The organism is Pseudoalteromonas phenolica, from assembly GCF_005886345.1.
GTDB lineage: Bacteria > Pseudomonadota > Gammaproteobacteria > Enterobacterales > Alteromonadaceae > Pseudoalteromonas > Pseudoalteromonas phenolica_A.
This window is the reverse complement of sequence record NZ_PNEC01000021.1, coordinates 1-115343: the sequence shown is the minus strand read 5'-3', so window position 1 is coordinate 115343 and position 115343 is coordinate 1. Positions and strand designations below refer to the sequence as shown.

Here is a 115343-nt window from a genome sequence, read left to right as displayed (position 1 = left end):
TAGCAGTCGATAGCATGCGTTTGAGTTGGGCATGACTTGAAGCATGTTGGTTGAGGCACTGTTCAAATAAGTCGGTAACTTGTTTTAGCTGCTTCAACAAAGGGGCAGGGATAAGCGGTGTCAACTTTTGTTGCATGAGTAGCAAAGCTTGTACACCGGGCAGCTCAACTAATACTTGTAAACCATCACTTGCTTTACAGGCAGTAAAAAAGCGTTGGCTATTAGAGCGGTTATAATCTAAATACCGAGCAAATCCCCCAATGGTTTTGGCTTTTTCTGGTAGTTCAGCTTTGATTGCTAAAAAAGTTTTTTGTATACGCTCGCCAAGGCGTGTTAAATCGGCTTTTACTTGTTGACTAAGTCCCATGTCGCAGAAAATATGGTTATATATTTCCTTTAGGTTACACGGGACTTAAAATGATTAAAAGATTTCTTTAATCGGCTTAGCTACATAGACCAATCGTTTTCCAAGGTCCCCAAGGTCCAGAAGAAGCAGGGTTTTCACCTTGTACCCACCATTTAGCCTCGTAAATTACCCCGTTTAAGCTCACTCTTTGACCCTGTAAATACACGGTACTTTCTGACCAAGCCGGTGTGCCTTTACAGGTATCGACATTTTCAGAAACTGAGATAGTTTTGGTTTTTTGAGCGGTTTGGCCTTTGTCATCAGTAACACTTAAAGTTACTGAATAGCTGCCTGCTTGTGCAAAAGTGTGCGAAACAACACTACCTTGGTAGCTTTCACCGTTGACAATCCAGCGAGTGCTAACGATTTGACCGTTATCTGTGCTCGTGCTGGTGAGTGTTGCTGTTAATTGATCTGTCGCCACTGAGAAGTCAGCAACAGGTACTGGGTCTTCAACGTTACCATCACATTTTGCACCCCGACGCCACACATTGCTATATAGGTCTGGCTGAGCACCTTGAGACCACCAAGTAGATTCATATTCATATCCTTTGTAGCTAACCTTGTCGCCTAGTGCATAGCTTTGTGTTGCACTCCAAGGTGCTGCATTACATTCACCATCAACGATAAAGTTAACGACTTTAGATACGCTGCTTGTTTGGCCAATGGTATCTGTTACTGTAAGTGTGACGTTGTAGCTACCTGCAGAAGCATAAGTAAAGCTTGGGTTTGTTTGAGTTGAACCCGCGTTACCTTGTCCAAACGACCACTGATAACCTGTAATACCTTTATCGTCAGTTGATTTGTTGGTGAAACTTGCAGTTAAAGACGCCGCATCCGTTTGAACCTCAAAATTGGCGACGGGTTTTTTATCTTCACCGTCGGTAATTCCTGTTTTTTGTTTGATCCAATTTAAGAAGCTTGTTGTTCTTGTGAAAGCAGTTGCACCTTGACAACCTTGCCCCCAACTCACAGTGCCTATGCTGTAAAAGTCATTGCCAACTCTAACAGCATAAGGACCGCCACTGTCTCCATTACATGCAGAACGACCACCTTCACCACCGCCACAAATCACTGAGCTAGGCAAATTGAAACTAAGTTGTGAACTACAGCTTGAATTAGTGATAACGGGTAAATCAGCTTCTCGAAGTACATCACTCGGACGACCACGATTAGAGGTTAAACCCCAACCTGATACCGTAACGTAATCGCCAGGGCTCGCATATTGTGACTCGATAGCCGCAGTAGGAAGTTTAGCTGGCGTATATTGACTTGGCGCAGGTGAAGCCAGTTTTAAAACTGCGATGTCATAACCAGAGCGTATCCCATTTGCGCCATTCCAGCGTTCATGGTTGATAATCTGAGATACACGTAATGTGACACCATCATTTCGGCTGATTGAGTGCGCACCAACACGAACAGTTAAACTTGATGTTGAAGCATTGTCTAAACAGTGAGCCGCCGTTAAAACCCAATTTGGATCGATTAATGTACCACCACAACCTTGGCGACCATTCATAAGCAGCGCAACTTGATAAGGACGTGAGTATGCAGGTGTTTCAATACCACCAACAACAGTTGGGTTAATATCTAACTCAGCTGCAGCGTATGCATTCATGCCATACAAACACATGGCAGAGAGTAAAATATTTCTTTTATTCATGATTACATTTCCTTTAATTGCTCAAAATTAAGCCTATTTAGAAATAATCTGAGATACCCCCTTATGCAAATCTAGAATAAAAATAAAACAAGGTCAGACCAGTTGGTTGTGTGTATTCAAAATAGGTATGGATATGATTTGTATAAATAATTTGCGTAACAATTAATTTACATTTTATTTTGAATTAACTGATGAGCAGTAGTAAATGTTGATGAGAAAATTGGGGTTATTTATGAATCAAAAAAGAGTTAGTTTCGTGAAATGCGGGCATAAAAAAAGACATCCTGAGATGTCTTGATTTATACGTTTGGTGGAGCTGGGGGGATTTGAACCCCCGTCCAGAAAGCGTCGACCTTCGGTCCTACATGTTTAGTATCGTCTATTGGTTAACCTTTAAGTCTCGGACGAACACGATAAATAAAGGCGAGGCCGCTTAGTTTTAGCCCTTCAACCCCGGCCAGGGTTTCCGTAGCGATCTTGTGTAGGGTGACACTCCAGAACCAGAACCACAAGCATTTCTTGGAGGAGTGCTAGCGGGCTATTATGCCGCTAGAGCGTAGTTATCGTCGTTTGCGATTACTTTAAATGCGGCTTTTTTACGAGGCCAACCGCCCCTCGACATGCACCTCAGGCTTCATGAATCCTGTCGAATCCTAATCAGCCCCTGAATTTGTATTCAGAGTCACAACGTGACTTAGTGATTGCATTCTAACGCCTATATATGCGCTTCGCAATCATTAATCTCTTTAAAAGTCATCATTAATTAATAGGTTGGCTGTTATTTATTCGGGTTGAACATTAGTTGAGCACATTATAGGCGTGAGTAATCGAACTCATTAATTTATAAAATGAAATACTCGACTTATTGCTAAGCTCTTTTCAGATTTGGTTGCTTTATGCTTGTGGCATCAAATAACACTAACATCCGAAGTAGGAGATGTGATGACAACTCACAATTTAGATAACAGTAGCAAGTTAGCACCTCAAGACAGTTATCAAAATTTACACCGTGCAAGTTAAGAATTTAAAACACGCGACGAATATTTAGAGCATGAATTGCAAATCATGCAGCCAAAACGCTGGCGTCCTAACCTACCTTTTAAAGACTACCGAGTTGAACTAGAAGACACTATTCCAGCTATGGCGGGGACCATAGGTAAAATTGTGATGGTAGGCGCAATGCCGCAACATTTGCCGCACCTTTAGGGCTAGGCGAAGGCTTTATTCTTGAAAATGTGCGCTATGAGTTATTGATAGTCGCTTTATTTATTTTGCTGTTTTCTGGTTTTCTATTACCAACCGCAAACTTAGCAGGTACCCAGGGCCTTTAATTCCTCTTATTCCTATTGTGGTTGCGGCGGGTGGTCACCCGATGGCGTTTGGTTTGCTCATAAGGGCATTTGGTTTATTACTGGCAATCAGTAAAGGCGGGAGTGTTTTGGCTGGGCTTACCAGTCGGGGGGTATGTGGTGGTTTGCTCTTATACCTCGGCTTTATCGGCACAACCTCACAAGTTAAGAAGTTGTTTGCGTGGGCTGAAGGCATTGAAATGTCACGTATCGCTTTCATAATAATTCTTAGTACCATCGTTTTATATGCGTTATCAGAGCACTTTAAAAAGCGTTGGCTGGCAGTACCATTAAGCTGCTTACTTGGCGGTGGTGTTGCTTTTGCTCTTGGCTCGCCATTTGAGTTTAAAACAGTTCCAGGCATACCAAACATGAACCCTATGTACTGGTGGGGTGAAAACACGGAGTGGATGCTAGGTTTACCAACACTTGAAAGCTTTATTGTTGTACTGCCTTTTGCCATTTTAGCTGTGGCTATGTGGTCACCAGACTTCTTAGGTCATCAGGTGTTCCAAATAATTAGTTATCCAGCACGTACTGAAAAAGTACAAATGAATATTGACGATACGATGACCAGTGCGTCTATTCGTCAGACATTCGGCTCTATTTTAGGTGGTGCTAACTTCACCTCTTCTTGGGGCACATACATTGTGCCAGCTGCCATTGCGAAGCGTCCAATTCCCGCAGGGGCAATTTTAACCACGTTGTTTTGTGTTATTGCCAGTATCTGGGGTTACCCAATGGATCTAGCAATTTGGCAGCCGGTATTGTGTAGCCTTAATTGTTGGGGTGTTTATTCCATTGCTTGAAGCGGGTATGGAAATGACACGAGAAGGTAAAACTACTCAGTCAGCAGCCATTGTCGTTTTCTCGTCGGCATTAGTTAATCCGGCGTTTGGTTGGTCCTTAACTATGTTGCTAGATAATTTAGGCTTAATTGGTTGTAAAGAACGCAGTAAAGAGCTGAGTTCAATGAACCGTTGGATCATACCTTTAATTATGTTTGTAGTGTTAACAGGTGTGATGGCACTTGTTGGCTTGTTATCGGGCTAACCTGCAATTATGCCGAGTTTTAGATAGGCTCTTAAATAGCGGAGGGCTAGTCCCTTCACTTGCTCTTCATATTCTTATTACATGTATTTGTCATATTCTTTTGTTACTTTGTCTCGTTAATTTAATCATTAGTCGATTTTTCATCTTATTTGTGGTTTTCTTGTTTCTGCATTAGTTACATTTGTAAATTAGTCCTTTATTCGTAAATTGCATTTCAGCTATAAAGAGTTCTTTTTTATAGTCGATAAACTGATGTAACTTATACAAATATTTTCTAGTTTTTATTTTAGGTAAAAATACACAATTAATGCTGTTTACAAATCTTTAAGTTTTGTAACGTACTTTAGATGATTTCGACTTAACAATAGAACCAAGTTGTGCTGAAATGACCTGGTCATGTTTTAGTCAATTTTAAACCGTAGTGTGGAAAGACTTATGTCATTGTTTCGTTTTGATGAGGGTGATGGATATGTGTACTTGTTGTCACACCCAGTCGAGTCAGGGTTTCCTGCTAGTGCTTCGCAGCTAATGGAGTTGTTAGAGCAGTCAAGTTATGCAGACTTCGAGGTAGTTCATGCCAATATTGGTAAGTTATTTTCTGCCGGTGATGACTTTAGCAATGATTCTTTAATTGTAGCGAAGGCGATTGATGCATCAATTATGATCAAAGTTGATGAATCAAATATGATGGCCAATGCTCAAATTACGACCGCATGTGGCGGTAAAATTATTTCTCTTGATGATGCTAAAGTCGCCTTAAAAAAAGCGGGTGTTATAAAAGGTGTGAGCCGTGAAGCATTAGAACAATGTCTTGGTCAGCAGTTTGAGCAATCTCCAGGCTCAGTTTACAGTGCAATTGTAGCGCATGGGCAAAGAGCTAAAGACGGTACAGACGCAAGGTTTGTTCGTCTGTGTATGACAGCGCAAGATAGAATTCTCACCCCTCAAGAAAAAGATGGTGGCAAGGTTGATATGCGTGACTTGGGCGCAATTATTACAGTCAGACCTGGCAGCCCATTAATGAAACGTATTCCTGCGACTGAAGGCTCCTCCGGCTATTCCGTGTTCGGGGATGTGTTAGAGGCCAAACCAGGTAAGAACTTCGAGATTGAAGTGCTCGAAGGCACCAAAATTGATGAAAAAGACCCTAATTTACTTATAGCAGTTGCTAAAGGGGTGCCTGTTGCATTGCCACGTGGCATGCGTGTCGACGATGTTTTATGCTACAACGACGTGGACGTTACTACAGGGCATATAGAATTTGATGGATCAGTTATTATCAGTGGTGATGTTAAAGATGGCATGAAGGTAAAAGCTACTGGAGATATAACAATTTTAGGCTTTGTAGAGTCATCAGAAATACAGAGTGATAACGTAATTACGATAGTGCAAGGCGCAATAGGGCGTAAAGTAATCGAAGAGGATGATTTTTCTTGCTTTATTCGTGCAAGAAGAAATATTACGATTGGTTATGCTCAATATGCTTGCATTGAAACTCAGCAAGATTTGTTAATTGAAAAGCAGGCCTTACATTGTAATTTGTCTTCAAGTCGTCTTATTCGTATAGGTAAAGGTGACACACCAAGAGGTAAACTGATTGGTGGCAAAGTTCTTAATGCGCTTCGTATTGAAACGGGTGAATTGGGTGCTCCTTCAGGGACCAAAACGCATATTTCTATTGCGCAATCGTTCCATGAATTAAAAGAAAAGCAGTCAGAATTCAAGAAGTTTGAGAAACGCTTAGCTGAAAAGGCCGTTGCTCTGAATAAGGCAAAAGCGAAGGCAAGTAAAGCGCCAGAATCACCGAAAAGGGCGGCATACTTAAATAAGCTGCTGACAAATGAAAAGCAGTTAAACGTGCATTATCAGCGCAATCAACGCAATTTAAAACTAGTGGATAGAAAATTACAACGCTTACTTGTTGGCAGCAGAGTTAAAGTGAATGACTTGATGCACCCAGGCATTGAGGTAACAATTGCACGAGACTCGAAGCAATTTACACGAATTTATCCTCCTCATTTAGTTAAATTAGATGAAGGTAAGATCACACAACAGTTCTTGTCTTAAAAATTTAATCATTTTTTATTTTTAATAATAAAGGCTCCGCTGTGTCAGAGCCTTTACGTTTTTAATCACTATTAGTTTTTCTCACCAAGAAATCTTCAATAATTTCAAGCTTGTACCTATTTAACTTTTTGTTTGGCTATTAACTTCAATCAAAAATTAATTGGAAACTGAAGTTTGTTCATTTATGAATCTTTGACTAAATTGAATGTTAGGTGTTGACACCGGTGTCAGCTTTGTGGCTCAATAATATGACACCGGTGTCAGGTTGGGGTGAGAGACAACCTGATAGCGTACCTTTGAACGGGTAAATCTAAAGATGCTCGGTACATTTAGAGTGGAGTCTTTAATTGTACTGAGCCTTTTATCCTCTTAAATTTTGAGTAGAGTAGAATTTTATGTTACATCCTCGTATCCAAGCCGTCACAGAGCGTGTTATCGAACGCAGCAAAGCAACACGCCAAGCCTATTTAGCACGCATCGAAGAAGCAAAAAAACAAACACGTGTTCGCGCTGGCTTAGGATGTGGCAACCTAGCTCACGTTATGGCTGCATGTTCAAGCTCAGATAAAGATCGCCTTAAAGCTGACGAGCAACCTAACTTAGCAATTATCAATTCATACAATGACATGCTTTCAGCGCATGTGCCTTACATCGAGTATCCAGCTTTAATTAAAAAGATTGCAGAAAAATATGATGCGACCGCGCAAGTTGCTGGTGGCGTACCTGCTATGTGTGACGGTGTGACTCAAGGCCGTGATGGCATGGAATTATCTTTGTTTTCACGTGATGTGATTGCGATGTCAACAGCCGTTGCACTTTCACATGATGTTTTCGATGGTGTTTTTTGTTTAGGTGTGTGTGACAAAATCGTACCGGGACTATTAATTGGTTCGCTTTCATTCGGTCATTTACCTATTTACTTCTTACCAGCTGGCCCGATGCAGTCTGGTATTCCAAATAAAGAAAAAGCACGTGTTCGTCAAAAGTTCGCTCAAGGCTTAGTTTCTCGTGAAGAGTTACTAGAGGCAGAGAGTGCGTCATACCACAGTGCGGGTACTTGTACTTTCTACGGTACTGCAAACTCAAACCAGATGCTGATGGAGATCATGGGTCTTCACCTTCCTGGTAGCTCTTTCATCAACCCATACACTGAACTACGTGATGGCCTTACGGGCAGTGCGGTTGAGCTAATGCTTAAGCAACTTATCGAGAGCAAAGATGCAAACCCAATCGGTGAAGTTGTTAGCGAAAAAACAGTGATCAATGGCTTAGTTGGTCTACTAGCTACAGGTGGCTCAACAAACCACGCAATTCACTTAGTTGCTATGGCGAAAGCGGCAGGCGTTCAAATCACCTGGAAAGACATGGCGGAGCTCTCTGAAGTTGTGCCTCTACTAACACGTATTTATCCAAATGGTTCTGCGGATGTTAACCACTTCCAAGCAGCGGGTGGTATGGGCTTCTTAATGCGTGAATTACGTGATGGTGGCTTCTTACATAATGATGTGAAAACTATTGTTGGTGAAGGCCTAGATGCTTATACCCAAGAGCCAGTGTTAGATGTTGATGACAACCTAATCATGTCTAGCAACACAGGTCCGAGCAAAGTGAAGTGGGTGCCTTGTCCTGAAAACTCACTAGATGAAGAAGTACTTCGCCCTGTGAGCAACCCATTCAATAAGCAAGGTGGCCTTCAGCTACTAACAGGTAACATCGGTAAAGCGGTTATTAAGGTATCAGCGGTTCAAGAGCAACACCAAACAGTTTCAGCACCTGCAAAAGTCTTTAGCTCACAAGCTGCGCTTCAAGATGCATTCGCTGCAGGTGAATTAAACACAGACTTTATTGCGGTGATTAAAGAGCAGGGTCCTAAAGCTAAGGGCATGCCAGAACTTCATAAATTAACGCCTGTAATGGCAACGCTTCAAGACCAAGGCTACAAAGTGGCGATTGTGACTGACGGCCGTATGTCTGGTGCGTCAGGTAAAGTACCTGCAGCAATCCACTTAGCACCAGAAGCCGTTGAAGGCGGGATCATCGCTAAAATTCATGATGGTGACTTGATCACTCTTGATGCACCAAATGGCGACTTAATTCTCCATGTATCAGATGAAGAGTTAGCAAAGCGTGAGCATGTGATCAGCCATACTGAGCCAACTTATGGCACAGGCCGTGAGCTATTCGCAGGATTCAGAAATATCGTAAGCAGTGCAGACCTAGGCGCGAGTGCCTTTGGACTAGAAGAATAAAAGCATTGGGAATGAGGAACAAGATGAGCATTGAAAACATTTTAACATCAGCACCAGTTGTACCAGTGGTGGTGATTGAAAACTTAGAAGACGCTGTACCGTTAGCAAAAGCGTTATATAACGGTGGTCTAAAAGCACTAGAAATTACCCTTCGCACACCTGTTGCGGCAGAAGCGGTAAAGCTAATGAAAGAAGCAGTACCAGAAGCTTACGTCGGCACAGGTACTGTGATTGATAAAGCAACATTCGAAGCATCAGTTGTAGCAGGTGCTGACTTCATGGTGAGCCCAGGTGTAAATGATGAGCTTTTAGCACTTGCTAAAGAAACTGACATTCCGTTCTTACCGGGTGCAGCAACACCAAGTGAAGTGATGAATTTAGCATCACATGGTTTCAAGTTTTTAAAATTCTTCCCTGCAGAAGCTGCAGGTGGCGCACCAATGCTTAAGTCAATTGGTGGTCCATTACCACAAGTTAAATTCTGCCCAACGGGTGGTATTAGCTTAGCAACCGCACCTAAGTACCTAGCCTTAAATAACGTTGTGTGTGTTGGCGGTACTTGGATGCTAGATAAAGAACTTATCGCAAACAAAGATTGGCAGGCGATCGAAGCGCTTGCGAAACAAGCAAGTGAAGTAAAATAGTCGAGGAACTGAAAATGATTAATATCGCAATTAATGGTTATGGCCGTATCGGTCGCAATGTTTTACGAGCGCTTTACGAGTCTGGTCAAAACGAAGAAATTAAAATAGTCGCTATCAACGATCTAGCACCAGCTAATGTGAATGCGCACCTAACTCAGTTTGATTCAGTACATGGTCGTTTCAACCAAGAAGTTGTACTAGCTGAAAACACGTTAGTGATTGGTAATGACGAAATCACGCTTACGCAAGAACGCGATCCTGCGAACCTACCTTGGAAAGCGCTTAACGTTGATATCGTATTAGAATGTACAGGTATCTTCACGTCACGTGATGCTGCAGCTAAGCACATTGAAGCGGGCGCGAAAAAAGTAATCGTTTCAGCGCCAGGTACTGATCTTGATGCAACGGTTGTTCACGGTGTGAACTCTGAAGTGATTAACGCTTCTAGCAATATCATTTCAAATGCATCTTGTACAACCAACTGTCTTGCACCAGTTGCTAAAGCACTAAATGACGCAATTGGTATTGAACAAGGCAGCATGACCACCATTCACGCTTACACCAACGATCAAGTTCTAACTGATGTTTATCACCCAGATCTTTACCGTGCGCGTAGTGCAACTCAGTCTATGATCCCAACTAAAACAGGTGCTGCAAAAGCAGTTGGTTTAGTATTACCTGAGCTTGCTGGCAAGTTAGACGGTATGGCGGTTCGTGTTCCTACAGTAAATGTGTCTTTAGTTGACTTAACATTCATTGCTTCTCGCGAAACAACTGCTGAAGAAGTAAACGCAGCGGTTAAAGCGGCTGCAACTGAAGGTGCAATGGCTGAAGTGCTTGAGTACAACGAGCTACCGCTTGTTTCAATTGACTTCAACCACAACCCTGCGTCATCAGTGTTCGATTCAACGCAGACTAAAGTTGATGGTAAATTAGTTAAAGTAATGGCTTGGTACGATAACGAGTGGGGTTTCTCTAACCGTATGATCGACCAGGTAAAAGCTCTAGGTCAACACCTATAAGTTAAAGTTAAAATAGGTATAAAGAGTTAATTTAAATTCAACAGAAAAGCATAGCTGAGTAAGTTAATCTAAATAGAACTAATAAATAGGCTGTAACGAAAGTTACGGCCTATTTTTTTGGCAGAAAATTTATTGAAAGTTATTTAATTTGTTCACTATGTTAGACGTAAATTCAAGGAAGCAAGTAAAGGGAATATATTAATTCGAACAGCCTAAGAGACCGTGAATCGTGGTTAATACTGCAAAAGTTACACATAGAGAGGTAAGAACAGCTTACTTTAAGAGTAAAGCCTACAGTGCTTTTAAAAAGAAACGTCATAAGCTTTCTACCCATAGTGCAATCTAATCAAGATAGTGAGTTTTGTGCAAACGAGTTTAGGCTGCTTGAATAGCTAATAATTCTTTTGCACTTGCCCGAGTCGTTTCACTAATAGACTCACCACCGATAAGTCGGGCAATTTCGTCAATTCTATGCTCGTCTTTTAATGGCTGCATAGAAGTAAAAGTTTCACCTTTAACAACTTTTTTGCTCACAAAAAATTGCTGATGGCCGCTACAAGCAACTTGCGGTAAGTGTGTTACGCAAATCACTTGAGTCGATTTACCAAGTTTGCGCAGTAGCTTTCCTACTTGAGAAGCTGTCGGTCCAGAAATACCCACATCCACCTCATCAAAAATAAGTGTTGGCGTTGTGACTTTGTCAGCAATTATCACTTGGATTGCTAAACTTATTCTTGATAGTTCACCACCTGAGGCAACTTTTGCTAGTGCTTGTAATGGTTGACCAGGGTTTGTAGAAACTAAAAATTCAATGGCATCAAAGCCTTCATTATTTGGTTTTAATTCAGGCTTAGGCAGGAGTTCAATAGCAAATTGACAGTGTTTCATGGCTAGCTCATCCATGCTCGCACTGATCAGCTTTTGTAGCTTTTTTGCAGCTTTAGAGCGACTTTCACTTAGTGCGCTAGCCGCGTGTTGATACGCTGTAAGTGTATGTGCAATTTCTTGCTCTAAAATATCTATACGCGCATTGTCAGAACTTATATTGTCAAGCTGTTGCTTTAGAGACTGATGGTGCTCATATAGTTCTTCAGGTCTAACATGATGCTTACGTGAAAGATCCATGGTTTTAGATAAGCGCTCTTCAACTTCTTGAAGCCTAAGCGGGTCTTGATCTACATGAGCTGCATAGTCTCTGATTTCTCGACTTGCCTCTTCAACTTGCACAACTGCTTCTTCTAAAATTTGCGCAATATTACCTAGATTACTATCAAAACCGCTGAGATTAACAAACTGTTGTGCACTATGCTGAAGCTGGCTTAATACAGTTGTACCATCTTGTTCATACAGTGCTATTAATTCTTGCTGACATGTATTTATAATCGTTTGACTATGACTAAGACGATATTGCTCTTCTTCAATCTGTTTGTATTCGTCTTGATCGAGTGCAAATTCATCTAGTTCGGCAACTTGATACTCTAGTAGTTGTTGCTGTGCAGCTTTAGTTTGTTGTTCTTTGAGCAGAGTTGCATATTCACGCTGTAATTGTTGATAGTGTTGATATTGGTCTTTGACGTTATTTTGTAAGTGCGTGTGACTAGCATAGGCATCAATGAGGTGTAATTGGTGTTCATTCTTAAGTAAAAGTTGATGGGCATGTTGTCCGTGGATTGCGATCAAATACTCACCAAGTTCTTTTAATTGACTGGCGGTTACAGAGACGCCGTTTATGTAGCTTTTACTTCTACCATTTTTGCTGATAACTCTACGAAGAATACAGTCTTGCTCTTCGTTATTTAGCATATGCTCTTTAAGAAATTTATGTGCTTTAGGGAGGCTTTGAATGTTAAAGCGTGCAACAATTTGTGCACGCTCGGTATTTGGTCTTATTGCTCCGGCATCAGCTCTTTCACCAAGGCAAAGAGAGAGGGCATCAATGGCGATTGATTTACCTGCACCAGTCTCGCCAGTGATGGCAGTCATGCCATCACGCCAGTCAATACAAAGGTCATTTACAATCGCGAAATTATTAATTTCTAAACTAATTAACATGGCTGTATATCCAAACAGTATTTGACTGTTAATTTATACAGTAGTTAGAGATAAATCAAGAAGCTTCTAACGTTACAATAAAATATATTAACTTTGCTCTTGTATGTTGTCTCCGTCATTATTTTGTTCTGTATCATCTTCAGAGGTAGACTCAGAAGGTTTGTCTGTATTTGAACCTTTTATTAAAGTTATCATTGCAGGCAAAGATTCATGATAAAAGTCTTTATTGTAAGCTGCGCCATTAGTAGGTAGCTCTCTGGCAAATGCAACTAATTTCTCTTGTAAACCATCCATGTCATCTTGATCTCTATGAATATGTACTTGTTCACCGACCGTAAGAATAAAAAGCTCAACAATGCGTTCAAGTTGGTTTAAGTTATCTTCAGTGTGAGGTTGCACCACGAAAAAATTACTTACAATACAGTTAATTATACAGCTGTGATTAGATGGAAGGGCACCAACTGAAACAAAATCAGAGACGTTATGTTTAAAATGTTCAACAACCTCTGAATGCCTTTGGTTAAAAAGTAATTTCTCTGCACATTTGGCTTTTTTTCTATTGTTTTCTAGAACAAGGTAAACCCCCAACAGAGTAATAAGTAAGACGGTTGTTGCAATAATGATATAGTTCATAACTGTAATATTTCCAATTTGTTATGGCTTGATCTTAATTATGCTTAGAGAATTAGTAAAGCCTGCTACCCCAATTTAATTTTTGTCTTAACACGTCATAATACGAGTAACTTTTTGGGTGGATCAGACGCAGTGCACTTTTTGCTTTTTTAATTAAAACTTCATCTCCAGGTAAAACCGCCAAAACAACATGTGAATCACAGCTAACTTGTAAACTATCGGTATTTTCTAAACTAAGTTTTAACCTCACTTCTTTGTCACCATCAACAACCAAGGGTCTGCTCGATAAGGTATGAGGGAACATGGGGACAAGTGCCATCGCGTTTAATTCAGGGGTTAATATAGGTCCTCCACCAGAAAGAGAGTAAGCTGTTGATCCTGTAGGTGTGGAGACAATTAATCCATCAGAGCGCTGTGAGAAAACAAACTGATTATCTATAAAGGCTTCAAATTCAATCATATGGGCGACTTTATCCGCATGAAGTACGGCTTCATTCATAGCTGAATTTGCACTTTTTAGCTCGTCATGGCGATAAACTTCTACCTCTAATAAGAAACGAGACTCAGCAATGAATTCACCTCTTAATACCTCTTCTAGCGCGGGTTCAAAACCATCGGGGTTAAGATCAGTTAAGAAGCCTAGATTACCTCGGTTAACACCAATTACTGCAACATCAAAACGTGCCAGTACTCTGGCGGCACCCAGCATGTTGCCATCTCCACCAATAACGATGGCAAGATCACAGCGTTTTCCTAGTTCTACCAACTCTATTAGCCCTTCAGGCGCAATTTCGGCAACTTGAGCGCCGACTCGTTCTTCAACGAGCACTTCGTATCCAAGAGCTTGCAAAAAGGTATATAAGCGGTGTAATGTCAGTGCCGCACCTTTGTGATTAGGTTTACCGATTAAGCCTATGGTTTTAAAAGGGCTTGTCATGATTGTTTTCCTTGATTAAGTTAGCGCAAGACTAACCGAAAATTACATAAGAGAAAACTCTTTTGATGGCCTGTGGAACAAGTATGAAATTAAGTCCCAGAGATCAACAAATTTTTACTGCCGTTATGAGTATGTATTGTAATGGTGAGGGGCAACCAGTGCCCTCAAGTAAAATTGCCAAGCAAAAAGGCATGGCTGTTTGCTCCGCTACAGTTAGAAATGCGATGGCCAGACTTGAGAAAGTAGGACTGCTTTGCTCGCCATATACTTCTGCTGGCAGAATGCCTACAGCCCAAGGCTTTAAGTATTGGCTTGATGAATATTTTGATTTGCCCGATATTGCAAATTACTGGCAACCAGAGCAATCTCAACTGGTTGAACTCGCCCATTCTTTGAGTCAAAAATATCAAGTATGTTGTTGTGTTGGTTTACCGCAGGCAAGCTCACAATTAATCTTTCGAGTTGAAGTCTTAGGCTTTGATAGTAGTTCATGGCTGGTATTATTGATTGATAGAACAGGACAGTCACAAAATATATTGATTGATAAGCCAGACGCAGAAACGGATGCACAGCGTTATCAGTTTGCGGCTTGGATGAACACTGTTTTTAGCCAGCAGCCACTTAAAGAGGGCTTACAGCGCATGTTTGCAATGGCGAATAGTGCGCCTAAAACATGTATGGCGCAGTTGACTCAATGGACTTCGCAGTTACATCAACAGCTTGGCTCTGATAACTGCATTCTGCTCGGAGAGCGCTATCTATATAATGAACTCGAGTCTGATAAAGAGCTTAATCTGGGTGTGACATTTTTACATGATGTTGAAGATAAACTGGCATTTAAAAATGGTGTATCACTTGTTATGGGTGACGAATTGAGCAATTTTGATTTAACTAAAACAGTGATCTTAAGCTTACCTTATTTTGAAAATGGTGAATATCAAAGTCGTTTTTGTGTCATTTGTTCAACATCTGCCCCGATAGAATCGATAATTGAAGAATTTTCTCGCGTAAGTACTTGAAACTGATTTTTCCACCCCCATAATGACCGCAGTTGTAAGATTTTGGAGAAAAAAATGTCTGAGCAAAACAATGCCCCTGAGCAAGAAGTTGTAGAGTCTGTTGAGCAAGTAGAAGCAGAACAAGAACAAGAACAAGAACAAGCTCAAGAAGAAGTACAAACTGAATTAAGTCCAGAAGAAGAAATTGCTGGTCTTTACCTTGAACTTGAAGCGGCAAAACAGACAATTGCAGATCAAAAAGACAGTGTTGTTCGCGCAGCGGCAGATGTTGAAAACATGCGACGTCGTGCAGCACAAGATGTTGAGAAAGCGCACAAATTTGCACTAGAAAAGTTCGCTAATGAACTACTACCGGTGATTGATAACCTTAATCGCGCCATTGAGTTTTCAGATAGAGAAAACGAAACACTAAAGCCAGTGCTTGAAGGTGTTGAAATGACACTAAAAAGCTTTGAAGATGCAGTAGCAAAGTTTGGCGTTGAAACGGTAAATCCACAGGGTGAAACGTTTAACCCTGAATTTCATCAGGCGATGTCGATCCAACCAAGCAATGACGTTGCACCAAATACTGTATTGGCAGTAATGCAAAAAGGCTATACGTTGAATGGTCGTTTATTACGTCCAGCTATGGTTATGGTATCAAAAGCGGCTGAATAATCGCTAACAAGAAATACTATTTTATGAACGGGCCTCTTTGGCCCGTTTTTTGTTGTTAGAATTAACATTGCCATTGAAATCTTGTTATTTAAAATAAAACGATAAACTTAAAATTTACTTCAGGGGAAGTACTATGAAAAAACTGATTGGTATCGTTGCATTGTCTTTATTGGCAGCAGGTTGTAAAACATCGCCAACAGGTCGAACGCAAATAGCTCTGTATTCACCGCAGAAAATGAATGAAATGGGTGTCGCAAGTTTTGCTCAAATGAAAGAGCAGCAACCAATTGAAAATAATAAGCAAACTAATCGTTATGTAAGATGTATCGCGGATAAACTGATTGCACAATTGCCGAGCCAGTATGCCAATCAAGAGTGGGAAGTAGTGGTATTTAAAGAGAATAGTGCGAACGCTTTTGCATTACCTGGAGGTAAAATAGGGGTGCATACGGGCTTATTAAATGTTGCTAAGGATCAACACCAACTTGCAGCTGTTATGGGCCATGAAGTAGGGCATGTAATTGCTGAGCATGCCAATGAACGCGTATCGCAGAACAGTATATTGCAGTTTGGTCTTCAAGCTAGCGATGTTGCATTGCAGATGGGTAATGTTGAATATCGAGAAGCGATAATGCAGGGTCTAGGTGTGGGTGCTCAAGTTGGGGTTGCTTTACCTTTTAGTCGTTCTCATGAGAGTGAAGCAGATGTCATTGGTTTAGATTTAATGGCAAAAGCTGGTTTTGAACCGACAGGTTCAGTGAGGCTTTGGGAAAACATGAATAAACTCAGCGGTGAACGACAAGCAGAGTTTTTATCTACTCACCCAGCACCTGAAACACGTATGCAAAATTTAAAGCGTAACATGCTAGAAGCTGAAACATTAAAGCGTGCAGCTTGGAAAAAAGGCTTGAAGCCAGCGTGTAAGTAGACGCATATTAAAAATAAAAGGTTGCATTATTGCAACCTATATTGGGTATTTAGATTAATTGATCTATCTCAATTGAAATTAACACATATGCAAAAGGCGGACATAAGTCCTTATGTAGGGCGTTCTATTTTTTTATGCTCGCCGCACTCTTATGTCAAGGGTCAACACTATTTGATAAGGCTAGTAAATATTTGGCTACACTTATCAAAAAGCTGTTTTAACTAAACACAACTGAGTGGACCATTATGCAACAATTACCTACGGTAGATTACCGCGCAGATGACGCAGCTGCGCAATTCGTTGAGTCTTTACGTAACACAGGATTCGGCGTTTTAAAAAACCACCCAATCCCACAAGAATTAGTTGAATCAATTTATAAAAATTGGCAAGAGTTCTTCTATACAGAAGAAAAGCACAACTTCCTATTTGACAAAGAAAATCAAGATGGTTACTTTCCGCCAGAAGTATCGGAAGTTGCAAAAGGCTTCACTGTAAAAGACATCAAAGAGTATTTTCATGTTTACCCTAAAGGTCGTGTACCAGCTCAACTAGAAGCTGAGGTTCGTGAATACTACCGTATTGCAAATGAGTTTGCGGCAGAGCTATTAAGTTGGGTTCAAGGTCAGGCTCCGGATGAGGTTAAGGCGAAGTTTTCAATTGATCTTAAAGACATGATCAAAGATTCTGAGCAAACTTTATTACGCGTGCTGCACTACCCACCAATGACGGGTGACGAAGAGCCAGGTGCGATCCGCGCTGCTGCTCACGGTGACATTAACCTGCTTACTGTACTACCTGCTTCAAATGAACCTGGTTTACAAGTACAAACTCAAGATGGCGGTTGGTTAGACGTACCATGTGATTTTGGTAGTTTGATCATCAATATCGGTGATATGCTTCAAGAAGCGTCAGGTGGCTACTTCCCATCGACTATTCACCGTGTTATCAATCCATCAGGCAAAGCGTCAAAGAACTCACGTATTTCTTTACCGTTATTTTTACACCCAAGACCAGACGTTGTGCTTTCAGAGCGTTATACAGCAGACAGCTACTTGCAAGAGCGTCTTGAAGAGCTTGGCGTAAAATAAACTTTGCATTTACAAAAAGCCTATAAAGCAAAAGGCCATAACGTTTGTTATGGCCTTTTTTATTAGTCAAAGTAAGTTCAAACACTAAAATGCTAAAACATTTTAATATGAGTGATGCTAATTTAAGCTTCAGATCCTTCGTCTTCTTCTGCTTCTAATTCAGGTAGTGGCCAACCACCTAATGCTTGCCATTTATTTACGATAAAACAGAATAACTCGGCTGTACGCTCGGTGTCGTACAGGGCTGAGTGAGCTTGGCTATTATCAAATTCAATACCAGCTGTGCGGCACGCTTTTGCAAGCACAGTTTGGCCTAGTGCAAGACCTGCCAAAGAGGTAGTATCAAAGCTTACAAATGGGTGGAAAGGGGTGCGTTTTATTTTGTTACGCTCTATTGCTGCATTTAAAAAACCATGGTCAAACGCAGCATTATGTGCAACAACCACTGAGCGAGAGCAACCCGCAGCTTTTTGAGCTTTTCTCACCATTTTACAGATTTCTTTGATCACAACATCTTCATCTTCAGCACCACGTAATTCTGAAAACGGATCAATGCCGTTAAATTCAATGGCAGCTTGCTCGATGTTTGCACCTTCGAAAGGCTTTACATGAAAATGTAGAGTTTGATCTAAACTTAGAATACCTTCATCATCCATTTTTAAAGTTGTGGCAGCGATTTCTAATAGCGCATCTGTGTCTTTGTTAAAGCCAGCTGTTTCTACGTCGATAACAACAGGAAAGAACCCACGAAAGCGTTGGGAAAATAAAGTTTGATCTTGATCTGCCATAATGCACTTATGTTATGAATTTAAGGGGCGTATTATACTGTTTAGATAGATTTTTGCGACCCGAAATATGTTTCAATCACTAAGCTTTATTGAGTGATAATGCTTACGGCATATTTCTTGCTTTTGAGTTGTTGAGATCATCAAAGCGGCATTATTTTGTCAGTACGGAGAACGTTGTGAAGTACAAAGCATATTTATTCGGTTTAGGACTGTTATTCGCAGACATTGGATTTGCGGATGCGGCTATGCGCCAGTATAGCGCTAATACTGACAGTTCAAATTGGGATGTAAATAAGACCAAACGCCTTTCTTGTGCTTTGCATCATGAGATCCCATATTATGGCGAAGCTATTTTTAATGTCGTAGCCAGTAAAAATAAAGATCTGACTTTTAACCTCGACATGATTGTACGCCCAGAGACTTATGACTTTGCTGGTTTGCAATCTGTACCACCACAATGGCGAGCAGGGGTGCCAGTTCGCGATATCAGTAAAATGCAGCTGTTAAAAAAGTTTGATGGTGAATTGAATAATGATGTCTCATGGGAGATGCTCACAGAGCTTGAAAAAGGCTTTCATCCGACATTCTTTTATAAAGATTGGCAAAATAGTGCTGACCGCATTTCTGTCGCGCTCTCCTCTGTAAACTTTCGACAAGCTTATTGGGCGTTTTTACAATGTCGCGATAACTTGCTGCCATACAGTTTCGAAGATATTGCTTTTACGGTAATGAATTATAAAAAGAACTCTAGCGATCTAACCAAGTCATCCCGTAAACGCCTGGAAATGATAGGTGAGTATCTTAAAAACGATGACAATATTGAATCTATATTTATATCGGCTTATACCGACAGCTATGGTGGTCGATGGATAAATATGGAGCTTTCGAAGAAACGTGCTAAAGCGATAAAAGACTATATGGCGAGTATGGGTGTGCCAGCCGATAACATTCAAACAGAAGGGTTTGGTGAGAAGCGTCACGTGCAACCCAATGACAATGCCATAGGTCGTGGTAAAAACCGTCGAGTAGTGATTCGGATAGCAAAACCTTAGTTTTGATTGGTTTTAAAATAGAAAAGGCGTCCTAGGTCGCCTCTTCTATTTTAATGGCTAAATCTTATTACGAATAAGATCTCTGACAATAAAGCGGTTTGGGTGAATAGCCTCATTGACTCTTAAACTATAAGGGCTTGGTTCGTTACATAGTTTGGCAATCAAATGCTCGGTTGCCAGTGGCGCGCTGCATAAGCCTCGTGCCCCAAAACCTGTAACGATATGAAGCCCTGCATAAGGCATTTGTTCTTCAGAGAAATCATACTGCTTACCTTTACTTAAGTTTGCATAGGCCTGACATAAATCTGCTTTCTCAGGGACTTGACCGAGCATAGGTAAGTGATCATTGAAACAGCATCTCACTGCGGCTTTCGCTGAAGTAATGTCACCAAGGCTTTGCGCAAAGTCACTCTGCTCATAAAACTTCATTAACTGTGCTTTGTTAGTGACATTATCTTCGTCTTTAACTTCACGGCTTTTGGTTTGTTTATCAAAGGTTGCACCCATACAATGATGGCCATCGATGCTTGGCGTAAAATAACCTTTATGACACAGTACGGTTTTTAATTTATCAGATACTTCACCAGATCTAATATGCGAGACTTGGCCTCTGACACCGTGTAAGCCAATGTCTTTTGTTTGCTCGAACCTGTCACTGTGTTCACCGGCGCAAACAAATACATCCGAGAATGGACCAACTCGGTTGTCTTCAGTAACTAAATACCACCCATCTTCGCTTTGCTCTAAAGTTTGAACATCTGTATTAAAATATGTTTGCACGCCTTGCAATGCATTGGCAGCATCAAATACAGCATGGGTTAACTGTGCTGGGTCTACCCAGCCAGCTTCAGGAAAGAACAAACCGGAATAGGGTAATTCTGCACCTGCCAGTTCACTGGCTTGTGATTCATTCACAGAATAAATCAGTGACTCAGGCCATACCGCTTTTTCTACTAACTTTTTGTGTTGCAGTGTTTTGCTCTCATTTACCGCTTGGAGTAAAACGCCACACCAATCATGGTCATATTCAAAACCTTGCGCGGCAATATCTTTGTATAGCCTTAATGCATATAAATAGCTGTGGGCATAGAACTCGCTTGATGGGCTATTTTCAGATTGTAGATTAGGGTAAACCGCGCCTTGTCGATTATGTGAGGCGCCTTTTGCAAGTGCATCATCTTGGCAAAATAAAGTAGCGCTAATCCCACGCTTAGCTAAATGATATAGTAAACAGCTAGAGCCAACGCCCCCACCAATGATGGCAACGTTATTGAGTGGCCTTTCGTTTAAGTTGTAAAACTCGGGTGTATTGTGTGTGCTGTTAGCGATATTTAACTGACCAACAACCATCTCACGTTTGCGACCAAAGCCTTTTACTTTTTTGCATTCGAACCCTGCTTCTTGCAATCCACGACGGACAAAACCTGCAGCAGTAAATGTCGCGAATGTTGCATTGTCTCGGCTTAGATTCGCCATGGCGTTAAAGAGCGGTTGTGTCCACATATCTGGATTTTTACTTGGTGCAAAGCCATCTAGGTACCAAGCGTCCACAATACCTTGTTGGGTGAAATTCATTTTAGGTAAAGTGTCGTGCACATCACCAAACCATAAATCAAGGGTTACACGGCCATTATCAAACTCAAGACGGTGACAACCTTCAAGTGCAATCGGATAGTGCTTACAAAGCTGCTCTGATAATGATGTGAGGCTTGGCCAAGCTGCTAACGCTTTTGTAAGCTCCGATTGCTTTATTGGAAACTTTTCAAAAGAAATAAAATGTAACTTTGCTTTGCTACCTTCTATTTGACGCCATTGTTGCCAAGTATTTAAAAAATTAAGACCTGTACCAAATCCAGTTTCTGCGATCACAAAGTGTTTTTGATCGTGTGAGGTTAATCGCGCTGAAATGTTGTTATTTTCGTAGAAAACATAGTGAGATTCAGCAAGACCATCATCGTTCGAGAAATAAACATCATCGAAGTCGTCGGCAACCGGTGTACCTGATTCATTAAAGTGAATTTGTGCGTTTTTGATCATGATTAATGCAATTAGGATCGAATTAATGCAGTATTCTACGTGTTTTAATTGTTTTCGTCCGTTGAAATTTAGTAAAAAACAATTCAGAGTACGTGTGTAAGCTGGAAAGCTGACCACTTGAGGTCACAATTCAAAGTAGAATACACAGAATTTAGAAATAAAATTAAGGGAATCACCCATGAGAAGAGCCGTTATTACAGGTATCGGTATTGTATCGAGCATCGGCAACGACAAGAACGAAGTATTAGAGTCTTTAAAAGCGGGTAAAAGTGGCATCGTTTTCAATCAAGAATTCGCTGACTACAATCTTCGTAGTAATGTTTCAGGTAACATCGACATCGACGTTAAAGCACACGTAGATCGCAAAGCACACCGCTTCATGGGCGACGCTGCTGCATTCTCTTATATCTCAATGGCACAAGCGATTGAAGATTCTGGTCTATCTGAAGAGCAAGTGTCTAACGAGCGTACTGGCTTAATCGTTGGTTCAGGTGGTGGTTCTTCTAAATATCAAGTAGAAGCTGCTGATATTCTTCGTGAAAAAGGTGTTAAGCGCGTAGGTCCTTACATGGTTCCTCGTACTATGGCATCAACAGCGTCAGCATGTCTTGCAACGCCTTTCAAAATCAAAGGCGTTAACTATTCAATCAGCTCTGCTTGTGCAACATCAGCGCACTGTATCGGTAATGCGGTAGAGCAAATCCAACTTGGTAAGCAAGACGTTATCTTTGCAGGTGGTGGTGAAGAACTTCACTGGACACTGGCAATGGAATTCGACGCAATGGGCGCGCTTTCAACAAAGTACAATGAAACGCCTGAAAAAGCATCTCGTACGTACGATGCAAACCGTGACGGTTTCGTGATCTCTGGTGGTGGCGGTATCGTTGTTGTTGAAGAACTAGAGCACGCACTTGCTCGTGGCGCACACATCTATGCTGAAATCGTAGGTTATGGTGCAACTTCTGATGGTTACGACATGGTTGCACCATCTGGTGAAGGCGCTGTTCGTTGTATGAAGCAAGCAATGGCTGACGTTGAAGGTGACATCGATTACCTAAACACACACGGTACTTCTACACCAGTAGGCGACGTGAAAGAGCTTGGTGCAATTCAAGAGTTATTCGGTGAAAAATCTCCTGCGATTAGTGCAACGAAAGCAATGACTGGTCACGCACTTGGTGCTGCAGGTGTTCACGAAGCTATCTTCTCACTACTTATGCTTGAAAATAACTTCGTAGCGCCTTCAATTAACGTTGAAGAGCTAGATGAGCAAGCACAAGGCCTAGACATTGTAACTGAGCGTCGTGACGTTGAGCTAAATACGGTAATGTCTAACAGCTTTGGCTTCGGCGGTACAAACGCAACACTTGTGATGCAAAAGTACAAAGGCTAATACTTAACAAAATTAAGTGTTACCAAGGACACAGCCCAGTCAATTGACTGGGCTTTTTTATGAGTGTGTGATTAATATTAGGTGTTTCAGATACAAAAAAGCCCGCAAGATAGCGGGCTTTTGACGTGTAATTGTTAATTACATGACACGCATGCCTGGCTCTGAACCTTCATCTGGGTTCAGAATGTAAATTTCTTTACCACCCGGGCCTGCTGCCAGCACCATGCCTTCTGACAAACCAAAACGCATCTTACGCGGTTTAAGGTTAGCGACCATAACCGTTAGCTTGCCTTCGATATCTTCCGGTGCGTAGGCTGACTTAATACCTGCGAATACTTGGCGCGTTTCACCGCCTAAGTCTAACGTGAGTTTAAGCAGCTTTTCAGCGCCTTCTACATGTTCAGCTTTAGCGATTTTTGCAACACGTAAATCAACTTTAGCGAAGTCGTTAAACTCGATTTCATCTGCGATAGGCTCTTTAGCAAGTGGGCTATTAGGATCAATCTTTGGTTTATTCGCCGCTTCTAAGCTTTCTTTTGACTCTTCAACCATTTTGTTAACTTTATCCATTTCAACACGTTGCATTAGTGCTTTGAATTTACTGATTTCATGGCCAACTAATGGCGTTTGTGCACTTTCCCAAGTTAATTCTGTATTTAGGAAAGACTCAACGTTAGCAGCCATGACAGGAAGTACTGGTTTCAAGTAAGTCAGTAGCACTTTGAATAAGTTCAAACCAAGAGAGCATACTTGGTGAGCTTGTTCTTGTGTCTCTTCGCTCTTGATCAGTACCCAAGGTGCTTGTGCATCGATGAACTGGTTTGCTTTGTCAGCAAGAGTCATGATCTCACGGATCGCTCGGCTATACTCACGGTTTTCATAATGCTCAGCAATGGTGTCTGACGCATTTTGGAATTCAGCTAATAGCTCAGGCTCCATGATCACATCACTTAACTTGCCGTCAAATTTCTTAGTGATGAAACCCGCACAACGAGACGCGATGTTTACAACTTTACCAACCAAGTCAGAGTTCACACGTTGTGCAAAGTCTTCTAAGTTTAAATCTAAGTCAGTAATGCCACTGTTTAGTTTAGCAGCGAAGTAATAACGTAAATATTCAGGGTTTAAGTGGTCTAAATAAGTACGCGCCTTAATGAAGGTGCCTTTAGATTTAGACATTTTTGCACCGTTTACGGTTACAAAGCCATGTGCGAATACATTAGTTGGCTTGCGGAAATTCGCGCCATCTAGCATTGCAGGCCAGAACAGACTGTGGAAGTAAATGATGTCTTTACCGATGAAGTGGTAAAGTTCAGCATCAGAACCTTCGCCCCAGAATGCATCAAAGTCTAAGCCTGATTTGTCACATAGGTGTTTGAAGCTGGCCATGTAACCAATCGGTGCATCTAGCCATACATAGAAGTATTTACCTGTTGCACCAGGAATTTCAAAACCAAAGTAAGGCGCGTCACGGCTGATGTCCCATTGCTGCAAACCTTCAGCAAACCATTCTTCTAGTTTGTTTGCCATTTCAGCTTGCAGACTACCTGAGTGTAGCCACTCTTTTAGCATGTCTTCAAAAGCTGGTAGGTCGAAGAAATAGTGTTCAGAATCTTTTAATACTGGGATCGCACCAGACATCGCAGAACGCGCATCTTTTAGCTCAGTTGGGCTATATGTTGCACCACAAGCATCACAGCTGTCACCGTTTTGATCTTCAGCGCCGCACGTAGGGCAAGTACCTGTTACGAAGCGGTCTGGTAAGAAAATTTCTTTTTCTGGGTCAAATAGCTGAGAAATAGTACGCTTTTTAATATGACCTTTATCGTTCAAACGGTTGTAGATCAATGCGCTTAGTTCTTTGTTCTCTTCACTGTGTGTGCTGTGGTAGTTATCAAACTCAACGCTGAAGTCTGCGAAGTCACGTTGACGCTCGACACTCACATTTTTCACCATTTCTTCAGGTGTAATGCCTTGCTTTTGTGCATTGAGCATAATTGGCGTGCCGTGCGCGTCATCAGCACAGACGTAATAAGTTTCATGACCACGTAACTTTTGAAAACGTGACCAAATATCAGTTTGAATGTACTCAAGCATATGGCCAAGGTGAGTTGGACCATTGGCATACGGTAAAGCACTAGTGATGAGAATTTTTCTCTTGCTCATAAACGGTTCCATGAAATTTAAGTGATGTTGCTTAACTATTAAACAAACCACTAATTTGAGCCAAAATAAGGAACATTAAAGCCTTAGCTTAGCTGAATTGACTGGTGTTAATGGGTTGAATGTTACATAATTCCGAGGTCTTTTTCATCATTCGAGCACGTTTTATTTTTATGTTTGGACTCAATAAACTGTTTGGCAAACTTAACCCCGAAAAAACGGCGATTTTGACCGCATTATCTCAGTATAAAAGTGCGGTATTTCCTTTTGGTATTGCCAATGACTGGGTCGAAAAAGTAGATAAAACGAATGGCGGTTTTGAGGTGCACCTTAATTTACCCTTTGCAGCAAAAAATGCGCTATTAGATATTGAAGCTGAACTGCTTGAGAAAACACAGACAAAAATTAGTCTAAGTGCTGAAATTGCATTAACTGCAAAAGATAAATTCAAACAAATAAAACACATTGTCTTAGTGGCATCTGGTAAAGGTGGGGTAGGTAAGTCGACTTCTGCGGTGAACCTTGCTTATGCGATGGCTGCACAAGGTGCCAAGGTCGGTATTTTAGATGCTGATATTTATGGCCCTTCGATTCCATCTTTGTTCGCTTTAGAACACGAAAAACCAACAACAAAAGACAATAAAACCCTGCAACCCATTGTTAAAGATGACATTAAAATGCAGTCTATTGGTTTTTTAGTACCAGCAGAAGATGCCACAGTATGGCGAGGCCCTATGGCTTCTCAAGCGCTCAAGCAATTACTGAATGAAACAGATTGGGGCGAACTAGATTATTTATTTGTTGATATGCCGCCAGGCACAGGCGATATTCAGCTCACTATGACGCAAAAAGTGCCAGCCAGTGGTGCGGTGATTATTACTACACCTCAAGATTTAGCCCTTGCCGATGCACAAAAGGGCATCGCGATGTTCAATCAAGTAAACTTGCCTATACTGGGCCTGATTGAAAACATGAGTCACTACATTTGTGGCCATTGTGGTGGCAAAAACCATGTATTTGGTCAGCAAGGGGGCGAGCGTTTGGCGAGCCGCCATGGTGTACCATTATTGGCTGAAATCCCTTTAGATATTGAGATCAGGACGCACTCTGAGCAAGGTCTTAATATTGCAAAACAACCTATAAAAGCAACTGAACATTACACAGCATGTAGTCAACTTATCGCGAGCATGCTGCACTACCAATCAAGCACAGACTCACAAGTTGAGATTGTGATGACGGACGATTAAGAAATGAGATTATCTGATACCCATATTAAACAAGCCATTGCAGATCAAAAAATTATTATTGAGCCTTCACCAAGTGATGACATGATCTCAGGGATCACCCTTGATTTACGTTTAGGTAATAAGTTTCGTGTATTCCAAGATCATGGCGCGCCATATATTGATTTAAGTGGCCCAAAAGACAAACTAAACGATGCCATGGAATCAATCATGAGTGATGAAATTGAACTGGGCGAAAATGAGCAGTTCTTTTTACACCCGGGTCAACTGGCTCTGGCAATGACCTATGAATCAGTGACTTTACCTGCAGATTTAGTGGGTTGGTTAGATGGTCGCTCATCATTGGCACGTTTAGGCCTAATGGTGCACGTGACTGCGCACCGAATCGATCCAGGTTGGTCAGGCAATATTGTGTTAGAGTTTTACAACTCAGGAAAGTTACCGTTAGCACTTCGTCCAAAAATGAAAATTGGAGCGCTAAGTTTTGAAACCATGACAAGCCCAGCTGAGCAACCTTATAACGCGCGTAAAGATGCGAAATATAAGGGCCAGAATAGTGCGGTAGCTAGCCGTATCAGTGACGATAATTGTAATAATTAGTACATTTAATTTAGCATAAAAATTTACACTTTAAATCTGGCGAAACCCATTAAAATCTGCATACTTATTGATTGAGCGACAAGCTGAAGTTCAAGGAGATGGTATGTGGGTTTGGGCGTTTAAGTTTTGCTTAGCTGTTCTATTTACGGTTTTTTCTTTCAGCGCAAAATCAGAACTTATCACTTTGCATAATCTGAATGTGTCAGATACACAAATGTCGATTTTGGATGTGATCCAAAACGATAGCCGCTTTAATGCCCAGCCAACAAATAAGCTTCATATTGCAGCTAAAAGCAAGCACTGGTTTAAGGTCGACCCTAATATGCTACCTAAAACCGATAATGTGCATTGGGTTCTCTATTCAGATAAATTACCTTTAGGTAGTATTACCTTTTATTGGGTTCAAGATAATAAGTTGGTTAATAAAAGAGTTTTTTCACGTCTTAATAATAGTGTTCCTGAGCTTAAAATATTCCCTCATATCAGACTCACATCTCAAATAAGCAACACTTCAGTGTATTTAGAGGTTTCTAACCCAGAATCTATGCAACTTAATATAGAGTTAATCACAGCTGAGCAATTTGATAACCTCAAGCAAACACGCTTATTTTGGTATGGTACAGAGTTAGGTTTGCTGTATTTTGTTGGGTTATTTATGCTAGTGATGGCGGTGAGCAGTAAACGAAGTTACTTAAGTTATTTAGGTGCTTATTTTGTATTTATCGCAGTGCAATATAGTGTGGTAACTGGAGTTATCTATTTTTATGTACCAGATCTAATTGCGGAATATATCTCTTCTTTAACTGCGTGTTGGCTGTTTTTAACTTCTGCAGCAAGTATTATGTTTACCGCAAAGTATTTTGCATTGAAGCAGTTAAATAAGAAGATTTATAGGGCGGCGCAAACGGTTGCACGCTTTTTCTTGGTAGCCGCATGCCTGGCCTTAATATTTCAAGCGCAAGTATCAGTTACCGCTCAACTTGTAGGCTTTAGCCTTTTATTACTCACTTTATTATCAAGCTATTTTGTTGCTTTTAGTCATAGGCGTCCCTTCCTTTGGCCAATGTTTATAGGTTGGATCCCGGCTTTAATGATCGAGTTGGGTCGTATCATGTTGGCTGCGGGAGATGTTCCACAGAGTGATTTAATCGGGCCCGTTAGGTTACTAATATTTATCCATGTTATTTTGATTAGCTTGGTAATTTATTTGTTAGATAAGAAAAAACAAGATTCATTTGTTTTTTACAGCCTACATGATAAAGATACGGGGTTGGCTAACCGCCAAGCTCTTCATCAGTTTCTTGATAAGTTAGTGTCTTTAAAAAAGAGTCATACAATATTCACATTTAGCCCAATGATGTCTGATCAAGTTAAATTAAGTTTTGGAATAGAGTATGCGAATAAACGCTTGCGTGTGCTTTTTAAACGATTGAAGCTTCAACTCAACCCTTACCTTGAGGGGGAGCGTGAGGAACAATCTCAGCAGCTTTACAAATTATCAGATGATACCTTTGCTTTGGTGTTGATTGGTGACCTCTCGATTCAACAAATTGAACAATATGTCTGTGTTATTTCTGGTATTTTTGAAGAAGGAGTTGAGTACAAAGGTTTTCAACTATCAGATCAAATAAATGTGGGCGTGTCACATTACCCCACACATGCAATAAACTCTGAACTATTAATTCAAAGGAGTTTACTTGCACTCGCAGATACTAATTCATTAGGAGATAACTGGCATATTTATGACCCTTCAATAGCTGCAATGGCTGAGCGCCGTTTAAAGTTGTCGGCTTCCCTACAAAGCGCAATTTCAAACAATGAACTGTCGTTATATTTACAGCCCCAAGTTCTTATAGAAAATGGGCAAGTATACGGTGCCGAAGGTTTATTACGTTGGTCACACCCTGATTTAGGCTTTATTCCCCCAGATGAGTTTATTCCTATTGCAGAGGCATCAGGACAAATTAATGCGATCACTGAATGGGTTATTTCACAGGGGTTAATCTACCAGAAAAAAATTGTGGAAACATATCCAAATCATATGCTTTCTCTGAACATTTCAGGAAAGGATCTGTCAAGAAAAGAGCTGATTGTGCAGCTTATAACACAACTCAATGAAATGTCACTTGAACCATCACGAATTATTTTAGAAATCACAGAATCAGTTGCGATTGCTGGAGAAGGAAAATTAAAAGATGTGATAGAAGATTATCGCCATTTAGGGGTAAAAGTTGCGATAGATGATTATGGAACCGGATACTCTTCTCTGGCTTATTTGAGTGAGCTTGGTTTTGATGAATTGAAAGTAGATAAACAGTTTATTATTGATATTGAGAGCTCTAGTAAAAATCAAACTATCTGTAAAACGACTTGTGATATGGCAAAAAGTTTGGGGTCGATGGTAGTTGCTGAAGGGGTTGAAAATTTAGCAAGTTACAATAAATTATTGCATTATGGTTGCGATATAGCACAAGGCTATTTTATTTCTAAACCGATTAAATTTGAAGAGTATTTACAGTGGCTTGGTGAGGCAAATCAAGTTATTGATGTAAAGCAATTGCTAGTGCGTTGAAATAACGATAGATACTAGATTGTAACTGTGTTCGAAGTGCTTTATCAGGAAAACCACCTTGTTGGGCGAGCTGACTTTTTTTCACACCAGACACTAAATAGTGATTTGTAATTTCAGTATGGTGGCCGATGCAGGACTCAAATGCACGGGCTGTTATTTCTTGCGGACGGCTGAAATAATTTTGTTGATAGGTTTTATCGAGCATAATCGATTTTTTGAAGAAAGTACTTTCTTGCTTACCCGTTTCATCTAAAAAGCAGTGTTTATAAAAGTTTGAGAGCTCATCATTAAGTGGGTGAGGGTAATAAGACTCTTCTGTAAGCCATTTTACTGAGGCAAAATCAAAATATTGGCTGTTTGGGTATAAGAATTTACAGATGTAATGATCAAATGCGTGCCACCACTCGTGCGCCAGTGCCCCTGCACCTGCATTTTTAGCTAAAGCTAGAATTTTTCCATTACTATCATAGTGGGCCTGGACGCCTTTTTGACCACCAGAGCCAAAGCTTAAGCTTAAAGAGTTTCTAAGGCCTATTACTTCTGGAGGTATATTCAATATTTGCGTGAGATCAGCCAAGCTGTCATAAATTAAATTTGCAGCAATAAGTCTTTCTTCTTTATTTACCCAAGCACCAACAGTAATGGTTTTAAAACCAAAAGTATGCTTAATCTCTTCAAATAAAACTTGATCGCCAAAACGATAATCTGGCCCTTGTCTATAAAACTCATTTGTCAGCCTTGCCATAGTTATTCTTCAAAGTACCTTGCTTTAACATTTTCAGGCATAAACTTGGTTTGTTGTTCAATCATACCATTAAGAAGATGCAACAAAGGCTGATTATCACAGCCGTCAACAATATGAATAAAGTGCCCAACCGCTTCTAAAGTCGAGAGACTGTAGCTTTGCTCTGCCTTACGGATATGATATTGGTTCTCAGGTATAGTTGAAAAACTGATTTTCTGTAACTCATGCAAATAAGGGTTTAAAGCAAAAATTTTATTGGTTTTCTTCCAAGTACCATCAATAACTAGCAAATGCGTGAGTTGTGGTTCAAGTGATGAACAGTTATGTACATCAATAGTATCTTTGCCAGGATATAAAAGTGCGGTGCTTTCTTTAGGTAAGCCCATGAGAACTGATTCGAAGTCACTTTCGGATTCACCAACAACAACTTGTATATCGCTTAATTGTAGCTGTAAAAGGCGAACGGTATTTTTAGCCAAGTTTACTTCGTCAGGGTGCTGCAAGATAATAATTCTGGTACGGTTGTTTACTTTTTTAGAGACGTACTCGCAGACACACGTTGTTACAGGATAATGACATTTTGTACAGTTTGATCGTTTCATTTTCGTTTTCAAGCTCGTAAACTAAGCTGATTTTATCATATTGAAGATTATCTTTTGCCATCAAGCTTGTATTTTACTACATTATTTAAAGACATAACGAAAGAGAACAGTTATGAACGTAACAATCAATGAAGATGCGCTAGCCGGGATGCAAGCACTGCTGGGAGAGCAGTTTGCTGATACCGTAGTGTTTTGCTGTAGTGAATTTGAAAGGCTAGAGAGTGAATTAAGAATGGCTTATAACAACGATAAGCAAGAAGCTATTCGACATGCTCATAGTTTAAAGTCTAACGCAGCGCAGTTTGGGGCTACGAGCTTAAGCAATTTAGCACGAGCAATTGAGCAGGGACTTATTCAAGATGATTTAGCTGATATGGAAGATAATTTTGCTCGGCTAGCAGCTCAAGTTTCTGGCTCAAAAAGTCAGTTATTACAATGGCTAGAAATAAACTGTATCTAGAATTTATTTCACTTCAATTCTCTTATTTCCCTCTAGTTTTTTTAGTCAGCTTTGAGCTATGCTGAGTTGACTGGGGGGATATATGTCTAAAATCACAAAAAGCAATAAATTACATGGCGTTTGCTATGATATTCGTGGTCCTGTATTACAACAGGCAAAACAAATGGAAGACGATGGTCTGAAAGTATTAAAATTAAATGTTGGCAACCCTGCTGCATTTGGTTTTGATATGCCAGAAGATATGCATCGAGATATCATTCGTAATCTTTATTCAGCGCAAGGTTACTGTGATTCTAAAGGGTTATATTCTGCTCGCGTTGCTGTTTATCAGCATTACCAACAAAAGCAATTACCTCATATTAGTGTAGACAATATCTATATTGGCAATGGTGTCAGCGAACTTATCCAAATGACGACGCAGGCGTTATTAAATTCTGGTGATGAAGTATTGATCCCCGCGCCTGATTATCCTCTATGGACGGCATCAGTGAAGTTGTCTGGTGGCAAACCAGTTCACTATTTATGTGATGAAGAGCAAGATTGGTTTCCTGATATTGCCGATATACGCTCAAAAATTACAGATAAAACCAAGGCAATTGTTTTAATTAATCCGAATAACCCAACTGGTGCAGTATATGAGAAAGCACTGTTAGAAGAATTAGTTAAGGTTGCAAGAGAACATCAATTACTGATCTTAAGTGACGAAATATATGAGAAGATCCTTTACGATGGGGTAGAGCATTTTTCAATTGCAGCATTATGTGACGATTTACCAGTTATTACTTTTAATGGTTTAGCCAAGACATATCGTGCTGCGGGTCTCAGAATGGGTTGGATGATACTCAGCGGCAATATAGAAGCCATGAGTGATCTTATAACTGGACTCGATATTTTGGCTTCAATGCGATTGTGTGCCAATGTGCCTGCTCAGTTTGCTATCCAGCAAGCACTTGGCGGTGTTCAATCCATAGATAGTTTAATTGAACCCGGCGGTAGGTTATTTGAACAAAGAAATATTGCGTATAACGGGTTAAATGCAATTGAAGGGATCAGTTGTGTGAAACCAAAGGGGGCACTGTATGCCTTTGCTAAAATAGACGTTGAAAAGTTTAATGTCACGAATGATGAAAAAATGATGTTAGATCTATTAAAGCAAGAAAAGATATTGTTGGTTCATGGCCGAGCATTTAATTGGCCTAGACCAGATCATTTCAGGTTAGTTTTCTTACCGCATAAAGATGAACTTGTTCCGGCTATGGATAAGATGCAACGGTTTTTTGCAAATTATAGCCAATAAAAAAGCGCCTTTCGGCGCTTTTTTATTGAAAACTTAGTGAGGCTCCAGCTCGTTAAATACCGCTTAGAGTGGTGCTGGGCCAGTGCTTTCTCTGACCACAATCGAAGGCGTAAAGTTTGTGATTATGTCTTTTTCTTGTTTTCGGCTACTTCTTGTTTTACTGAATAATAGTCGAGCAGCATGTTCTGAAATAACATTATTTGCCTGGTGAGCGGTTGTTAATTTTGGCCATGTTTGACGAGAGAACGGAGAGTCTTCGAATCCGGATATAGACAATTGAGCTGGGATCTCAATATTCATCAACCTAGCAGCAAATAAAGCACCAGCTGCAACCTCATCGTTACCACCTAGTATAGCTGTCACACCAAGCTTATTATTATCAGCTAACAAGTGTTTAGCGCCATTTACACCCGACTCGAAAGAGTAATGTCCTTCAAAAACAAGAGAAGGGTTAAATGACAAATCATTATCTTTGAGAGCCTGCAAATAACCTGCAAAACGTTCAGTTGTCGATTTATGCTCTTTATCGCCTAAAACAAAAGCGATGTTTTTGTGGCCATGATGAATGTGGTGTTCAGTGATTTCGTATGCTGCTGCAAAGTCATTTACAAGGATTGAGTTATTCTTACCTTCATTTTGCTCTTCTCTTCCAGATAATAATCTGACGTAAGGCATACTCATCTCATCTAACAAATTAATAATATCTTGTTGCTCTGAGAGAGGCGGGGTAAGTACTAAGCCTGCAAGACGAGAGCGTTGGATCATGGTTTTAAATTCATCTTGCATCTGAGCATCAGTGCTACTGCACGGATGGATAACTAGTTCATAGCCTTCATCTTTACAGCGAGAAAGCACACCATTTTGCATATCGATTACATAATAAGCATTGGGATTATCATAAACTAAAGCGACAGCGAAGGAAGATGTACCAGCTAAGTTGCGCGCAGCGATGTTTGGTTGGTAATTAAGCTCTTTAACCGCGCTCATTACTATATCGTACGTTTTCTTGCGTACTGATGGTTCTTTATTGATAACTCGCGAAACTGTTTTCATCGATACGCCAGCTAGCTTGGCGACATCATTTATAGTCACTTTCATAATTTATTATTCTATATTGTGAGAGAGCAAAACGGGCTCATATTTCATTAAATGGTAATGATGATTCACTATTTTAACCAGGAAAGGAAAAAAATAGCATCATATCTGTAAATAAATATTTAACTGATACCGGTGTCATTTTTAAAATATTCAGGTATTATCCACATTCTAAAATTGGAAATTAGCCAATTGACAGCGCTGTCAATTTAACTTATGGTTAACGCATAAAAATAAAACTAGTGCCGTTTTCAATTTTTAAGTATGTGCACAATCGTGTTTAGAGGAACTAATTATGAACTGCCGAAGTGAACTAAGTAGCTGGCAAGCACTCGAAAAATCAGCAGAAAGCTTAAAGCAACAACATCTTAAAACGTTGTTTGCTAATGACAATAAGCGTTTTGAAAAGTTTTCTACTCAGGTTCCTGGCCTTCTTTTTGACTTCTCTAAACAACTTATTGATGATGCTGCATTTTCTCAATTGATTCAACTTGCCGAGCAATGCGATATTGCAGCTTGGCGCGAAAAAATGTTTTCAGGTGAGAAAATTAACATCACTGAAGACAGAGCTGTGTTACATACTGCACTAAGAAATCGTTCAAATTCAGTGGTTGAAGTAGATGGTGAAGATGTCATGCCATTAGTAAACGCCGAACTTGAAAAAATTAAAGCATTCACTGAAAAAGTGCGTTCAGGTGAGTGGTTAGGCTTTACAGGCGAGTCAGTAAAAGATGTTGTTGCAATTGGTGTCGGTGGTTCTAACCTAGGCCCTCAAATGGCAACTGAAGCGTTAAAAGCTTACGCTGATGACACGTTAAATGTACATTATGTTTCGAACGTTGATGGTGTTCAGTTATACCAAGCACTTGCAGGCTTAAACCCTGAGACGACGTTATTTGTGATTTCTTCAAAAACGTTTACAACGTCTGAAACAATGACCAATGCACGTTCATCTGTTGCGTGGTTCTTAGAGTCTGATGCATCAAAAGCTGACATTGCAAAGCACTTCGTTGCCGTAAGTACCAACCTAGAGAAAACACGTGCGTTTGGTATAGCAGACGAAAATGTATTTACCATGTGGGATTGGGTTGGTGGTCGCTTCTCTCTTTGGAGCGCTATCGGCTTACCAATCGCACTTTATTTAGGTTACGAGCAGTTTGAAGCTGTGTTGGAAGGCGCTTTCGAAATCGACGAGCACTTCAAAATGGCTAAATTTGAAGACAATATTCCTCTAGTCATGGCACTTTTAAGCGTTTGGAATACCAGCTTTTTAGGTCACGCAGCGCAAGCAATTTTACCTTACGATCAAGCGCTACATATGCTTCCAGCTTACTTACAACAGGGTGAGATGGAAAGTAATGGTAAGCACGTGTCATTTGATGGTCGCCAAGTGCCATATACAACTGTCCCGCTTATTTGGGGTATGACAGGTATTAATGGTCAGCACGCATTTTATCAGTACTTACACCAAGGTAATACGATTGTACCTGCTGATTTTATTGCGTCGTTGAAACCACAGCATAAAATTGGTCAGCATCACGATATTTTATTATCGAACTTCTTCGCACAAACTGAAGCCATGATGGCGGGTGTTGATGCTGAGCAGGTTCGTGCAGATTTAACTGCAAAAGGCAAATCTGAAGCAGAAATTGAGCAATTAATTGCGCATAAAATTCACCAAGGTAATCGTCCAACAACATCTATGATATTAGATGTAGTTGATGCTAAAGCAGTGGGTCGATTAATCGCCTTGTATGAACACAAAATTTTCTGCCAAGGTGTAATTTTAGAGATTTGCTCTTTTGATCAATGGGGTGTAGAGCTTGGCAAAGGCTTAGCATCAGCTATTGAAAAAGAGTTAACAGAAGAAAATGTTGAGCACCAACATGATAGCTCGACATCAGGATTAATTGCTTACTATAAGCAAAATCGATAATGGATTTTGCCTCATCCGAGGCACACCGATTTCACGCAAAGTGAAAACAATACCTTTGAACGGGTAGCGCTGGAGTTCTTAGGGCCTGTATTTTTGTGAGAGGAATTACAGAGCCCCTAAGACTCATTTTAGCATTTTCATACAAACCAGCCCCCGTGAAATGCAAACGAATTCAATACCCCAAACCAAGCTTGCTTGGTAAACTATCCAACAAGCAAATATGAAGCGTGCCAACGCAATTGTCGCGCCTAACCATGTAGAGAGTAAATTATGCTTAACCCTTTTGATATTGTAATTTTTGGTGGCGGCGGTGATTTAGCACTTCGTAAACTATTGCCTGCGATGTATAGAGCTTATCAAGAAGGCAACTTACCGGAAGGCTCTCGTATTTTGCCTACAGTCCGTGGACAAGAACAACAAAAAGATTATATTGATACGGCACACCAGGCTTTAAAGTCTTTTTTAGCAGAAGGCGAATTCAATGAAAAAGATTGGCAGGCATTTTCAACTTATTTAATTCCTGTCGTTATAAATGTAACTGAAGCTGATGATAATTGGGATGAGTTAAATAAAATTCTTAATACAGATGCAGATGACAAATCTCGCGTATTTTATTTATCTCTTCCGCCAGCGGTTTATGGCCAATGCTGTGAAATCTTATCTCTAAAAGGCCTAATTACTGAAACTTCTCGTGTTGTTGTTGAAAAGCCAATTGGTTATTGTGGTCAATCAGCTGAAGAAATTAATGCTCGAATTGCTGAGTTCTTTAAAGAAGAGCAAATTTTCCGTATTGACCATTATCTAGGTAAAGAAACAGTACAGAATTTAATGGCTTTGCGTTTTTCGAATGCATTATTCGAAAACTTATGGGATGCAAAAACCATTGATAATATCCAAATCAGCATTTCTGAAACGGTTGGTCTTGAGTCACGTGCAGGTTTCTATGATAAAGCGGGTGCACTTCGTGATATGGTACAAAACCATTTACTACAATTATTATGTCTAGTGGCTATGGAGTCACCACATAAGCTAAATGCGCAAAGTATTAGAACAGAAAAACTAAAAGTACTTGAAGCATTACGTCCGCTTGTTTCAGAAGACGTTGATAGCAATGTGGTTCGTGGTCAGTATGTGCCGGGCGAACTTGATGGCAAAATTGTACCTGGTTATTTAGAAGAACTTGCTGAAGGTGCGAGTACCACTGAGACTTTCGTAGCAATCAGAGCGCATATTGATAACTGGCGTTGGTCTGGTGTGCCATTCTACCTAAGAACAGGCAAACGTATGAAGCAGCGTTGTGCGGAAATTGTAGTTGAATATAAGCCTGTATCTCACAATGTTTATGAAAATAATGTTGGCCCGGTTCAACCAAACCGTTTAGTTATTCGTCTTCAGCCTGAAGAGAGTATCCAACTTACACTGATGTCGAAACAGTTAGATAAGCATGAGATGCAATTACAACCGGTGACGCTAAACATTGAATTGAGTGAGCAATATGAAAACGGTTTCCACTCTGATGCGTATAAGCGACTAATGTTAGATGCGGCAGCCAATAACCCGTCATTATTCATCCATCGTCAAGAAGTTCGCCGAGCATGGCAATGGATTGATCCGATCATTGCTCGTTGGCAAGAAAAAGGTACGCCAGCACTTTACCGAGCGGGCTCTTGGGGACCAGAAGCTGCTGATGAGTTATTAGCAGAGTCTAAACATAAATGGTTTAATGTAGGAGAGGGCGCATAATGGCCAATCTAACAGAGCAATTTTTCGATTCAAAAGCGGCAATGACAGAAGCATTAGCTAAGTTGTTAGAATCTCAATTATCTCAAGGTATTGAGCAAGATGGTCAAGCTGTATTAATGGTGTCGGGTGGCTCATCTCCAGCTCCTGCCTATAAATATTTAGCGAATTTAGAATTTCCATGGGAAAAAGTGTCTGTTGCTATGGTAGACGAGCGTTGGGTAGACGTCAGCCATGACAAGTCTAACGAAGCTTTTATTAACTCAACGCTGTTACAAAATCACGCAGCAAAAGCCAACTTTGTTACGATGAAGAACTCAGCAGACTCCGCGGTCTCAGGACAAGCTGAATGCGAAAAAGCGTATGCAGAATTAAAAACGGCTGACGTCACTATTCTAGGAATGGGTCCTGATGGTCACACAGCTTCTTTATTCCCTCATGCTAACGGTTTAGAAAATGGCCTAAATAGCACAGATAAAGTATGTGCCATTAATGCCATTGAAAGCGAAGTGACGGGTAGCATCACAGAGCGAATGAGTTTAACGCTAAGTGGAATTGCGAATTCTCAAAAAGTTGTTTTACTTATTTCTGGAGAAGAAAAGAAAGCGGTTTATGAAGACGCTAAAACAGAAGGGTCTGAATTCGATATACCTTTAAGAGCAGTATTAGCTCATTCTGACATTGATTTAACGGTATTCTGGGCACCTTAAGAATGGTTCAAATGAGAAAAACGCGTCTTAATGACGCGTTTTTTATTTGCGATAACTCATTTTTCCAAAACTCATAGACAAAAATATCATAACTAAGATATAATGACAGCGCTGTCATTGAGAGTAATTATCACCCTTGAATGCTTCTGCCAAAGCTTTTTACCTCATTAACACTGATTGAAGTTGAGAACCACAAGGAAGTTGTGGCGCTCGATTCAATGGTCTGACTTAACCTATTTACTATCCACATTTGTTTTCTTTGTGCTATATTCAACATGATTATTGTAACAAATTGTCATCCATACACCTGAAATAATAACACTTTCAGTTACTTAGTTAAGTTGTTGAATATTTTTTGAGTAGCTTGCTAAAAAAAATGTAGCGAAATTGTAATTTAGGGTGTATGGTTTGTTATTAGATGACAACGCTGTCATCTTCACTGGGCAGAAGTGAATAAAAAATAAACAAAATGATTCAAGGGGAATCCTGTGTTAGCTAATAATTTTAAGAAAAGCTTAATCGCTGCCAACATCGGTCTAGTACTGACTGCTGGCGTATCGGGCGTTGCGTATGCAAATGAAGGCAGCAAGGCTCAAGAAGATGTTGAAGTAATTGAAGTACGTGGTATTCGTCGCTCTTTAGAAGCTGCGATTAATACTAAACGTTTTGCAACATCAGTAGTTGATGCTGTTTCAGCAGAAGATGTCGGTAAGTTTCCTGACAGTGATGTAGGTGAAGCTCTAGGCCGTATTTCAGGTGTTTCAGTAGGTCGTCAATTCGGTCAAGGTCAACAAGTTTCTATTCGTGGTGCTTCAGCACAATTAACACGTACTCTATTAAACGGTCATACTGTTGCATCTACAAACTGGTATGATCAACAAGCAATCGATAGAAGCTTCAACTATTCATTAATGCCTTCTGAAATGGTAGGTGGAATTGAAGTTTATAAGTCTTCTCAAGCTGACCTTCCTGAAGGTGGTGTTGGTGGTGTTATCATCGTTAACTCTCGCAAACCATTAGACCTAGACGCAAATACAGTTTTCGGTAGTGTTAAATTCGATCATGGTTCTGTTTCAGAGCAGTGGGACCCTGAAGTTTCAGGTCTATACAGCTGGAAAAATGACGACGAAAACTTTGGTGCATTAGTTGCGATGTCTCGTAAGGACACTGAATATCAACGTCGTGGTACAGAAACGATTCTAAACTGGGGTGGTGCAGTAGCTCCAACTGTATTTAAGCAAGACCGTGAGCGTACAGCTTTAAACGTTGCGCTTCAGTATGCGCCAACTGATGAGATGGAGTTTGGTTTGAACTATACTTCATTAGACCTTCAGGCTGACAACATCAACTCTTCATTATTCCTTTTCTCTCAAGGTGCAGATGCTGCTCGTTGGATCCCTTACGGTGACAAATACAGCAACGGTGGCGTTGATGAGAACGAGGTAGATGGTCCTCTAGGTAACATGCCAACTTGTCAAGCTACTAATGCAACTGGTGATTGTGTTAAAACAACATTAGATGCACTGGCAGGCGGTAGTTGGGGTCAAACTTGGGTTCGTGATGCAGAAATGAATTCAAAGACTCTAGAAGTAAATGGTAAATACACTGGTGATGGTTTTGTAATCGATGGGCGTATCGGTAATACTAAATCTGAAGGTGGTACTAACTTCACTGCAGCACAACGTAATGGTATCGGTGAAGCGTCTGATTTTGCTGGTGTTTACGATGCAACTGGTAAAATCTTCGCAGTAGATACTGCAGTTAAATCATGGACTCGTGATGATTTTGTTGGTGATTTAGACTTACCAGGTTGGTCTATTAGAAGTCAACCAAATACAGATGAAGAAGATTTTGTTCAAGGTAACATCAAGTTCTATGTGGACTTTGGTGCAATTACTTCAATCAAAACAGGTTTCAGTTATGCAAGCCACTTTGTTGAAGAAAAGACTTTTTGGCCAAACCCTCGTGTAGCTCCTACTAACCAACTTCCTGGTGATGTAAGCAAGCTATATTTAGATAGTCAGCTTCAACTTTCTCAAGGCTTTATGTTCCCAGAAGCGAACTACGATGCACTACTTGAGCGTGCTAAAAGTGGTTTAGGTGAGTGGGAGTTATTACGTTCTGGTTACGGTACAGTTGAAGAAGATAACTTTGCTGCTTACGTAATGGCTGAATTCGAAACTGATGGTGTTCGTGGTAACTTTGGTCTACGTTATATTAGCACAGATGCTGAGTCTGACTTTTTTGCTGTAGATTTTGATGGTATTGCTGCAGGTTTATACGCTGAAGGTGGTTCTCTAGCAGGTTACCAGGCTTATGAGACAACACTAACAACAGAAAAAGCTGATTACAGCGACGTTCTTCCAAGTGTTAATATTGTATTTGACCTAACTGAAGATTTAATTCTTCGTACTTCAGCGTCACAAGTTATCGCTCGTCCAAACTACGCAAATATGTTTGCTCGCCAATCACAAGATGGCTATAACGATGACATCGAAGGCAACGAAGTGTTAACTAAGGGTTCTCCAGCACTTAAGCCATTCAAGGCTACTCAAGCTGATTTAAGCCTAGAGTGGTATTATGATTCAAGCGCGTTATTATCATTTACTTATTTCATTAAAGATATTTCAAGCTTCACAACAGCAGGCTTAGAGCCAAATGTGTCGTTAGGTATTGTTGATAACTTTGGTAATGATAATTGGACAATCAGTACTCAGAGAAACTCTACTGGTGGTGAGATCCGCGGTTTTGAACTACAGTGGCAGAACTCATTTGAGAGTGGTTTAGGTTATGTAGCTAACTACACTTTTGTTGATGCTACAGCAGATGCTAAGAACTATGCTGATTTAGTTTCTAACTTCTCAGACTCTTCAAAGCATACTCTTAACTTAGTTGGTTATTATGAAGCTGATAACTACAGTGCACGTTTAGCATATAACTGGCGTTCAGAGTACATGATCCGTGAAGGCGCAGGCTTCTACGGTAACCGTATGCATGACGATTACGGCACACTTGATTTCTCAGCTACATACACTTTAAATGACTCTGTAGGTTTCACATTTGAAGTTGTTAACATTCTTGAAGAAGATAGTATTCAACTTGGTGCTGCTCCGACAGAATCAACAATTAAGAATGAGCTGAAGAATAATTATCCAGCATGGTCATTCGAAGGCGAAAGACGTATTAAAGCGGGCGTAAACTTCCGTTTCTAATATAACAAGTAGTTTTAAGCCCAGCCTATGCTGGGCTTTTTAGTTTCTAAAAGGTGAAGTATGAATACGATCACAATAGTCGGTGGTGGTACCTCAGGTTGGATGACTGCTGTATTACTTAATCAAGCATATAACAAATTTGGTCAAACAGTAAAAGTTAGGCTTATTGAAAGCCCTGATATCGATATTGTGGGTGTAGGTGAAGCAACTGTACCAGCGATAAAGGACTTTCTTCAAGCAGTAGGTATTGATGAAATGGACTTTATGAAACATACAAATGCCACTATTAAGACAGGTATTTTATTCAAAAATTGGTGCGCGCCGAGTAAAGATGGCCAAGTTCATACTTATATGCATCCATTTGACCAAGAAAAAGCAGAAAAAAGGTTAGATGTAGCAACTTCATGGTTATTATCTGAACGGAGAAAGCCTTATGATCAAAGTGTTTCTATTGCCCATGCTTTAGCGCAAAAAAACCTGACACCAAAAGTAATGAACAGTAAAAGTTTTCAATCTATCGTGCCATATAGCTATCACCTAGATGCAAGGTTGTTTGGGCAGTATTTACGTGATTATGCATGTGCAAAAGGGGTTGAGCGAATCGAAGCACATGTTTCTAGTGTAAATTCCAGTGGTAATATTATTGACTCCTTAGATACAACCAAAGGAACTTTTAAGTCAGATTATTTTATAGACTGTACTGGGTTTAGAAGCCTTTTAATTAGTCAAGTAGATGACGATTCCAACTGGCACAGTTATAGAGACTCGCTGTTTTGTGATAGAGCTGTAACTGTTCAAACACCGCATGAAGCGGGTTATTCGTCTAAAAGTTATACTGAGTCTTATGCGTTAAATGCAGGTTGGGCTTGGAAAATAGATCTACAGAACCGAACAGGTAATGGATATGTCTATTCAAGTAGGTATATAGACTCTAAGACTGCTGAAAACGAATTTAGAAACCACCTTAATTTACCTGATGATATTCAATTTAACCACATTGAAATGAAAGTTGGCCGCAGGAAGCAACAGTGGGTTGGTAATTGTGTTTCTGTCGGCTTATCAAGTGGTTTTATTGAGCCTTTAGAGTCTACGGGTTTGCACCTAATATATTTGGCTGCAAGATTTTTTGTTTTGCACAATAACTTCTCAGGAAACAGCCAAAGTAATATTGATAACTTTAATCTGACTATGTGTAAAACATATGATGAATTAAAAGACTTCATCGTGCTCCACTATGTGCTTTCAGATAGAAAGGACACAGAATTTTGGCGAGATGTACACAAAACTTTAGATTTTTGTCCCGAATTATCCAAAAGATTAGAGCTGTGGAAATCTAAGGTCTGTGAATTTTTTGATGTGTCTGACTCTACGTCACATATGTTTTCTGATACCAGCTATAGATATATTTTATATGGTATGAATTATTTCCCTGAACTAAAAATACCCACAATAGACGGGGAGTTTGAAGATATTTTTCAATATCTTGATGAAAGAAAAAAACAAGCTTGCAATGCTGTTCTAAGTCATTCAGATTTTATAAATAAAATTCAGGGCAAAAGCAACTTTGTTTCTGTGAAGCTTTGAGGCAATGTATGAAAGATATCGAGATTAAAAATTATGTTGTGGTTGGTGGCGGAACAGCTGGGTGGATCACAGCAAGCCTACTTGCCACCAAGTTATCTCATGATAAAACCAAATCAGTAACCCTAATAGAGTCTCCAGATATTCCGATAATTGGAGTCGGGGAGGGAACTGTTCCTTCTATTCGTCAGACGCTTAAAAGAATAGGGATCAGTGAATCTGAACTAATAACAAAATGTGATGCAACTTTTAAACAATCTATTAAGTTCGCTAACTGGATGGATAAAGAAACGCATGGTGAAAAAAATTTTTATCACCATCTTTTTGATTACCCTTTCCCTTTCGGTGACAATTTACTGCCCTTTTGGCATAAGAAAAAAGGGTCAAGTTTTGCTGAAATGGTGTCAATTCAACAGCATTTAGCTGAACTAAATTTAGCACCTAAAAATATAACTGATGCTGAATTCACTGGTATTTCTGATTATGCATACCATTTTGATGCACATAAATTTGCTCAACTGTTGAAGGAAAATGCAGTTGAAAAATTAGGTGTGAATTATATTTCCGATAATGTTGAAGACGTGACTATTGACTCGGAAATAGGAATTTTAGCCTTGAAGCTACAAAAAAATGGGATGACAAAGTACGATTTTTATATTGATTGCTCAGGTTTTACGAGTCTAATACTAGGTCAGAAGTTAGCTGTGCCTTTTATAGATAAGAGTAATGTCATATTTTCAAATAAGGCGTTAACGGTTCAAGTACCTAATCTCGACAAAGAAATTCCTCCTTTCACTATATCAACAGCACATCAAGCTGGCTGGATATGGGATATCGCGCTTTCGACTAGACGTGGTATAGGCCTAGTCTATTGCGACAGGTATATGTCTGAAGATACCGCAAGAGAAAAACTTGAAAAATATGTTGGAAGTCCATTAGAAGAATTTAATGTTAGAAAAATTGACATGAAGATCGGTTATAGGGAGCAAGCCTGGCATAAAAACTGTTTGGCAATTGGTCTTTCGCAGGGCTTTGTTGAACCTTTAGAAGCAACAGCAATTTTGCTTTCTGATTTTTCTGCTAATCTGTTTTGTAATAAACTTCCTGAGCATGTGTCTGATTTAGAGGATTTTGCAAAGCACTTTAATAAGCGTATTACCTACACTTGGGAAAGAGTGATAGATTTTGTTAAGCTTCACTACTGTATTTCAAATCGCTCTGATAGTCAGTTTTGGCTTGATAATAGAGATATGTCATCTATTCCATCTAGTCTAACTGAAAAGCTTTCTTTATGGATGAAAAGTTACCCTAGCAAAGACGATTTCTTCTCTAAATTTGAGGTTTTCGATTTAGAGAATTATTTATATGTTTTAGCTGGGATGGATTTTTCTTTCAAAGAATTAAAAATGAGTGATCATGAGTTAGCACGCTATGAGAATCAAACAAATCAAGTGCTTAAAACGTTTGAGGAATATAAAAATAGATTACCAAAACAACGTGAATTAATTAAAAAAGTGCTTGAGAATGGTTTTCCAAAAATTTGAAAAACCATAAACTCTACTCGACAGGTTTATATTTCAAAAAAAGAGGCTACAGTCAATCGGCCTCTTTTTGGATCTGCTGAGATACTTTTAGCTTTGTTTATATCGGCACAATGAAGTAAATTACTCGGATAAATGACAATTCTGTTGAATTTTGCCTCGACAGAAAAGACACTTTCAAATAAATCATTGTTATTTGTTAGGTATCCTCTCTGTTTATTATTGTTCAGAGCATCTTGCATCAGTTGCACATTTTTAGGTGTTATTTTTATATCACCAGAAGGTATATGCTTATAAATAGATGTTCCTCCGTATTGGCTATCGCAAAGATAGTGAACACTTGCATATTGGCAGTCTTCAAGAGAATCCACATGAGGAAGTGATTGGAATTCGTTTAATTCTTCATCGGGGATAGTTATTAAGCTGAGCATACACCTATGAATATAAGTTTCACTTTCAAACAGCTCATTCAATAGCTCTTGTAAACAAGCTTCATAAGGTCTAGGCATTAAATCCCTAATACCTGGGTACAAAGTACCATCTTTACCAGGCGGGTTAAAATAAGCTGTTTTGCATGCAAAAGACACTATGTCTTCAGGCTCAGATAAAAAATTATCAATCACATAAATGACATCGTTGTCATTAATCTTTGTTTTCTGTATTGTTATTTTTTTACTTAATGATAGTTTCATAAATCAATTTTAATATATGGGTTAGGTGGTATGGCAATAACAGAAGTTGGAAGGAAGGAGTTCTTTGATAATTTAGAAACCTTTATTAATTTAAACCTTCCGGTAAAAATCTCGGACTTTCATCACGCAAGCCATAGTTCAATTGATTTAAATAATATAACAGAAATTCTTAAAGAAAATGTAGTTTCTGAACAGATTCATTATTCAAAATTAGCTGAAGAGTTTGCAGGCAGATATTTTTACAATGATCGTGTAAATGCTCTAAATTTTGAACATCATACATGCTCCATTAGTGAGTTTTTTAATCTACTAAAAGACCCTAACACCAATAAAAGCTTTTACGCAGCTCAAGCGATTCCTTTAAATATAGTTTTTAATAACTTTGTTAAAGAAATTTTTCAGTGCCGTGAGTTAAAAGAGGATGTTGATGCTAGGCTTTGGCTAGGGAACAAATGTAATACTGCAGCTCACTTTGATTTTTCTCACAATATTGCACATGTGCTGAAAGGACGAAGAGAGTTTAAATTGTTTCCGACCCATCAAATTCAGAATTTATATGTGGGACCTATATCTTTAACACCAGGAGGCACTCCGATAAGCATGGTTAATGTTCTTAACCCTGACTTTGATAAATTTCCGAGGTATGAAGCGGCTCTACAACATGCTGTTGATGTTGCATTGGGGCCTGGTCAAGCTGTGTTTATTCCAAATTTGTGGTGGCATGCTGTGCAATCACTAGACTCTGAAAATATTTTATTAAATTATTGGTGGAAAGAATTAAACAACGAAGGTAGCTTACCGTATGATAGCTTAGTGTTTTTAATGTCTTTTATTCCTAGTTTGCCTATTCAAGAAAGAAAAGCATGGAAAGAAATATTCAATTATTATGTTTTTCAGACTGAAACTGATCCCAAATCTCATTTGCCTGATGACTTGCATGACATATTGATGAACTTATCACATAACGATCTTATGACTATCAGAACATGGTTTAAGGGCAAATTATAAAGTTTTTTATTTTGCGAAAATTACTCTTCCAATTTAGATACAAAACCTTTAGCCTTATGGCAAAAGTAATAATTACGTAAACGAACGGAGTAGTATTATGGCGGAGCAACAAGTGCAGCCTTTACATAACGAGAAGCATGCCAACACAAAAGTAAAAAACGGCATCAACGTTGAATTTTTAAAATCACAGCACTTAATGCCAGTAGTTGCGCATGAATTTGCGCGTGTTGCAACTGAATTCCCAATGGCATTTGTTAAAAACACAGAAACAGGTCAATTCCAGCCAGTTGCTATGTTTGGTTTAGAGCCGGGTGAAAACCTTTTTGTACAAGACGGAAAGTGGACAGCAGGCTTTGCACCTTTAGCTGCTGCGCGTTACCCTTTCGGTCTTGTAAAGCACCCTGAAGAAGATCAATTTGGTATTGTTATTGACGAAGCAAGCCCATTAGTTGGTGAAGAAGAAGGTAATGCGTTATTTGCTGATGGCAAAGAAACTGAATACCTAGAGCGTCGTAAAGAAGCACTTGTAAACTATGTAGAGTTTGCACGCGTAACTGAAGCATTCACAGCTTACCTTGCAGAGAAAGAGCTATTAGTTCAACAAACACTAACAGTTGAAATCGCTGGTGAGAAAAAAGACATCAATGGCATCTACCTTGTTGATGAGCGTAAGCTAAACGAATTAAGTGATGAAGCATACCTAGAGCTACGCAAGCGTGGTTATCTAGCACCTATCTTCTCTTTCTTAACGTCTACTCACCAAGTAGCACGTCTAGCGCGTTTAAAAGCACAGCGTGAAGCTAGCTAATTATTGATTTAGCAAAAAAAAGCACCTAAGGGTGCTTTTTTTATGCATGATATTTGAGTTCAACGAGTTTTGTTGCATTTTAAATATGGTCTTTTCACTATGAATAAAAAGACCAAGGATTAATTATGAAATATGCAACTCTTTTAGCCGCCATCGGTTTTGCTGTGTCGAGTATCAGTGCATTTGCAAAAACTCAACCTATTGCCATAGCAATACATGGTGGTGCAGGCACGATTGAAAAAAGCCGTTTTTCACCTGAACAAGAGAAAGCCTACAGAGCAAAATTAAAAGAGGCAGTAGAGGCAGGTTATAAAGTGCTTGAACAAGGCGGTGAAAGTCTAGATGCCGTGACAACTGCTGTCAGAATTTTAGAAGATTCTCCTTTTTTTAATGCGGGTAAAGGCGCTGTTTATACTTATGAAGGCGAACATGAACTAGATGCGTCTATTATGGATGGTCGAAACCGTCAAGCGGGTGCTGTAGCTGGAGTAAGAACACTTAAAAACCCTATAGATTTAGCCCGCTCAGTGATGGAAAACTCTGTTCATGTGATGCTGAGTGGTGAAGGCGCCGAGCAATTTGCAAAACTGCAAGGCTTCGACTTTGTAGATAATCGTTATTTTGATACTAAACACCGTTATGAAGCCCTTATCAGAGCTAAGAAGAAGCTCCATAAGGCAAATAAAACCAACAAAGACTATCAGGCCGCGCACCAAGCGCTTGCAAACGAATATAAAATGGGCACAGTCGGTGCCGTCGCTTTAGACAAAAATGGTAATTTGGCTGCTGGTACATCAACTGGCGGTATGACTGCAAAGCGTTATGGCCGTGTGGGTGATTCACCAGTAATAGGTGCGGGTACCTTTGCTGATAACCGCTCATGTGCTGTTTCGGCGACTGGTCACGGTGAGTATTTTATTCGTTACAGTGTTGCCAGTGATATTTGTGCAAGAGTTGAGTATCAAGGTAAGTCAATTGAACAAGCGGGTAAAGAAGTGATCCACGATGTACTTATGCCTATCGGTGGTACAGGCGGTGTGATCATTGTTGATACGAAAGGCAATATTAGTATGCCATTTAATACCAAAGGCATGTATAGAGCAAGCAAGTCTTCTAATCAAGAAACGCAAGTGGGTATTTTTAAACACGATTAAGTAACAGTTTAGAGTTTAATTATTTTTAAAATACGAGCAACTCCATGATAGCCAGCTATATTTAAATTAGCTGGCTTTTTAATGGAGCGACAAAATGCATTCAATCAAAGTAAAAGACTATTTAAATCATCGCCCAGTGACTTTCTCTCAAGATATGCGCATTGAGGCAGCAGTTGAAAAATTATTACAAAGCGGCCAATCAGGTGGGCCTGTTATTGATGCCACTAAAAAGGTTATTGGCTTTCTTTCTGAACAAGACTGTTTAAAGAAAATGCTTGAAGCAACCTATCAAAATGAATCTCATAGCGTAGTTGCTGATGTTATGAATTCAGAACCTTTATGTGTTTCTGCTGATGACAGCATTGTACAAATGGCAGATCGAATGACGGTTAATACGCCGAAGCTTTATCCTGTTTGCGATACCGAAGGGTTACTTGTTGGTGTGATCACTCGGGCTCATGTTCTTCATGCGTTAGATAAATATTTGCATGATAATTATGAGTCCGGTCATCGATATGTGTAATAGAGTTTTAACAGTTTAACTAGATAATTTAACTCGTAGGCTCAGTAAACGCTTTTTGATATACTTGCGGCTGTTTTATTTTTAAAAGAGTGTCGTGGAAGTGAGTGTAGGACCGCTGTTTACTGAGCTAAAAACTTGCCTTAAGAAAGATCAGTTTATTTTTAAAAAACGCCTGCATGGCGTTAAGAAAATAGGTGACGAGAATAAACAAAACAAAGTTATTGCTTCAATTAAGAAAGATATTGAGGCCAGTCAGTCGTTGCGTGTTACCCGCTTAGAAAACCTACCAAAAGTAGTTTACCCAGAGCAACTTCCTGTTAGCCAGAAAAAAGACGAGATAAAAAAAGCCATTGCTGAAAACCAAGTAGTAATAGTGGCAGGTGAAACAGGCTCGGGTAAAACCACACAGTTACCAAAAATTTGTTTAGAGTTAGGCAGAGGTGTTGATGGCTATATTGGTCATACTCAGCCTCGTCGACTAGCAGCCAGAAGCGTGGCAAATCGTATTGCCGAAGAACTTAATTGTGATTTAGGTGAAGAAGTTGGTTTTAAAATTCGATTTAGCGACCAGGTTGGCGACAATTCGTACGTTAAACTTATGACCGATGGTATTTTGCTTGCTGAAATTCAAAACGATCGTTATTTGAATCAGTACGATACGATTATTATCGATGAAGCCCACGAAAGAAGTTTAAATATTGATTTCATTTTAGGTTATCTGAAAAACTTATTACTGAAACGTCCTGACTTAAAAGTGATCATTACATCGGCTACGATAGATCCAGAGCGTTTTTCAAAGCACTTCAATAATGCTCCAATCATCGAAGTGTCAGGTCGTACTTACCCTGTAGAGGTGAGGTATCGTCCAACGCTTGATTTGGCTGGTAATGAAAGTGAAGCAGAAAACGATCAACTTCAGGGGATTTTTGATGCGGTTGATGAGCTCTGTGCAGAAGGTCCTGGTGATATTCTTATTTTCATGAATGGTGAAAGAGAGATCAGAGATACCGCTGATGCACTAGGGAAGCGCAACTTAAAAGGCGTCGAGATTTTACCGCTTTATGCAAGACTCTCAAACGCAGAGCAAAACCGTATTTTTGCCCCGCACAGTCACCGACGAATTGTTTTATCAACTAACGTAGCTGAAACATCACTGACTGTTCCAGGCATTCGTTATGTAATTGATCCGGGCACTGCGCGCATTAGTCGTTATAGCTATCGTACCAAAGTGCAGCGCTTACCAATCGAGGCTGTATCTCAAGCTAGTGCCAACCAGCGTAAAGGTCGTTGCGGACGTGTGGCTTCAGGTATTTGTATTCGTTTATATTCTGAAGAAGACTTTTTAGGTCGCCCAGAGTTTACTGATCCTGAGATACTTCGTACAAATTTAGCGTCGGTTATCTTACAAATGCTTGGCTTAGGGCTTGGTGATATAAGTCAGTTTCCATTTGTCCAAGCTCCAGACAGCCGTAACATTAACGACGGTATTGCATTACTTGAAGAGTTAGAAGCGGTTCATCCTTCAAAAAGAAGACAGCAGACTAAGCTTACTCAATCAGGTCGTTCGTTGAGCCGCTTACCGATAGATCCTCGCTTGGCGAAAATGGTGTTGTCTGCTGAAAAGCTTGGCGCATTACGTGAAGTGATCATCATAGTTGCTGCTTTATCCATTCAAGATCCAAGAGAGCGCCCGCAAGATAAAAAAGGCGCGTCAGATGAAAAACATGAGCGCTTTGCGCATCCTGATTCTGATTTCTTAGCATTCTTAAATTTATGGTATTATCTAGAACAACAACAAGAAGACTTAAGTCGCAGCCAATTTAGAAAACTCTGCCAGAAAGAGTTTTTAGCCTACATGCGTATTCGAGAATGGCAAGATATTGTTTATCAGCTAACCTCCGTTTGCGAAGAAATGGGGTTGAAGTTAACTGATAATCAAGCTGAAACCGACAGCATACACCAAGCTTTATTGGCTGGTATGTTGAGTCACGTTGGTTTTAAAGACGAAAAACAAATCTATAAAGGAGCGCGGAATAGTCAATTTAATATTTTCCCTGGCTCCAGCTTGTTTAAGAAGTCACCAAAATGGTTAATGTCTGCTGAACTGGTTGAGACCAGTAAGCTCTATGCTCGTATGAACGCGAAAATAGATGTGGCTTGGATTGCTCCAATTGCACAGCATCTTGTTAAACGTAGTTTTAGTGAACCACACTGGGAGAAAAAGCCAGGCTGTGTAATAGCTTATGAGCAACAAAGTTTATACGGCATTATCATAGTATCGAAGAAGCGAACTGTTTATAGCCAAATAGATCCTGCAGTGAGTCGAGAGCTATTTATCAAAGAAGCACTTATTGCTAATCAGTTAGGTCAGCAAGAGGGGTTCTTAAAATATAATCAAGATCTCATAGATGAAATTCATACCCTAGAGAAAAAAGCCCGCCGCAGAGATATTCTGGTTGATGAAATCACTTTGTTTGAATTTTATGATGAAAAAATTCCGCAGGATGTAAATAACCGAGCGGCGTTTAATCACTGGTGGAAGAAACAAAAGCAAAAAGATAAACGCTATTTGCACATGACACGTGATTATTTGATGCAGCATGGTGCTGAGCAAATTACTGAATTTGATTACCCAGATACATGGCAGCAGGGTAATTTGATTTTGCCGTTAAGTTATCATTTTGAACCAGGTCAACCAGTGGATGGTGCAACGATTAATATTCCACTGGCATTACTTAATCAAGTTCAAAATGAAGGGTTTGATTGGCATATTCCAGCATTAAGGCACGAACTTATTTGCGGGTTAATTAAGAGTTTACCGAAAACTATAAGAAGAAATTTCGTACCTGCACCTAATTACGCTGATGCAGTAATGGCCAGTGTTGAGCCAATGCAAGGGCGTTTAATTGACGCTTTAAGCAACCGGCTTTTGAAGATGACAGGCGTTCGTGTAGCTGAAGAGCAATGGGATCAAAGTACTTTAGATACGCATTTAGTTATGCAATTTCAAGTTATAGACGATAAAAATAAAGTACTTGCACATGGCAAAGATTTAATGAAATTAAAATCGCAATTGCAAGGTCAAGTAACAAGCACATTGTCGAAAGTAGCTGAGCAAGGCATTGAGCAAGCAGATTTAATTGAGTGGCAATTTGGTGATTTACCAAAAGAATATACTAAAAAGCAGGGTAACTACGAAATTAAAGCCTTTCCGGCTTTAGTTGATAAAAAGTCGAGTGCTGCAATTGAACTGTTTGATAATGAAATAAAGGCACAGGCAGCGCATCAACAAGGGTTAAGGAGACTGGTACTGCTAAATGTTCCATCTCCGATTAAATATTTACAGCAGCACTTGCCTAACAAAGCCAAGCTAGGTTTGTATTTTAATCCATTTGGTAAAATTAATGATCTGATAGACGACTGTATTGCTTCAGGTGTAGACGCATTATTAGCAAAGCATGGTGATATCAGAGATGAACAATCATTTGAACAAGTTAAAGAGTTTATAAGAGGCGAACTTGGAGATGCAGTGGTTGAAATTGCAACTCAAGTTGAGCAGGTTTTAAGTGTTGCTCACGGGATTAATAAACGAATGAAAGGTAAAGTAGATCTGACCATGATCACGGCACATGGTGATATTAAATCTCAGCTAGAATCACTTATTTTCAAAGGCTTTGTCAGTAAGCATGGAGCCGAAAAACTAGCTGATTTATTACGCTATTTAAAAGCCATTGAACGCCGCTTAGAAAAGCTACCTGTTGATCCAAATCGTGACAGACTCTGTACATTAGAATTAGATAAAGTTGCGCAGGAATATAATAAAAAGTTATCTAAAGTACCAAAAGATTTACCTGTGCCTACAGATTTATTAAATATTTTTTGGATGCAGCAGGAACTAAGAGTGTCTTTGTTTGCTCAAACATTAGGAACGCCTTACGCAATTTCAGCTAAACGGGTTTTGAATGCGCTTAAAGAGTGCGATTAATTTTGTGAACAGCTTGCAATTTGAGCTAAGCGAATTACCTTAATAAGAGGAACTAAATTGAGTATTGAAAAGGAACTAGCATTGCTAATGACAACTCAAACCAGCAAAAAGCCAACACCTCATGTGTTGGTTGTTGATGACGAATATTTTAATTTTGAAATGTTGACTACGGCTTTGTCGAGCAGCTTCGAATTAAGCTATGCTGATTCAGGAGAAACTTGTTTGTCATCGGCTATTGCAAGTCCTCCAGATGCCATATTACTTGATGTGTGTATGCCTGGTTTAGATGGTTATGATACCTGTCGGCTGTTAAAAAACACGCCCGAAACAAAAGATATTCCTATTGTTATGCTGTCTGGACTAGAGTCTGAGCAAGAGCAGCAAGCTGGGTTTGATGCGGGATGTGATGCTTATGTTGTAAAGCCCTTTTCAATGCAGCAATTATTAGAAAAACTAAAATCAATGGTTTAGGAGTACCTTATGTTGTACGAAGATAAACGTCGTTTTATGCGCATGATGGTCAACGCTGAGGCTAAAATTTCAATTTTAGAACAGCAAATTACACTTACTGGTAGATGTATAGATTTAAGTGCGACAGGGTTATCAGTTGCAGTAGAAGAGCCTTTAGAAGTTGAAACAGTTGTTGATGTTCATATCAATTCAACCAGTGCCAGTATCCCACCGCTAAATGCCCACACTAAAATTGTGAGATGTACTCAAGAGGAAGAAGGGCAATATATTCTTGGACTAGAGATAATCCAGTTTAATTAATTGAATATTGAGGCTAGAGTTAACTTAGTAAGCAACTCTAGCTTTTGTTTAACTATATCAACGCTTTTAGCTTTGAATTGTTCCCTGATCGTTAGCTTTGAATAAACTGCCACAGAAAAGATACTAGCAGATCTCAGGCTAAACTGACTTTATATGAATGCCATATCAGTTGATGAGCTCAACCGTTAAAAAGTTTCTTTTAATAAGCCTAATAGCTCAGAAACACTGAGAGACTCAACTGAACTTCCCTCATCAAGCAATTTATCCGCAAGTTCTTTTTTATGTTCATGTAGGGCGAGGATTTTTTCTTCAATGGTTTGCTCTGCGACTAAGCGATAAACCGTGACAGGTTTTGTTTGGCCAATGCGATGTGCGCGATCAGAAGCTTGCGCCTCAACCGCGGGGTTCCACCACGGATCAAGATGGATAACATAATCAGCTGCGGTAAGGTTTAATCCTGAGCCACCGGCTTTCAAACTTATTAAGAATATTTCACCTTCACCGCGTTGGAACGCATTAACACTTTGCTTGCGCTGCTCTGCAGGGGTTGCACCATCAATATAATGAAAAGGGGTTTGCTGTTCTTCTAATAGCGCTTTTACCGCTTGCAAGCTACCGATGAACTGGCTGAATATCAGGGCTTTGTGTTTATTTTCTCTAAGTTCACTCAGCAACAGAGCCAGTTGCTTCAACTTTGAACTTTCGATGTCGGCATTTGGTGATACTAAAGTGGGGTTACTACACGCTTGTCTTAGCTTGGTTAGCTCAGCAAAAATCTGCATACGCTGTGTTGCGATACTTTGCTCTTTTTGAATTACAGCTAGTTTCTCGACGGCATTGACTCTTATTGCTTCATATAAATGTCTTTCTTGCTCATTAAGTGGCACATGAATATCTATATGTGTGCGTGGCGGCAGTTCAGTTAATACTTCAGATTTTAGTCGTCTAAGAATAAAAGGCTTAAGCATAGTTTTTAAACCAAAGGCGGCTTTTTTGGCCTTTATTGGGTCTTCGTCACTTTGCTCAATAGGTTGAGCGAAACGGCGGTTAAAGGTTTTTAAGTTGCCTAATAACCCAGGGTTAACAAATCTGAATAAGCTCCATAGTTCACTTAAGTTGTTTTCAAGCGGCGTACCTGTGGTGATCATTCTAAACTCGGCCTTTAAAGCGCAAGCAGCTTGTGTTCTTTGCGATAACGGGTTTTTAAGTGCTTGTGCTTCATCAGCAACAACAGTTTGCCAGGTTACGGGTTTAAGTATATCAATATGGCGTTGCAACATGGCGTAGCTGATAATCAAACATTCATTGCCTGTGAGCGCTTCGACAAATTCAGAATTAGGGTTGTCAGCAAAATTAAAAACACTCAAAGTGGGTGTAAATTTCTTTGCTTCTTGTTGCCAATTAAAACAGACCGAAGTGGGTGCAATGATCAACGTTGCTCCCTGTGATGCGCGAGCTTGGATAACAGCTAGCGCTTGTAATGTTTTACCTAAGCCCATGTCATCCGCCAAACATGCGCCTGCACCCCAATGAGCTAACTTCATCGCCCACTGAAAGCCTTCAATTTGGTAGTGACGTAAATCAGCATTTAAATAAGGCGAAAGCTTGGGTTGCAACTTTTCAGCTTCAAACATACGCTGGGTTTGTTGTTCCCAGCTATGCAAGGTTTTCATGCGCATACCAGACATGGCTTCATTGATCATTTTGCCTGCAAGTGGATGAAACTGTCCGTGCTCGCTAGCCATATTGATGGTATCGAGTCGAGCTTTTAATTGCTCTGACAAGCACAGTACTTGGGCAGACTCTAGCTTGATAAAGCGGCTACCACTTTGTTCGGCTAACTGCAGTAAATGCTTAACAGCTATTACTTTGTCATCATCTAGCTGAAGCTCGCCTTGCAAATTAAACCATTCATTTTGACGGTACATTGCAAGCTGTAAATGCTGCGTTTGTAGCTCTGGTGATAAAGAAAGGGTTTTACCTTTCGGCCATCGTAATAATAAAGGCAATGAGGCATGCTCTTGTTTGCTTACCTCTTCAAGCTTTAATAACACTTCATACGCATCTTGAGGTACTGAAACTTTAAGCTGGTTATCTGCCATCGCCTGAAAGGCGGGGCAGAGTACGTCTAAACGCTCTAGTAACTGCTGTTCAAACGCTAAGTCTCGAGATGTGGTTAGCCGCTCATGCTTTATTAATACAGAGATATGCTTTGCGCCGATAGCCGGTTTAAAAGCAGGACCTTCTTCACCTAAGGGCATCACGATACATGTAAACACTAAACCCTCTTGATAGGGTTGTATGTTGATGATGAGCTTATTATTCGCAGTGATTGGTTTGGTGGTTGATGCTTGGCTATCTGCTACTGATTTATTGTCTAAACTACTTTGAATATCAATCAAAGGCGCTATGGCTTGCACACTTTGCAACAGCTCTGCTTCGGCTGAAATAGGCAAAACAAGCCCTTCTTCTCGGATGATACGAGCCACTTTTAAATGCTCGGTTTCAAAGATGCTAAAGCCATATTCATCAGACTGCATTTGATAAAAAGAGAAAACTGGGGCTTCGCGTTCTAATGATTTGGGTAAATGACTGATTGAAACATGGATCTCTTGTTGATGCTTGTCGATAAGTACAGCGGGGGAGTATTCAGAAATACTGATTGGCATCGTAAAGTCATTTCTGAGGTATATGTTCGGTGCGCCTTTGATTACCCTGAAGGCTTTAAGACCCGTTAACTGATACTGAGTGTCTGTACCTCGGTAATCTTCAAAAGAGAGCTTTTCAATAGCTTGAATAATGGTTTTGTCTTTTACAGTTAAGCAGTTTAATGAACTTGATGATTCTAATAACCGTTGTGCCGATATTGGTCTTCCTTTACTCCAACCCTGAGCCGACCTAGTTTGTATTCGTGCGGTGAAGTAGGAGTGTTCATCTGCAAAGTGTAATTCCCATATTAAACGCTCATCGTTATTTGATTGGGCACTCTTGGGTTGAGATAGATTAGTAAGTGCTTTCAGTTGCGATAAAGCTCTATCCCATCTTGGCTTGGCTTTTACGCTTTGGGTAAAGTCAATCGCAAGTGGCGTCGATTCATGACGTAACTGACGAGTAAGATTGGCAAAAAGAGACAGCTCGCCTTGATCAAAATTGCTCACGAGCGTATTGATGTGTTCTTTATTTAAACTTGCTGTTTTAGCAGTCCAGTGCTGAGCAAAGAGGGTAAGCAAAGTAGCGATATTCTCTGAAAATGCCGAATGTTTAACGTTGTTTATCACGTCATTTAAGTAAGCCGGTTCAGCCTTCTGAATAGCCTGAGCCAATTCAATGAATATAGACGCGATGAGTTTGTCGAATGAGTCTGAGTGCTTATTATTTTTTTGCTGTTTGCACAACTCGATGAGTTTTGTCAGTTTACTTGGCTGATTGTCGGCACCTTGTAATAGCAGCGCAAACTTTTGGAATAACCCAAACACACCAAATAAGTAGTTTGACTTTTTCCCGTAAAGCTTATTTTTAAGTTTGATTGCTTGTTCGAACTCGTCAACTGATCCATTGACTTTTCCGTTGAATAAAGTAATCGTGGCCAGTATTTGCCTGTGATAGAGCGACTTAGCCTCGCCTGCTAATAAGGCTTCAGCTTGTTCAAATTCACCTTGCAGCATTAAATGCTCGCCGTAGAGCAATTTGAGCGGTAAAAAATGACAATGTTGGTACACATTTTTAAGTAAATTAAGCGGATAGCTGAGCGATGCGCCTTTTTGCTTTCTAAACGCTAACCAAGTCGCAAATGCTTGATATTGAATGTTTTCAGGAAGCTCCGCAAAAGCCGATTCATTGAACGGCATAAAACAACATTCAAGGAGAATTTGGTTTCGTTTATGGTCGATTAATTGGGGGTTTTTATCTAGGCGTAGGTGTTTTTCTAGGCTCTTAAATTCTTTGAGATAGAAATAATCGCGGGCGAGCCTTTGCTCATCTTGGAAGGTTTTCTCCCAATCATATAGCTGTAAAACGGGCACAACGTCTTCAGCAAGTTTTAGAATGGGTAAAAAGCTCCCTTGTTGAATACTTAGCTCTGTTAATTTATTAGCTAGAAGCGGATTGACCTTGTGAACATCGTCTTTTGCATTGAATAATCCACTTTGGGCTAACACTTCAATATCAGGGTTGCTCAATCGCAATAAGTTAGAAGGCCAATCAATTTGAGTTTGGTTACTTAGCTTTTTGCAAAGTTGATTGATATGTCCCCGACTCAAGGGTTTATAAACGACGGCCAAAACCAGCAACAGCTTTTGTTGTTCAATATTGAGTGTTTCGTAAAGTTGAAACAATAGGTTTTGTTGCTGTGCAGTATGTTCAGAAATAAGCATGTGGGTTTGGCGTCGCTTGAAAAAATAAACCCCAGCATGCTGGGGTTTAGAGAAATTTTAAATTGTTTATCTGGCTTTATGCTTCATTAAGCGCTCTTTGTCGCGCGACCAGTCTTTGTCTTTGATATCGGCGCGCTTATCGTGCATCTTCTTACCTTTGGCTAAATGGAACTCCAATTTAACCCAGCACTTTTTCCAATACATTGCAGTTGCAATCAGTGAAAAACCATCGCGCTCAGTAGCACCAATCAACCTATCTAGTTCACGCTTCTTGAGAAGCAGTTTACGATATCGCATTGGATCACAAATAACGTGAGTTGATGCACTGTTTAATGGTTGGATCTGCGAGGCAAGTAAAAATGCTTCGCCGTCTTTAAGATGAATATAAGTATCAGAGATATTTACTTTACCTGCTCGGATACTTTTAACTTCCCAGCCTTGTAGTTCAATACCTGCTTCGAACTTATCGTGTAAAAAATACTCGTGTCGCGCTTTTTTGTTTAACGCGATGGTATTACTGTTTGCTTTTGGTGATTTTTTCTTTGCCATAATGGCGTAGTCTACCTACAAATGAACTGATTAAACAGAGCTTTTTGAGCTTTGTTACTTATTTTTACGCACTCATGCTGTGTAGACAAGATAATTATTTAAAAGCTTGGTAAAATCGCCGCAAAGTAAGTGGAGTAACTATGCCGCAAATTGAAAAAAGTGCGCTGGTGATGTACAGCAGCCAAGAAATGTTTGATTTAGTCAATAATGTGAATGCGTACCCGGCGTTTTTACCGAATTGTTCTGACGCAAAAATTATTTCAGAAAATGAAAATACAATGACTGCCAGTTTAGAGATCTCTAAAGCGGGGTTAAAAAAGTGGTTTACGACTAACAACCGGTTAGCAGGTAACAAAGTTGAAATGCAATTGGTAGATGGTCCTTTTAAGTCATTACAAGGTTATTGGGAATTTACACCGCTAGACGAACAAGCGTGTAAAGTATCATTAAAACTCGAATTTGAGTTTGCGAGTAAATTGATCGAAATGGCCTTTGGTAAAGTGTTTAATGAAGTCGCTAAGAATATGGTGGTTGCCTTCACTCAACGCGCCAAAACAGTTTATGGAGTTCGTTAATGATCAAAGTAGAGATTGTTTTTGCACTACCAGATACGGCGACCAGTTTAAGTATTGAAGTCGCTGAGGGCACAACAGCCGAGCAAGCAGTTTTACAGTCTGGTATCGCGGAAAAATGTCCTGAGATTGATTTAACTAATCTGGCCCTTGGTGTATGGAACCGCACTGTAAAAAATCATCAAGTATTAAAAGAAGGGGATAGGATTGAAATTTATCGTCCTTTGATTGCAGATCCAAAAGCGGCGAGAAGACAGCGAGCTGAAAAGGCAAAAGAAGAGGGAAGAGCAAATAAAGTCACAGGTGGTAGAGCCTAGATTAACTTAACTTCTTAGTTAGATATTAAAAAAGGGCATGAAGCCCTTTTTTAATATCAAAATAAAATACTTATTGCTCAAGAGGAGTATTAAAGTCTTCTGGCTCTTCAAAATCTCCACTGATGCGTGTGAGTAAGCCATTTTCGAAATGCACAACTAAAGACTTTCTTCGCTCTGTATCGCGGCCGATATTCAAAGTATAACTGTAATGCCAGCTGTCATCTGAGAAAGCATCTTTAGCAACTGGACTGCCAAGTACATATAGCACTTGTTCTTGCGTCATTTGAACTCTTAATTTGTCGATATCGCTTTGTTCTAAAAAGTTGCCTTGTGGAATACTAATTCGATATACCCAACTTGAACAGCCAGACAACATCACAGTCATAACTACTGCACTTAGCCAAACAGCGAGGGATTTTTTTACTAGCATTTATTTGTTGATCCTTTTTCTTTTATTGGTTGCATAATACCGATTGCGTACAGAAGGTAAAGTTTCTTGATACACTTTGACGTTACAGAGTTAAAAAAGTTTCTGAATAGGTAAAAAAAGTGACACAAAGCAAAAAAAGTTGGTCTTTTTATATTGTTGAAACTAAATTTGGACACTGGTACACAGGCATTACGAATAATGTTACTGCAAGAGTGGCTGCGCACAACGCAGGAAAAGGGGCAAAAAACTTGAAAGGGAAGGCGCCGATAAAGTTAATTTACAGTCAAGAGGTAGGCGATAGAAGTATTGCAAGTAAATTAGAATGGCATATAAAAAAGCTCAGTAAGCAACAGAAGATTCAATTTGTTGACTCTAAAGGAGCGCGTGTTAACGAAACGATAAAATCACTAATTGACTCTACCACTAATTGATACTTAGCAAAATCCATGTTTTCTAAGGTATCTTTTTTACTATGGTGCTTGCTGTCTATGCCCATCCCAAAATAAATATATGGTATTTTCTTCTTACTAAAAGCATAGTGGTCGCTGGCTTTGTGCCAATTGATTCTTTTATTTTTCAACTTTTTATGTAACCTGAACTGAGACGAAGTGGCAAACACAGAAAAAGGGTGGTTTTGCTTCTGAAATTGCTCGATAAGTTTTTTGCTTGAGCGATCATGCAAAGCATATAAAGTATTTTTTCTGTTGACTGCGAGCATATCTAGATTAATATTTAATGCGTAATGTTCAGGTTTGATCGTAGTCACAAAGTGCTTTGCACCGTAAAGACCTTTTTCTTCGGCATCAGTTGCTAATAAAATAATGTCAGCCGAGCGTGAGACAGGCATTAACGCTTCAGCGATTGCAAGCAGTGCAGCAGTGCCTGTGGCATTATCATTTGCACCAGCGTAAAAGCTTTCTGTGGTACCACCGAGATGATCATAATGCGCAGTGACAACGATTTTTCTTCCACACACAGTTTGGTCACAAGGTAATAATGCCACTACATTATGGCCTAAAGCAGTGCTAAAAAACCCACTTTTAAATTCAAAACTCTGAAATTCTGTCTTTATTCCTAAACTTTGAAATCTAGAATATATGTATTGTGCAGAAACATTAGGTTGGTCACTGCCAGCTTTTCTTCCTTGGTGAGAAGCACTAGTCAGTGTTTGCATATCAATCAGTAAGCTAGAATTTTGTGCAAAGGCAGAGCTAGCGACTAGCCAAGTACTTAAAAGCAGCGAGTTTACCTTTATAGCGTTTTTTATCATGAAGAAATTCTGCATTTTTGAGAGCAAGCTTAAGGTAACGTTCAGCACGATCCATATTTCCTAAGTAATAATAAACTTTTGCCAAGCCAAAATAACTATCATGGATATTTTTATCAAGCTTTCTTGCTTCATTGAAAAAATGTATTGCTTGATTTAACTCGTCTTTTGCTAATGCCTCATTTCCTTTTACAATCAGATAATAAGGGTTATTTTTTCTTTTAATCTCAAGCTGAATTTCTATTTGCTCCGCTTGGTTTTCTCGTTCAGTCAATCTATAAAGTATGGCTGTGTTCCCTAAGGCTGTATTGTTATTTGGGTCGACAAACAAGGCATGTTTATAAGTACGTTCCGCAAGTTCATACATGTTATTTATACGATATAGGATGCCTAAATTTCCCCAACTGCCAGAGTATGCAGGGTCAATTTCTATTGCTGCTTTAAAGTAACTATACGCTAAATCGTATTGCGCTTTTATCATGTGCATAGCCCCTTTGTTGTTGTAAAACATGGCAGTAATTCTCTCTTTGGAGATTTTACTGGTTTTAAACTTCTGTTCTCGACTATTAGGGTCAAAATCCACGGTAACAGAAGTTGGGGAGAAAAAGTAAATCTGATTATTTTCTTCACGACGATTTGACTGTTTAATAATTAAATTGACGTGGCCAGTGAGTAAACTATAGCCTTGGCTTTGATCCCAATATTCAGGAATATGGACACGCTGGAACTGAGCATCCAGTCCTAAATGCTCGGCTAAGCTGAATGACAAAATAGACAGAGATAAACAGTTGGCATTTAAACTATAGAACGCTTCAGATGCGACAAGGTTGGCACCGCTTTGGTAAGCTAGGCTGTTATCACCATTATGCATAAGAAACTTGAGTAGTTGTTTTGCTTGGCGAATGGTTGAACTATTACCCTTAATATATTGGTCTAGCTTAACTTTGATATCGTCATCTAATGCAAAGATGTTTTCTTGGCTTTCAATTGGCTTGAGTTCAAATTGATTACTATTGAGTAACTGATAATCGATTGCGGGAGGAGGAGTTTGTACTGATTGGCAGCCGAGAAAGAATAGGCAGGCAATGGCAATAAAATGATTAAGTACAATTGCTTTCATGCAATACGCTCCAACAGCTGTTCATACTTAAAGATTAGACGAACTTACCGTGTTGGTGTATTTTTAATCGTTACAAATTATTGCATTGATTTATTGTTTATAAAAAAGGCAGCAAAATTAGCTGCCTTTGAATATGTTTTATTGAAGCTAGCTTTAGTTCTGTTCGAAGCTTACCACCAAGCTATCTAATGTCTTAGACGACTCAGCTAATGACTCAATTGCCTGAGTAATAGCTTGGGTTTCGTTTACAACATTGTCGCTAGCAGCACTTATTTGCTCTATATTAAGACCTACTTCGGCAACCACATTACTTTGCTCTTCTGTTGCGGCCGCGATTAAAGTTGTCATGTCATTGATTTGGTTTGAAGTCTCACTCACATCTTTGAGTAAATCTACCGAATTTTGCATACTCATGACACTTTGCTCTGCTTGATTTCTAGACTGAGTGATCTGTGAAACAATATTCTCAGCAGCTATGGTAAGGTCGTTAATGGTACTGTGAATTTCATCGGTCGATTGAGATGTGCGACTAGCTAAGGCTCTGACTTCATCGGCAACAACAGCAAACCCTCTTCCGTGCTCACCAGCTCGAGCAGATTCAATGGCAGCATTCAGGGCAAGTAAATTTGTTTGTTCAGAAATACCGCGGATAACTTCAACAATACTAGCTATAGAGCGAGTGCGTTCAACAAGCGAGTTAACTTGCTCTGCCATACTATTAATATCATCGGCTAATTGACCCAAGGTAATTTGCGATTGCGCAATTTCTTGCTCACTGTGACCTACGGTGTTTTTACTCGATTCCGTTAGTTGTGCCGAGTTATTTGCATTGCCTGCAATTTCTTGCACTGTAGCACCCATTTGATTAATGGCGGCAGCGACAGATAAGGTTTGCGATTTTTGTTCATTTAAAGCATGGCAAGTTCGATTACTTTGCTCAGTTAATCTTAAGCTGGTCGCACGTATTTCGTGACTTTCATGGGCAACTTGTTTGATGGCATGCTCGATTTTAGTAATAAATTGATTAAATCCATCGGACAATGCTTGTAATTCAGGTTGTTTAGATTCAGGAAAACGATAATTTAACTTCGCATCTCCGCTGCCCAGGTTGGTGAACAGTTGTGCTATGTTTGATAATGGCGCTGCTAAAGTTCTTGCTAAGAATAAACTGACTAAACAAGCAAATATAGCAATAATGCTGGCATAACCAACAATTTGCCATTGCAGGCTGCGTATTTCAGTGAATACTTCATGTTCAGGCACTTGGGCTACAACAAATAGATTTGTCCCTTTGATTGGCTGACTAGCAATCAGCTGTGCATTACCTTCTAAAGAGGCGTTGATTAAATTAGAAGATTTACTCTGTAATAGCGCATTTGCATGCGCATTTCCGTATAGTTCTTTTAGTGATTGAGCTTTTGTTGAGCGGCTGTCAGGAAATAATTTAATTGCGCCAGTATTATCTACCACGAATACAAACCCAGTTTGCTCTAGTGTGAATTGGCTGAGCATACTTTGCATATCATTCACGCTTTTGGCAAGTCCTGCTAAACCTATACCATTTAACTGCTGGTGGTTTACAAACATGTTCACTGCACCGGTGGTTTCTCTAAAAATACTGATAGAGAAGGGGTCTCCGGATTGCGTGAAACCATAAAACCAACCATCTTCTTGGTGGTTTAATACTCGTAAAAAACCGTGCTGATTCCAATACTCTGCGGTATTTCGGTTTGCCCACGATGCTGTTGCTAAATCAAATTGTTCAGCAATTCGTTGTAGCTCGGCAACTAAAAGTGCATCGTCTTGTTGATGAGTATTTGCTGCAGCAAGAATAAATTGATTGCTTGAGAGTAGTTGCGCTGCATCTTTCATTTTCGCAATTTGTTTCTCAATTGATTTACTGATGTTTTCTACTTTGCTCGGCAATTCTGAATGCAACATACGTCTTTCGACCATGCCTTTTGCCTGATAAGTAGATATAACCCCGATAAGTGTTGCGACAATAATTGCAATTAAACTACCGAGAAGTGAGATTTTTACTGTAATGGATAAACTATTCGCTTTCATATTACTTATTTTGATAACGAGTTAAGTAATTATTCTAGCATAGGAATTCTTATCTACTATTGGAGTTTATTTAAAATTGTAAACAAATAGTAAAAAAGCCCAAAACTTTGCAGTTATAGGGCTTGGTTTCTAACAAGCGAAACGTTTCTAAACAATCTTTTTCATTGCTGACATATAGCCGCGTAATGTCTCACCCACTTTTTCTACAGGGTGATTGCGAATTGCGCTATTTACCGAGATTAATGCTTGGTTATCAACAAAGTTATCAGAACTTAATCCTTCACCAATGACATCTGTTTCAATGCCTTTCATAAAATCTTGAAGTAGTGGTAAACATGCATGGTTATATAAATAACAACCATATTCTGCTGTATCTGAAATAGTACGATTCATTTCGAATAGTTTCTTACGTGCAATTGTGTTTGCAATTAACGGCGTTTCGTGAAGTGACTCATAATATGCTGACTCTTCAATGATCCCTGCCGCAGTCATGGTTTCAAATGCAAGTTCAACACCTGCTTTTACCATGGCAACCATTAAAATACCTTTGTCGAAGAAAGCTTGTTCAGAAATTTCTTCAGTCGTATTTTCTTGCTTTTCGAATGCAGTTTCAGCGGTTTCTGCGCGCCACGAAAGAAGCTTGGCGTCGTCTTCTGCCCAATCGGCCATCATGCCGCTTGAGAATTCGCCGCTGATGATATCGTCCATATGCTTGTTGTACAGTGGACGCATGATTTGCTTTAGTTGTTCACTTAGCTCAAACGCTTTTACTTTTGCTGGGTTGCTTAAGCGGTCCATCATATTGGTGATGCCACCATGCTTAAGCGCTTCTGTTATCACTTCCCAACCGTATTGGATCAGTTTTGAAGCATAAGCAGCATCAATACCTTTTTCTACCATTTTATCGAAACAAAGCAGTGAACCGGTTTGAAGCATGCCGCATAGGATCGTTTGTTCACCCATAAGGTCTGACTTTACTTCAGCAATAAATGATGACTTAAGTACACCTGCTTTATGTCCGCCAGTACCTGCAGCATAAGCTTTTGCTTGCTCTAAGCCTTTACCTTCTGGATCATTCTCAGGGTGAACTGCGATAAGGGTAGGAACACCAAAACCACGCTTATATTCTTCACGTACCTCAGTACCTGGACACTTAGGAGCAACCATGATCACTGTGATGTCATCACGAACCTGCATACCTTCTTCGACAATATTAAAACCATGTGAGTAAGATAAAGTCGCACCTTGCTTCATAAGTGGCATCACAGCCTCTACTACACTGCTATGCTGCTTATCTGGAGTTAAGTTCAATACTAGGTCAGCTGTTGGGATTAATTCTTCATATGTACCAACAGTAAAGCCATTGTCAGTTGCATTAATAAAAGAAGCGCGCTTTTCTGCAATTGCAGATTCACGTAATGCATAGCTTACGTCTAAACCTGAGTCTCTTAAATTAAGGCCTTGGTTTAAGCCTTGCGCCCCACAACCTACAATAACAAGCTTTTTGCCTTCTAGGGCTTTTACACCATTTTCAAATTCGTTTGGATCCATAAACTCGCATTGTGCAAGTTGTGCCAACTGCTCTCGTAAAGGAAGAGTATTAAAATAATTCGCCATGTTAGAACCTTTCTTAAATAGGGAGTATGTCTAGATACGTATTTGAGAATAGGGGGTAGTATTGATTTCGTAAAATGATATATTTGAATTACTGTATTTCATTTTTTGAAATGTATTTATGAATCATAAACAACTCAAATATTTTTTATCACTTGCAGAGACATTACATTTTGGACGCGCCAGTAATTTGTGCTTTATTAGTGCGCCAACTTTAAGCCGACAAATAAAACAATTAGAAGAAGAAGTGGGTGTCCCACTGTTTCTTAGAGATAACAGGAGTGTCTCTTTAACAGTCCAAGGCAAAGCTTTTGTTGAATATGCCAATGCGACATTAAATCACTGGCGACTTTTTAAAGGACAATGTCAAGTCGATCAGCAAGCCCTATTTGGAGAAGCTTCTTTATATTGCTCGGTAACAGCCAGTTATAGCTATATATATAAGTTGTTCGCCGCATTTCGAAAGCGTTATCCGGGGGTGGAACTTAATTTAAGTACAGGCGACCCCGCACATTCTATTAGCGCTGTTTTGGCTGATAAGTCAGATCTGGCAGTTGCAGTCAAACCTTCAGAGTTACCTATCGGATTATCATATACAAAGTTAGGTGAAGCTAAATTATTAATGCTAGCTCCGACAATGGAGTGCCCATTAACTGAGGAGATAAATAACAACCTGCAAAATGATAACCTATGGCAGTCATTAGAATATATCGTACCGGAGCAGGGCGTATTAAAAGAAAAACTAGATAATTTCTGCTCTCAGCGAAAATTTAAGCCTAAAGTCTATGCACATGTGTCAGGTCATGAAGCCATTGTTGCATTAGTGAGTTTAGGTTTCGGGGTCGCATTAGTCCCTGATGTTGTTTTATCTCAAAGTCCGTTTAAGCAACAAGTGAGAGTATTACCTTTAAGCGGGCTCAATACTGACATTGAAATTGGTCTTGTTGCTAAAAATACTCGACTTAAAGATCCCGTCAATAAAGCTATATGGCAAACAGCGCAAGAAATATTTAATGAAATGCTCGAGAATAGTTGATGATGTCGCAATAAATATAAAGTAATTGATATTTATTCTCATCTGCGTTTACTTTTTGGTTTTGTGCTCTTTACTGTATTTAATTATTAATAATCAACAGTTTGAGGTCTTTTTGTTGGATTTGGAAAGTGAAGAATTTGAACTATACTTGACGATTGTATTATTTATGACAGTGTAAATAATATTGATTGTTATTTAGATGCGTGTATACTTCTAGACAATTAAAAAAGATAAAAATTTAGAATCTCAAAGGAAAATAACAATGACACTTCGCAAGTCTCTGTTAGCAACATCTATCTTAGCTGCAACTTTAGGTCTAACGGCCTGTGGTGGTTCAAGCAGCGATAATAAAACTGAACCAACTCCTACTGAGCCAACTCCTACTCAGCCAACTAATCAAGCGCCTACTGATATTTCTTTAACAGCTTCTGAAGCTGGCGTAAAAGAAAATGTTGCACTAGCACAGGTTGCGGGCACTTTATCTGCAACTGATGCAGATTCAGATACTTTCACATTTACTCTACCAGAGAGCGAAACGCGTTTTGTTATTGAAGGTAATACTCTTTCAGTTAAAGAAGGTACCGTATTTGACTTTGAGCAAACAGAAACAGTTGAAGTTAATGTTACAGTGAGTGATGGTGAAGCAACTTTCGAAAAAGCGATTTCTGTAGCAATCACAGACTCAATGGACTATGACTTTTTAAATGTAGATTCGGGTGAATCTAACGTTTATTACAGTGGTCAAATTGCACGTCACATCTTAATCAAAGAGCTTTCGAACTATATCAAGAGTGATGATTTTGTAGCACACCGAGCAGAAGGCACTGACGAAATTTCAAAGTTTTATGATATTTCTGATGAAGACTACGAAAATGTTTGGGGTGTACGTCCTCTAACTATCTCAGCGGTAGATGAAAAAGCAACTCAACAATTACTTACTGATGTTTCTGGTTCACACAAAAACCTACTTGGTAAGCTAGCGGGTGAAGACGCTAAAGGTCAATATCGTGTTTGGAACGAAAATGACAGCCTAGTTGGTTGGGCAGGTCTAAGCGCTGAAAACAATACGCCTAAAGGTTTAGCTGCACAATTATTTGAAGACCTTCGTAGCAACGCTGCAGCTGTAGATGCTGGTACTGCACTTACCGCTCATGGCGTTGAAATGAACAAGTCATACATCACACCTGCAGGTGTTGATATGCAGCAAATGATTGAAAAATATTTATTTGGTGCTGTTGCTTTCTCTCAGGGTACAAGTGATTACCTAGGTGATATTGTTGATGGTAAAGGCCTTAACTCTGATCACGTTGCTACAGATGTAGATGAAAAAGGTTATACAAAACTTGAGCACCAATGGGATGAAGGTTATGGCTACTATGGAGCAGCACGTAACTTCTTAGATTACTCAGACAATGAAATCGCGGGTAAAGTAAAAGATGACGAAAGTAATGGTCGTCTAGCTTACAATGGTCGTCAAGACACAAACAATGATGGCAAAATTGATCTACTTTCAGAGCATAACTGGGGTAACTCTTCAAATGCTGCGAAACGTGACCGCTCTCCAGAGACAACTGACTTAACCAAAGAAGGCTTTGTTGCATTCTTTGAAGGTCGTAAGTTACTAAATGAAACTGCGGGTACTGCGCTTACAACTGAACAAAAAGCAACTTTGAAAACACATGCTGAAACGGCATCTGTTGCTTGGGAAAAAGCAATTGTTGCGACTGTAATCCACTACATCAATGATGTACTAGATAATAGTAAAGGCGATATTGATGACATCAGTTCTGGTGATTACAAAATTGAACAATTCAACGCATTTGCAAAGCATTGGGCTGAGATGAAAGGTTACGCACTAAACATGCAGTTTAACCCTTACTCACCATTTGTAGACTTAGAAACTAAAAAGACAACAGCTGCTTTTGCTGAGTTACATACTCTAATGGGTAACGCACCAATTATTAAAGATATTGACGGCGGTAAAACAGTTGCTGATTATAAAGCTGACTTAGTGAAAGCACGTGATATCCTTCGTGATACATACGAGTGGAAAAACGCTGCTGGTGAAAAGCTAGAAGGTGAAGCACTTCAAGCACTAATGGAAGCTTGGTAATTTCATAACTTTATGAAATTAAAGTGAAATAATTATATATAAAGGTCAGTCTTTTTAGTCTGACCTTTTCTTGTATCTGCGTTATAGATAATGAGGCATTAAATGGCTTTAAAACTGAAACCTGTATTGCTTGCTACCACAGTAGCATTCATTTTGAGTGGTTGCGGAGAAAGTACCTCTGCTACAGCGGGCGAGGGACATGCTGGTCATTCTCCAACAACACCTGGGGACTCTAATGGAGGAGATAATGGTGGAAATGGTGATAACCAATTCGACCAAACAGCTCTATTAGTTAGTTTGGTTGATAATGTTATAACTCCAACTTATCAAGCTTTTGACTCTAAAGCTAAATCGCAACCAAGTGCATTGAAAGCTTATTGTGATTTAGAAACAAGTTATGACCCTGCACTAGAAGATGAAGCTGCAAAGACATCTTTAGATGAAGCCAAACTTACGGCACAGAATGCCTGGAAAGAAACCATGGTTACTTGGCAACATGCAGAGTTAATGATTCTAGGTCCATTGTCGGCAGAAAAAAAAACCTTGAGAAATAATATTTATTCTTGGCCTGCAGTGAGTACATGTAGTGTTGATCAGGACGTGATGTTCTTTAATCAAGGTGACATCAATGGTAATCCATACGAGATTGCTAAGCGAAGCGATAAACGCCGTGGCTTAGATGCTTTAGAATATATTTTGTTTAATGAACACATAGGGCATAGCTGCTCTGAAACCAGTGCTGGTGAAATTTTAGCAGATTGGGACAATAAAACTGAGCAAGAGCGCAAGGTATTAAGATGTCAGTTTGCTGTAGCTGTGGCTGAAGACCTCTCTGCAACATCTACTCAATTACTATTTGAATGGGCCGGCGACGAGGGCTATGCAAATACATTGAAGCAAGCTGGTGAGCCAGGTAATAAATTCTCAACGACACTCTCTGCAATTAACGAAATTTCAGATGCACTGTTTTACATGACGGAAGAGTTAAAGGATTACAAATTAGCTACTCCACTAGGTTTATTTAATAACAGCTGTGGTACTTCTGTTTGTACTCAAGATGTTGAATCAACGTTTGCAAAACATTCTATTGAGAATATTCGAGCTAACATTGAAGGGTTTGAAAAAATCTTTATCGGTGGTAATGAAGATAATACAGGGTTTGACGATTTCTTAGATAATCAAGATGCATCAGACACCAAAGAGATCATGTTAAAGGGTATTGCTGACGCAAAATTAGCGGCAGATGCAATCGAAAACCTGCAAAATGCGTTAGAAAACGATACCGCATCAGTTGAGCATACACACGCAAAGGTCAAAGACGTGACTGACCAACTAAAAAATGATTTCATTAATAAACTAGCATTAGAATTACCTAAGACGTCGGCAGGTGACAATGACTAACAGTATTACATTTAAAAAATCAGTGCTGGCGCTATCTTTAAGCTTGGCGCTTCCTACAGCAGTTGCTCAATCAGCTGATGAAACAGATGATATCGAGCATATCACCATTCTAAGTCACCATGACAAACTTAGAAAAGAAGCGGGCTCAGCGACTTTACTAAGTGAAGCAAAGCTTGAAAAGTTCGAGCATGATGATATTCACAAAATCTTAGAGAATGTTCCGGGTATTAATATCCGTGAAGAAGATGGTTATGGCCTTCGTCCTAATATAGGCTTTCGTGGTGTGACACCTGAGCGTAGTAAAAAAATTACCATCTTAGAAGACGGTGTTTTAATCGGACCATCTCCTTATTCTGCGCCAGCAGCTTACTACTTTCCAGTAGTAACTAGAATGACTGCAGTTGAGGTTTTCAAAGGTCCTTCAGCTATTAAATATGGTCCACAAACAGTCGCAGGTACAATTAACCTTGTGACACGTCAGATACCTGAATTTTCTGAAGGCGGTATTGATTTAGCCTTTGGTTCAGACGGTTATCAAAAAGCACACGCGCATTTTGGCTCTGTTGTAAATAATGTGGGTTTTCTACTTGAAGGTGTGAATTTAAAAGCGGATGGTTTTAAAGACATCGACGGTGGTGGTGACAGTGGCTTTGAGAAAAACGATTATCTTGCCAAGTTTAATTACAAACTAGAAAATGACGGTATTGACCATGAACTTGGCTTAAAACTTTCTTATGCAGATGAGCTGTCTAATGAAACTTATCTAGGCTTAACGGAAGAAGATTTTAAAGCTGATCCATATCGTCGCTATGCAGCTACTCAGCCTGCACAAATGGATACTAAGCACACGCAAATTATGTTTAGCCACGGTCTACAGGCAGACAACTTGAGTGTGTCTACACGTTTATATAGAAACGACTATGAAAGAGCATGGCGTAAACTGCATGGCATGCTCGACCAGCGCATGCGTCCTACTGATGTTAAGCTTCAAGAGATTTTAGCAAACCCTGAAAAGCATGAATTAGAGTATGCAGTGATCACCGGTCAGCAAGACTCTATTACAGACGGTCAACCTGCTTTATATCTCAATATGGGGACTAACGATCGAGCTTATTACTCTCAAGGTCTTCAAATTGATGCAACTTATGAGTACAAGTTATTTGGTTATACCAACAAATTGGCGTCAGGTATTCGTTTTCATCAAGATGAAATAGAAAGAAAGCATTTTGAAGAGAATTATGCCATGAAAAATGGTAAGGCGTTTGATTTATTGCAAGACCCACGACCAGCCACCCAAGAAAAAGAGCAAACGGATGCATGGTCGATTTATGCTGAAAATCAAGTAGAAATTAATGCGCTTACGCTAGGTCTTGGTATTCGTGGCGAGTTGATGAAAATGCACCATACCGTTAAAGATCAACCGACTAACTGGCAAGATAAAACAACAAGAATTTGGTTACCTGGATTAAGTGGTTTTTATCAATTAAGTGAAGAGTCTGGTCTTTTATTTGGTGTGCATAGAGGTTTTGTCCCATCTTCTCCGAAACAAACAGAAGACATTGAAGTTGAAAAGAGTACAAACTATGAGTTTGGCGGTCGTTTTAACGATGGCATAACAGAACTTGAAGTTGTTGCTTTTTACAATGATTATTCAAATCTCAAAGAAAGCTGTGGTCAATCAAGTTGTGGTGACTTAGACCAATTAGACCAAGAGTTTAATGGTGGAGCTGCAACAGTGTATGGGTTAGAAACGCAGTTTACGCAAACATACCCATTAAACCTTCAGTTAGACATTCCTTATGGCTTTGTTTACACCTATACAGATAGTCAATTTGATTCAAGCTTTGATTCGACTTTTGCTCAGTGGGGAGATGTGACAAAAGGGGATGAGTTACCATATTTGCCTAACCACCAATTGACATTTAATTTGGGGTTAGAAGGTAATGCCTGGTCATTTAACCTTGCTATGAAGTACAGAAGTTCAATGAAAGAAGTGGCTGGTACAGGGCAACCACTGTCAGGTGTCGAAGTTCCTTCATTGACCACGGTTAATGTTTCTGCTGCTTATGAGCTAGGTAAATATGGGCGTATATACGCTAAAGTTGATAATTTATTTGATGAAGCTGAAATTGTAAGTCGACGCCCTTATGGTGCGCGCTCAGGGGTACCAAGACAGTTTACATTAGGATATAAATATCAATTTTAATACGAGTGTTGATTTTGTAAAATAGGGCCGAATAGGCCCTTTTTTATAACATCGAAATTACACATTTATTGGAGGCTTAATGTTAGAGCAAATTTGGCAAGATTTAATTGCTTTGCCTACTTATCTAATTGACGCCAATAAGCGGATCTACTTGCCTTATTTATTAAGTGCTGTTGTGATGGCATATCTTGTTTTCAGGGTAAGTGCTTCAAATAAAACGGCTAAAGGCTTTTTACTTTTCTTATTCCCCAAGAAGGTGTGGTTGTGTAAAAGTGCAAAGTTAGATTACACATTGCTCATCACAAATAAGATCATAAAAGCAGCGTCTTTTACACCCATTGTACTAACTATGGTGCCAGTAGCACTTGCAACGACGGATTTTCTAGAGTGGCTTTTTGGTGCGCCATTATTATTAAACTTACCAGCGGCGGCTGTAATCACATTTTTTACCGTTTTACTTTTCTTGCTCGATGACTTTACGCGTTACATTTTGCATTTACTTTTACATAAAGTGCCTTTTTTATGGGAGTTCCATAAAGTCCATCACTCGGCTAAAGTATTAACCCCCTTTACTATTTATCGAACTCATCCTGTTGAAAGCTATTTATATGCATGTCGCATGGCTTTAACACAAGGCGTTGCAGTTGGTATTGGCTATCACCTATTTGGTACAACATTGAGTATGTATGACATTTTAGGTGCCAATGTGTTTGTTTTCTTGTTTAATATCCTTGGTGCAAATCTAAGACATTCACATATCTGGTTTAGTTGGGGCGATAAACTTGAAAATTGGTTTATTAGCCCTGCACAACATCAAGTACATCATAGTGACAACCCTGCTCATTTTGATACCAACCTAGGCTCTGCACTGGCAATTTGGGATAGGATTGGTGGTAGCTTAATTAAAGCCTCAGAGGCAGGTAAAGTGACGATAGGGGTAGGTAAATATGATGCTAGGCACGATTCGCTTATGGCTATCTATTGGTTACCACTAAAACTAGCGTTTCGAAGTGTTATGCCATCTGCAGGGAAAAGTAAAAAGCTTGATAAACAAATTAGGGATTAGAGGAGATAGGCTGGCGACGGGCATTGCCAGCCTATGAGTAGGAGAGTAGGCTCCCACTTAATTTAGTGAATGACCTTGCTTTGCTTATAAAAGCCAAGTTCATTAAGTGTTTCAAGAATTCTAGGGTCGTCTAATCTAGACGGGGTAGATTCTTTTCTTAAAAAATGGTCTGAAGGTACGCTATGCATATCCAGCATTTTATTAAATAGCACTGTTCGGATTGTCAGCGCTGTCATTCCGTTGTCTTGCAGCTCATCAAGTCGACTTTGCAGATCCAAAAATGGACTTGCTTTAGCGTCATCAACTACGGCTGAAAAATTTGCTTCTGCCTTATTTTTACGCATCAATGCCTCTCGCTTAACAATAATTCCAAAAATAATGAGCTTAGTTAAAATACAGTCTCTCACAAAAAATTGTGTTTAAAATAGAGGCTTAGCTCATAAGACCGTTCCAGTTTACTCTTTTTATTGCAATGATTTCTATGGGTGTTGTAAAGCTTTGTAAATCAGCTTGACCTTTTAGGAACAGGGGGGATTAGACGTCTAGATGTAAGTTGTTGAGTGTTAAATAGAAATAGTTATCAGTACCTGTAGCGGTACTGATAACATGAGAAGATTTATTTAAAAATTTTACGACTAACGTGTTCAGCGAAACCACTTCCGGCTTCTAAATAGAAGTTATAAGTAAATTCTACCCCCATATCTTCTAATTCTTTTTGTTGATCTGGGTAGTAAGCAATAGCGCTTACTCGACCACTGAAACCTGATGCACGTAACTGTTCGAGGGCAAATACATTCTGCATATGCTTAGGCATGGCAAGCATAACCATATCAACGTCAGAATGGTTCATACGTTGCCAAAAGTCTGGATCGGTGGCATCAGCAAGTAAAACCCTTCTGTTTCGTCTTACATGTTTGTCAACAACTTCAGGTTTAATATCAATACCCGCTACTTTACCTGGGTGACCTGCCTCTATCGTTTCATAGGCACCGGTCCCAATTCTGCCCATACCAAAAATGACTATTTTTGTATCTGTCAGGTTTACAGGTAACTCTTCTTCTAAGCGATGCTCACTTTCGAATCTGAGAAGCCAAGGTTCAAGTTTCACGTAAAGTTCATTAGCGCGTTTATTTAAAGGTGATGCAATGACAAAAGTAATAGACACTGCAATTGCAACAACAGCCAACCAATCACTGGTTATCAGTCCAGTTGATGCAGCCACTGCACAGACAATTAGACCAAATTCACTATAATTCGATAGTGTAAAAGCACTGAGTAATGAAGTACGTGCACGAAGTTTAAATAGGTTAGTAAGGATGTAATACATCATAACTTTAATTGGTAGCACCAGAATTAACAGAACAGCAACCATCAGCGCATCTGAGGTAATGTTAGCGTTTAAACCGATATTTAAGAAAAAACCAACTAAGAGAATATCTTTAAGATTAAGCAATGACTTTGAAAGCTCGCTTGCCTTTTTATGTGGAGCAAACATCATACCTATGATCAGTGCTCCGAGATCCCCTTTTAAACCTGCAAATTCGAAAGCATGGTAGCCAATCACTAGAGCAAAGAAAAAACCAAATAGAGGCAAGAGTTCACCATGTTTTGAGCGATTTAAAATCCAAAACATAATAGGTCTAAATAATGGTAGAGCGACTAATAATCCAAGTGCCCATATATTAGGCATCTTACCAGTACTGACAGCTAAAAATATCACCGCAAAGATATCTTGCATTACTAAAATACCTATGGCGATTTTGCCATGTAAAGCTGACATTTCGCCACGCTCTTCAAGCACCTTTACAGCGAACACCGTACTTGAAAAACTGAATGCAAAGCCAACTAACAGTGCACTTGATGTATCTAATTCACTAAAAAGAGGTAGGGATGCAGCGCCAAGGAGTAATAACAAGCTGGCAAAAAATGCGCTGCTTATCACAATATGCAAAGTTGCAGGTGCCCATACCTGAGGCTTAATAAGGTTGGCAACTTTTAACTTTGAGCCAATACTAAATAGAAGGATTGTGACACCGAGATCTGCTAACTGCGTGAGTAAGTCTGTGGTTTGGTGGCCCATAAGGTTAAGAATAAAGCCAGCCATTAAGAAGCCAATTAAAGGAGGAAGTTTTAATTGATAAATCGAAAATCCGCACGCAAATGCGACAGCAAAAAACAGCAGTTCCATAATTAATTTTTTTGAACGAAATTAGGTTTTTATCTTATCAAAACTAACTGATTTATAAATCAAAACTTTAGGCTAATAGACATATCTTTTCGACTAACACACTGCCATTGAAAGATATTTGTCGCAAAAATAGAAATTTTCGCTGACAAGTACAAATAAATGTGGTTAAGATGCAAGAAGAAGGAATAATCTCTACAGGAGAGGCGATGTTTAAAAAAATCCTTGCATCTGTGGGTATTGGCGCTGCAAAGGTCGATACAATTTTAGAAACTGAACACCTATATCCAGGACAAAAATTTCAAGCCCAAATATTGGTTGAAGGTGGTGATGTTGAACAGCAAGTTTCAGGTCTTGAATTAGCTTTAATGACACGTATTAAGGTTGAATCTGATGATGGTGAGTATTTTACTAATCATGTATTGGAACAGTGGCGCATTTCAGACCAGTTTACAATTGCTCCCGGCGAAAAAAAAGTCATCCCATTTGAAGCCCGATTACATTCAGAAACCCCCATTACAGAGCTGAATGCAGGTTATAATCATTCTTTTGTTTGGGTTGAAACAGGTCTAGATATTGACCTAGCGCTAGACCCTAGTGATAAAGACACGCTCCATATTTATCCGAATGAAGCAGTTAAAGCTTGCATGATGGCGATGGATAAATTGGGCTTTACTTTGGTCAAAGCCGACGTTGAAAAGGGTTACTTAAGGGCATCTAACTTCCAGTCAACATCTGGCTGTTATCAAGAGCTTGAATATAAACCTAATTCACGTTCATTATTTGGTATTCAAGAAATTGAGTTGTCTTTTGTTCCGGAAGCACACAAAACACATGTGTTAATTGAACTTGATAGAGCTTTTAGAGGTGATGGCTATGTTGACCTTACAATTGAGCATGATCATGTGAATGTTTCTCAATTATGCGACCAGCTTGAAAGGCTTTTTAATTAACTAAACAATACATTTACTTAATAGCCTAGCTGACGCTAGGCTTTTTTTTCGGTGAATAATATGAAATTACATACCAAGCATTTTTCTGAATTAGATGTAATTACATTTTTTAAAATTGCTAAAGCACGAGTAGATATATTCGTGGTAGAGCAAAATTGCGCTTATCCAGAATTAGACGAAGTGGATCAAGACGCAAATACACGTCATATTTATGCTTTAGATGATGAAGGACAAATAGCCATGTATGCAAGATGTTATCCTAAAGGTAGCGATTGCATTGCTATAGGGCGTGTAATCGTTTCACAAGGCCATAGAGGGAAAGGTTACGCGACTTTACTGATGCAAGAATGCTTAACTATATGTGATGCAGCATGGCCAGATAAAAACATTGAATTGAGTGCGCAAACGTACTTGATAAGCTTTTATGAAAGCTTAGGATTTGAGCAAACTTCTGACAGTTACTTAGAAGATGGAATTCCACATACAGATATGAAACTTAATAAAAAAGCGAGTTCATAACTCGCTTTTTTTTCTTTGCTTATTCACTTTGATTTTATATTGAATGAATAAACACCATTGCAATGGCTAACGGGCAGACAAATTTTATATACCAAGGCCATATCTTCCAAAATAACGTAGATTCTGCTTCTTCATAGCCTTCTTTTATCTCAGTCAATAAGCTGTTTCTATGCCAGATCCAACCAACAAATATACAGCACAGCATACCAATGATAGGCTGAGAGAATTGAGTTGTTAAACTAACTACAAAACCAAACAAAGCTGAAAAATTAAAAATTATGGTAAAGCTAATCACTGAAATAATACCGCCGATTATCCAAGTCGCTTGCACTCTACCTAAGCTAAATCTCTCAACAGCATAAGACACCGGAGCTTCAAGCATAGATATAGATGAAGTTAACGCAGCAATACTCATTAATGCGAAGAAAGCAAAACCAACAAAATAGCCAATGTCACCCATACTAGAGAAAAGAGCAGGTAAGACCTGAAACACAAGCGTATCTTCTGATAATAAAGTGCCTGATTCGGAGAATATGGCAACGCCTTGAGCCTGAGCAACATACATTGCAGGGATAATTAGTAAACCCGCTACGAATGCGATTAAAACATCAATCAAAGTTACATAAGCACCAAGGTAAACCAAGTTTTCTTTCTTGCTGATGTATGAACCATAAATGATCATCACACTGGTACCTAGGGATAGCGAGAAAAAAGCTTGACCCAAAGCACTGACTAACAATTGAGGGTCTAATAGAGAGTTAAAATCAGGGACCAAATAGGCTTTTAAGCCTTTCATAGCACCTTCTTGTGTGAGTACATAAACAATTAATAATGCAAGAATACCCAATAAAGCTGGCATGAGTCTTTTTGACCATTTTTCTATGCCATTTTCGACACCTTTACTGATTATCGAGATAGTTAAAATAATAAATAAACTGGTGAAAATAAGATCTCTAGGTAAGGATTGCGTGTTTAACCATTGTGATGTGCTATCTAAGCCTGCAATTGACGCAATAGGATCAGCAGTTGCACTAAACATCCAGCCAGCTACGATTGCGTAAAAGCTCAAGATTAAGCTAGAACAAACAATGCCACCAAAACCGATAAGAAATGCAAATTTTTTTTGTACCGAGTTGTTCGCAAGCTTCTGTAATGAAGATACTGCGTTTGATTGACCGTGACGACCAATAACCAATTCTGCCATAAGTGCAGGGTAGGCTAAGCAGAAAGCAAGAATTAAGTAAACAAGAACAAATGCTGCGCCACCATTGGAAGCTGTTTGAGTTGGAAAGCCCCAAATGTTTCCTAAACCCACTGCTGACCCTGCGGCTGCCATGATAAAACCAAAGCGAGAACTAAACTCGCCTCTAACACTACTCATATTTTGTTATTCTTCGATATTCTAAGGGATGGATGACAATCTACTTCATATGAAAAAAAATAAAAAGTCTTTGTCTAAAATGAATATTTGTTTAGTCATTATTAGTTAAGGCGTTTAGGTAAACGAATAGTGAACTTAGCCCCCCCTAAACTTTCTGATTGAGAAACAGAGGCGCGGCCATGGTGCCAGTCGACGACTTTTGTGACGATAGCTAAGCCGAGTCCATAGCTCTTACCTGCACGGTTTCTATGGTTTTCCTCTTGAAAAAACGGGCTAAAAACTTTGTGCCAGTTTTCTGGGGCAATCCCAGGACCATCATCTTCCACTTCAATATATATGAACTGGGCATCGTCATAGCTTGATATCTGAATGTCACTTTTGGCGAAATCACAGGCATTACTTAATAAATTTGTAATCGCTCGAGCTAGCCAATGTAAATCAGCTGTTACGTTGAAGTTTACATTTAACTCAGTTAATAAATTTAAATCTGCTTTTTTCAATTTAGGCTGAATTTGCTCACTGACATCCTTGAGGTACTGTGAAGCTTGAACGGTTTCAAAATTGAGCAAATGAGATTTTTGTTCTAGGGTGGCAAATGATAAATATGACTTAAGCATATCTTCCATTTGATCTAGATCTTTTTCCATCCGAAATAGGATATTTCGCAGTTTCTTGATATCAGGCTCATCTATAGCAGCATCTAATGCAAAGCGCATACAGGCAACTGGCGTGCGAATATCATGAGATAAACTTGAGGCCATAAGCTTATTCTCAGCCATTAATTTTTCAATTTTGCTCGCCATGGCATTAAATGTGAGCTCTACATCTTTAATATACGTGAATTTATCTGAGTTTATACGTGTTGAAAAATCCCCTGCTGCAAATTGCTTTGCTTTATTCGTTAAAACATTGAGTCGTTTTGCCAAAGGGGACAGAATAAACCACATAAAAGTGCAAACCCCTGAATAAAATAGTAAGGTGAGAAGTACATCACTATTTTGTTGCTGCTGAGTTTTGTTTAATCGTAATTCTATGTAGTCAGGGATAAGTTGTCTTGATGATTTTAATAAATAAAACCCCATTTCATCTTCTAGCAGCAGGCCTTTGTCAGAGAACATTTCATTTTTTAATTCTGCAGGAAGAGCAAGGCTTTCCCCATTTTTGTAACTAACATCTAATGAGAATTCTTTACTAATCACTTTGGCAAAGTCAACACGGCTGGTTGCTGGCTGCCTTTCTAATTGTTTAATAAAGCCGCCAGTTATATTGCGCTGCCAGACGAACTCATCTTCCGCAGAAAGTGCCTGCTGATTAAAGGTATCAATCAACCAACCCAAGACAACGATAGATAAGAGAGCGCTTGCGAGTAAATACAGATAAAGTTTTTTCAAAAAATACTTACCAAGCAGTAGGAACCATTAAATAGCCTTTGCCCCAAACAGTTTTAAACTTTTCAGGGTTTTGAGGGTCATCATTAAATTTTTTTCGAAGTGCAGAAATAAGAACATCGACACTTCTATCTAACCCGTCATATTCTCTGCCTTTGGTCGCTTTAAATACCGCATCCCTTGATACAACTTCACCAGCATTACTAGCCAAGAAGTGCAGTAACAAATATTCAGCACTGGAAATTGCAACTTCAATACCATCTAAAGTTACTTTGCGAGCTAGCGTATCAATATGTAATGTACCGACTTGAATATTATCTTTGTCAATTTCAGTTGCAGGTGAGGTTTGCTCGGCAGAGCGAAGTAAAGACTTAATACGTGCAAGTAATGCTCTTGGACGCACTGGTTTTATAACATAATCACTCGCACCAACTTCAAGGCCAATGACTTCGTCCATTTCTTCATCTTTTGCTGTCATCATAACAATGGGATTATTATAAAACTGCCTTAAATCCCTACAAACACTGATACCATCTTGGCCAGGCAACATAATATCAAGCAATACAATATCAGGTGTAACTTCTTTTACTCTAGCGACGGCTTCGTCTCCGCGATAACAAATATGAGTCGTATAGCCTTGATTGTCTAAATACTCTGCAACCCACTGGGCTAACGATTCATCATCTTCTACTAATAAAATAGTGGCGTAGTTTTCCATTTTTCCCTCACTAATACTGAAGTAATTTCGTTACAGTTCTGCCAATTACTTTGGATAACAGGCTAGTAAAATATTAATCTTAGTAAATTATAATCGCCCATTGACAATCAATACTGTAAAAAAGTGTTTATTGCACTTTGAGCTTAGCAATGAGCTCTGTGATAAGGTGTGTTTCTATCTCTGATGTAATAGATGATACTTGCTGTGCACTACATATACCTGAGACTTTAGTTAAGGGAGAAGTGTTATAGCCAATTTGATATTGAGGAATTGTTACAACTTTATCAAACCTTTCTTTGCGAGCTTCTTCTGTGTTTTGTTTGCGAACAAAATCTAATATATTTTGTTCGTTTGTCACAATTTGCTGTTGTGTAAATTTGTAGACAACCGGCTGATTTATATATGTATGGCTAGAAAGTCCTGCTTGAGAGATCCAAACTACATCGGCGCTTTTTCTGTGGTTCAAGCGAAAACTAATTTTTACTTCACTATTTGCGCAGGCTATTGACGAGTTAGCTTTAGCTAAGTTAGCAGCTTTTTGTTGAGTTTGACCTTGAGGCTTAATCAAGGGTAGCTCGAGATCAGGTTGCTTGTTCACGCTGAATTGTTGAACCGTCAACACATAGTCTGCGTTATTATTATCAGTGACAATTAAACCTTTCTCAGTTAATAAAGTTTCTAAATTATGTTTTTGTTCACCAGTGAGTTGTAAAGACTTTGAATCAATTCTGACCTTATCACTTTGATGAATAGGGTGGGCAGGTAATTGTACTGACTTTATTTTAAGCGGAGATTGCTCGGCGTTATAAGTTAAGAAAACGATCTCTTTCTTTAATAAAGGCTTGTTTGGCACACTTAGTTCAGGTGCAAGCTGAGGTGTAAAGCTACATGCAGAACTGAATAAAATGCCAATTCCTAGTACCGACAACTTTTGCATTGAAACTCCTCAGAAATAAATATTTTCCCAAACACAAGACAACAACAGCCAAAATGTTAGAATGCTGTTATGAAAACAGGAGCAATTTTTATGAAGACCCTGATTTACGCAGTTATGGGGCTCTTCACCGTTGAATGTTTGGCATTAAATAAAAACGATAACACCGAGCAGCAACAGTGGCAGCAATTTGTAAATCGCTATTCTAAGCAAGTCGAAACAAAACTAAAAGAAAAATCCATTCCCGGTGCAGCATTAAGTATCGTTCAAGGTGATGATAGTTACTTTAAAAAAGGGTTTGGCCGAACAAAAGTCAAACAAGGTAGAAAAGTTGATGCCCATACTCGATTTCGTTTAGCGTCAGTATCAAAAACGTTCGCAGGCTCTCTTAGTGCAAAGCTTGCTGCTGAAGGTCAAATAGATTTAGATAGAAGAATAAGCCATTACCTCCCACAAGCACAAAGCTCAGATTTCAAAAACCTGAAGGTATTCCATCTACTCAGTCACTCAAGTGGTATCGTACCCAACGCCTACGATAATCTTGTTGAGTCAAGAATGAGTTATATTGATATAACCGATAAGCTTTTTGAGATTGACCCCATTTGTAGGCCTAGTCAATGTTATGGCTATCAAAATGTTATGTTCAGCTTGATCGATAGGGTGATAAAAGCCAAAACAGGTCTTGATTACAAGACTTGGGTTGAAGAGTTTTTATTTGCGCCTTTGGGTATGCGAGATGGTGGTGTTGGTTTAGAAAATTTAACCAAAGACAAAAATTTTGCAGCGCCTCACGTGTTAGGTAGAAAACGTTGGCATACAGCTAGATTAAAGAGCAATTATTACAAAGTATTGCCTGCAGCCGGTGTAAATGCGAGTGCTGCTGATATGGTCTTTTGGCTAAAAGCGCAACTTGGGCATTTTCCGGAAGTACTTTCATTAGACGCATTGACTGTGCAATCTAGGCCTTACGTGCAAACAAAAAGAGAGCTTAAAAGAAGAATTTGGCGCAAGCACGTTAAGGAAGCGCATTATGGTCTAGGCTGGCGCATCTATGATTTTGAAGGCACTTTATTGTTTTATCACAGTGGCTGGGTACAGGGTTATCGGACTGACATTGTGGTCATTCCTTCAATGAACATAGGCTATAGTATGTTACTTAACGCTGAGAGTGGTTTGATAAATGAATTAACAGTTGAGTTTATTAAGCAGGCAATTGAGTGGAAGGAGACGTCAACAGCAAATGCTGTTGACGAGGAAGTTTAGCGAGGAAGTTGAATTTTCTTATCTTCGCTTTGGCGATATAGCACGATAACGTGACCAATCACTTGAACTTTATGCGCTTTTGTTTCTCTTACAATTGCGTCAAAAATTAGTTGTTTAGTTTCTCTGTCATTCGTCGGTACTTTCACTTTGATTAATTCGTGAATGTCTAAAGAATGATCAATTTCTAACATTACGCCTTCAGTTAGCCCATTTGCACCAAGTAAAACAACTGGTTTTAGTGGGTGAGCTAGACCTTTTAGGTACTGTTTCTGTTTATTTGATAATGTCATATTGGTAATATTTACTAATCTTAGGCTTGAATTATCGCTATTCTACCGCCATCTACAGAATATTACTAATGAGTTGCAGTTAATATGGCAAATAAAAAGCACTCAGCGAGCTCAAAACGCTGGTTAAAAGAACATGTTGATGACCCTTATGTTCATGAAGCACAAAAACGAGGTTTCCGTTCGCGTGCAATTTTCAAATTAGAAGAAATACAACAGAAAGATAAACTGCTCAGACCTGGTATGACTGTAGTGGACCTAGGTGCAGCGCCAGGAAGTTGGTCGCAATATCTAGCTGAAGAAGTGAGTGATAAAGGGCAGGTTATTGCGTGTGATATCTTACCAATGGACTCACTGGCTGGTGTAGACTTTTTACAAGGTGATTTTAGAGAAGAATCTGTACTTGACGCGTTACTAGATCGAATTAACGGCAAAAATGTTGACGTGGTCTTTTCAGATATGGCGCCGAATATGAGTGGTAACATGAGTACTGACCAAGCTGGCAGTATGTATTTAGTTGAACTAGCGTTAGATATGTGCCACCAAGTTTTAAAAGCAAATGGTGCATTTGCTGTCAAAGTATTCCAAGGGGAAGGTTTTGATCAATTTGTGCAAGAAGTACGTAATTGTTTTAAAGTAGTCAAAATTCGTAAACCCAAAGCATCGCGTCCAAGATCTAGGGAAGTATATATAGTGGCGACAGGCTACAAACTGTAGTACAGTTGAAATGCATTATAGTTGAATTTAAATAATTTTTAGATACAAGAGGTTAACTCCTTGAGCGACATGGCAAAGAACTTAATACTCTGGTTGGTTATCGCAGTAGTGCTGATGACAGTGTTCCAGAGCTTCAATGGAAACGATCAATTTGATCGTCAAACGAGTTACACGCAGTTTGTAAAAGAAGTGCGTAGCGGTGCAGTACGTGATGTCAATATCGACAGAAGTACAGGTACTATCTCAGGTGTTAAAGGAAACGGTGAACGCTTCCAGACGATCATGCCTATGTATGATGAGGATTTAATTAACGATTTGCTTAAAAATGACGTAAACGTTAAGGGTGTTGCACCTGAAGAGCAGTCATTCTTAGCAAACATCTTTATCTCATGGTTCCCAATGTTACTGCTTATTGGTGTATGGATCTTCTTCATGCGTCAAATGCAGGGCGGTGGCGGCAAAGGCGCTATGTCATTTGGTAAGAGTAAAGCGCGTCTAATGAGCGAAGATCAAGTTAAGACAACATTTGCTGATGTTGCTGGCTGTGACGAAGCAAAAGAAGATGTTACAGAGCTTGTAGACTTCCTTCGTGACCCATCTAAATTCCAAAAACTTGGTGGCAGCATACCTAAAGGCGTGCTAATGGTTGGTCCTCCAGGTACCGGTAAAACGCTTCTTGCAAAAGCAGTTGCGGGTGAAGCGAAAGTACCTTTCTTTACAATTTCAGGTTCTGACTTTGTAGAAATGTTTGTAGGTGTGGGTGCTTCACGTGTACGTGACATGTTCGAACAAGCTAAAAAAGCGGCACCTTGTATCATCTTCATCGATGAAATCGATGCTGTTGGTCGTAAGCGTGGTGCTGGTATGGGTGGTGGTCACGATGAGCGTGAGCAAACACTAAACCAGATGCTTGTAGAAATGGATGGTTTTGAAGGTAATGAAGGCATCATAGTAATTGCTGCGACTAACCGTCCTGATGTACTTGATCCAGCACTACTTCGTCCTGGTCGTTTTGACCGTCAAGTTGTGGTTGGTTTACCAGATATACGTGGTCGTGAACAAATTCTTAATGTTCACATGCGCAAAGTACCACTTGATGAAAATGTACAAGCATCAGTGATTGCTCGTGGTACACCTGGTTTCTCAGGTGCAGACCTTGCAAACCTTGTAAATGAAGCAGCACTATTTGCCGCTCGTGGTAACAAGCGTAAAGTGAGCATGGCTGAATTTGATGCAGCTAAAGATAAGATCATGATGGGGGCTGAGCGTAAGTCTATGGTGATGAGCGAGCACGAGAAAGAAATGACAGCTTATCACGAGGCTGGTCACGCAATTGTTGGTCGTTTAGTACCAGAGCATGACCCAGTTTACAAAGTTTCAATCATTCCTCGTGGCCGCGCACTGGGTGTAACCATGTACTTACCTGAGCAAGACCGTGTAAGCCACTCTAAAGAGCATTTAGAGTCAATGCTTTCAAGCCTTTATGGTGGTCGAATTGCAGAAGCATTGATTTATGGTGATGACAAAGTAACGACTGGTGCGAGTAACGACATCGAGCGTGCAACAGACATCGCCAAGAAAATGGTAACTCAGTGGGGTTTAAGTTCTAAACTTGGTCCTCAGATGTACTTAGAAGAGCAAGGTGAAATGTACATGGGCGGCGGTTCTCATCGTATGTCAGGCATGTCAGATGAAACAGCTAAATTAATTGACTCTGAAATTAAAGATTTTGTTACTCGCAACTACGACCGTGCTGAGAAAATCTTAAAAGATAACATGGATATCCTTCACACCATGAAAGATGCGTTAATGAAGTACGAAACCATCGATGCGGGTCAAATTGACGACCTGATGGAACGCAAAGAGGTTCGTCCTCCTCGTGATGCGCATGATCAAAAGCCAGAGCCTAAAGCAAAGGTTGATTCTAAACCTGAAGCTAAACCTGAGCCTGAATCAAATGACTCAGAACAGGCATCGAGACCAACAAACGAGCTGGATGATAGCAAAGAGTAATTAATCTTAATAAGAGCCCCGATTTATCGGGGCTTTTTATTTTAATTTCTTCACTTAGCATATAGAATTGCGTTTAGTAATTTTTATCTTTTATTTCGAAACTCCTTTTACGAATAAGGTGAAATAAATACGTTAAAGGACGCTTCTAAACCACATGACCCAATTATCTCTTCCAAGAAACAGAAAGCTGGATTTAAACAAACCGATTATCATGGGTATTGTTAATGTTACACCTGATTCATTTTCAGATGGCGGTAGTTACAATTCTGTTGATGCCGCGTTTAAACAAGCTATGCGTTTGATTGAGGAAGGCGCTGAAATTTTAGATATTGGTGGTGAATCGACTCGTCCAGGTGCACCAGACGTTGCTCTTCAAGAGGAGCTTCAACGTGTTATACCTGTAATCAAGCGTATTCGAGAAGCCTCTGATTGTGTGATTTCGATTGATACCAGTAAAGCTGGTGTCATGGAAGCGGCTATTGAAGCCGGTGCAGACATTATTAATGATGTCAGAGCGCTTCAAGAGCCTGGTGCATTAGAAGTCGCAGCAAAATACTCCGATGTACCCGTTTGTTTAATGCATATGCAAGGTCAACCTCGCACGATGCAAACAAACCCTACTTATGAAAACCTTATTTCAGAGATAAATCAGTTTTTTGAAGAGCGAGTTTTAACGTGCAGTAAAGCTGGCATTAATCAAAATAGGATCATACTCGATCCCGGTTTTGGTTTCGGCAAAACATTGAGTCATAACTTTGAAATCTTAGACAAATTCAATAAATTTTCGACACTAGGTTTACCACTATTGGCAGGCTTATCTCGAAAATCTATGTTTGGACAACTTTTGAATAGAGAAACAAGTGAACGTGTTGCAGCCAGTTTAGCAGGTGCATTGTTATGTGCTCAAAAAGGGGCACATATTATTCGCGTTCATGATGTGAAAGAAACGGCTGATGTCATTGGTGTATGGCAGGCAGCAAGAAATGGAGTAACACCCTTATGACAACAAGAAAGTATTTCGGCACTGATGGTGTCCGAGGTCTAGTCGGCGAATTTCCAATTACGCCCGAGTTCGCACTTAAATTAGGTTGGGCAGCAGGTAAGGTTTTATCTAAATCTGGCACTAAAAAAGTAATTATCGGTAAAGATACCCGTATTTCTGGCTATCTTTTAGAAACATCACTAGAAGCAGGATTAATTGCTGCTGGCATTGATGTTGTTTTACTTGGCCCAATGCCGACACCGGCTGTTGCGTATTTAACACAAACATTTCGTGCCGAAGCCGGTATTGTGATCAGTGCATCTCACAACCCATACCATGACAACGGCATTAAGTTCTTCAATGGTAAAGGTTTAAAGCTTGGCGATGAAGTTGAGCTTGAAATTGAGGCTATGCTTGATGAAGAAATGACTTGTGTGCCTTCTGAAAAGCTAGGTAAAGCACGTCGTCTGGACAACGCAGATGGTCGTTATATCGAGTTTTGTAAAGGCTTATTTCCAAATGAATTGTCTCTAGAGGGTTTAAAAGTCGTTCTTGATTGCGCAAACGGTGCAACTTACCACATTGCCCCTGATGTAATGCGTGAGTTAGGCGCAGAAGTCATTTGTCATGCCTGTGAACCAAATGGCACAAACATCAATCTAGAATGCGGTGCAACGCATGTTGATAGCTTAAAGCAAAAAGTGTTGGAGCATAAAGCGGATGTTGGTATTGCATACGATGGTGATGGTGACCGAGTAATGATGGTTGATCATAATGGCCGCGTATTCGATGGCGATGATATCGTGTATATCATTGCGTGTCAGGCACACCAAGAGAATAATTTAGGTGGCGGTGTTGTTGGTACTGTGATGTCAAACATGGGCCTCGAAAATGCGCTTAAAGCCAAAGGTATTGATTTTGCGCGTAGTAAAGTAGGTGACCGCTACGTTATCGAGCTTTTAAAGGAAAAAGGCTGGAAGATAGGTGGCGAGAGTTCTGGTCACGTACTGAATCTTGACCTGATTTCTACTGGTGACGGTATTGTCTCAAGTTTGCAGGTACTAACAGCCATGGTATCGCAAAATAAAACATTGAAAGACTTGGGTGCGGGTTTCCAGAAGTATCCAATGAAAATGATCAATGTAAAGTATCAAGCTGGCACTGATCCAACACAAGCCGACGAAGTAAAAGCCGCAGTGAAAGAAGTAGAAGCTGATCTTGCTGGCAAAGGTCGAGTTCTTCTTCGCAAATCTGGTACAGAGCCTGTTGTACGCGTCATGGTTGAAGCGGAACAAGAGAAGCAAGTACTAGACTTCGCTCAAAAAATTGCCGAAGTTGTTGAAACTGTGAGCAATTAAACAAAATTTCAATTTTATTTCTTGTAACTTTGGGTGAGGCGAGTTAGTATCTCACCCGCTTTTGATGCGGAGTATCGTATGTCGCAACGTAAGCCAATTGTCGCTGGTAATTGGAAAATGAATGGTTCGGTAGAGCTTATTGAAGAGGTTTCTTCAAAAGTGCTAGGCCAAATAGAAGAAAAAGCATCTCTTATTGTATTTCCTCCAGCAATGCTTTTAAGCTCGGCAATTGAAAAAGGTTTTGTAACTGGTACGCAAACAGTATCTGAAAACAACTCAGGTGCATATACGGGTGAAACCAGTGCAGAACTAGCAAAACAACTTGGTGCAGAGTTCACTCTTGTAGGACACTCAGAAAGACGTAGCCTGTTTGGTGAGTCGAACGAAGTTGTAGCAAAAAAATTTAGCAAAGCACAAGAAAATGCCTTAACACCGATTTTATGTGTAGGCGAAACAGAATCTCAAAGAGAATCTGGTGAAACAGAACAAGTTGTTGCTGAGCAAATTAAAGCTGTAATTGAGCATTCAGGTATAGCATCACTATCAAACTCTGTGATAGCATACGAGCCCGTTTGGGCAATTGGTACTGGTAAAACAGCATCACCTGAACAAGCACAAGCAGTGCACAAATTTATTCGAGATATGATTGCCGAGTATGATGGTCATATCGCAAATGAGCTTCGCATCCTATACGGTGGAAGCGTTAATGATTCTAACAGTGATTTGTTATTTGCACAGCCAGATATAGATGGTGGCCTAATTGGTGGCGCTAGTCTTAAGGCAGATGCTTTTTTAAGTATTTACAAAAGTGCATTAGGGAACGTATAAAATGTACGAGATATTATTGGTTGTTTACCTAATTATTTCTTTAGCTTTAGTTGGTATGATTTTAATCCAACAAGGTAAAGGCGCAGATATGGGCTCTTCATTCGGAGCGGGTGCATCTGCGACAGTTTTCGGCTCTTCTGGTGCAGGAAACTTCATGACGAAGACAACAACAATCCTAGCGACTGTTTTCTTCGTACTTAGCATCATTTTAGGTAATTTAACAGCTGGTCAAATTAAAAAGACTGATGAGTGGGAGAATCTTTCAGCACCTGTGGCAACAGAAACAGCACCTACTGATTCAGACGTACCAGTTTCGAACGATAATAACTCGGACGTACCTAACTAAAGAATTTGCGGATGTGGTGGAATTGGTAGACACGCCATCTTGAGGGGGTGGTGGCTTCGGCCGTGGGGGTTCAAGTCCCCCCATCCGCACCAATTATTAAAACCAGCTTTCAGCTGGTTTTTTTATGCCTGAAATTTACTAATACTGAAATCAATAAAAATACTTTGATTATTCAATAGCCTTGATTAACATAAGTCATCATTTTGTTCATTGAACTGTTATCTTGATCTTCCAAAATACTGCTGTATCACTTAGAAATAAGCTCAAGGCGATTGAGTTAAATGAAAGCCAACTCATTTTACAATTACATAACGATACGCTTGCTTACTCATGGCAGGCTTTACAGTGTGCGCCTCAATTACATAAAACTCCTTTTAGCCATGTGATTGAGCTACAGCTCAATGCTGATGAAACTTCTTACGAGCACCGTTTTGCAGCGCACGGTGATTGCCAAAGCCAGCTAGACACCTTTTGGTGTAATGCCAATAAAGCGGATTTAGTTAATACAGTTTTTAAAATTGAAGAACTGTTAAAGCAGTCATTTTTGTCACACCGAAAATGGTTAGCAATCAAGGGTAAAGTGAAAGCCTTGGCTGTAAACTGGCTTGCTCGAGATCTAAAGTGCCAATTAACGCGCGATATACAAAAAGCACTGGCATCTTTAAAAGAATTAGTCAGCTGGACAGAAACAGATATTTCAGAGTTTAAAAACAGCTATATTCACTACAAAATGCAGGAGCATAAATCCTTTTTTGATAGGCTTGAGCAACACCCTCTGACTGAAGCGCAGCAGCGAGCATGTATCATTCAAGATGATAGACAGTTGTTGTTGGCGGGCGCTGGGACAGGAAAAACCAGTGTGATTACAGCGAAATTTAAATACTTACTTCACACCAAGCAAGCCAAAGCGGCAGACCTATTAGTATTAGCCTATGGCAGTGATGCCAGTGAAGAATTGCAAGCGAGACTTGAAGAAAAAGATCAAGTGATGACTTTTCATAGTTTGGGCAAGCAAATCATAGCCGATGTAGAAGGTAGCGTGCCTAAGGTGTCTGAATTATCTACCAATCTACAGGCTAAAACTGCATTTATACTCGATACTTTACAAGCGCTATCTTCTGACGATTCATTTAAGCAGCTGTTGGTTTCATTTCTACGAAATAACTTTGCCTACAAATTTGAAGGTGAGCTAAGTACATTTTTAAACTCGTCAGTGAAAAACAAGTTTGTACAAATAATTTTCACGCTGATCAGTCTCTACAAACAAGCACATGCACTTGATAAAATCTCAGAGCTAGAGACGACGTTTTCAAATGATCTAACCCTGCTAAGATATTTTTTAGCTGAATATAATCTTTATTTATCAAATGAAAATAGCATCGATTTTGATGACATGATCATTCGTGCCAGACAATATACGCAAAGTGGTCAATATACTCCGAAATGGAAGTTTATTTTAGTTGATGAGTTTCAAGATATTTCACCAATTCGTGCTGAATTGGTGAAAGATTTATTGGCTAATAAGTCAGGTAGCCAACTATTTGCAGTGGGTGACGATTGGCAATCAATTTACAGATTTAATGGCGGTGATATTCGTTATACCACAGAGTTTGCAAAACACTTTGGCCATGCAACGACCACCCAGCTAGACAAAACATTTCGTTATTCGCAGTCTCTACTCGATTTATCTGCTGAGTTTGTCTGTGCTAACCCACAACAAATAACCAAATCAATACAAGCTTTCTCATCAAGCTCATTACCTGCTGTGAAAGAAGTGATTCACACAGATCAAATGCAAGGCATGTCAGAAGCTCTAGGGTACATTGCAAATCAAGCCCCCACTAATGCCAGTGTTTTAATCTTAGCGAGAAGTCATGCTGCGCTACTTGATAAATCAACTTTACAAGCGATTGAGAGCCACTATCAGCAACTTTCTATAAAACAGATGACATTCCATGCTGCAAAAGGAAAAGAGGCCGATTACGCGGTTTTAATTGGGTTAGACAATAAGTCATTGCCTTCAAGAGTGAAATCAGCACCTTTAGTTAAAGCTTTACTACCTCAAGTAGAGCGATTCAAAGATGCAGAAGAGAGAAGACTGTTCTATGTCGCATTAACGCGAGCCAAAAAGCAGTTGGTGCTGCTTATTCCCGAGCAGTCTCCGAGTGAGTTTGTGATGGAGTTAAACTACTAATTATAAGTACTATAAATTGCTGATCTTTTTGTCGAGTTGATAGCCTTCATCCGTGACGATTTTTTCAAGTGTTTCAACCCGGCTTTTAAGAGCTGTGAGCTCTTTACGCATCTGTTCGGAGTCACCTGAGTGCTTAAGTGCTTTTTCTTTAAATGCGAGATAGCGTTTTACCCACTCTCCAACCATCCCTAATCCGACACAAATGAAAACGATCATTACGATCATAGTTGTTCCTGACATAACTGACTCCTACTAATAATTCTAATCTTAGAATAGCAGTCTTATTGATTTAAGTTAGTGACAAAAGTCAGAGAAGGGAAGGTGAGAGCTAGAATGAGGTTAACGGATTGTGCAACTGCAATAGGTGATTGCAATTGCACATGAACAAATTAAGCTTCGTAAGGAAGAGGGTCACTTGCATTATTTAATGAAAACGCCTCTAGACGCTCTTGGCATGCACCACATTTACCACAGGCTTTTTCACGACCGTTATAGCAAGTCCATGTATTGCTATAATCTAAGCCCATTTTTAGACCGTCGGTTAAAATTTCAATCTTTGAATTGTTTAAATACGGGCAAACAATTTCAACTTCTTCATAGTTAGCGATGCGACAAACATCACTCATCTTTTCAACGAATTCTGGGCGACAGTCTGGGTAGATGGCATGATCACCTGAGTGTGCGCCATAAAATACTTTGTTAGCTTTAAGTGATACCGCATAGCCAACAGCCAAAGAAAGTAAAATCATATTACGGTTAGGCACTACCGTACTTTTCATACTTTCTTCTTCGTAATGGCCTTCAGGCACTTCAATATCATCGGTCAGTGATGAGCCGCCAATAAGCTGATTGATTGCAGAAATATCAACAACCTTATGGTGCACGTTTAAATCAGCACAGACACTCGCAGCGACTTCTAGCTCTTTTACATGGCGCTGGCCATAGTTGAACGATAACGCATACACGTCAAAGCCTGACTTAATTGCTTTGTTTAACACTGTGTAAGAGTCCATTCCACCAGAATAGATTACGACGACTTTTTCACTCATAAGATTATTGCCTCGAATTTGATAGAGGTTTGCTTCAGGGCGCGATATACTACACGGCCGCTGAAAAAATAACAATTTTCACGGCCGATTTTTTGAGTTTGCTATGTTGTATTGGAGCTGCTTTGTACAAAGTTAATGAGATTTTTGAAACCATTCAGGGTGAAGCGAGTTTTACTGGTGTGCCGTCGATATTTTTGCGTTTGCAGGGCTGCCCAGTGGGTTGTGCTTGGTGTGATACCAAACAAACGTGGGAAACCAACGACACTTATCTTGTAACTTTGGGCGAAACAGTCGAAAAGAAAGCAGATTCTGAAAAGTGGGCCAATGCCAGCATTGATGACATTATCAATTTGTTCAAAGAACGTGACTATCTTGCTAAGCATGTGGTTATTACAGGTGGCGAACCCTGTATGTACGATTTAGTGCCTCTTTGTGAGCAACTTCATGAGGCTGGTTACACCACACAAATTGAAACCAGTGGCACCTTCGAAATTTTAGCTCCTGAGTCAACCTGGGTAACCGTATCACCAAAAATCAACATGCGCGGTGGTTATGATGTACTGACTTCAGCCATGCAAAGAGCAAATGAAATCAAACATCCAATCGCGATGCAAAAGCACGTTGATGAACTTGAAACGCTATTCGAGCAAACAGGTGTGAGGCCAGAACTTATTTACTTACAGCCAATCAGCCAAAAAGCCAAAGCAACTAAATTGGCTATAGAAACTTGTTTAAAGAAAAACTGGCGTTTATCGGTGCAAGTACACAAATACATTGGCATAAATTAATTATTATTTTGCTTAATGCTCAAAAAAAAAGCCCGTTTTAAACGGGCTTTTTTGTGTAAGATTTAAATTGAGTAAGCGCTTAGAGGCTTTGAGCATACATGTACAAAGATTTTAATATGCTCATTTTCTTTTCATTACCATCATGCTGATGCAATAAATTCTCTAGCGTTAACATAAAGTCTTCAGCGCCGATAGAAGGGTTATCTTCACCATGCATCAACTTGTTCTGACAATATTTACGCCATACATCTAATTCGTGTGGTGTGAGCGTGTGCGGCCAGTTACGCGCTCTGTATCTAAATAGCATAGCGGTGAATTTGGAGTCATCAAACTCTAAATCGAATGAACCCAGTGACTCAGGCGCTGCGTCTCTGATCATCGCAAACTTGGCTTTATCTGCTTTTGAGGTAAAGCCATTATAAAGCTGGTAATCAGGGTTAGTCGTGCTGCTAAAGTCCGCTTTATCGTTAAACACTTCTGCTACTTTGTCTCTTAATTCTGGGTGTGCTTTTAGCACTTTTAAATTTTCAAGACACTTTTCTCTGTCTATACCTAAACGTGCTGCATTTTCAGGAAGCAGAGTTTTAGCAGGCGCCAAAATAGGGCACTTATTTAAATGCACCAACTTAAGACCTACCGGTAATTCATCTTCGCCTAAATCAGCATGCTTTGTATAAAGGCGCTCACGTAGTTGCTCAACGTCTAAATCAAGCAGCACTTGAGGGTCTTCTGTTAAGTTAAAGCACACCACGGCATTTTTATTCACTGGGTGAAAGCTCATTGGTGCAATCCAGCTTGTACAACCTTGAGTCGCAGGAATACGCGATGAAGTATGTACCAGTGGTTGCATGTTATAGACATCAACAAGATCAGCTAACGCCTTCTTGTTTCTTAACCCAAAGAAGAAATTAAATAGTTTTGGCTGTTTTTCTTTGATTAACTTAGCCAGTGCAATGGTTGCAGTTACATCGCTCAGCGCGTCGTGCGCGGCTGCGTGTTCGATGCCATTGGCAACGGTTAGCTCTTCGAGTTTAAAGCTTGGTGAGCCATCTTCTTTTAATGGCCACTCAATGCCTTCAGGTCTTAGTGCGTAACAGGCACGCACTAAATCAATAATATCCCAGCGGCTATTACCGTTTTGCCATTCTCGCTCGTAGGGGTCATAAAAGTTTCTATACAGTGAGTAACGCGTTACTTCATCATCAAAGCGAATGCTGTTGTAGCCAGCCACACAAGTGTTAGGGCGGCTAAACTCAGCATGGATCTTCGCCATAAATTCAGCTTCAACCAGACCATGTTTAAGTGCATGTTGCGGTGTAATGCCAGTGATCAAACACGCTTCAGGGTGAGGTAAATAATCAGGGGCAGGCTTGCAGTATTCTATTAAAGGCTCACCGATAATATTTAAGTTGTAATCGGTGCGAATACCTGCAAATTGACTCGGGCGGTCTTTTTGCGGGCTAGCCCCCCAAGTTTCATAGTCGTGCCAATAGATAGTAGGGATATCTTCAACGTTTTCTTGTGTGTGTAATTGATTGTTTTCTTGCATAAATCTTTAGCTATCTATTGTGCTTAATTGTTGGATTTTAACAAAAGCATAGTAACACATATGAAAAATAGCTTCGATTCTAAATGAGCCTGCCTTCTTGCATTAAACAACGCTTGCTTTAAAGCAAATAGAGTAAAAAGCGACTAGACGGTATATATCAAACTTTTTACCAGATACGCTTAGGCCAGTTTATTTTTTGGCCACCAAGCCAAAATTAAAGAGCCTAAAAAAGAATACACCGAGCATTTGGCGCATTCGCTCGCCCAAAAACAAGCCGATGCTGAGCGTTATCAGGCACAACAAACTGCAAAAGCGAATTGGGACGTGCTCAACGATGAGCAATTAGCAGAACTGCAGCATAAAGGCCATGTATTAGTTGGCCGCAGGGTTTACCACATGCAAGACGGTAAATTAACTTCGTTCAAAAAAGTAGAGTTCGGGGTTTAATGACCTAGAACAATTTATTCCTGCTCAACCAACAACTGAGCATTGGTCACACGCAAGAGAAGTGATAGAGTTGGCTTTTTCCTCTGCAGAACAAGAACAAAGGGAATTACCAAACAAAAGTGAATTTAATAAAAAGCTCGAACTCATTGGTGATCTTGAACTGGCAGAACTGGTAATTAGTGGTAAAGCCTCAACGATAGATCAAGATGACTGGTGGAATGTAGGGCTAATGGCTTAAAGGTAAATAGAGCTTTAATAATCCGCTGGCTTTGAAAGATTAAAATAATTGAAATTTTTAACACTGAAGTTTTTAGTGCCATAACCCTATGTTTACACAAACTTTATAAGGTGTCATTATTTGGATGAATACTATAAACCGTTTCGGGGTGTTTAAACAGACCATTTTGGTAAAGATTAAGCTGTTATGTTTTCGGGGAAGGTTTTGAATATCGATCATGAATATATAGCGAAAAGAGTTATTGAGTTGTCAGGAGGCAAGGATAAGCTCAATGAGGAGATCGGCTCAAGCTTGCTCTAATTAATGATAAATGGAACCAAGATGTTGATTCTATTGGCGGAATATTAAGAGTTTACCTATTCGTTGAGCACTTCGAAACAGAATACCTTGTTTCGTTCAACCCTGTTCTTGGAAATATACAAGAAGCTCGACTTCCATTTGCTCAAAATTATCGTCAATAGAAGACTATTCTGATGAAACGAAAGAACTAGCCATCGGCATTAGACAACTTAACAAAATACGTAATCGGCTAGCTCATAATTTATCAGGTAATGTTACAGGTCAAGATTGTGAATCATTACTGTCGGTAACTTACTTTAAAGCTTTACGTGAAGAGCTGGCTAAACCAGGTTTACCTCGAGATTTGAGTTTGAATCAATTTTACTACCGAAAAAACAAGGATTTGATTGTGATAATTAAAAAAACAGTTCTAACAGTGTCTGCATTATCTTTATTGAGTAGTTTTGTTTATGCTAATCAAAAAAAAGTTGAGGGTTCATTTATTCTAAAGAAGGATTTTGAACACAATGGTGTTTTAATGAACGAAACAACAACTGACTTTATTCTTCAAGGGTTTCACTCACATTTTATCGCCACCGCGAATAATAAAATCCTTTCTGGTGATATAAGTGCAAATGAAAAGATAATTCGTTTTGAAATAAATGATCTAATTAGCGGCAAAAGCCAATTCTACTCAGGCCATAAAAGTGAAGGTGGTGGTTACCAAGGCAGTTGGCATGGCGAAGATGGCAGCTTTGGCGATTGGGGGCTAGTAAATAGTCAACAAGACGTTTTTACTACATGTAAGCAAATTTTAGATTCCGGAATGAGTAACGGAGATGGTGTTTACGAAATAGTTGACGATAATAACCAACCAATATCTGTTTATTGCGACATGACTTCTCACGACGGTGGTTGGACTTTAGTTGGGGCTTATCCAAGTACCTCAGCAGGCGGCATTAGACGTATTAATGAATACGGGAGTGTGCCAGAAACAAACCCAACGAATCCAACCAGTTTGTGGCTTTATCAAGGTAGTCTTGCTAGATTCACAGATGCCAAGGAGCAAATCGCTTGCCCTACGGGTCAAAAGTGCAATAGCAATAAAGAAGCATTTGCAAACAACTTATCAATGTCAGAACTTGAGCTTGTTCGTTATTCTTGGGGTTACTTAGACCGTGTTGATAACATGCCTAAGTTAATAAATACCCCTTCCTGTAGAACAAATTACTTCGATGTTAGTACTCATAAAGAGAGTTGTGTTAATCCAGACTATTTGAAATGGAACGACACTGTTTACAGGCCTACTTATCAAGTAGGTTGGCAATTGGATTTATATGGTTCTACTCATTGTTGGGTTGCGCGTGGTGAATACCTCCCAGGTGGAAGAGGCTCTACTCACTGTAGAACAAACGCTGAACCGAATGGAACTACATTCGCTTTACTGTGGATGCGTTAAAAAAATTGTACCAAGCATCTGTATGTTTCATTCATTTGTCAGCTGCAAAGGCTTTCATAAACATAAATGCTTAAGCGTATGTTACATACGCTTTTCTAATTTCAAATACCCATTACCAATAACCAGTCCGCTTTATTTAAGCAATTGATTTCATCACCTAGCTTAATTCTAACCAATTTTGAAATACAAGAAACAAGCGAAGAACGCTTTAGTAAGTTAATTTGAAAAACCAACCAATTCTAATTGTTCAGCTTTTGATAAATTCTTAATTAATAACGTGGCCATTTGTGCTGTGTCTTTTCTTGGCGGGTTTAGGTAGTGAGCGAACGCCAAGGTTGAAACAAAGGTTGCGCCACACTCTTTGGTATTAGTACAACTCACATATAAATTGCACACGTGCGCTGACTGTTCTTCTCTTGAAGTTATTGTTGCTTTGCTTCCACAGTTCGGACAAATCACTCGCATAAATCGATACACCATCCTTTAAAATTAACTGTAATTATATACAGTTTTTTCATGCTTGGCAAACAAGCCCAGTTAATACTTTTGAAAAACAAAAAAGCCAAAAAATTCACTTCTCCTCGCCTTCCGCTTTCGCACAAAAAATGCGTCAAATTGACAAGCCTAGTGAAAAGGCATTTAAAGTAAAGCTAAGTAAATAAAGGATCTGACAACAAAAACAAAAACAAAAAGATCAGAATGTCAAAGTTGTGACATGTTTTGACATGAAAGTGACAACACAACCTTAAAAATCATTGTAAAAACTGAAAACTCAAATAAACTTAAATAATTAATAGTTAAATCATAACTATTTTATGAAATACCTATTTAAAGGAATGCAAACACAAGAGCGCTTTGAGTTACTTTTATCATTAACTCGAATACAAAGTGAGAGTGTGATCAGTGCGCTTAATGATTACCTGGTAAGGGGCATGGATAAGAAGGCTGCGGCGGTGATTAATGGTGTAGAAATGCCAAATTTTTCAGCGGCTTTAACAAAGCTTGAAAATAAAGCCGCAATTGTTGAGAAGATAAAAGAACTAGATAACGTTTAACTTGGTCTGTACTTACATTTATTAAATAGCTGCTGCAAGTGAACAGCGGCAATTAGAAAATTATTTTGAAGCACTGTTTTTGTGCCCAGTTTCTTTGTGTTTCTCCCATAGTCATGAAATCGACCCATTGGGTCGTTTTCATCTTTTCCATATTGGTTAAAAGTATATCTCTAGCAACAAGTTAGTTAGTGTGATAAAACTGGTACAATGACAAAAACGACCCGGGGCTCGGTAGAAAAACGACCCAATGGGTCGATATTAAATTGTTAGCATTTATATGGAAACCTACGAAGAAATTAAAAATTTTCTAGACTCGCATGAAGGTATTGAGGGCATACTTACGGTTGATAGGGACTTAATAAGGGAACCATCAAAATCTGAATTTGAGTGTGCAGATAGATATGTTCAAAAGTTTGGGTTCAATGGCCTAGGTAAGCAATGGCATCTACTGAATAAAGAGGAAGCAGCAGAGTTGCTATCAAAGATACTTCATGAGAGTTTAGCTTATAGCGTTGAAATGATGCCCCTTAAAACGGCTAAGCATGTAGCCAATAAATTTCTTTGTCAGTTTGAACCATGGAATTCCAAATTTCTATCTAATGGCCATATTACCGAGAACTCAGCGGGTTGGAACTCTATAACTCAATCAACAATGGAGATGGCAGTGGTGGTGATGGATGGAAAAAACATAGGTATAATATGCGCGGAAGACGAAGACTAAATGCTAACAAGGCAATCTGACGGTTTAAAGCGTCTTTCCGCTGCGCTACAAGCCACTTTAAACCGCAGTTGCTTGCGGCGTTATACCTACAGGTGAACATGAAAAATTTTCTTACTTTGTTAATAGTCATAATGTCTTGCGGTACCTTTGCTGGAACAGATGAAGAATTTAGAGAGCGGCTCAAGTTTTTATATGGGGAAAGTGATATATATGAAAGTTTTTTCTACGAATTAAAGAATGCCCTTGTAGCAAAAGATATAGGAAAAGTTGCCAACTTCAATGAATATCCGATTAGAGTTAATTTTGATGGCGATACTAAATATTATAAAAATAAAAATGAATTCATCAAAAACTACAAAAACATTATAACCAGTGAAATGTTAGAAAGGGTTGAAAAGCAGACATTTGGAGACCTTTTTGCTAATTCTTATGGAATGCATATAGGCTTAGGTGATATTTGGTTTACAGGATATTGTATTGGTGGTGACCCTGAAGATCCTTGCAAAAAGGTTAAAATAAATGTCACCTCCTACAATGTCATTCATGTTAAAAAGTAGGTATTACAAACGCTTCATGATGGGACGAAAAAAGCTTGGCTGCGTCACTTCGTTCCTTAATTTTAGCCAAGCTTTTTTGCGCCCCATAAGCGGGCGTTAATTGCTTGGTGCAGACCGAGGCAAACTCGCAATATCATACATTTTGGCAAATGAAATCAGCCCTTTTGAGGTAAAACTGATAGCCCTAGAATCTAGATCTCTGTAAGCCCATTTTTTTGCTAATAAATCTTCTAATATCCAATGACCTAAGCTACCAGCTAAATGATTACGTCTTTCACTCCAGTCTAAACAAGACTTACACACTGGCCGCTTGCTTTTTGATAGATCATCGAAGTTTACACCTAAGGCGCGAAAAAATGCACGCCCTTGATTTGATAAAATAGTTTCACATCCCTTATCTACTATATGTCCATTTGATACAAGCGCATCATAAAGGGCAACGCTGAACTCTCCCGCTAAATGATCGTAGCAAATACGAGCTTTTCTGAGCCTTTGGTCGGTAGGCCCCGTAATAGCTTTAGGGGGACTTCTACTAGAAGTCACGTTTAGTAACTGCTCGATAAGTTGTGCTACATCTTGACGATGAAGTTGGAAGTATTTGTGGCGGCCTTGCTTTCGGACAATCAATAACTGTCCGTCTACAAGTTTTGCCAAGTGGCTGCTTGCGGTTTGTGCCGTTACTTCTGCCTCTAATGCTAACTCAGTAGCTGTTAGCGCTTTTCCACCCATTAACGCGGTTAACATACGAGCACGAGCAGAGTCTCCTATCAAGCTGGAAATAAAAGAAATATTGGGTTCCAATTTTATAGTTTCTCTATAGTTCGATGTGTATCGAAGCAATGTTTTTCTAGGTCGGTAGACTGCCTGAAAAAAACATAGGAGGCAATGCCAATGAATATAACATGCTTTATTGAATATAAAATTGATCCATCGAAAATTACACTATTTCAAGAATATGCGGAGAATTGGGGTAAAATCATACCAGCATGTGGTGGGGATTTGATAGGTTACTTCTTACCTCACGAAGGAACCAATGATACAGCATTTGGATTGATCAGCTTCAACAGTTTGGCTGATTACGAGCGCTATAGAGCGAGACTTAGAGAAGATAATGAGGGAAAGAAAAACTTCATTTTTGCTCAAAAAGAGAAATTCATTACACAAGAAAATCGTTCATTTTTAAAAATTGTTCCAGCGACTTACAAGCAGTCGCCAAAGGCTTCAATATGATTGCTGTTATTTTTGAAGTTACACTAAAAGAAAACGGTAAAGACAGATACCTTGAAATTGCTGGAGATTTGAAAGTACTTTTATCTGAAATGGATGGATTTATATCCATAGAGCGATTTCAGAGCATTTCAAACCCTAGCCGATACCTTTCTCTTTCATTTTGGAGGGATGAAAATTCGGTTAAACTATGGAGAAACCAATTGGCTCATCGTGAAGCCCAAAGGGAAGGAAGAAATAGCTTGTTTGAAGATTACCGATTGCGTGTTGCAAATGTTTTGCGAGATTATGGTATGGATAACCGAGAACAATCTCCAGTAGATATTGAGCAACAATATTTGTAATAATAGGTAGTTAACAAGTGTAGTCATCGGACAAATTTTACTGTGTCGCTTTTTGCTATTGCGCTTCACGCGTAAAAACAAGCCCAGCAAAATTTACCGTTGCTGCAAGCGTTACGAATAATAGTTATTGGTATATATGGGACTATCAGATCTTATCTAGTCCCATCATTTAGATACAAATTTAATCCCTTTATTTTTCTCTACTTTACTTACTCACTCCCTTCAGTTTCTCTACTGTTCTTAAGCCAGCAAGGCCGAGCATTGCAAGCGTAAGCTCAAGCATTACTTCAAGAGGCAATTCAGGCTTGCCCATGTCAGGAAAAAGCCAAGTGAGAAGGGGGTTGATCACAAAGGCAAATAAAAAACCCAACCCACATACCCACATTAAGAAAGGCCGAGCACCCGCAACAAAAATGCTGCGGTGTGCTGCCTGCACTTCATTCACTTTGGTTTGAGCCAATTGCGGCTTTTGCGCTAGTCGTTGCTTTACTGTCTCAAGAGTTAACTTTTCTTCTTTTGAGGTAAACAATTCGTCGAGTACATCACCAACGGCTTCAACTGGTTCAGCTGTACCCACGTTAAAAATATTTGATAGCCAGCCCATTATTTACCCCTAAACTTATTAATCATATTCATAGGATCTTTACTAAACCTTTGCCCCAAATTATTCAGACCATTAAACAAGTGCGGGGCCAAAAAAGCACCCACACCAATAAAGCCAGGGCGGGCGCTTTCGGCTACTTGCCAAAAGTCACAGAAGCTTGATACCAAATAAGCCGCAAGTAATGCCATTAGCGCATTAAAAAAGTAACGATCAAAAGTAAATGCGTGAGGCGATAAATAGAGCTGAATGGCAGCGGCGGCCATACTGATGATCACAAACTGCAAAATCTGTTTAAGGTGTATAAGGTCCATTATTCTGCGTCCTTGCTTGGGTTTAAGTCGGAATATTCAGGTACTGCAAAATCAATGTACACATTGCTTGGTAAGAAACGGTTAATGCCCTGTATAGTTTTTTTGCGCCAATTTTTTCAATCCAATCTTATCGTGAAGTAAATATCGACGCCCATCATTTTTTCTGATGGGCTATTTAGGGGAGTCTTCTATAAATAGTTAGACTAATGACTCAGTAGAAAACGATTTAAGTTAGAAGAATGAACACTAGAACTAGTCTTTTTATATCTAAGGTTAAGTTGATTAGATGCAATTTCCTCGTCTCCGATCACAATACTGAAATTACATTTTTTCTTGAATGCATCTCTAACTCGATAGCCAATGCTATTATTTGAGTCATCGATAAAGCAAGAAATATTGGCACACTTCAATTGAGATTTAAGTTCCTGACAATAATCAATATGTTCTTTCGAAACAGGTAACAGTACAATTGAATAAGGGTTTAAAGCGACAGGCAGACGACCATGGTAGTGTTCAAGCAAGACTGCGATAAAACGCTCAAGTGATCCCAGCACTGCTCTATGTAAAATAACAGGGTGCTCCTTTTCACCTGCTTCGTTAATAAATGCACAGTCGAATTTTTCTGCGAGAAAGTAGTCCAGTTGAAATGTTCCACATTGCCAGTCTCTACCCAGTGAGTCTTTAAGAATAAATTCTATTTTTGCACCGTAAAAAGCACCTTCGCCTTCTACAAGTTCAAAAACAATATCTTGTTCAGCCAACCCTTCTTGTAAGAGCATTTCAGAACGATCCCATAATTTATCAGACCCTAGCTTATTATCGGGCCGTAATGCAACTTTAACTTTAATCAACTCTCTGCTAAATCCGAAGAATTGGTACATCTCGAAAAGTAACTGACAGTAGAGTTTTAATTCATTCTTAATCTGTGCTTCACGACAAAATATATGCCCATCATCTTGGTTAAATGCTCTGAGCCTAAAAAGACCGTTTAATGCACCTGAAGGTTCATTTCTGTGGCAAAGACCAAACTCAGCAACACGAAAAGGTAGCTCTTTGTAGGAGTGAACCATGTCGTTGAATATATTAATGTGAAAGGGGCAACTCATCGGTTTAACAGAAATGTTATTTTGCGAGAGATGGAACATGTTGTCGCTATACTTCTCACTATGTCCCGAGTTTTGCCAAAGAGAATCGTTTGCAAGAACAGGACTTTTTACTTCTTTGTAGTCATATCTATCTAACATTGAGCGTATATAGCCCTCAATACGCCTATACAATTCATGTCCTTTAGGATACCAGTCAACCATACCTACGGAGTTTTCTGATATATTGAAAAGCTGGAGCTGTTTACCAAGTTTGCGGTGTTCATTAATCATTGTTGTCTCACTTTAAGTTTCGTTAATGTGTGACATGAACTGAACATACTAAAAAGGCTGACAATTCATGTCAGCCTTTTTTAATCAAACAAGTGCTAACACGACAATTAGGTGGTTGTCGTGGTGGTTGTGTTTTTAAAAATTGAAAAGCTTGATTTCACAAAAATACACTGTGTTTTGATATAACATATCAAGACTATTTGAGAGTTGGTTTTAAGTCAATACTGAATCAAATCTTTTTATAAAAATGGCTGCTTACTGCTTCAATTTACTTGTTCAGACCAAGTAAGTGTTCTGAATCAAAGCTGTCTTGATCTTCTTTCTATTACAGCGTTTTAACCTAGCTTCCAAATTTGAGAGGTAAAAGTACATTTTTTAAGGTGTTCTTATACATGAAATCTAATTTATATATTGAAAGGGACTTTTGCTCTATAAAGTTACAAAGTTATATAAAACAATGTGTTATTGTTTTTATCAAATAGTTTTGTAAAAAATAGCAGGGATGCTCTTAACGACATGTTATACGTAACTGATTATTTTTAGATGATTAATTTTTATTTTTCTACGGCGTCATACACTAAAAAATATCAAACTTAACTAATAATTTCGATTTTATAATTTTTTTAGGTAGGCAGCCGAATCTAGAATTGAGGTTTTTATAATTGAATGCAAAAAATAAGTTGCTATGTTTTGCATCCAAACATTTAGCAGAGAATTGTTATTGATTATCTCGATATCTCTTTGATGATGTAGTGTGATTTGAAGTTCACCTCTGACTTCTTCTACAACACCTGAAGCACAGATAGTTTGCCCTTCTGTGTTTTTAAAGCCTCCCTACTTTTTTTGAAGCTTTTTAGCGATATGTGAATTAACGGAAAAGCTAAGATTAGAGTTTGGGTATTTTCCATCTACATCGAGTTTGATATTTTCTCTTAATTTTCTGACATCACTTAATTGTCCGCATACAGTGACAAGTGAATTTAGATGATTGTAAGCTTCATGAGAAGCAATTTTATCAGGAGATGAGAATGCAGAAAAAGAAAGCAAAGATATGCAAATTAGAGTTAGCTTGTTCATTATAAATCCTTTATTTATATTGCCTTACAAAAATAAGTTTAGAGCTTACATTCTAACTTTCAAGCTAGTTTATTTTCAAACTACTAAAGTGTTCATATAAATACATCTTCAGGTGTAAAATTTAATTTTACGTAAAATTAGCAACTAGCATTTAGACACAAAAAAAGCGCCATTCGGCGCTTTGTACTTTAACTTACATTACTTTGGGATAATGGGTAAATCAAATCTCTGTGTGATGAAGTAGGGTATCTACAATGTCACTGAATTTATTTGCACGCTTCACTGTGTACAAATTTAAGCCAACCACTTTTGCTAAATCAATCAACCCAAAATAGCCGATAAAATTGCTTTGTGTGTCATCAGTCACAAGCAAGAACTCTGAGCCTGTTTGTTCCATGGTTTTGGTTATACTGCCAACGGTTGAGTGCTCAACTTGCTTCAAATTAGTTTGTTGTAGCGTATTGATTGGTAACATAACATCGCCAATTGTGAGCTCTTTACGATGGCAATTTAGTCTGTCTGCGGTCGCTAATATATGACGGCTACCTAGTCTGGCATTTGAAATTAGGCCAACTATTTTATCTTTGGCATCAATAACAAAACTCATTTTATGATGTGTTTTGTTAAGTATTAGCTCTACCTCATCAAGACGCGTATCTATTTCAATATGCTGAATTGGGTTAAGCACAAGGTTATGCATTAGCTGCAAAGCCGGTTCATTTTCATCAATTAATTGATTATATGTGTTAGCAAATTTAACAGGAGCAAAAGTTAAGTTAGATGCAGTTTGTGTTTCTAATGGTGTAAATGCGTTCATGAGTCACCTCTTTAAAAAATTAATAAGCACGAAAGTTCGATATTAATTTTTGATAGGTGGTGCTCTTATTGGTGAAAACTCAATTTGTACTGTAGTAGCAGAAATTGAAAGAACAAACTCAGAGTGGTTTATCGGGCCTTTGATTATATCTGCTGAAGAAATAATGGTGTCGTCTAGATCGTCGATGACATTAACATTATCTTGATCTATCGCCACAGAATTTACAGACAAAAGAGTGTCGTGCTCGGCAGCTTGCGCGGTCGAGACATTAACTAAGCTGAAAACGCAAAGAAGCGTAAATATCTTAATTATGTTCATACTTCACCGTATTTAACACTCTAATAAACCCATAACTTCAATTTATGGGTGACCCAAATAAAAAACAAGACTTAATATGTAACAACGTATAAATCTTAGGTGAGTATGATACGCCTTGAATCTGAACTGGTTATGAATTGAACAGGTTTTTGGTGGGGGTTATAAATTAAAAGGCAGTTGCTTGCCCAAGGGAGCTAAAAGCCCCAGCAATTAAAATACTGGGGCTTGCGAGGCTTAATCTAGTTTTTCTAAATTTTTAGCAGCGTTTGGATCATTGAAAACATGTGTATCGAACTCGTTTTCAGACTTGGCAACAACACACGTTACCATACAGTCGCCCGTTACATTTACTGCTGTGCGCGTCATATCAAGCAGTCGGTCAACACCCATGATGATAGCAATACCTTCAACTGGCAGACCTACTTGGTTAAGTACCATTGCAAGCATGATAAGACCCACACCAGGCACACCTGCAGTACCCACAGAAGCAAGTGTAGCGGTTAGGATAACCATTAGGTAATCACTAATTGTTAAATCAACAGCGAAAACTTGCGCGATAAGTACAGTCGCAACACCTTGCATGATGGCAGTACCATCCATGTTAATTGTCGCCCCAAGAGGCACGGTGAAAGACGCAACAGAGTTGTGTGCACCAAGCTTTTTAGTGGCTGTTTCGAGAGTTACTGGCATAGTCGCACTTGAGCTTGATGTACTGAATGCGAACATACATGCGTCTTTCATCTTAGTTAGGAAGGTAACAGGGCTTAAACCCGTTAGAACTTTTAAAAGTGCAGAGTAGTTGATCAGTGCGTGAATAAATAGAGCGGCCAATACAGTAAAGAAATATTTTGCTAAACCAAGGATTAAACCCATTTCAATGGTTGTAAATAACTTAGCCATTAAACAGAAAACACCAATTGGTGCTAGGTTCATTAAAATAGTCACAAGCTTAAGCACAACCGTGTTTAAATCATCAAACACTTTAGCAATACGTTTACCCGGCTCACCACTCAGTGCCATTGCAATACCAAATAAAAGTGCAAATACGATAACTTGCAACATGTTACCTTCTGCCATGGCATTGATTGGGTTGGTAGGGAACATATTAATGATAACTTGAGTCAGCGTTGGTGCTTGCTTTGCATCAAATGCCGCTTCGGTAGGTACGTCATAACCCACACCAGGGCTAACTAATAATGCAAGTGAGATTGCGACGGTAATGGCAACAGCTGTTGTGGTTAAGTAAAGTGCGATTGATTTACCACCTAAACGGCCTAACTTTTTAGGGTCGCTTAAGCTACATGTACCACACACCAAAGAAATGAAAACTAAAGGCACAACCAACATTTTTAAGCTGGCAATGAAAATTTGCCCGCCTATGTGAAATAAGCCGTCTACGAAGAAGCCTTTAACGGCTAGGTCAAATAGCCCAAGAGGGATTAAAACGTCTTCTTTATCACCAAGAATAAATTGGAAAAGCAGGCCTAAAAAAACACCCGCGACCATGCCCAGCATGATGCGAGAGGTTAAACTCATCTTGTTATTTTGTGTCATATCGATTGTTAGATTTTTTTAAATTCATAATAGCCTACTAGCATGGTGCCCTGAGACCAAAAAAAAACGTTAAATAGTTAAGAAAAAGTTGTGATTTTTAATCACTTTATAAGGTAACATGAGGTGATAATAATTTTAATTCAGCTAGGGAGAGAGGTTAATGCCTTTAATGCGCTGGTTTTGCATATTGCTGTTTTCCTTTTTAGTCACTGCATGTGGTGGCGGTGGAACAATTGATAAAGATGATGGTGGAGGTGGCGGAGGTTCCACTGATGACTATCAGTTAACCTTAACTATTCTCGAACAAACCAGTGAGCTTTCCCTTGAAACGCCACTTACAATTGAAGCGACCTTAAAAAATGATGGTGCTGCAGTTGCTAACACACGCGTTAACTTCACTACAGATGTTTATGCTCGATTTGACGGCGCAAGTTCAGTTTTAACTGATAGCAATGGTAAAGCAACAGTTAAACTCATGCCTACAAATCAACAAGGTGCGGGTGCTATAACAGCTTCTGTGTCTTTATCAGAAAGTACGTTAGAACAAAGCATAGATTATTCAGGCATGGGCGATGGTGGACTTAGACTCTTAACTGAGGTTGTTGATATTGAAGGTAACCCAATTAGTGCCGACAATCCTTTAAGCCAATCTAAAACAGGTCTTGTTCGAGCAACGTTACTCTTTGATGGTAATCCTCGCGCAGGCGAAGCCATTGACTTTCAATTAGATACTCTTGCTTTTACTAACAGTAACGCCAAAGTAGAAACAAATTCACAAGGTATTGCAGCGTTAGCAATACAAGCTACAAAAGAAGTTGGAGCAGGTGAAGTCATTGCTTCGTATCAAGAAGAGCAATCGATTGCTAGTTTTACAACACTTGGCAACCCATTTTTTGGTGAGCAAATTTATGCAATTGCATTAAAAGGTATTAATGCTGAAACGGGTGAGTCCCTTTCAAACTTAAGTGTTGCAACACCTATTACATTACAAGCAACGCTTACATTAAACGGCCAAGCCCTGAGTAATCAAACAGTCGAATTTACAGGCGACAACACGGCTGAATTACAAAAGTTATCTGCTCTGACTGATGCAAATGGTCAAGCTTCGACGGTTTTAAAAGCCAACAAAGTTAAAGGTAGCGGTATTGTTAATGTTACTTTCACTTCCCAGTCTGGCACTGAGGTTATTCAGAGTTTCAATTATACATCTTTAGGTGATGGTGGTATCCAAATGAGCATAACAGTGCTCGATAGTGAAGGTAATGCCATAAATGAGTCAAACCCACTAAGCGTTGCTAAACCAGCGATTGTGACGGTGAAAGTAGTCGAAGATCAAATTGCAAAGCCAGGTGCAATTGTCGAAGTTAATCCTGGAGAGCAAGGAGATCTAGATTTCACAAGTCGTCTAACTCAGTCAAATGGCGAAGCAATGTTCATCCTAAGACCTAATACCAATAATGGTTTAGGGATAATTACTGCCAGCTATAAAGGTACAAGTCAGATACCTTCAACAGAAGATTTAAATGTTCAAGATACCTATTTTTCAATGGGGTTCAGTACAGATAGTATTGCGATAGATATTTCAATTACTGACTCAAGTGGTAACGAGATCACTGATGCAAATCGCATTGGTGAAAATAAAGATGCATTTGTGACTATTTCACTAAGCGAAGGTAATACGCCACTTATCGATAAATTTATTACAGTCGATGTTGGTTTAAAAGGGGTGACAGTACCAAGTGATGGTCGAGTGGTTACTGATTCAAATGGCCGTGCAACGTTAGTTTTGCAGGCAAATACTGAAACGGGAGCTGAGGCACTCACAGCGACTTATACACATAACGATAATTCTGATGTTGTTGGTGTAGAGCCATATTACACTGATGGCAACCCTAAGTTTGATGTAGACCCTTATAAATTTGTGTTTGTAGCAAAAAATGAGAGTGATTCAAATGTGTCTAACCAGTTATCAGGCACAAATCCATTAATCTTAGAAGCGCAACTATTATTTAATAATTCACCAGTTCAAAACAGTCGAGTGCAATTTACAGTGGATCAATTTGCTACTTTAGATCACTCATCAGGCTCAATTTTAACAAACAGCCAAGGTGTAGCTTCGGTTAGGCTCCTTGATAACGATTTAGAAGGCGCAGGTCGTGCAACAGTGACGTTTGAAAAAGAGGGCGGCGACCTGGTTGCAACTTTAGATTTTGACACTACTGGCACAGGTGGCATCACACTGAATGTCGGGGACGTACTCGATGAGTCAGGTCAACCAATTACCTCAGAAAACCCGGTTTCAGCAAATACAAACGGTTATGTAACTGTCACGCTAACTGAGAATAACCAGCCCATCAGCAATGCATTAATTTTAGTGCAAGGTGATGCAATTGCGACAACCCGCCCTAGTAACGGTAAAATTGCGACAGATACAAGTGGTCAAGCAACCTTCGAGTTAGTGCCAACCACAGAAGCGGGTTTAGGTGAGTTCTCTGTTACTTACAATCAAACAGAAAATCTTGCTTTTACTGAAAATGCATTTTTCCATTCTTCTGGTAACCCAAGGGAAGAAACAAGTACATACGACATTGATGTGCGTATTTTGACAAACTGTAATGACGACTGGGATGAAAACCGTTCGACAGTTGAGTTAAACCCTGATGACCCATCGACAGGTTGTTCTGATTCAAGTCGTATTAGTTCTAATGAGTTAGCCGAAGTATTTGTAAAACTCTCATCAAAACAAAGCGGCACAGCTTTAACTCGTGAAATCGTCAATGTTACAACTACAATTGGCCAAATTTTGCCAAGTAGCGGCACAGCGCTCACTGATGAATTTGGTGTAGCATTGCTCAAGCTTCAGCCGGGCGACAGTGGTGGTGCAGGTACTGTTTCTGTGTCATTTGATAGTGAAACCAGCAACAGTAACTTCTCTGTAGGTGTAGTCGATTTAGTCATTAGTTTAGATAATGGTTTAGATGAAGGTGCAACAGAACTTAAAGCGGGTGGTAGTACAGTTATTACTGCGACGCTTCGTGATGAAGAAGGTAATCTATATTTAACGCCTGCAGATGTAAACTTTTCTTCAGTGTGTGCTGCAAATGATGAGGCGCAACTGGATGCACAAGTAAAATCTTCAAATGGTGAAGCTACCGCTACTTATAGAGCAAATGGTTGTAGTATCACAGATACTATTACCGCAACGGTAGAAGCAGGTGGTAATAACTTTGTTAACTCAATTGAGTTAACCGTGAGCGAATCACCAGCTCAAGCGCTTAAGTTCTTAACAACCAATGAAAACTTTGAACAGTTTATAGCACTGCCTCCAGGTGAAGGGGGAGCGCCTACCTTATCTGTGGTTGAATTCCAGCTGTTAGATGAAGACACCAACCCGATTAAACAAAAGCGTATCGACTTTAGACTCACTGACAGCATTGGTGCTGCTGGATTAACGCAATCCTCGAGCAGTACAGATAATGAAGGTAAGGCGCAAACCACAGTCACTTCAGGTATTGTCCCAGGACCATTAGTGGTTCAAGCATGTTATATTCCAGATGACTTAATTGACCAAGTTGAAGGTACTGATCAACAAGTAACCTGTTGGCCAGATGAATTTGATCGTTGTGATGTTGAGCCTCGTCCCGATGACTGTCCGGCTGGCGGGTATGTATTAGTGCCTATTTCTGAGCAAATTACGGGTGTCTCTTCGCGCATATTATTAAGCTCTGGCGTGACTGATCAAGATAGCTTCGATGCAGCACCTGTGACGTTAAATTTAAATTCTCTAACACACATTGGTGCAACGGTAGATATTAATATTTACTTCGGTGATCAATTTAATCAGCTAAGTGGTGATGGCGTGACCGCAACCGTTCAATCCGAAACGGGTGTAGTCGGTACATTTGATGGAGAACAGTTTAATGAGCTTTATAATTGTCAAAGCACAGACGCAACTTGTACGCTAACTTGGCGAAATCAGGGTGATGCACCTTTCTCGGGTAGTGATTGGAATAATACCATTTCAGATGTGTGTGACCTGTACTTTGGCAGTTCTGCACCATGTATTGGAGCTTACCCTACAGTCGATGGTGATAGAAATATTATTCGTGGTGGACGAGTCAGTTTCTTAGTAACAGCAAAAGGGCAAGAGACTTTCGTTGATAAGCCTGGGCCAGATAATCGCAATGGCCGTTTTGACGAAGGTGAGTTTCATTCTGCATTTGATTTACCTGAAGCATTCTTAGATATCAATGATAATGGCACTTTTGATGCGCAAACCTGTAGAGAGGGAGATGCGGATGACCCGTGTGCACCAGGGAACAGTGATGGTGGACATAATGAAACCTTTAGGGATATAAATAATAATGGCCTACATGATAGTGAAGATGGCATATACAACGGTTTACTTTGCAGTGAAGCAGCTCAAGAAGCCGGGGCTTGTTCAAAAGAGTTAATCGAAGTACGCAAACAATTTAGCATTGTGATGTCAGGTGATACGCCATATGTACGTTTTGCGGTAGATTCATCTTTTGGTGGTGCTAATTGTGCTTCTCAAAACAACTTGATACTAGAAGCGTCTCATACCTCTGCATTTTGTGACATCTCTCAGGTGACATTGGGTGATTTAGGAGTCGAGAGCATTCCTGTGTATATATTCTATTCAGACATTAATGGTAACCCTTTACCGGCAGGAACAGAAATAGAGATTGTAACAACTAATGGGAAGTTAGATTTATTTGGTGGTGATGCTGTTGTGCCTAATAATATTGAATCTGAAACCAGTTACGCAATCGCAAATTTAAGTCGTGAAGTAGAATCAAACGGACAAGAGACTGGCTTATTGTCTATACAGTTTACGTTTACGAAACCCGACGGATCTAATGAGGTAATCTCTTATTCATTAACCGTAAACGACGCTAACCCTTAACCCCACTTGAAAAAATGCCAACCTAACGGTTGGCATTTTTGTATTGTTTCCATTATATTGCGCAGCTTATATATCGCTTGATACATTTTTGCTTAAAATTGCAACAAAAACTGTGTAATTATTCATTAATCAGCTAAAACTTTGTATTAAAAGCTTGTAACAATAGGTGTTTGTAGATATACCTATAAATATTCACGCCCGATGGGCATACACCAAGATGAGTCAGAATAGGCAGCTATGGGCAAATCGTTAGTAATTGTAGAGTCACCTGCAAAGGCGAAAACAATTAATAAATACTTAGGCAAAGACTACATTGTTAAATCAAGTGTAGGTCACGTTCGCGACCTTCCGACTTCAGGTGCGGGTAAAACAAAAGGGCTAGCGACCAAATCTCCGGCAGAAGTAAGAAAAATGTCTCCGGAAGAAAAAGCCATATATAAGAAGAACAAAGATTACGCGAATCTAGTTGCTCGTATGGGCATTGATCCTGAGCAAGGCTGGGAGCCACATTATGAAGTACTACCTGGTAAAGAAAAGGTAGTACAAGAACTTCAAAAGCTGGCAGAAAACGCTGACCATATCTATCTCGCAACCGATTTGGATAGAGAGGGAGAGGCAATTGCTTGGCACCTTGAAGAGATCATAGGTGGTGAGCCAGAAAAATATAAACGCGTTGTTTTCAACGAAATCACCAAAAATGCTATTCAACAAGCTTTCGAAGCACCAGGACAACTAAATACAGACATGGTTTACGCGCAACAGGCGCGCCGTTTCTTGGACCGTGTCGTGGGCTTTATGGTTTCCCCTTTGTTGTGGCAGAAAGTTGCTCGTGGTTTATCTGCGGGACGTGTACAGTCGGTTGCGGTAAGACTTCTTGTAGAGCGTGAACGAGAGATAAAAGCATTTATTCCAGAAGAATATTGGGATATTCACGCAGATACAAAAACAAAAGCTGAAGATGTTCGCTTTGCGGTGACTAAGTTCCAAGGTCAAGCGTTTAAGCCAGTAAACGAAGCTCAAGCTATGGCGGCGGTTAATACTATCGAGTCTTCTTCATTAAGCGTTGTTAAAGTAGAAGAAAAGCCAAGTAAGAGTAAGCCAAGCGCGCCATTCATCACATCCACGATGCAGCAGGCTGCAAGTACGCGTTTAGGGTATGGTGTTAAGAAAACCATGATGCTTGCGCAGCGTCTTTATGAAGCTGGTTACATAACGTATATGCGTACTGACTCGACCAACTTATCAAATGATGCAGTTGCAATGTGTCGTGACTACATCACAGATAATTTTGGTAATAAATATTTACCAGAGAATCCGATTAAATACAGCGCAAAAGGTAATGCACAAGAAGCACACGAAGCAATTCGTCCATCTGATGTAAATGTGTTATCGGGTCATGTAGAAGGCGTTGATGCTGATGCTAAAAAGCTATATGAGCTTATTTGGCGTCAATTCGTAGCTTGTCAAATGACGCCTGCTGAATATGACTTAACAACCATTACAGTTGGTGCTGGCGATTACACGCTAAAAGCCCGTGGTCGAGTACTACGCTTTGATGGTTGGACTAAAGTACAGCCTTCTGTTCGTAAGAAAAACGAAGAAGATCAATCTCTACCAGCGGTAGCTGTGGGCGATAATGTTGACCTAGTGGCTTTAGACCCTAAGCAGCACTTTACCAAGCCACCGGCACGTTACTCTGAAGCGAGTTTAGTAAAAGAGCTTGAAAAGCGTGGAATCGGTCGTCCTTCAACATACGCAGCAATTATCTCAACCATTCAAGATCGCGGTTATGTTAGAGTTGAAAACCGTCGTTTCTTCGCTGAAAAAATGGGCGAGATCGTTACTGACAGATTAGTTGAGAACTTCAACGACCTAATGAACTTTGACTTCACCGCAAAGATGGAAGGGCGTTTAGATGACATCGCTGAAGGCGAGCGTGTCTGGACTCAGGTACTTGATAAATTCTACGCTGATTTCAAAGAGCAGTTAGAAGTTGCTGGTGGTGACGAAGAAAATGGCGGTATGCGTCAGAACGTTATGGTTGAGACTGATATTGATTGTCCGACTTGTAATCGCAAGATGGGCATTCGCACGGCTTCTACCGGGGTTTTCTTAGGCTGTACAGGTTATAATTTACCGCCGAAAGAGCGTTGTACGACAACGATGAACCTAGTCTCTGGAGATGAAGCAGTTGCGGCAGATGTAGAAGACGTTGAAACTGAAACACTCATGCAGATGAAACGTTGCCCAATTTGTGAAACAGCGATGGATTCTTATCTAATTGATGAAACCCGTAAGCTTCATGTTTGTGGTAACAACCCAGGTTGTAGCGGTTATATCGTTGAACAAGGCACGTTTAAGATCAAAGGTTATGACGGCCCAGTTATTGACTGTGATAAATGTGGCTCAGAGATGCAGCTTAAGTCAGGTCGATTTGGTAAATATTTCGGTTGTACCAATGAAGACTGTAAAAATACACGTAAACTTCTGAAAAGCGGTGAGCCAGCGCCACCGAAAGAAGATCCTGTTCATTTACCAGAATTACCTTGTGAAAAGTCTGAGGCGTATTTTGTGTTACGTGATGGTGCTTCTGGGATTTTCTTAGCGGCGCACACATTCCCTAAATCGAGGGAAACTCGTGCACCTAAGGTTGCTGAGTTAAAACAGTTCAGAGATAGAATTTCTCCTAAATTCTATTATTTAGCTGATGCACCACAGAAAGATTCTGAAGGCAATTTAGCTGTTGTCCGTTACTCACGTAAGACTAAAACTCAATACGTAATGTCTGAAGTGGAAGGCAAAGCGACCGGTTGGAAAGCAACTTACGAAAACGGTAAGTGGGTTGAAGAAGACAAGCCGAAGAAGAAAAAGAAAACTGCTAAATAATCTAGCAATTGTTTAAAATGAAAAAGCCCGAATTAAGTTCGGGCTTTTTTTCGCTAAGTTTTCTTATTAATTAACCTGAGCTGCGCA

The 115343-nt window shown here is 39.6% G+C and carries 96 protein-coding genes, 1 tRNA gene, 1 other RNA gene and 1 pseudogene (1 of these 99 running past the window's edge); 60 read left to right on the top strand and 39 right to left on the bottom strand.

Features of this window, described 5'->3' with window-relative positions; all coding sequences use genetic code 11:
- The 3 genes from CWB72_RS10195 to ssrA all read right to left on the bottom strand — a co-directional run.
- A protein-coding gene (locus CWB72_RS10195) for a hypothetical protein (protein WP_130257249.1) crosses the window boundary here: on the bottom strand, nucleotides 1-367 show its start. The gene continues 833 nt to the left of window position 1, outside the view; only the first 367 of its 1200 coding nucleotides appear in the window; its start codon is at nucleotides 365-367; its stop codon lies off the left edge, out of view.
- Nucleotides 368-443: 76 nt separating this feature from the next.
- Complete coding sequence (locus tag CWB72_RS10190) at nucleotides 444-2069, bottom strand: trypsin-like serine protease (RefSeq protein WP_138631111.1); 1626 nt, start codon at nucleotides 2067-2069, stop codon at nucleotides 444-446.
- 308 nt (nucleotides 2070-2377) lie between these two features.
- Nucleotides 2378-2734: a transfer-messenger RNA gene (gene ssrA / locus CWB72_RS10185) on the bottom strand.
- 400 nt (nucleotides 2735-3134) lie between these two features.
- Here ssrA and CWB72_RS21215 point away from each other — a divergent pair.
- The 6 genes and pseudogenes from CWB72_RS21215 (at nucleotide 3135) to gap (ending at nucleotide 10453) form a co-directional block, all read left to right on the top strand.
- Nucleotides 3135-3275: a DUF3360 family protein gene (locus CWB72_RS21215; RefSeq protein ID WP_436409853.1), complete on the top strand. Its 141-nt coding sequence runs from the start codon at nucleotides 3135-3137 to the stop codon at nucleotides 3273-3275.
- Nucleotides 3276-3304: 29 nt separating this feature from the next.
- Nucleotides 3305-4471, top strand: a pseudogene (locus CWB72_RS10180) (DUF3360 family protein).
- 435 nt (nucleotides 4472-4906) lie between these two features.
- Nucleotides 4907-6538 (top strand): DUF342 domain-containing protein, encoded by a 1632-nt coding sequence (locus CWB72_RS10175; RefSeq protein WP_138631109.1) that lies wholly within the window; start codon nucleotides 4907-4909, stop codon nucleotides 6536-6538.
- A 395-nt stretch (nucleotides 6539-6933) separates the two neighbouring features.
- The gene (gene edd, locus CWB72_RS10170; RefSeq protein ID WP_138631108.1) at nucleotides 6934-8787 is read left to right on the top strand and encodes a phosphogluconate dehydratase; all 1854 of its coding nucleotides are present in this window, start codon (nucleotides 6934-6936) and stop codon (nucleotides 8785-8787) included.
- A gap of 23 nt (nucleotides 8788-8810) precedes the next feature.
- Nucleotides 8811-9431 carry a bifunctional 4-hydroxy-2-oxoglutarate aldolase/2-dehydro-3-deoxy-phosphogluconate aldolase gene (locus CWB72_RS10165; RefSeq protein ID WP_138631106.1) on the top strand — a complete coding sequence of 207 codons (621 nt, stop codon included), beginning with the start codon at nucleotides 8811-8813 and terminating at the stop codon, nucleotides 9429-9431.
- A gap of 14 nt (nucleotides 9432-9445) precedes the next feature.
- Nucleotides 9446-10453 (top strand): type I glyceraldehyde-3-phosphate dehydrogenase, encoded by a 1008-nt coding sequence (gene gap / locus CWB72_RS10160; protein WP_138631105.1) that lies wholly within the window; start codon nucleotides 9446-9448, stop codon nucleotides 10451-10453.
- Nucleotides 10454-10828: 375 nt separating this feature from the next.
- Here gap and recN read toward each other — a convergent pair whose 3' ends face one another.
- The 3 genes from recN to nadK all read right to left on the bottom strand — a co-directional run bounded on the left by recN (nucleotide 10829) and on the right by nadK (nucleotide 14075).
- Nucleotides 10829-12505: a DNA repair protein RecN gene (gene recN / locus CWB72_RS10155; protein ID WP_138631104.1), complete on the bottom strand. Its 1677-nt coding sequence runs from the start codon at nucleotides 12503-12505 to the stop codon at nucleotides 10829-10831.
- Between the two features lie 87 nt (nucleotides 12506-12592).
- On the bottom strand, nucleotides 12593-13138 hold the full coding sequence (locus CWB72_RS10150) for a hypothetical protein (protein ID WP_138631103.1): 546 nt from the start codon (nucleotides 13136-13138) through the stop codon (nucleotides 12593-12595).
- A 52-nt stretch (nucleotides 13139-13190) separates the two neighbouring features.
- Nucleotides 13191-14075 (bottom strand): NAD(+) kinase, encoded by an 885-nt coding sequence (gene nadK, locus CWB72_RS10145; RefSeq protein ID WP_138631102.1) that lies wholly within the window; start codon nucleotides 14073-14075, stop codon nucleotides 13191-13193.
- 83 nt (nucleotides 14076-14158) lie between these two features.
- Here nadK and CWB72_RS10140 point away from each other — a divergent pair, with 83 nt between their 5' ends.
- The 4 genes from CWB72_RS10140 (at nucleotide 14159) to CWB72_RS10125 (ending at nucleotide 17767) form a co-directional block, all read left to right on the top strand.
- Nucleotides 14159-15094 carry an HrcA family transcriptional regulator gene (locus CWB72_RS10140; RefSeq protein ID WP_130256443.1) on the top strand — a complete coding sequence of 312 codons (936 nt, stop codon included), beginning with the start codon at nucleotides 14159-14161 and terminating at the stop codon, nucleotides 15092-15094.
- 54 nt (nucleotides 15095-15148) lie between these two features.
- Nucleotides 15149-15751: a nucleotide exchange factor GrpE gene (gene grpE / locus CWB72_RS10135; RefSeq protein WP_138631101.1), complete on the top strand. Its 603-nt coding sequence runs from the start codon at nucleotides 15149-15151 to the stop codon at nucleotides 15749-15751.
- A 133-nt stretch (nucleotides 15752-15884) separates the two neighbouring features.
- Nucleotides 15885-16679, top strand: coding sequence for a M48 family metallopeptidase (locus tag CWB72_RS10130; protein ID WP_138631100.1), 795 nt, complete (start codon nucleotides 15885-15887; stop codon nucleotides 16677-16679).
- Between the two features lie 245 nt (nucleotides 16680-16924).
- A complete protein-coding gene (locus CWB72_RS10125) occupies nucleotides 16925-17767 on the top strand; it encodes an isopenicillin N synthase family dioxygenase (RefSeq protein WP_138565966.1) in 843 nt (280 codons plus the stop codon).
- A 122-nt stretch (nucleotides 17768-17889) separates the two neighbouring features.
- On the opposite strand, the gene rnt is transcribed toward CWB72_RS10125, so the two are convergent.
- Complete coding sequence (rnt, locus tag CWB72_RS10120; protein ID WP_138631099.1) at nucleotides 17890-18555, bottom strand: ribonuclease T; 666 nt, start codon at nucleotides 18553-18555, stop codon at nucleotides 17890-17892.
- Nucleotides 18556-18764: 209 nt separating this feature from the next.
- On the opposite strand from rnt, the gene CWB72_RS10115 reads away from it, so the two are divergent.
- Nucleotides 18765-19607, top strand: coding sequence for a flagellar protein MotY (locus CWB72_RS10115; RefSeq protein ID WP_252371532.1), 843 nt, complete (start codon nucleotides 18765-18767; stop codon nucleotides 19605-19607).
- A gap of 57 nt (nucleotides 19608-19664) precedes the next feature.
- Here CWB72_RS10115 and mnmC read toward each other — a convergent pair whose 3' ends face one another.
- Nucleotides 19665-21644, bottom strand: a complete 1980-nt coding sequence (gene mnmC / locus CWB72_RS10110) for a bifunctional tRNA (5-methylaminomethyl-2-thiouridine)(34)-methyltransferase MnmD/FAD-dependent 5-carboxymethylaminomethyl-2-thiouridine(34) oxidoreductase MnmC (RefSeq protein ID WP_138631098.1) — start codon at nucleotides 21642-21644, stop codon at nucleotides 19665-19667.
- A 178-nt stretch (nucleotides 21645-21822) separates the two neighbouring features.
- Between mnmC and fabB the strand changes: the two genes are divergently transcribed.
- A complete protein-coding gene (gene fabB / locus CWB72_RS10105; protein WP_058029499.1) occupies nucleotides 21823-23037 on the top strand; it encodes a beta-ketoacyl-ACP synthase I in 1215 nt (404 codons plus the stop codon).
- A 138-nt stretch (nucleotides 23038-23175) separates the two neighbouring features.
- Here fabB and metG read toward each other — a convergent pair whose 3' ends face one another.
- The gene (gene metG, locus CWB72_RS10100; RefSeq protein ID WP_138631097.1) at nucleotides 23176-25203 is read right to left on the bottom strand and encodes a methionine--tRNA ligase; all 2028 of its coding nucleotides are present in this window, start codon (nucleotides 25201-25203) and stop codon (nucleotides 23176-23178) included.
- Nucleotides 25204-25373: 170 nt separating this feature from the next.
- On the opposite strand from metG, the gene apbC reads away from it, so the two are divergent.
- From apbC to CWB72_RS10085, 3 genes are all read left to right on the top strand, one after another.
- Entirely contained in the window at nucleotides 25374-26447 is a 1074-nt protein-coding gene (gene apbC / locus CWB72_RS10095) for an iron-sulfur cluster carrier protein ApbC (RefSeq protein ID WP_138631448.1), read from the top strand.
- Nucleotides 26448-26450: 3 nt separating this feature from the next.
- On the top strand, nucleotides 26451-27044 hold the full coding sequence (gene dcd, locus CWB72_RS10090) for a dCTP deaminase (RefSeq protein WP_058029501.1): 594 nt from the start codon (nucleotides 26451-26453) through the stop codon (nucleotides 27042-27044).
- Between the two features lie 103 nt (nucleotides 27045-27147).
- Complete coding sequence (locus CWB72_RS10085; protein WP_138631095.1) at nucleotides 27148-29616, top strand: putative bifunctional diguanylate cyclase/phosphodiesterase; 2469 nt, start codon at nucleotides 27148-27150, stop codon at nucleotides 29614-29616.
- Here the strand turns inward: CWB72_RS10085 and CWB72_RS10080 are convergent.
- The gene (locus tag CWB72_RS10080) at nucleotides 29585-30361 is read right to left on the bottom strand and encodes a CLCA_X family protein (protein ID WP_138567911.1); all 777 of its coding nucleotides are present in this window, start codon (nucleotides 30359-30361) and stop codon (nucleotides 29585-29587) included. The two genes, CWB72_RS10085 and CWB72_RS10080, sit on opposite strands and share 32 nt — an antisense overlap.
- A 2-nt stretch (nucleotides 30362-30363) precedes the next feature.
- On the bottom strand, nucleotides 30364-30963 hold the full coding sequence (locus CWB72_RS10075; RefSeq protein ID WP_138631093.1) for a tRNA-uridine aminocarboxypropyltransferase: 600 nt from the start codon (nucleotides 30961-30963) through the stop codon (nucleotides 30364-30366).
- Nucleotides 30964-31075: 112 nt separating this feature from the next.
- Here CWB72_RS10075 and CWB72_RS10070 point away from each other — a divergent pair, with 112 nt between their 5' ends.
- Nucleotides 31076-31423 (top strand): Hpt domain-containing protein, encoded by a 348-nt coding sequence (locus CWB72_RS10070; RefSeq protein WP_130256454.1) that lies wholly within the window; start codon nucleotides 31076-31078, stop codon nucleotides 31421-31423.
- An 82-nt stretch (nucleotides 31424-31505) separates the two neighbouring features.
- Nucleotides 31506-32720, top strand: a complete 1215-nt coding sequence (locus tag CWB72_RS10065; protein WP_138631091.1) for a pyridoxal phosphate-dependent aminotransferase — start codon at nucleotides 31506-31508, stop codon at nucleotides 32718-32720.
- Between the two features lie 63 nt (nucleotides 32721-32783).
- On the opposite strand, the gene CWB72_RS10060 is transcribed toward CWB72_RS10065, so the two are convergent.
- Nucleotides 32784-33818: a LacI family DNA-binding transcriptional regulator gene (locus CWB72_RS10060; protein ID WP_138631089.1), complete on the bottom strand. Its 1035-nt coding sequence runs from the start codon at nucleotides 33816-33818 to the stop codon at nucleotides 32784-32786.
- A 292-nt stretch (nucleotides 33819-34110) separates the two neighbouring features.
- Here CWB72_RS10060 and pgi point away from each other — a divergent pair, with 292 nt between their 5' ends.
- The 6 genes from pgi (at nucleotide 34111) to CWB72_RS10030 (ending at nucleotide 44538) form a co-directional block, all read left to right on the top strand.
- Nucleotides 34111-35751, top strand: coding sequence for a glucose-6-phosphate isomerase (gene pgi, locus CWB72_RS10055; protein WP_138631087.1), 1641 nt, complete (start codon nucleotides 34111-34113; stop codon nucleotides 35749-35751).
- A 270-nt stretch (nucleotides 35752-36021) separates the two neighbouring features.
- Nucleotides 36022-37494 (top strand): glucose-6-phosphate dehydrogenase, encoded by a 1473-nt coding sequence (gene zwf, locus CWB72_RS10050; RefSeq protein WP_138631085.1) that lies wholly within the window; start codon nucleotides 36022-36024, stop codon nucleotides 37492-37494.
- Nucleotides 37494-38201 (top strand): 6-phosphogluconolactonase, encoded by a 708-nt coding sequence (pgl, locus tag CWB72_RS10045; protein WP_138631083.1) that lies wholly within the window; start codon nucleotides 37494-37496, stop codon nucleotides 38199-38201. The genes zwf and pgl overlap by 1 nt, the downstream gene beginning before the upstream one ends.
- Before the next feature lie 488 nt (nucleotides 38202-38689).
- Nucleotides 38690-41413 (top strand): TonB-dependent receptor, encoded by a 2724-nt coding sequence (locus tag CWB72_RS10040; RefSeq protein WP_138631081.1) that lies wholly within the window; start codon nucleotides 38690-38692, stop codon nucleotides 41411-41413.
- Nucleotides 41414-41473: 60 nt separating this feature from the next.
- Nucleotides 41474-42997 carry a tryptophan halogenase family protein gene (locus tag CWB72_RS10035; protein WP_138567903.1) on the top strand — a complete coding sequence of 508 codons (1524 nt, stop codon included), beginning with the start codon at nucleotides 41474-41476 and terminating at the stop codon, nucleotides 42995-42997.
- Nucleotides 42998-43005: 8 nt separating this feature from the next.
- On the top strand, nucleotides 43006-44538 hold the full coding sequence (locus CWB72_RS10030) for a tryptophan halogenase family protein (protein ID WP_252371525.1): 1533 nt from the start codon (nucleotides 43006-43008) through the stop codon (nucleotides 44536-44538).
- A 26-nt stretch (nucleotides 44539-44564) separates the two neighbouring features.
- On the opposite strand, the gene CWB72_RS10025 is transcribed toward CWB72_RS10030, so the two are convergent.
- Nucleotides 44565-45227, bottom strand: a complete 663-nt coding sequence (locus tag CWB72_RS10025) for a DUF6445 family protein (protein ID WP_138631079.1) — start codon at nucleotides 45225-45227, stop codon at nucleotides 44565-44567.
- Nucleotides 45228-45257: 30 nt separating this feature from the next.
- On the opposite strand from CWB72_RS10025, the gene CWB72_RS10020 reads away from it, so the two are divergent.
- From CWB72_RS10020 to CWB72_RS09990, 7 genes are all read left to right on the top strand, one after another.
- Nucleotides 45258-46235, top strand: coding sequence for a cupin-like domain-containing protein (locus CWB72_RS10020; RefSeq protein ID WP_138631077.1), 978 nt, complete (start codon nucleotides 45258-45260; stop codon nucleotides 46233-46235).
- Nucleotides 46236-46332: 97 nt separating this feature from the next.
- Complete coding sequence (locus tag CWB72_RS10015) at nucleotides 46333-47043, top strand: SapC family protein (protein ID WP_130256463.1); 711 nt, start codon at nucleotides 46333-46335, stop codon at nucleotides 47041-47043.
- A gap of 125 nt (nucleotides 47044-47168) precedes the next feature.
- Entirely contained in the window at nucleotides 47169-48197 is a 1029-nt protein-coding gene (locus tag CWB72_RS10010) for an isoaspartyl peptidase/L-asparaginase family protein (protein ID WP_138631075.1), read from the top strand.
- A gap of 94 nt (nucleotides 48198-48291) precedes the next feature.
- Complete coding sequence (locus CWB72_RS10005) at nucleotides 48292-48720, top strand: CBS domain-containing protein (RefSeq protein WP_130256465.1); 429 nt, start codon at nucleotides 48292-48294, stop codon at nucleotides 48718-48720.
- A 100-nt stretch (nucleotides 48721-48820) separates the two neighbouring features.
- Nucleotides 48821-52705, top strand: a complete 3885-nt coding sequence (gene hrpA / locus CWB72_RS10000) for an ATP-dependent RNA helicase HrpA (RefSeq protein ID WP_138631444.1) — start codon at nucleotides 48821-48823, stop codon at nucleotides 52703-52705.
- Nucleotides 52706-52792: 87 nt separating this feature from the next.
- The gene (locus CWB72_RS09995; RefSeq protein ID WP_138567915.1) at nucleotides 52793-53176 is read left to right on the top strand and encodes a response regulator; all 384 of its coding nucleotides are present in this window, start codon (nucleotides 52793-52795) and stop codon (nucleotides 53174-53176) included.
- 9 nt (nucleotides 53177-53185) lie between these two features.
- Complete coding sequence (locus CWB72_RS09990) at nucleotides 53186-53476, top strand: PilZ domain-containing protein (protein WP_130256466.1); 291 nt, start codon at nucleotides 53186-53188, stop codon at nucleotides 53474-53476.
- Between the two features lie 185 nt (nucleotides 53477-53661).
- On the opposite strand, the gene CWB72_RS09985 is transcribed toward CWB72_RS09990, so the two are convergent.
- Both CWB72_RS09985 and smpB read right to left on the bottom strand, forming a co-directional pair.
- Nucleotides 53662-57849, bottom strand: a complete 4188-nt coding sequence (locus CWB72_RS09985) for a DEAD/DEAH box helicase (protein ID WP_138631073.1) — start codon at nucleotides 57847-57849, stop codon at nucleotides 53662-53664.
- A gap of 66 nt (nucleotides 57850-57915) precedes the next feature.
- Entirely contained in the window at nucleotides 57916-58398 is a 483-nt protein-coding gene (gene smpB / locus CWB72_RS09980; RefSeq protein WP_138631071.1) for an SsrA-binding protein SmpB, read from the bottom strand.
- Between the two features lie 140 nt (nucleotides 58399-58538).
- Here smpB and CWB72_RS09975 point away from each other — a divergent pair, with 140 nt between their 5' ends.
- Nucleotides 58539-58973, top strand: coding sequence for a type II toxin-antitoxin system RatA family toxin (locus tag CWB72_RS09975; RefSeq protein ID WP_138631069.1), 435 nt, complete (start codon nucleotides 58539-58541; stop codon nucleotides 58971-58973).
- On the top strand, nucleotides 58973-59287 hold the full coding sequence (locus tag CWB72_RS09970; RefSeq protein WP_130256469.1) for an RnfH family protein: 315 nt from the start codon (nucleotides 58973-58975) through the stop codon (nucleotides 59285-59287). Before CWB72_RS09975 ends, CWB72_RS09970 begins: the two co-directional genes overlap by 1 nt.
- A 70-nt stretch (nucleotides 59288-59357) precedes the next feature.
- Here the strand turns inward: CWB72_RS09970 and CWB72_RS09965 are convergent, their stop codons facing one another.
- Nucleotides 59358-59717: an outer membrane protein assembly factor BamE gene (locus CWB72_RS09965; protein WP_138567896.1), complete on the bottom strand. Its 360-nt coding sequence runs from the start codon at nucleotides 59715-59717 to the stop codon at nucleotides 59358-59360.
- A 119-nt stretch (nucleotides 59718-59836) separates the two neighbouring features.
- Here CWB72_RS09965 and CWB72_RS09960 point away from each other — a divergent pair, with 119 nt between their 5' ends.
- Nucleotides 59837-60148 (top strand): GIY-YIG nuclease family protein, encoded by a 312-nt coding sequence (locus CWB72_RS09960; protein WP_138631067.1) that lies wholly within the window; start codon nucleotides 59837-59839, stop codon nucleotides 60146-60148.
- On the opposite strand, the gene CWB72_RS09955 is transcribed toward CWB72_RS09960, so the two are convergent.
- From CWB72_RS09955 to ilvC, 4 genes are all read right to left on the bottom strand, one after another.
- Nucleotides 60076-60720 carry a M28 family peptidase gene (locus CWB72_RS09955; RefSeq protein WP_252371524.1) on the bottom strand — a complete coding sequence of 215 codons (645 nt, stop codon included), beginning with the start codon at nucleotides 60718-60720 and terminating at the stop codon, nucleotides 60076-60078. The two genes, CWB72_RS09960 and CWB72_RS09955, sit on opposite strands and share 73 nt — an antisense overlap.
- 208 nt (nucleotides 60721-60928) lie before the next feature.
- Nucleotides 60929-62104: a tetratricopeptide repeat protein gene (locus CWB72_RS09950; protein WP_138631063.1), complete on the bottom strand. Its 1176-nt coding sequence runs from the start codon at nucleotides 62102-62104 to the stop codon at nucleotides 60929-60931.
- 153 nt (nucleotides 62105-62257) lie between these two features.
- Nucleotides 62258-64171, bottom strand: a complete 1914-nt coding sequence (locus CWB72_RS09945; protein WP_138631061.1) for a methyl-accepting chemotaxis protein — start codon at nucleotides 64169-64171, stop codon at nucleotides 62258-62260.
- Between the two features lie 147 nt (nucleotides 64172-64318).
- The gene (ilvC, locus tag CWB72_RS09940) at nucleotides 64319-65788 is read right to left on the bottom strand and encodes a ketol-acid reductoisomerase (protein ID WP_138631059.1); all 1470 of its coding nucleotides are present in this window, start codon (nucleotides 65786-65788) and stop codon (nucleotides 64319-64321) included.
- A 118-nt stretch (nucleotides 65789-65906) separates the two neighbouring features.
- Here ilvC and ilvY point away from each other — a divergent pair, with 118 nt between their 5' ends.
- From ilvY to CWB72_RS09915, 5 genes are all read left to right on the top strand, one after another.
- Nucleotides 65907-66821, top strand: a complete 915-nt coding sequence (ilvY, locus tag CWB72_RS09935; RefSeq protein ID WP_138631057.1) for an HTH-type transcriptional activator IlvY — start codon at nucleotides 65907-65909, stop codon at nucleotides 66819-66821.
- Between the two features lie 262 nt (nucleotides 66822-67083).
- The gene (locus CWB72_RS09930; RefSeq protein WP_138631055.1) at nucleotides 67084-68934 is read left to right on the top strand and encodes a DUF4856 domain-containing protein; all 1851 of its coding nucleotides are present in this window, start codon (nucleotides 67084-67086) and stop codon (nucleotides 68932-68934) included.
- Nucleotides 68935-69036: 102 nt separating this feature from the next.
- Nucleotides 69037-70335 (top strand): imelysin family protein, encoded by a 1299-nt coding sequence (locus CWB72_RS09925; RefSeq protein ID WP_138631053.1) that lies wholly within the window; start codon nucleotides 69037-69039, stop codon nucleotides 70333-70335.
- Nucleotides 70328-72541 (top strand): TonB-dependent receptor family protein, encoded by a 2214-nt coding sequence (locus CWB72_RS09920; protein WP_138631051.1) that lies wholly within the window; start codon nucleotides 70328-70330, stop codon nucleotides 72539-72541. The genes CWB72_RS09925 and CWB72_RS09920 overlap by 8 nt, the downstream gene beginning before the upstream one ends.
- A 79-nt stretch (nucleotides 72542-72620) precedes the next feature.
- Nucleotides 72621-73607 (top strand): sterol desaturase family protein, encoded by a 987-nt coding sequence (locus CWB72_RS09915; RefSeq protein WP_138631049.1) that lies wholly within the window; start codon nucleotides 72621-72623, stop codon nucleotides 73605-73607.
- A gap of 62 nt (nucleotides 73608-73669) precedes the next feature.
- Here the strand turns inward: CWB72_RS09915 and CWB72_RS09910 are convergent, their stop codons facing one another.
- Nucleotides 73670-73951, bottom strand: a complete 282-nt coding sequence (locus tag CWB72_RS09910) for a hypothetical protein (protein WP_138631047.1) — start codon at nucleotides 73949-73951, stop codon at nucleotides 73670-73672.
- A 272-nt stretch (nucleotides 73952-74223) separates the two neighbouring features.
- Nucleotides 74224-75795: a cation:proton antiporter family protein gene (locus tag CWB72_RS09905; protein ID WP_138631045.1), complete on the bottom strand. Its 1572-nt coding sequence runs from the start codon at nucleotides 75793-75795 to the stop codon at nucleotides 74224-74226.
- 206 nt (nucleotides 75796-76001) lie between these two features.
- On the opposite strand from CWB72_RS09905, the gene CWB72_RS09900 reads away from it, so the two are divergent.
- Together CWB72_RS09900 and CWB72_RS09895 are read left to right on the top strand one after the other, a co-directional pair.
- Nucleotides 76002-76745: a sporulation protein gene (locus CWB72_RS09900; RefSeq protein ID WP_138631043.1), complete on the top strand. Its 744-nt coding sequence runs from the start codon at nucleotides 76002-76004 to the stop codon at nucleotides 76743-76745.
- Between the two features lie 60 nt (nucleotides 76746-76805).
- Entirely contained in the window at nucleotides 76806-77264 is a 459-nt protein-coding gene (locus CWB72_RS09895; RefSeq protein WP_138631041.1) for a GNAT family N-acetyltransferase, read from the top strand.
- Nucleotides 77265-77298: 34 nt separating this feature from the next.
- Here the strand turns inward: CWB72_RS09895 and CWB72_RS09890 are convergent, their stop codons facing one another.
- From CWB72_RS09890 to CWB72_RS09875, 4 genes are all read right to left on the bottom strand, one after another.
- Complete coding sequence (locus CWB72_RS09890; RefSeq protein ID WP_138631039.1) at nucleotides 77299-78645, bottom strand: sodium-dependent transporter; 1347 nt, start codon at nucleotides 78643-78645, stop codon at nucleotides 77299-77301.
- A 101-nt stretch (nucleotides 78646-78746) separates the two neighbouring features.
- A complete protein-coding gene (locus CWB72_RS09885) occupies nucleotides 78747-80036 on the bottom strand; it encodes a HAMP domain-containing sensor histidine kinase (RefSeq protein WP_138631037.1) in 1290 nt (429 codons plus the stop codon).
- A 7-nt stretch (nucleotides 80037-80043) separates the two neighbouring features.
- The gene (locus CWB72_RS09880) at nucleotides 80044-80751 is read right to left on the bottom strand and encodes a response regulator (RefSeq protein WP_138631035.1); all 708 of its coding nucleotides are present in this window, start codon (nucleotides 80749-80751) and stop codon (nucleotides 80044-80046) included.
- Nucleotides 80752-80878: 127 nt separating this feature from the next.
- Nucleotides 80879-81688 (bottom strand): hypothetical protein, encoded by an 810-nt coding sequence (locus tag CWB72_RS09875; RefSeq protein ID WP_138631033.1) that lies wholly within the window; start codon nucleotides 81686-81688, stop codon nucleotides 80879-80881.
- A 90-nt stretch (nucleotides 81689-81778) separates the two neighbouring features.
- On the opposite strand from CWB72_RS09875, the gene CWB72_RS09870 reads away from it, so the two are divergent.
- Nucleotides 81779-82948, top strand: coding sequence for a serine hydrolase domain-containing protein (locus CWB72_RS09870; RefSeq protein WP_138631031.1), 1170 nt, complete (start codon nucleotides 81779-81781; stop codon nucleotides 82946-82948).
- On the opposite strand, the gene yhbY is transcribed toward CWB72_RS09870, so the two are convergent.
- Nucleotides 82945-83238: a ribosome assembly RNA-binding protein YhbY gene (gene yhbY / locus CWB72_RS09865; protein ID WP_058029553.1), complete on the bottom strand. Its 294-nt coding sequence runs from the start codon at nucleotides 83236-83238 to the stop codon at nucleotides 82945-82947. The genes CWB72_RS09870 and yhbY overlap by 4 nt on opposite strands.
- 84 nt (nucleotides 83239-83322) lie before the next feature.
- Between yhbY and rlmE the strand changes: the two genes are divergently transcribed.
- The 8 genes from rlmE to CWB72_RS09825 all read left to right on the top strand — a co-directional run bounded on the left by rlmE (nucleotide 83323) and on the right by CWB72_RS09825 (nucleotide 91673).
- Nucleotides 83323-83952, top strand: a complete 630-nt coding sequence (gene rlmE, locus CWB72_RS09860; RefSeq protein WP_138568681.1) for a 23S rRNA (uridine(2552)-2'-O)-methyltransferase RlmE — start codon at nucleotides 83323-83325, stop codon at nucleotides 83950-83952.
- A gap of 69 nt (nucleotides 83953-84021) precedes the next feature.
- Entirely contained in the window at nucleotides 84022-85965 is a 1944-nt protein-coding gene (gene ftsH / locus CWB72_RS09855) for an ATP-dependent zinc metalloprotease FtsH (protein ID WP_138631029.1), read from the top strand.
- A 154-nt stretch (nucleotides 85966-86119) separates the two neighbouring features.
- The gene (gene folP, locus CWB72_RS09850; RefSeq protein WP_138631027.1) at nucleotides 86120-86968 is read left to right on the top strand and encodes a dihydropteroate synthase; all 849 of its coding nucleotides are present in this window, start codon (nucleotides 86120-86122) and stop codon (nucleotides 86966-86968) included.
- Nucleotides 86965-88305 (top strand): phosphoglucosamine mutase, encoded by a 1341-nt coding sequence (glmM, locus tag CWB72_RS09845; protein WP_138568678.1) that lies wholly within the window; start codon nucleotides 86965-86967, stop codon nucleotides 88303-88305. The genes folP and glmM overlap by 4 nt, the downstream gene beginning before the upstream one ends.
- Before the next feature lie 78 nt (nucleotides 88306-88383).
- Nucleotides 88384-89133 carry a triose-phosphate isomerase gene (tpiA, locus tag CWB72_RS09840; protein ID WP_138631025.1) on the top strand — a complete coding sequence of 250 codons (750 nt, stop codon included), beginning with the start codon at nucleotides 88384-88386 and terminating at the stop codon, nucleotides 89131-89133.
- Nucleotide 89134: 1 nt separating this feature from the next.
- Nucleotides 89135-89479, top strand: a complete 345-nt coding sequence (gene secG / locus CWB72_RS09835; protein WP_138631023.1) for a preprotein translocase subunit SecG — start codon at nucleotides 89135-89137, stop codon at nucleotides 89477-89479.
- Nucleotides 89480-89486: 7 nt separating this feature from the next.
- A tRNA-Leu gene (locus CWB72_RS09830) sits at nucleotides 89487-89571 on the top strand.
- 131 nt (nucleotides 89572-89702) lie between these two features.
- The gene (locus tag CWB72_RS09825; RefSeq protein WP_138631021.1) at nucleotides 89703-91673 is read left to right on the top strand and encodes a UvrD-helicase domain-containing protein; all 1971 of its coding nucleotides are present in this window, start codon (nucleotides 89703-89705) and stop codon (nucleotides 91671-91673) included.
- Between the two features lie 9 nt (nucleotides 91674-91682).
- On the opposite strand, the gene CWB72_RS09820 is transcribed toward CWB72_RS09825, so the two are convergent.
- Both CWB72_RS09820 and queC read right to left on the bottom strand, forming a co-directional pair.
- Complete coding sequence (locus tag CWB72_RS09820; protein ID WP_138631019.1) at nucleotides 91683-91913, bottom strand: hypothetical protein; 231 nt, start codon at nucleotides 91911-91913, stop codon at nucleotides 91683-91685.
- Nucleotides 91914-92062: 149 nt separating this feature from the next.
- Entirely contained in the window at nucleotides 92063-92722 is a 660-nt protein-coding gene (gene queC, locus CWB72_RS09815; RefSeq protein WP_138631017.1) for a 7-cyano-7-deazaguanine synthase QueC, read from the bottom strand.
- Nucleotides 92723-92844: 122 nt separating this feature from the next.
- Between queC and queE the strand changes: the two genes are divergently transcribed.
- Nucleotides 92845-93510 (top strand): 7-carboxy-7-deazaguanine synthase QueE, encoded by a 666-nt coding sequence (gene queE, locus CWB72_RS09810; protein ID WP_138631015.1) that lies wholly within the window; start codon nucleotides 92845-92847, stop codon nucleotides 93508-93510.
- A gap of 79 nt (nucleotides 93511-93589) precedes the next feature.
- Here queE and sbcB read toward each other — a convergent pair whose 3' ends face one another.
- Nucleotides 93590-95059 (bottom strand): exodeoxyribonuclease I, encoded by a 1470-nt coding sequence (gene sbcB, locus CWB72_RS09805; RefSeq protein ID WP_138631013.1) that lies wholly within the window; start codon nucleotides 95057-95059, stop codon nucleotides 93590-93592.
- Between the two features lie 246 nt (nucleotides 95060-95305).
- Between sbcB and CWB72_RS09800 the strand changes: the two genes are divergently transcribed.
- The 3 genes from CWB72_RS09800 (at nucleotide 95306) to CWB72_RS09795 (ending at nucleotide 97482) form a co-directional block, all read left to right on the top strand.
- Nucleotides 95306-95506 (top strand): hypothetical protein, encoded by a 201-nt coding sequence (locus tag CWB72_RS09800; RefSeq protein WP_138631011.1) that lies wholly within the window; start codon nucleotides 95306-95308, stop codon nucleotides 95504-95506.
- A gap of 70 nt (nucleotides 95507-95576) precedes the next feature.
- Nucleotides 95577-95744, top strand: coding sequence for a hypothetical protein (locus CWB72_RS20555; RefSeq protein WP_171037266.1), 168 nt, complete (start codon nucleotides 95577-95579; stop codon nucleotides 95742-95744).
- A 688-nt stretch (nucleotides 95745-96432) separates the two neighbouring features.
- Complete coding sequence (locus CWB72_RS09795; RefSeq protein ID WP_138631009.1) at nucleotides 96433-97482, top strand: fibrinogen-like YCDxxxxGGGW domain-containing protein; 1050 nt, start codon at nucleotides 96433-96435, stop codon at nucleotides 97480-97482.
- Between the two features lie 216 nt (nucleotides 97483-97698).
- On the opposite strand, the gene CWB72_RS09790 is transcribed toward CWB72_RS09795, so the two are convergent.
- A complete protein-coding gene (locus tag CWB72_RS09790; protein ID WP_138631007.1) occupies nucleotides 97699-97947 on the bottom strand; it encodes an ogr/Delta-like zinc finger family protein in 249 nt (82 codons plus the stop codon).
- A 350-nt stretch (nucleotides 97948-98297) separates the two neighbouring features.
- Between CWB72_RS09790 and CWB72_RS09785 the strand changes: the two genes are divergently transcribed.
- The 3 genes from CWB72_RS09785 to CWB72_RS09775 all read left to right on the top strand — a co-directional run bounded on the left by CWB72_RS09785 (nucleotide 98298) and on the right by CWB72_RS09775 (nucleotide 99815).
- Nucleotides 98298-98537: a PapB/FocB family fimbrial expression transcriptional regulator gene (locus CWB72_RS09785; RefSeq protein WP_138631005.1), complete on the top strand. Its 240-nt coding sequence runs from the start codon at nucleotides 98298-98300 to the stop codon at nucleotides 98535-98537.
- 277 nt (nucleotides 98538-98814) lie between these two features.
- Entirely contained in the window at nucleotides 98815-99258 is a 444-nt protein-coding gene (locus CWB72_RS09780; protein WP_138631003.1) for a hypothetical protein, read from the top strand.
- A 131-nt stretch (nucleotides 99259-99389) separates the two neighbouring features.
- Nucleotides 99390-99815: a hypothetical protein gene (locus CWB72_RS09775; RefSeq protein ID WP_212747884.1), complete on the top strand. Its 426-nt coding sequence runs from the start codon at nucleotides 99390-99392 to the stop codon at nucleotides 99813-99815.
- A 96-nt stretch (nucleotides 99816-99911) separates the two neighbouring features.
- On the opposite strand, the gene CWB72_RS09770 is transcribed toward CWB72_RS09775, so the two are convergent.
- Nucleotides 99912-100616 carry an ArsR/SmtB family transcription factor gene (locus CWB72_RS09770; RefSeq protein ID WP_138630999.1) on the bottom strand — a complete coding sequence of 235 codons (705 nt, stop codon included), beginning with the start codon at nucleotides 100614-100616 and terminating at the stop codon, nucleotides 99912-99914.
- A gap of 90 nt (nucleotides 100617-100706) precedes the next feature.
- On the opposite strand from CWB72_RS09770, the gene CWB72_RS09765 reads away from it, so the two are divergent.
- The gene (locus CWB72_RS09765; protein WP_138630997.1) at nucleotides 100707-101045 is read left to right on the top strand and encodes an NIPSNAP family protein; all 339 of its coding nucleotides are present in this window, start codon (nucleotides 100707-100709) and stop codon (nucleotides 101043-101045) included.
- Complete coding sequence (locus CWB72_RS09760; protein WP_138630995.1) at nucleotides 101042-101386, top strand: antibiotic biosynthesis monooxygenase family protein; 345 nt, start codon at nucleotides 101042-101044, stop codon at nucleotides 101384-101386. The genes CWB72_RS09765 and CWB72_RS09760 overlap by 4 nt, the downstream gene beginning before the upstream one ends.
- A 205-nt stretch (nucleotides 101387-101591) precedes the next feature.
- Here CWB72_RS09760 and CWB72_RS09755 read toward each other — a convergent pair whose 3' ends face one another.
- The 7 genes from CWB72_RS09755 to CWB72_RS09725 all read right to left on the bottom strand — a co-directional run bounded on the left by CWB72_RS09755 (nucleotide 101592) and on the right by CWB72_RS09725 (nucleotide 107443).
- Complete coding sequence (locus tag CWB72_RS09755; protein ID WP_138630993.1) at nucleotides 101592-101990, bottom strand: 3TM-type holin; 399 nt, start codon at nucleotides 101988-101990, stop codon at nucleotides 101592-101594.
- On the bottom strand, nucleotides 101990-102301 hold the full coding sequence (locus CWB72_RS09750; RefSeq protein ID WP_138630991.1) for a hypothetical protein: 312 nt from the start codon (nucleotides 102299-102301) through the stop codon (nucleotides 101990-101992). The genes CWB72_RS09755 and CWB72_RS09750 overlap by 1 nt, the downstream gene beginning before the upstream one ends.
- A 203-nt stretch (nucleotides 102302-102504) precedes the next feature.
- Complete coding sequence (gene thrS / locus CWB72_RS09745) at nucleotides 102505-103677, bottom strand: threonine--tRNA ligase (protein WP_138630989.1); 1173 nt, start codon at nucleotides 103675-103677, stop codon at nucleotides 102505-102507.
- An 834-nt stretch (nucleotides 103678-104511) separates the two neighbouring features.
- Nucleotides 104512-104754: a hypothetical protein gene (locus CWB72_RS09740; RefSeq protein WP_138630987.1), complete on the bottom strand. Its 243-nt coding sequence runs from the start codon at nucleotides 104752-104754 to the stop codon at nucleotides 104512-104514.
- A gap of 220 nt (nucleotides 104755-104974) precedes the next feature.
- On the bottom strand, nucleotides 104975-105571 hold the full coding sequence (locus CWB72_RS09735) for a hypothetical protein (RefSeq protein ID WP_138630985.1): 597 nt from the start codon (nucleotides 105569-105571) through the stop codon (nucleotides 104975-104977).
- Nucleotides 105572-105613: 42 nt separating this feature from the next.
- Nucleotides 105614-105889 (bottom strand): hypothetical protein, encoded by a 276-nt coding sequence (locus CWB72_RS09730; protein WP_138630984.1) that lies wholly within the window; start codon nucleotides 105887-105889, stop codon nucleotides 105614-105616.
- A 234-nt stretch (nucleotides 105890-106123) separates the two neighbouring features.
- Nucleotides 106124-107443: a dicarboxylate/amino acid:cation symporter gene (locus CWB72_RS09725; RefSeq protein WP_138630982.1), complete on the bottom strand. Its 1320-nt coding sequence runs from the start codon at nucleotides 107441-107443 to the stop codon at nucleotides 106124-106126.
- A gap of 160 nt (nucleotides 107444-107603) precedes the next feature.
- On the opposite strand from CWB72_RS09725, the gene CWB72_RS09720 reads away from it, so the two are divergent.
- Together CWB72_RS09720 and topA are read left to right on the top strand one after the other, a co-directional pair.
- Complete coding sequence (locus tag CWB72_RS09720) at nucleotides 107604-112370, top strand: Ig-like domain-containing protein (RefSeq protein WP_138630980.1); 4767 nt, start codon at nucleotides 107604-107606, stop codon at nucleotides 112368-112370.
- A gap of 237 nt (nucleotides 112371-112607) precedes the next feature.
- On the top strand, nucleotides 112608-115256 hold the full coding sequence (gene topA, locus CWB72_RS09715; protein ID WP_138630978.1) for a type I DNA topoisomerase: 2649 nt from the start codon (nucleotides 112608-112610) through the stop codon (nucleotides 115254-115256).
- Nucleotides 115257-115343: the final 87 nt, after the last annotated feature.

What these genes read in the sequence shown, in the direction of transcription:
- CWB72_RS09975 (WP_138631069.1), top strand. Translation starts at nt 58,539, where the DNA reads ATGCCGCAAATTGAAAAAAGTGCGCTGGTGATGTACAGCAGCCAAGAA.
- CWB72_RS09965 (WP_138567896.1), bottom strand. Translation starts at nt 59,717, where the DNA reads ATGCTAGTAAAAAAATCCCTCGCTGTTTGGCTAAGTGCAGTAGTTATG.
- folP (WP_138631027.1), top strand. Translation starts at nt 86,120, where the DNA reads ATGACCCAATTATCTCTTCCAAGAAACAGAAAGCTGGATTTAAACAAA.
- nadK (WP_138631102.1), bottom strand. Translation starts at nt 14,075, where the DNA reads ATGACAAGCCCTTTTAAAACCATAGGCTTAATCGGTAAACCTAATCAC.
- CWB72_RS09735 (WP_138630985.1), bottom strand. Translation starts at nt 105,571, where the DNA reads ATGAACGCATTTACACCATTAGAAACACAAACTGCATCTAACTTAACT.
- CWB72_RS10010 (WP_138631075.1), top strand. Translation starts at nt 47,169, where the DNA reads ATGAAATATGCAACTCTTTTAGCCGCCATCGGTTTTGCTGTGTCGAGT.
- CWB72_RS09820 (WP_138631019.1), bottom strand. Translation starts at nt 91,913, where the DNA reads ATGTCAGGAACAACTATGATCGTAATGATCGTTTTCATTTGTGTCGGA.
- CWB72_RS09895 (WP_138631041.1), top strand. Translation starts at nt 76,806, where the DNA reads ATGAAATTACATACCAAGCATTTTTCTGAATTAGATGTAATTACATTT.
- CWB72_RS10150 (WP_138631103.1), bottom strand. Translation starts at nt 13,138, where the DNA reads ATGAACTATATCATTATTGCAACAACCGTCTTACTTATTACTCTGTTG.
- CWB72_RS10020 (WP_138631077.1), top strand. Translation starts at nt 45,258, where the DNA reads ATGGCAATAACAGAAGTTGGAAGGAAGGAGTTCTTTGATAATTTAGAA.
- CWB72_RS09925 (WP_138631053.1), top strand. Translation starts at nt 69,037, where the DNA reads ATGGCTTTAAAACTGAAACCTGTATTGCTTGCTACCACAGTAGCATTC.
- queC (WP_138631017.1), bottom strand. Translation starts at nt 92,722, where the DNA reads ATGAGTGAAAAAGTCGTCGTAATCTATTCTGGTGGAATGGACTCTTAC.
- thrS (WP_138630989.1), bottom strand. Translation starts at nt 103,677, where the DNA reads ATGATTAATGAACACCGCAAACTTGGTAAACAGCTCCAGCTTTTCAAT.
- CWB72_RS09950 (WP_138631063.1), bottom strand. Translation starts at nt 62,104, where the DNA reads ATGAAAGCAATTGTACTTAATCATTTTATTGCCATTGCCTGCCTATTC.
- CWB72_RS10130 (WP_138631100.1), top strand. Translation starts at nt 15,885, where the DNA reads ATGAAAAAACTGATTGGTATCGTTGCATTGTCTTTATTGGCAGCAGGT.
- CWB72_RS09990 (WP_130256466.1), top strand. Translation starts at nt 53,186, where the DNA reads ATGTTGTACGAAGATAAACGTCGTTTTATGCGCATGATGGTCAACGCT.
- fabB (WP_058029499.1), top strand. Translation starts at nt 21,823, where the DNA reads ATGAGAAGAGCCGTTATTACAGGTATCGGTATTGTATCGAGCATCGGC.
- CWB72_RS09775 (WP_212747884.1), top strand. Translation starts at nt 99,390, where the DNA reads ATGTCTTGCGGTACCTTTGCTGGAACAGATGAAGAATTTAGAGAGCGG.
- CWB72_RS09900 (WP_138631043.1), top strand. Translation starts at nt 76,002, where the DNA reads ATGTTTAAAAAAATCCTTGCATCTGTGGGTATTGGCGCTGCAAAGGTC.
- CWB72_RS09755 (WP_138630993.1), bottom strand. Translation starts at nt 101,990, where the DNA reads ATGGGCTGGCTATCAAATATTTTTAACGTGGGTACAGCTGAACCAGTT.
- CWB72_RS10070 (WP_130256454.1), top strand. Translation starts at nt 31,076, where the DNA reads ATGAACGTAACAATCAATGAAGATGCGCTAGCCGGGATGCAAGCACTG.
- CWB72_RS10190 (WP_138631111.1), bottom strand. Translation starts at nt 2,069, where the DNA reads ATGAATAAAAGAAATATTTTACTCTCTGCCATGTGTTTGTATGGCATG.
- ilvY (WP_138631057.1), top strand. Translation starts at nt 65,907, where the DNA reads ATGAATCATAAACAACTCAAATATTTTTTATCACTTGCAGAGACATTA.
- CWB72_RS10165 (WP_138631106.1), top strand. Translation starts at nt 8,811, where the DNA reads ATGAGCATTGAAAACATTTTAACATCAGCACCAGTTGTACCAGTGGTG.
- CWB72_RS10030 (WP_252371525.1), top strand. Translation starts at nt 43,006, where the DNA reads ATGAAAGATATCGAGATTAAAAATTATGTTGTGGTTGGTGGCGGAACA.
- CWB72_RS09880 (WP_138631035.1), bottom strand. Translation starts at nt 80,751, where the DNA reads ATGGAAAACTACGCCACTATTTTATTAGTAGAAGATGATGAATCGTTA.
- glmM (WP_138568678.1), top strand. Translation starts at nt 86,965, where the DNA reads ATGACAACAAGAAAGTATTTCGGCACTGATGGTGTCCGAGGTCTAGTC.
- ftsH (WP_138631029.1), top strand. Translation starts at nt 84,022, where the DNA reads ATGGCAAAGAACTTAATACTCTGGTTGGTTATCGCAGTAGTGCTGATG.
- CWB72_RS09730 (WP_138630984.1), bottom strand. Translation starts at nt 105,889, where the DNA reads ATGAACATAATTAAGATATTTACGCTTCTTTGCGTTTTCAGCTTAGTT.
- CWB72_RS09970 (WP_130256469.1), top strand. Translation starts at nt 58,973, where the DNA reads ATGATCAAAGTAGAGATTGTTTTTGCACTACCAGATACGGCGACCAGT.
- CWB72_RS09760 (WP_138630995.1), top strand. Translation starts at nt 101,042, where the DNA reads ATGATTGCTGTTATTTTTGAAGTTACACTAAAAGAAAACGGTAAAGAC.
- secG (WP_138631023.1), top strand. Translation starts at nt 89,135, where the DNA reads ATGTACGAGATATTATTGGTTGTTTACCTAATTATTTCTTTAGCTTTA.
- CWB72_RS09945 (WP_138631061.1), bottom strand. Translation starts at nt 64,171, where the DNA reads ATGAAAGCGAATAGTTTATCCATTACAGTAAAAATCTCACTTCTCGGT.
- CWB72_RS09785 (WP_138631005.1), top strand. Translation starts at nt 98,298, where the DNA reads ATGAAATACCTATTTAAAGGAATGCAAACACAAGAGCGCTTTGAGTTA.
- CWB72_RS09985 (WP_138631073.1), bottom strand. Translation starts at nt 57,849, where the DNA reads ATGCTTATTTCTGAACATACTGCACAGCAACAAAACCTATTGTTTCAA.
- CWB72_RS09740 (WP_138630987.1), bottom strand. Translation starts at nt 104,754, where the DNA reads ATGAACAAGCTAACTCTAATTTGCATATCTTTGCTTTCTTTTTCTGCA.
- CWB72_RS09790 (WP_138631007.1), bottom strand. Translation starts at nt 97,947, where the DNA reads ATGCGAGTGATTTGTCCGAACTGTGGAAGCAAAGCAACAATAACTTCA.
- apbC (WP_138631448.1), top strand. Translation starts at nt 25,374, where the DNA reads ATGTTTGGACTCAATAAACTGTTTGGCAAACTTAACCCCGAAAAAACG.
- CWB72_RS10025 (WP_138631079.1), bottom strand. Translation starts at nt 45,227, where the DNA reads ATGAAACTATCATTAAGTAAAAAAATAACAATACAGAAAACAAAGATT.
- CWB72_RS09995 (WP_138567915.1), top strand. Translation starts at nt 52,793, where the DNA reads ATGACAACTCAAACCAGCAAAAAGCCAACACCTCATGTGTTGGTTGTT.
- yhbY (WP_058029553.1), bottom strand. Translation starts at nt 83,238, where the DNA reads ATGACATTATCAAATAAACAGAAACAGTACCTAAAAGGTCTAGCTCAC.
- CWB72_RS09930 (WP_138631055.1), top strand. Translation starts at nt 67,084, where the DNA reads ATGACACTTCGCAAGTCTCTGTTAGCAACATCTATCTTAGCTGCAACT.
- rnt (WP_138631099.1), bottom strand. Translation starts at nt 18,555, where the DNA reads ATGGCAGATCAAGATCAAACTTTATTTTCCCAACGCTTTCGTGGGTTC.
- CWB72_RS09765 (WP_138630997.1), top strand. Translation starts at nt 100,707, where the DNA reads ATGAATATAACATGCTTTATTGAATATAAAATTGATCCATCGAAAATT.
- CWB72_RS09905 (WP_138631045.1), bottom strand. Translation starts at nt 75,795, where the DNA reads ATGGAACTGCTGTTTTTTGCTGTCGCATTTGCGTGCGGATTTTCGATT.
- CWB72_RS09780 (WP_138631003.1), top strand. Translation starts at nt 98,815, where the DNA reads ATGGAAACCTACGAAGAAATTAAAAATTTTCTAGACTCGCATGAAGGT.
- CWB72_RS10005 (WP_130256465.1), top strand. Translation starts at nt 48,292, where the DNA reads ATGCATTCAATCAAAGTAAAAGACTATTTAAATCATCGCCCAGTGACT.
- pgi (WP_138631087.1), top strand. Translation starts at nt 34,111, where the DNA reads ATGAACTGCCGAAGTGAACTAAGTAGCTGGCAAGCACTCGAAAAATCA.
- recN (WP_138631104.1), bottom strand. Translation starts at nt 12,505, where the DNA reads ATGTTAATTAGTTTAGAAATTAATAATTTCGCGATTGTAAATGACCTT.
- CWB72_RS09920 (WP_138631051.1), top strand. Translation starts at nt 70,328, where the DNA reads ATGACTAACAGTATTACATTTAAAAAATCAGTGCTGGCGCTATCTTTA.
- CWB72_RS10065 (WP_138631091.1), top strand. Translation starts at nt 31,506, where the DNA reads ATGTCTAAAATCACAAAAAGCAATAAATTACATGGCGTTTGCTATGAT.
- edd (WP_138631108.1), top strand. Translation starts at nt 6,934, where the DNA reads ATGTTACATCCTCGTATCCAAGCCGTCACAGAGCGTGTTATCGAACGC.
- gap (WP_138631105.1), top strand. Translation starts at nt 9,446, where the DNA reads ATGATTAATATCGCAATTAATGGTTATGGCCGTATCGGTCGCAATGTT.
- CWB72_RS10075 (WP_138631093.1), bottom strand. Translation starts at nt 30,963, where the DNA reads ATGAAACGATCAAACTGTACAAAATGTCATTATCCTGTAACAACGTGT.
- CWB72_RS10175 (WP_138631109.1), top strand. Translation starts at nt 4,907, where the DNA reads ATGTCATTGTTTCGTTTTGATGAGGGTGATGGATATGTGTACTTGTTG.
- CWB72_RS09915 (WP_138631049.1), top strand. Translation starts at nt 72,621, where the DNA reads ATGTTAGAGCAAATTTGGCAAGATTTAATTGCTTTGCCTACTTATCTA.
- CWB72_RS10140 (WP_130256443.1), top strand. Translation starts at nt 14,159, where the DNA reads ATGAAATTAAGTCCCAGAGATCAACAAATTTTTACTGCCGTTATGAGT.
- CWB72_RS09870 (WP_138631031.1), top strand. Translation starts at nt 81,779, where the DNA reads ATGAAGACCCTGATTTACGCAGTTATGGGGCTCTTCACCGTTGAATGT.
- CWB72_RS09720 (WP_138630980.1), top strand. Translation starts at nt 107,604, where the DNA reads ATGCCTTTAATGCGCTGGTTTTGCATATTGCTGTTTTCCTTTTTAGTC.
- tpiA (WP_138631025.1), top strand. Translation starts at nt 88,384, where the DNA reads ATGTCGCAACGTAAGCCAATTGTCGCTGGTAATTGGAAAATGAATGGT.
- smpB (WP_138631071.1), bottom strand. Translation starts at nt 58,398, where the DNA reads ATGGCAAAGAAAAAATCACCAAAAGCAAACAGTAATACCATCGCGTTA.
- pgl (WP_138631083.1), top strand. Translation starts at nt 37,494, where the DNA reads ATGGCCAATCTAACAGAGCAATTTTTCGATTCAAAAGCGGCAATGACA.
- CWB72_RS10125 (WP_138565966.1), top strand. Translation starts at nt 16,925, where the DNA reads ATGCAACAATTACCTACGGTAGATTACCGCGCAGATGACGCAGCTGCG.
- ilvC (WP_138631059.1), bottom strand. Translation starts at nt 65,788, where the DNA reads ATGGCGAATTATTTTAATACTCTTCCTTTACGAGAGCAGTTGGCACAA.
- CWB72_RS10015 (WP_130256463.1), top strand. Translation starts at nt 46,333, where the DNA reads ATGGCGGAGCAACAAGTGCAGCCTTTACATAACGAGAAGCATGCCAAC.
- rlmE (WP_138568681.1), top strand. Translation starts at nt 83,323, where the DNA reads ATGGCAAATAAAAAGCACTCAGCGAGCTCAAAACGCTGGTTAAAAGAA.
- grpE (WP_138631101.1), top strand. Translation starts at nt 15,149, where the DNA reads ATGTCTGAGCAAAACAATGCCCCTGAGCAAGAAGTTGTAGAGTCTGTT.
- mnmC (WP_138631098.1), bottom strand. Translation starts at nt 21,644, where the DNA reads ATGATCAAAAACGCACAAATTCACTTTAATGAATCAGGTACACCGGTT.
- dcd (WP_058029501.1), top strand. Translation starts at nt 26,451, where the DNA reads ATGAGATTATCTGATACCCATATTAAACAAGCCATTGCAGATCAAAAA.
- sbcB (WP_138631013.1), bottom strand. Translation starts at nt 95,059, where the DNA reads ATGCAAGAAAACAATCAATTACACACACAAGAAAACGTTGAAGATATC.
- CWB72_RS10035 (WP_138567903.1), top strand. Translation starts at nt 41,474, where the DNA reads ATGAATACGATCACAATAGTCGGTGGTGGTACCTCAGGTTGGATGACT.
- CWB72_RS09725 (WP_138630982.1), bottom strand. Translation starts at nt 107,443, where the DNA reads ATGACACAAAATAACAAGATGAGTTTAACCTCTCGCATCATGCTGGGC.
- CWB72_RS09910 (WP_138631047.1), bottom strand. Translation starts at nt 73,951, where the DNA reads ATGCGTAAAAATAAGGCAGAAGCAAATTTTTCAGCCGTAGTTGATGAC.
- CWB72_RS09890 (WP_138631039.1), bottom strand. Translation starts at nt 78,645, where the DNA reads ATGAGTAGTGTTAGAGGCGAGTTTAGTTCTCGCTTTGGTTTTATCATG.
- CWB72_RS21215 (WP_436409853.1), top strand. Translation starts at nt 3,135, where the DNA reads ATGCAGCCAAAACGCTGGCGTCCTAACCTACCTTTTAAAGACTACCGA.
- zwf (WP_138631085.1), top strand. Translation starts at nt 36,022, where the DNA reads ATGCTTAACCCTTTTGATATTGTAATTTTTGGTGGCGGCGGTGATTTA.
- CWB72_RS10060 (WP_138631089.1), bottom strand. Translation starts at nt 33,818, where the DNA reads ATGAAAGTGACTATAAATGATGTCGCCAAGCTAGCTGGCGTATCGATG.
- CWB72_RS10080 (WP_138567911.1), bottom strand. Translation starts at nt 30,361, where the DNA reads ATGGCAAGGCTGACAAATGAGTTTTATAGACAAGGGCCAGATTATCGT.
- topA (WP_138630978.1), top strand. Translation starts at nt 112,608, where the DNA reads ATGGGCAAATCGTTAGTAATTGTAGAGTCACCTGCAAAGGCGAAAACA.
- CWB72_RS09750 (WP_138630991.1), bottom strand. Translation starts at nt 102,301, where the DNA reads ATGGACCTTATACACCTTAAACAGATTTTGCAGTTTGTGATCATCAGT.
- metG (WP_138631097.1), bottom strand. Translation starts at nt 25,203, where the DNA reads ATGAGCAAGAGAAAAATTCTCATCACTAGTGCTTTACCGTATGCCAAT.
- CWB72_RS09875 (WP_138631033.1), bottom strand. Translation starts at nt 81,688, where the DNA reads ATGCAAAAGTTGTCGGTACTAGGAATTGGCATTTTATTCAGTTCTGCA.
- CWB72_RS10085 (WP_138631095.1), top strand. Translation starts at nt 27,148, where the DNA reads ATGTGGGTTTGGGCGTTTAAGTTTTGCTTAGCTGTTCTATTTACGGTT.